Source organism: Algibacter sp. (genome assembly GCF_039977455.1).
Lineage (GTDB): Bacteria > Bacteroidota > Bacteroidia > Flavobacteriales > Flavobacteriaceae > Algibacter_B.
In genome coordinates, this window is record NZ_JBDWDG010000016.1 from 115,344 (window position 1) to 230,686 (window position 115,343).

105 protein-coding genes and 1 pseudogene (2 of these 106 cut by a window edge) are annotated in these 115,343 nt (G+C 33.0%); 45 read left to right on the plus strand and 61 right to left on the minus strand.

Annotated elements, in window-relative coordinates; genetic code table 11:
- The 9 genes from ABJM36_RS06500 to metG all read right to left on the minus strand — a co-directional run.
- Positions 1 to 481: the 5' portion of a ferritin gene (locus tag ABJM36_RS06500; protein WP_348450396.1), read on the minus strand. The gene continues 38 nt to the left of window position 1, outside the view; only the first 481 of its 519 coding nucleotides appear in the window; the start codon lies at positions 479 to 481; the stop codon falls past the left edge of the window.
- Between the two features lie 116 nt (positions 482 to 597).
- Positions 598 to 972, minus strand: coding sequence for a cupredoxin domain-containing protein (locus ABJM36_RS06505; RefSeq protein ID WP_348450398.1), 375 nt, complete (start codon positions 970 to 972; stop codon positions 598 to 600).
- Positions 973 to 1,057: 85 nt separating this feature from the next.
- The gene (locus ABJM36_RS06510) at positions 1,058 to 1,606 is read right to left on the minus strand and encodes a carboxymuconolactone decarboxylase family protein (RefSeq protein ID WP_348450400.1); all 549 of its coding nucleotides are present in this window, start codon (positions 1,604 to 1,606) and stop codon (positions 1,058 to 1,060) included.
- A 135-nt stretch (positions 1,607 to 1,741) separates the two neighbouring features.
- Complete coding sequence (locus tag ABJM36_RS06515) at positions 1,742 to 1,894, minus strand: hypothetical protein (RefSeq protein ID WP_348450402.1); 153 nt, start codon at positions 1,892 to 1,894, stop codon at positions 1,742 to 1,744.
- A gap of 302 nt (positions 1,895 to 2,196) precedes the next feature.
- Entirely contained in the window at positions 2,197 to 3,039 is an 843-nt protein-coding gene (locus ABJM36_RS06520) for a helix-turn-helix domain-containing protein (protein ID WP_348450404.1), read from the minus strand.
- Positions 3,040 to 3,158: 119 nt separating this feature from the next.
- Complete coding sequence (locus ABJM36_RS06525) at positions 3,159 to 3,863, minus strand: OmpA family protein (RefSeq protein ID WP_348450406.1); 705 nt, start codon at positions 3,861 to 3,863, stop codon at positions 3,159 to 3,161.
- A gap of 64 nt (positions 3,864 to 3,927) precedes the next feature.
- The gene (locus ABJM36_RS06530) at positions 3,928 to 4,398 is read right to left on the minus strand and encodes a lipocalin family protein (protein WP_348450408.1); all 471 of its coding nucleotides are present in this window, start codon (positions 4,396 to 4,398) and stop codon (positions 3,928 to 3,930) included.
- 145 nt (positions 4,399 to 4,543) lie between these two features.
- Positions 4,544 to 5,002: a hypothetical protein gene (locus ABJM36_RS06535; RefSeq protein ID WP_348450410.1), complete on the minus strand. Its 459-nt coding sequence runs from the start codon at positions 5,000 to 5,002 to the stop codon at positions 4,544 to 4,546.
- Between the two features lie 14 nt (positions 5,003 to 5,016).
- The gene (gene metG / locus ABJM36_RS06540) at positions 5,017 to 7,095 is read right to left on the minus strand and encodes a methionine--tRNA ligase (protein WP_348450412.1); all 2,079 of its coding nucleotides are present in this window, start codon (positions 7,093 to 7,095) and stop codon (positions 5,017 to 5,019) included.
- Between the two features lie 87 nt (positions 7,096 to 7,182).
- On the opposite strand from metG, the gene ABJM36_RS06545 reads away from it, so the two are divergent.
- The 4 genes from ABJM36_RS06545 to ABJM36_RS06560 all read left to right on the plus strand — a co-directional run bounded on the left by ABJM36_RS06545 (position 7,183) and on the right by ABJM36_RS06560 (position 11,064).
- Complete coding sequence (locus ABJM36_RS06545) at positions 7,183 to 8,214, plus strand: LD-carboxypeptidase (RefSeq protein ID WP_348450414.1); 1,032 nt, start codon at positions 7,183 to 7,185, stop codon at positions 8,212 to 8,214.
- Between the two features lie 462 nt (positions 8,215 to 8,676).
- A complete protein-coding gene (locus tag ABJM36_RS06550; protein WP_348450416.1) occupies positions 8,677 to 9,417 on the plus strand; it encodes a hypothetical protein in 741 nt (246 codons plus the stop codon).
- Positions 9,418 to 9,561: 144 nt separating this feature from the next.
- Entirely contained in the window at positions 9,562 to 10,608 is a 1,047-nt protein-coding gene (locus ABJM36_RS06555; RefSeq protein ID WP_348450418.1) for a DNRLRE domain-containing protein, read from the plus strand.
- Between the two features lie 216 nt (positions 10,609 to 10,824).
- The gene (locus ABJM36_RS06560) at positions 10,825 to 11,064 is read left to right on the plus strand and encodes a hypothetical protein (RefSeq protein ID WP_348450420.1); all 240 of its coding nucleotides are present in this window, start codon (positions 10,825 to 10,827) and stop codon (positions 11,062 to 11,064) included.
- 70 nt (positions 11,065 to 11,134) lie between these two features.
- Here ABJM36_RS06560 and ABJM36_RS06565 read toward each other — a convergent pair whose 3' ends face one another.
- The gene (locus tag ABJM36_RS06565; protein ID WP_348450911.1) at positions 11,135 to 11,587 is read right to left on the minus strand and encodes a DUF1569 domain-containing protein; all 453 of its coding nucleotides are present in this window, start codon (positions 11,585 to 11,587) and stop codon (positions 11,135 to 11,137) included.
- Between the two features lie 315 nt (positions 11,588 to 11,902).
- Here ABJM36_RS06565 and ABJM36_RS06570 point away from each other — a divergent pair, with 315 nt between their 5' ends.
- From ABJM36_RS06570 to ABJM36_RS06580, 3 genes are all read left to right on the plus strand, one after another.
- Positions 11,903 to 14,377, plus strand: a complete 2,475-nt coding sequence (locus tag ABJM36_RS06570; RefSeq protein ID WP_348450422.1) for a T9SS type A sorting domain-containing protein — start codon at positions 11,903 to 11,905, stop codon at positions 14,375 to 14,377.
- Positions 14,378 to 14,581: 204 nt separating this feature from the next.
- Positions 14,582 to 16,240, plus strand: a complete 1,659-nt coding sequence (locus ABJM36_RS06575) for a sialate O-acetylesterase (RefSeq protein WP_348450424.1) — start codon at positions 14,582 to 14,584, stop codon at positions 16,238 to 16,240.
- Positions 16,241 to 16,460: 220 nt separating this feature from the next.
- Entirely contained in the window at positions 16,461 to 19,103 is a 2,643-nt protein-coding gene (locus ABJM36_RS06580; protein WP_348450426.1) for a sialate O-acetylesterase, read from the plus strand.
- A 312-nt stretch (positions 19,104 to 19,415) separates the two neighbouring features.
- On the opposite strand, the gene ABJM36_RS06585 is transcribed toward ABJM36_RS06580, so the two are convergent.
- Entirely contained in the window at positions 19,416 to 20,192 is a 777-nt protein-coding gene (locus tag ABJM36_RS06585; RefSeq protein ID WP_348450428.1) for a TerB family tellurite resistance protein, read from the minus strand.
- 315 nt (positions 20,193 to 20,507) lie between these two features.
- On the opposite strand from ABJM36_RS06585, the gene ABJM36_RS06590 reads away from it, so the two are divergent.
- From ABJM36_RS06590 to ABJM36_RS06615, 6 genes are all read left to right on the plus strand, one after another.
- Positions 20,508 to 20,918 carry a BrxA/BrxB family bacilliredoxin gene (locus ABJM36_RS06590; protein ID WP_348450430.1) on the plus strand — a complete coding sequence of 137 codons (411 nt, stop codon included), beginning with the start codon at positions 20,508 to 20,510 and terminating at the stop codon, positions 20,916 to 20,918.
- Between the two features lie 171 nt (positions 20,919 to 21,089).
- On the plus strand, positions 21,090 to 21,485 hold the full coding sequence (locus ABJM36_RS06595; protein ID WP_348450432.1) for a hypothetical protein: 396 nt from the start codon (positions 21,090 to 21,092) through the stop codon (positions 21,483 to 21,485).
- A 24-nt stretch (positions 21,486 to 21,509) separates the two neighbouring features.
- Positions 21,510 to 22,247: a lysophospholipid acyltransferase family protein gene (locus ABJM36_RS06600; RefSeq protein WP_348450434.1), complete on the plus strand. Its 738-nt coding sequence runs from the start codon at positions 21,510 to 21,512 to the stop codon at positions 22,245 to 22,247.
- A 12-nt stretch (positions 22,248 to 22,259) separates the two neighbouring features.
- Positions 22,260 to 23,261, plus strand: coding sequence for an acyl-ACP desaturase (locus ABJM36_RS06605; protein ID WP_348450436.1), 1,002 nt, complete (start codon positions 22,260 to 22,262; stop codon positions 23,259 to 23,261).
- Positions 23,262 to 23,281: 20 nt separating this feature from the next.
- Entirely contained in the window at positions 23,282 to 23,620 is a 339-nt protein-coding gene (locus tag ABJM36_RS06610) for a n-acetylglutamate synthase (protein ID WP_348450438.1), read from the plus strand.
- Between the two features lie 5 nt (positions 23,621 to 23,625).
- Positions 23,626 to 24,285, plus strand: coding sequence for an HD domain-containing protein (locus ABJM36_RS06615; protein WP_348450440.1), 660 nt, complete (start codon positions 23,626 to 23,628; stop codon positions 24,283 to 24,285).
- A gap of 82 nt (positions 24,286 to 24,367) precedes the next feature.
- On the opposite strand, the gene ABJM36_RS06620 is transcribed toward ABJM36_RS06615, so the two are convergent.
- Positions 24,368 to 25,243 carry an AraC family transcriptional regulator gene (locus ABJM36_RS06620; RefSeq protein WP_348450442.1) on the minus strand — a complete coding sequence of 292 codons (876 nt, stop codon included), beginning with the start codon at positions 25,241 to 25,243 and terminating at the stop codon, positions 24,368 to 24,370.
- A gap of 204 nt (positions 25,244 to 25,447) precedes the next feature.
- Here ABJM36_RS06620 and ABJM36_RS06625 point away from each other — a divergent pair, with 204 nt between their 5' ends.
- The 4 genes from ABJM36_RS06625 (at position 25,448) to ABJM36_RS06640 (ending at position 29,095) form a co-directional block, all read left to right on the plus strand.
- The gene (locus ABJM36_RS06625) at positions 25,448 to 26,047 is read left to right on the plus strand and encodes a hypothetical protein (protein WP_348450444.1); all 600 of its coding nucleotides are present in this window, start codon (positions 25,448 to 25,450) and stop codon (positions 26,045 to 26,047) included.
- Positions 26,048 to 26,339: 292 nt separating this feature from the next.
- Complete coding sequence (locus ABJM36_RS06630; protein WP_348450446.1) at positions 26,340 to 26,933, plus strand: hypothetical protein; 594 nt, start codon at positions 26,340 to 26,342, stop codon at positions 26,931 to 26,933.
- Between the two features lie 297 nt (positions 26,934 to 27,230).
- Positions 27,231 to 27,842 (plus strand): hypothetical protein, encoded by a 612-nt coding sequence (locus ABJM36_RS06635; RefSeq protein ID WP_348450448.1) that lies wholly within the window; start codon positions 27,231 to 27,233, stop codon positions 27,840 to 27,842.
- 647 nt (positions 27,843 to 28,489) lie between these two features.
- Positions 28,490 to 29,095: a hypothetical protein gene (locus ABJM36_RS06640; protein ID WP_348450450.1), complete on the plus strand. Its 606-nt coding sequence runs from the start codon at positions 28,490 to 28,492 to the stop codon at positions 29,093 to 29,095.
- A 68-nt stretch (positions 29,096 to 29,163) separates the two neighbouring features.
- Here the strand turns inward: ABJM36_RS06640 and ABJM36_RS06645 are convergent, their stop codons facing one another.
- The 6 genes from ABJM36_RS06645 to ABJM36_RS06670 form a co-directional block, all read right to left on the minus strand.
- On the minus strand, positions 29,164 to 29,946 hold the full coding sequence (locus tag ABJM36_RS06645; RefSeq protein WP_348450452.1) for an enoyl-CoA hydratase-related protein: 783 nt from the start codon (positions 29,944 to 29,946) through the stop codon (positions 29,164 to 29,166).
- Between the two features lie 262 nt (positions 29,947 to 30,208).
- Positions 30,209 to 31,696, minus strand: coding sequence for an ATP-binding protein (locus ABJM36_RS06650; RefSeq protein ID WP_348450454.1), 1,488 nt, complete (start codon positions 31,694 to 31,696; stop codon positions 30,209 to 30,211).
- A gap of 257 nt (positions 31,697 to 31,953) precedes the next feature.
- A complete protein-coding gene (locus ABJM36_RS06655) occupies positions 31,954 to 32,502 on the minus strand; it encodes a CopD family protein (RefSeq protein WP_348450456.1) in 549 nt (182 codons plus the stop codon).
- A gap of 1 nt (position 32,503) precedes the next feature.
- A complete protein-coding gene (gene hemH / locus ABJM36_RS06660) occupies positions 32,504 to 33,538 on the minus strand; it encodes a ferrochelatase (protein ID WP_348450458.1) in 1,035 nt (344 codons plus the stop codon).
- Positions 33,539 to 33,691: 153 nt separating this feature from the next.
- Positions 33,692 to 33,853 carry a hypothetical protein gene (locus tag ABJM36_RS06665; RefSeq protein WP_348450460.1) on the minus strand — a complete coding sequence of 54 codons (162 nt, stop codon included), beginning with the start codon at positions 33,851 to 33,853 and terminating at the stop codon, positions 33,692 to 33,694.
- Between the two features lie 49 nt (positions 33,854 to 33,902).
- Positions 33,903 to 34,802, minus strand: a complete 900-nt coding sequence (locus ABJM36_RS06670; protein ID WP_348450462.1) for an AraC family transcriptional regulator — start codon at positions 34,800 to 34,802, stop codon at positions 33,903 to 33,905.
- Between the two features lie 189 nt (positions 34,803 to 34,991).
- On the opposite strand from ABJM36_RS06670, the gene hemA reads away from it, so the two are divergent.
- The 7 genes from hemA (at position 34,992) to ABJM36_RS06705 (ending at position 42,433) form a co-directional block, all read left to right on the plus strand.
- The gene (gene hemA, locus ABJM36_RS06675; protein WP_348450464.1) at positions 34,992 to 36,254 is read left to right on the plus strand and encodes a glutamyl-tRNA reductase; all 1,263 of its coding nucleotides are present in this window, start codon (positions 34,992 to 34,994) and stop codon (positions 36,252 to 36,254) included.
- Positions 36,247 to 37,821: a hydroxymethylbilane synthase gene (gene hemC, locus ABJM36_RS06680; RefSeq protein ID WP_348450466.1), complete on the plus strand. Its 1,575-nt coding sequence runs from the start codon at positions 36,247 to 36,249 to the stop codon at positions 37,819 to 37,821. Before hemA ends, hemC begins: the two co-directional genes overlap by 8 nt.
- A gap of 92 nt (positions 37,822 to 37,913) precedes the next feature.
- Positions 37,914 to 38,939 carry a uroporphyrinogen decarboxylase gene (hemE, locus tag ABJM36_RS06685; RefSeq protein ID WP_348450468.1) on the plus strand — a complete coding sequence of 342 codons (1,026 nt, stop codon included), beginning with the start codon at positions 37,914 to 37,916 and terminating at the stop codon, positions 38,937 to 38,939.
- Between the two features lie 154 nt (positions 38,940 to 39,093).
- Entirely contained in the window at positions 39,094 to 39,849 is a 756-nt protein-coding gene (locus tag ABJM36_RS06690; protein ID WP_348450470.1) for an EI24 domain-containing protein, read from the plus strand.
- Positions 39,842 to 41,131 carry a Na+/H+ antiporter NhaA gene (gene nhaA / locus ABJM36_RS06695; RefSeq protein ID WP_348450472.1) on the plus strand — a complete coding sequence of 430 codons (1,290 nt, stop codon included), beginning with the start codon at positions 39,842 to 39,844 and terminating at the stop codon, positions 41,129 to 41,131. The genes ABJM36_RS06690 and nhaA overlap by 8 nt, the downstream gene beginning before the upstream one ends.
- A gap of 2 nt (positions 41,132 to 41,133) precedes the next feature.
- The gene (gene hemF, locus ABJM36_RS06700; protein ID WP_348450474.1) at positions 41,134 to 42,036 is read left to right on the plus strand and encodes an oxygen-dependent coproporphyrinogen oxidase; all 903 of its coding nucleotides are present in this window, start codon (positions 41,134 to 41,136) and stop codon (positions 42,034 to 42,036) included.
- A gap of 10 nt (positions 42,037 to 42,046) precedes the next feature.
- A complete protein-coding gene (locus tag ABJM36_RS06705; RefSeq protein WP_348450476.1) occupies positions 42,047 to 42,433 on the plus strand; it encodes a YchJ family metal-binding protein in 387 nt (128 codons plus the stop codon).
- On the opposite strand, the gene ABJM36_RS06710 is transcribed toward ABJM36_RS06705, so the two are convergent.
- On the minus strand, positions 42,434 to 45,070 hold the full coding sequence (locus ABJM36_RS06710) for a DEAD/DEAH box helicase family protein (protein ID WP_348450478.1): 2,637 nt from the start codon (positions 45,068 to 45,070) through the stop codon (positions 42,434 to 42,436).
- Positions 45,071 to 45,146: 76 nt separating this feature from the next.
- On the opposite strand from ABJM36_RS06710, the gene hemB reads away from it, so the two are divergent.
- The 8 genes from hemB (at position 45,147) to ABJM36_RS06750 (ending at position 58,927) form a co-directional block, all read left to right on the plus strand.
- Positions 45,147 to 46,136, plus strand: a complete 990-nt coding sequence (hemB, locus tag ABJM36_RS06715) for a porphobilinogen synthase (protein ID WP_348450480.1) — start codon at positions 45,147 to 45,149, stop codon at positions 46,134 to 46,136.
- Positions 46,137 to 46,165: 29 nt separating this feature from the next.
- Positions 46,166 to 47,455, plus strand: a complete 1,290-nt coding sequence (locus ABJM36_RS06720) for a serine hydrolase (RefSeq protein ID WP_348450482.1) — start codon at positions 46,166 to 46,168, stop codon at positions 47,453 to 47,455.
- 86 nt (positions 47,456 to 47,541) lie between these two features.
- A complete protein-coding gene (locus ABJM36_RS06725; protein ID WP_348450484.1) occupies positions 47,542 to 48,627 on the plus strand; it encodes a CNNM domain-containing protein in 1,086 nt (361 codons plus the stop codon).
- 63 nt (positions 48,628 to 48,690) lie between these two features.
- Positions 48,691 to 49,164, plus strand: coding sequence for a methylated-DNA--[protein]-cysteine S-methyltransferase (locus ABJM36_RS06730; RefSeq protein ID WP_348450486.1), 474 nt, complete (start codon positions 48,691 to 48,693; stop codon positions 49,162 to 49,164).
- 184 nt (positions 49,165 to 49,348) lie between these two features.
- Complete coding sequence (locus ABJM36_RS06735; protein WP_348450488.1) at positions 49,349 to 50,494, plus strand: serine hydrolase; 1,146 nt, start codon at positions 49,349 to 49,351, stop codon at positions 50,492 to 50,494.
- 25 nt (positions 50,495 to 50,519) lie between these two features.
- Complete coding sequence (locus ABJM36_RS06740; RefSeq protein WP_348450490.1) at positions 50,520 to 51,233, plus strand: 3'-5' exonuclease; 714 nt, start codon at positions 50,520 to 50,522, stop codon at positions 51,231 to 51,233.
- Positions 51,234 to 52,913, plus strand: a complete 1,680-nt coding sequence (locus tag ABJM36_RS06745; RefSeq protein ID WP_348450492.1) for an ABC transporter ATP-binding protein — start codon at positions 51,234 to 51,236, stop codon at positions 52,911 to 52,913. It begins immediately after the preceding gene.
- 476 nt (positions 52,914 to 53,389) lie between these two features.
- A complete protein-coding gene (locus tag ABJM36_RS06750; protein WP_348450494.1) occupies positions 53,390 to 58,927 on the plus strand; it encodes a LamG-like jellyroll fold domain-containing protein in 5,538 nt (1,845 codons plus the stop codon).
- Between the two features lie 2 nt (positions 58,928 to 58,929).
- On the opposite strand, the gene ABJM36_RS06755 is transcribed toward ABJM36_RS06750, so the two are convergent.
- The 7 genes from ABJM36_RS06755 to ABJM36_RS06785 form a co-directional block, all read right to left on the minus strand.
- Positions 58,930 to 59,583, minus strand: a complete 654-nt coding sequence (locus tag ABJM36_RS06755) for a CoA transferase subunit B (protein ID WP_348450496.1) — start codon at positions 59,581 to 59,583, stop codon at positions 58,930 to 58,932.
- A 99-nt stretch (positions 59,584 to 59,682) separates the two neighbouring features.
- Entirely contained in the window at positions 59,683 to 60,384 is a 702-nt protein-coding gene (locus ABJM36_RS06760) for a CoA transferase subunit A (protein ID WP_348450498.1), read from the minus strand.
- 122 nt (positions 60,385 to 60,506) lie between these two features.
- On the minus strand, positions 60,507 to 62,855 hold the full coding sequence (locus ABJM36_RS06765) for a transglycosylase domain-containing protein (protein WP_348450500.1): 2,349 nt from the start codon (positions 62,853 to 62,855) through the stop codon (positions 60,507 to 60,509).
- 46 nt (positions 62,856 to 62,901) lie between these two features.
- Complete coding sequence (locus ABJM36_RS06770) at positions 62,902 to 63,396, minus strand: gliding motility lipoprotein GldH (RefSeq protein WP_348450502.1); 495 nt, start codon at positions 63,394 to 63,396, stop codon at positions 62,902 to 62,904.
- The gene (gene ricT / locus ABJM36_RS06775) at positions 63,383 to 64,735 is read right to left on the minus strand and encodes a regulatory iron-sulfur-containing complex subunit RicT (protein WP_348450504.1); all 1,353 of its coding nucleotides are present in this window, start codon (positions 64,733 to 64,735) and stop codon (positions 63,383 to 63,385) included. The genes ABJM36_RS06770 and ricT overlap by 14 nt, the downstream gene beginning before the upstream one ends.
- Before the next feature lie 218 nt (positions 64,736 to 64,953).
- A complete protein-coding gene (locus ABJM36_RS06780) occupies positions 64,954 to 65,958 on the minus strand; it encodes a radical SAM protein (protein WP_348450506.1) in 1,005 nt (334 codons plus the stop codon).
- Between the two features lie 189 nt (positions 65,959 to 66,147).
- A complete protein-coding gene (locus ABJM36_RS06785) occupies positions 66,148 to 67,212 on the minus strand; it encodes a rhodanese-related sulfurtransferase (protein ID WP_348450508.1) in 1,065 nt (354 codons plus the stop codon).
- Positions 67,213 to 67,732: 520 nt separating this feature from the next.
- On the opposite strand from ABJM36_RS06785, the gene recA reads away from it, so the two are divergent.
- The 4 genes from recA to ABJM36_RS06805 all read left to right on the plus strand — a co-directional run bounded on the left by recA (position 67,733) and on the right by ABJM36_RS06805 (position 71,541).
- Entirely contained in the window at positions 67,733 to 68,743 is a 1,011-nt protein-coding gene (recA, locus tag ABJM36_RS06790; RefSeq protein WP_348450510.1) for a recombinase RecA, read from the plus strand.
- Between the two features lie 252 nt (positions 68,744 to 68,995).
- Positions 68,996 to 69,406, plus strand: a complete 411-nt coding sequence (locus tag ABJM36_RS06795) for a hypothetical protein (RefSeq protein ID WP_348450512.1) — start codon at positions 68,996 to 68,998, stop codon at positions 69,404 to 69,406.
- 23 nt (positions 69,407 to 69,429) lie between these two features.
- A complete protein-coding gene (locus ABJM36_RS06800; RefSeq protein WP_348450912.1) occupies positions 69,430 to 69,972 on the plus strand; it encodes a sigma-70 family RNA polymerase sigma factor in 543 nt (180 codons plus the stop codon).
- A complete protein-coding gene (locus ABJM36_RS06805; RefSeq protein ID WP_348450514.1) occupies positions 69,973 to 71,541 on the plus strand; it encodes a hypothetical protein in 1,569 nt (522 codons plus the stop codon).
- A gap of 136 nt (positions 71,542 to 71,677) precedes the next feature.
- Here ABJM36_RS06805 and ABJM36_RS06810 read toward each other — a convergent pair whose 3' ends face one another.
- A complete protein-coding gene (locus ABJM36_RS06810) occupies positions 71,678 to 72,418 on the minus strand; it encodes a lysophospholipid acyltransferase family protein (protein ID WP_348450516.1) in 741 nt (246 codons plus the stop codon).
- Positions 72,419 to 72,534: 116 nt separating this feature from the next.
- On the opposite strand from ABJM36_RS06810, the gene trpS reads away from it, so the two are divergent.
- Positions 72,535 to 73,503 carry a tryptophan--tRNA ligase gene (gene trpS / locus ABJM36_RS06815; protein WP_348450518.1) on the plus strand — a complete coding sequence of 323 codons (969 nt, stop codon included), beginning with the start codon at positions 72,535 to 72,537 and terminating at the stop codon, positions 73,501 to 73,503.
- Between the two features lie 68 nt (positions 73,504 to 73,571).
- Here the strand turns inward: trpS and dprA are convergent, their stop codons facing one another.
- Complete coding sequence (gene dprA / locus ABJM36_RS06820) at positions 73,572 to 74,675, minus strand: DNA-processing protein DprA (RefSeq protein ID WP_348450520.1); 1,104 nt, start codon at positions 74,673 to 74,675, stop codon at positions 73,572 to 73,574.
- A 104-nt stretch (positions 74,676 to 74,779) separates the two neighbouring features.
- Between dprA and ABJM36_RS06825 the strand changes: the two genes are divergently transcribed.
- Together ABJM36_RS06825 and ABJM36_RS06830 are read left to right on the plus strand one after the other, a co-directional pair.
- Positions 74,780 to 75,715 (plus strand): SPOR domain-containing protein, encoded by a 936-nt coding sequence (locus tag ABJM36_RS06825; RefSeq protein ID WP_348450522.1) that lies wholly within the window; start codon positions 74,780 to 74,782, stop codon positions 75,713 to 75,715.
- Between the two features lie 55 nt (positions 75,716 to 75,770).
- Positions 75,771 to 76,280 (plus strand): acyl-CoA thioesterase, encoded by a 510-nt coding sequence (locus ABJM36_RS06830; protein ID WP_348450524.1) that lies wholly within the window; start codon positions 75,771 to 75,773, stop codon positions 76,278 to 76,280.
- A 176-nt stretch (positions 76,281 to 76,456) separates the two neighbouring features.
- Here the strand turns inward: ABJM36_RS06830 and ABJM36_RS06835 are convergent, their stop codons facing one another.
- The 18 genes and pseudogenes from ABJM36_RS06835 to ABJM36_RS06920 form a co-directional block, all read right to left on the minus strand.
- Positions 76,457 to 77,428 (minus strand): DUF2806 domain-containing protein, encoded by a 972-nt coding sequence (locus ABJM36_RS06835; RefSeq protein ID WP_348450526.1) that lies wholly within the window; start codon positions 77,426 to 77,428, stop codon positions 76,457 to 76,459.
- 286 nt (positions 77,429 to 77,714) lie between these two features.
- The gene (locus tag ABJM36_RS06840; RefSeq protein WP_348450528.1) at positions 77,715 to 78,944 is read right to left on the minus strand and encodes a peptidoglycan DD-metalloendopeptidase family protein; all 1,230 of its coding nucleotides are present in this window, start codon (positions 78,942 to 78,944) and stop codon (positions 77,715 to 77,717) included.
- Positions 78,945 to 79,712, minus strand: coding sequence for a DUF4292 domain-containing protein (locus ABJM36_RS06845; RefSeq protein WP_348450530.1), 768 nt, complete (start codon positions 79,710 to 79,712; stop codon positions 78,945 to 78,947).
- Positions 79,712 to 81,073 carry a tetratricopeptide repeat protein gene (locus ABJM36_RS06850; protein ID WP_348450532.1) on the minus strand — a complete coding sequence of 454 codons (1,362 nt, stop codon included), beginning with the start codon at positions 81,071 to 81,073 and terminating at the stop codon, positions 79,712 to 79,714. Before ABJM36_RS06850 ends, ABJM36_RS06845 begins: the two co-directional genes overlap by 1 nt.
- A gap of 187 nt (positions 81,074 to 81,260) precedes the next feature.
- On the minus strand, positions 81,261 to 82,280 hold the full coding sequence (locus ABJM36_RS06855; RefSeq protein WP_348450534.1) for a sugar phosphate nucleotidyltransferase: 1,020 nt from the start codon (positions 82,278 to 82,280) through the stop codon (positions 81,261 to 81,263).
- A 96-nt stretch (positions 82,281 to 82,376) separates the two neighbouring features.
- Positions 82,377 to 82,811: a dUTP diphosphatase gene (dut, locus tag ABJM36_RS06860; RefSeq protein ID WP_348450536.1), complete on the minus strand. Its 435-nt coding sequence runs from the start codon at positions 82,809 to 82,811 to the stop codon at positions 82,377 to 82,379.
- 1 nt (position 82,812) lies between these two features.
- A complete protein-coding gene (locus tag ABJM36_RS06865; RefSeq protein ID WP_348450538.1) occupies positions 82,813 to 84,273 on the minus strand; it encodes a polysaccharide biosynthesis C-terminal domain-containing protein in 1,461 nt (486 codons plus the stop codon).
- 112 nt (positions 84,274 to 84,385) lie between these two features.
- Entirely contained in the window at positions 84,386 to 85,246 is an 861-nt protein-coding gene (gene atpG, locus ABJM36_RS06870) for an ATP synthase F1 subunit gamma (protein ID WP_348450540.1), read from the minus strand.
- 139 nt (positions 85,247 to 85,385) lie between these two features.
- Positions 85,386 to 86,966, minus strand: coding sequence for a F0F1 ATP synthase subunit alpha (gene atpA, locus ABJM36_RS06875; RefSeq protein ID WP_348450542.1), 1,581 nt, complete (start codon positions 86,964 to 86,966; stop codon positions 85,386 to 85,388).
- Between the two features lie 28 nt (positions 86,967 to 86,994).
- On the minus strand, positions 86,995 to 87,531 hold the full coding sequence (gene atpH, locus ABJM36_RS06880; protein ID WP_348450544.1) for an ATP synthase F1 subunit delta: 537 nt from the start codon (positions 87,529 to 87,531) through the stop codon (positions 86,995 to 86,997).
- Positions 87,532 to 87,537: 6 nt separating this feature from the next.
- Positions 87,538 to 88,038 carry a F0F1 ATP synthase subunit B gene (locus ABJM36_RS06885; protein WP_348450546.1) on the minus strand — a complete coding sequence of 167 codons (501 nt, stop codon included), beginning with the start codon at positions 88,036 to 88,038 and terminating at the stop codon, positions 87,538 to 87,540.
- 99 nt (positions 88,039 to 88,137) lie between these two features.
- A complete protein-coding gene (gene atpE / locus ABJM36_RS06890) occupies positions 88,138 to 88,326 on the minus strand; it encodes an ATP synthase F0 subunit C (RefSeq protein ID WP_004569351.1) in 189 nt (62 codons plus the stop codon).
- Positions 88,327 to 88,365: 39 nt separating this feature from the next.
- Entirely contained in the window at positions 88,366 to 89,472 is a 1,107-nt protein-coding gene (gene atpB / locus ABJM36_RS06895) for a F0F1 ATP synthase subunit A (RefSeq protein WP_348450550.1), read from the minus strand.
- A 116-nt stretch (positions 89,473 to 89,588) separates the two neighbouring features.
- Positions 89,589 to 89,960, minus strand: a complete 372-nt coding sequence (locus ABJM36_RS06900; RefSeq protein ID WP_348450554.1) for a DUF6168 family protein — start codon at positions 89,958 to 89,960, stop codon at positions 89,589 to 89,591.
- The gene (locus ABJM36_RS06905) at positions 89,960 to 90,214 is read right to left on the minus strand and encodes an AtpZ/AtpI family protein (protein WP_348450556.1); all 255 of its coding nucleotides are present in this window, start codon (positions 90,212 to 90,214) and stop codon (positions 89,960 to 89,962) included. The genes ABJM36_RS06900 and ABJM36_RS06905 overlap by 1 nt, the downstream gene beginning before the upstream one ends.
- Positions 90,159 to 90,590, minus strand: a complete 432-nt coding sequence (locus ABJM36_RS06910; protein ID WP_348450558.1) for a polymer-forming cytoskeletal protein — start codon at positions 90,588 to 90,590, stop codon at positions 90,159 to 90,161. Before ABJM36_RS06910 ends, ABJM36_RS06905 begins: the two co-directional genes overlap by 56 nt.
- Positions 90,591 to 90,602: 12 nt before the next feature.
- The gene (locus tag ABJM36_RS06915; RefSeq protein ID WP_348450560.1) at positions 90,603 to 93,161 is read right to left on the minus strand and encodes a hypothetical protein; all 2,559 of its coding nucleotides are present in this window, start codon (positions 93,159 to 93,161) and stop codon (positions 90,603 to 90,605) included.
- 202 nt (positions 93,162 to 93,363) lie between these two features.
- Positions 93,364 to 93,509: pseudogene (locus ABJM36_RS06920) on the minus strand (ABC transporter ATP-binding protein); the annotation flags it as partial.
- A 248-nt stretch (positions 93,510 to 93,757) separates the two neighbouring features.
- Between ABJM36_RS06920 and ABJM36_RS06925 the strand changes: the two are divergent.
- Positions 93,758 to 94,816, plus strand: coding sequence for a ferredoxin--NADP reductase (locus ABJM36_RS06925; protein ID WP_348450562.1), 1,059 nt, complete (start codon positions 93,758 to 93,760; stop codon positions 94,814 to 94,816).
- Positions 94,817 to 94,869: 53 nt separating this feature from the next.
- Here ABJM36_RS06925 and ABJM36_RS06930 read toward each other — a convergent pair whose 3' ends face one another.
- Both ABJM36_RS06930 and ABJM36_RS06935 read right to left on the minus strand, forming a co-directional pair.
- Positions 94,870 to 95,910: a glycosyltransferase family 9 protein gene (locus ABJM36_RS06930; protein WP_348450564.1), complete on the minus strand. Its 1,041-nt coding sequence runs from the start codon at positions 95,908 to 95,910 to the stop codon at positions 94,870 to 94,872.
- Positions 95,911 to 95,949: 39 nt separating this feature from the next.
- On the minus strand, positions 95,950 to 96,555 hold the full coding sequence (locus ABJM36_RS06935) for a DUF4254 domain-containing protein (protein WP_348450566.1): 606 nt from the start codon (positions 96,553 to 96,555) through the stop codon (positions 95,950 to 95,952).
- Between the two features lie 135 nt (positions 96,556 to 96,690).
- Between ABJM36_RS06935 and upp the strand changes: the two genes are divergently transcribed.
- On the plus strand, positions 96,691 to 97,350 hold the full coding sequence (upp, locus tag ABJM36_RS06940; RefSeq protein ID WP_348450568.1) for a uracil phosphoribosyltransferase: 660 nt from the start codon (positions 96,691 to 96,693) through the stop codon (positions 97,348 to 97,350).
- On the opposite strand, the gene ABJM36_RS06945 is transcribed toward upp, so the two are convergent.
- Positions 97,339 to 98,262 carry a DUF6427 family protein gene (locus ABJM36_RS06945; RefSeq protein WP_348450569.1) on the minus strand — a complete coding sequence of 308 codons (924 nt, stop codon included), beginning with the start codon at positions 98,260 to 98,262 and terminating at the stop codon, positions 97,339 to 97,341. The two genes, upp and ABJM36_RS06945, sit on opposite strands and share 12 nt — an antisense overlap.
- Positions 98,263 to 98,335: 73 nt before the next feature.
- Between ABJM36_RS06945 and ABJM36_RS06950 the strand changes: the two genes are divergently transcribed.
- A complete protein-coding gene (locus tag ABJM36_RS06950; RefSeq protein WP_348450571.1) occupies positions 98,336 to 98,563 on the plus strand; it encodes a uracil phosphoribosyltransferase in 228 nt (75 codons plus the stop codon).
- On the opposite strand, the gene purD is transcribed toward ABJM36_RS06950, so the two are convergent.
- The gene (gene purD / locus ABJM36_RS06955) at positions 98,558 to 99,829 is read right to left on the minus strand and encodes a phosphoribosylamine--glycine ligase (protein WP_348450573.1); all 1,272 of its coding nucleotides are present in this window, start codon (positions 99,827 to 99,829) and stop codon (positions 98,558 to 98,560) included. The two genes, ABJM36_RS06950 and purD, sit on opposite strands and share 6 nt — an antisense overlap.
- A 183-nt stretch (positions 99,830 to 100,012) precedes the next feature.
- Here purD and ABJM36_RS06960 point away from each other — a divergent pair, with 183 nt between their 5' ends.
- The 3 genes from ABJM36_RS06960 to ABJM36_RS06970 are packed head-to-tail and all read left to right on the plus strand — an operon-like array spanning position 100,013 to position 103,585.
- Positions 100,013 to 101,332: a phenylacetate--CoA ligase family protein gene (locus ABJM36_RS06960; protein WP_348450575.1), complete on the plus strand. Its 1,320-nt coding sequence runs from the start codon at positions 100,013 to 100,015 to the stop codon at positions 101,330 to 101,332.
- Complete coding sequence (gene wecB, locus ABJM36_RS06965; protein WP_348450577.1) at positions 101,329 to 102,414, plus strand: UDP-N-acetylglucosamine 2-epimerase (non-hydrolyzing); 1,086 nt, start codon at positions 101,329 to 101,331, stop codon at positions 102,412 to 102,414. The genes ABJM36_RS06960 and wecB overlap by 4 nt, the downstream gene beginning before the upstream one ends.
- A gap of 7 nt (positions 102,415 to 102,421) precedes the next feature.
- Entirely contained in the window at positions 102,422 to 103,585 is a 1,164-nt protein-coding gene (locus ABJM36_RS06970; protein WP_348450579.1) for a glycosyltransferase family 4 protein, read from the plus strand.
- Here ABJM36_RS06970 and ABJM36_RS06975 read toward each other — a convergent pair.
- The 11 genes in view from ABJM36_RS06975 to ABJM36_RS07025 are tightly spaced (at most 24 nt apart) and all read right to left on the minus strand, a layout consistent with a single transcriptional unit that may run on beyond the window.
- Positions 103,582 to 104,934, minus strand: a complete 1,353-nt coding sequence (locus ABJM36_RS06975; RefSeq protein WP_348450581.1) for an undecaprenyl-phosphate glucose phosphotransferase — start codon at positions 104,932 to 104,934, stop codon at positions 103,582 to 103,584. The genes ABJM36_RS06970 and ABJM36_RS06975 overlap by 4 nt on opposite strands.
- Positions 104,935 to 105,924 (minus strand): UDP-glucuronic acid decarboxylase family protein, encoded by a 990-nt coding sequence (locus ABJM36_RS06980; RefSeq protein ID WP_348450583.1) that lies wholly within the window; start codon positions 105,922 to 105,924, stop codon positions 104,935 to 104,937.
- A 20-nt stretch (positions 105,925 to 105,944) separates the two neighbouring features.
- Positions 105,945 to 107,153: a WcaI family glycosyltransferase gene (locus ABJM36_RS06985; RefSeq protein WP_348450585.1), complete on the minus strand. Its 1,209-nt coding sequence runs from the start codon at positions 107,151 to 107,153 to the stop codon at positions 105,945 to 105,947.
- Entirely contained in the window at positions 107,143 to 107,703 is a 561-nt protein-coding gene (locus tag ABJM36_RS06990) for a putative colanic acid biosynthesis acetyltransferase (RefSeq protein ID WP_348450587.1), read from the minus strand. Before ABJM36_RS06990 ends, ABJM36_RS06985 begins: the two co-directional genes overlap by 11 nt.
- A gap of 9 nt (positions 107,704 to 107,712) precedes the next feature.
- Complete coding sequence (locus ABJM36_RS06995) at positions 107,713 to 108,813, minus strand: glycosyltransferase family 4 protein (RefSeq protein ID WP_348450589.1); 1,101 nt, start codon at positions 108,811 to 108,813, stop codon at positions 107,713 to 107,715.
- The gene (locus tag ABJM36_RS07000; RefSeq protein WP_348450591.1) at positions 108,803 to 110,050 is read right to left on the minus strand and encodes an O-antigen ligase family protein; all 1,248 of its coding nucleotides are present in this window, start codon (positions 110,048 to 110,050) and stop codon (positions 108,803 to 108,805) included. Before ABJM36_RS07000 ends, ABJM36_RS06995 begins: the two co-directional genes overlap by 11 nt.
- A 5-nt stretch (positions 110,051 to 110,055) precedes the next feature.
- On the minus strand, positions 110,056 to 111,444 hold the full coding sequence (gene wzy, locus ABJM36_RS07005; protein WP_348450593.1) for an O-antigen polysaccharide polymerase Wzy: 1,389 nt from the start codon (positions 111,442 to 111,444) through the stop codon (positions 110,056 to 110,058).
- A gap of 24 nt (positions 111,445 to 111,468) precedes the next feature.
- On the minus strand, positions 111,469 to 112,755 hold the full coding sequence (locus ABJM36_RS07010; RefSeq protein WP_348450595.1) for a hypothetical protein: 1,287 nt from the start codon (positions 112,753 to 112,755) through the stop codon (positions 111,469 to 111,471).
- On the minus strand, positions 112,748 to 113,839 hold the full coding sequence (locus ABJM36_RS07015; protein WP_348450597.1) for a glycosyltransferase family 4 protein: 1,092 nt from the start codon (positions 113,837 to 113,839) through the stop codon (positions 112,748 to 112,750). Before ABJM36_RS07015 ends, ABJM36_RS07010 begins: the two co-directional genes overlap by 8 nt.
- Before the next feature lie 11 nt (positions 113,840 to 113,850).
- A complete protein-coding gene (locus ABJM36_RS07020; RefSeq protein WP_348450599.1) occupies positions 113,851 to 114,927 on the minus strand; it encodes a polysialyltransferase family glycosyltransferase in 1,077 nt (358 codons plus the stop codon).
- Position 114,928: 1 nt separating this feature from the next.
- Positions 114,929 to 115,343: the 3' portion of an HAD family hydrolase gene (locus ABJM36_RS07025; RefSeq protein WP_348450601.1), read on the minus strand. Its footprint extends 203 nt past the window's final position; 415 of the gene's 618 nt are visible here — the last part of the coding sequence; its start codon lies off the right edge, out of view — the gene reads right to left on this strand; the stop codon is at positions 114,929 to 114,931.

Below are 115,343 nucleotides of genomic sequence, written 5' to 3' on the forward strand. Positions count from 1 at the left end.
AACTTTCAATATCTCTATCAAATAAATACAGCCCGCCTTTATCATCGCCAATCATATTTATTTTATCCAAAATGGTTCGAGCCACGGCTTCTTCTTCTATTTGTTCGGCAACATACCATTGTAAAAAGTTATGTGTTGCATAATCTTTTTCTTGAAGACTTATGTGTACTAATTCGTTAATACTATCTGAAACAAATACCTCGTGCTCAAATAATTTTTCGAACATTTCTTTAATGGACTTAAAAGTAACGTTTGGAGCCGATAATGCTGAAATTTTTGCGTGTCCACCACGTTCGTTTACAAACTTTACAAGTTTTAACATATGCTCACGTTCTTCATCAGATTGCGCATACATAAAGTTTGCTACACCTTCTAAACCCTTTACCTCTGCCCAACATGCCATAGCCAAATAAATTTGAGACGATTCAGCTTCAATTTTTATTTGATTATTTAATGCGCTTTCTATAGTTTTTGATAACATAATATTTCGTTTTATGTAAAGTTACATATTTACTTTATGGCTTTCAAGATACTAGAACAAAAAAAAGGTTATTCTTTTTACAGAATAACCTTAATTACTATTAATTATAATAGTTACTACTGAACCGTAAGTGTGTATTGAGGTGTTGGGTTTAATGGGCAGAAATACACATATTCGCCCGCCGTTAATTTCGTTGGGTTCGATTTTTCTGTTTTACCATCGGTTACTGCCGTTGTAACATAGGCTGTTTGAATATGATTTTCCGGCTTACTTGCGTCTGCTCCTTTTTTTACTAACACTAAACCTACTTTTTCGGCTGCATGATTATTTGAAATTTCAAATACATACGTTCCTGGGCTAACCGTTACAGATTTTTGAGTAAACTCGCCCGGAGTTTGTTCTAAAGCAATTGTTTTAACTGCTTGGTCTTGTGCATTTGAGTTGAATGTGAATGCTAATACGATTACTAAAATTGATACTACTTTTTTCATGTTAAAATTGTTTTATTTCCGCCAAAGCGATTGTTTAATTATTTATTTAATACTAAACCTACAGGATTTATAGGTTAACTTTTATTTATACTGTTACTGCCTCTAAGGGTTGCGCTACAGGAAAATCTACTGGTACTTGTGTTGTACTATGGATGTAATTAGATATTGTCTTATCTCCCACTAAAGAAATAGTATCTATTAAATTTCCTTTTGTATATCCGGCGTTAAAGAAGTTTTCTAAAACATTAGCCTCTGTTTTACCACGGTTTTCAGTAACGTTTTTAGCCAATTTTGCTAGGGCGTCTAATTTATTATCGAAAGAAGCGCGCCCTGCTCTTAACTCTAAGATTTGATCATCAGAAAAGCCATTCATTTTCCCAATCGCAGTGTGTGCAGACAAACAATAAATACAATCGTTTACTTGACTTACTGCTAAGTTAACTACCTCTTTTTCTTTTGCAGACAATGATGTTTTTGCTTTGGCAAAATTTAAATAATTTTCTAATGCTGTGTCGCTATTAGCGTATGTTGCATATAAGTTTGGAACAAAGCCTAAGGCCTTATTTAGGTTATCGAAAATAGCTTGGTTATTTTCACTTACTTCTTCTCTTGTTGGTACATTAAATGTGCTCATAATTTTATTTTCTATTTTAAATATTGTTGTTTAATTTTCTTGGTACAAAGGTGCGACAGTTATACAGTGCCTACCATGTAAGGACTTCCTTTTAGCTTGTCGATTTTTCCTTTATAACATTATATCGACAAAGAATTATGCGATAAACGGTCTTTCGGCATCGCAATAAAAATCTGAAAGATGATTTTGCTCACAATGTGTTTTTGGTGAGATTGTATGTAATACCTCTTTTCTTTTTCCTTTAAATATTTCAATTAAATTGAATATTGATATGTGTTTTAAATTCATGATTGTATTATTTTAATTGTTCGGTACAAAGGTATAGGAGGCATACCGGCTACAAAATGGCAAGATTGCCTTAGGACTTGTCAATTTTTCCCTAATAGATAATTTTGAATAAAATAAAGTGAACTTACTCTATTAGGATTTTCAAAAAGAAAATAGAATTGAGTTAAGCTGTTTTCAATAGAAAAAGAAAAAACCTAACACCCCTTCAAAGGGACACTTGTAGCTATTAAAATCTAAGGAATACAGTATAACTTCATTAAAAGATAATTATCGAAAAAGAAATACTTTCTGGAGAAAGAATTTTAAGATACTTTTTGAAGCTGTTTTTTAAATTCTGAAGGTGATAATTGAGTTTGCTTTTTGAATAATCTGCTTAAATGTGAGGCGTCCTCAAAACCAACTTCGTATGCTATTTCTTTAGCTGTTTTATCAGTATAGATTAATAGACGTTTAGTTTCAAGTACAATACGCTCGTGAATAAGTTTTAGGGGGCTCGTATTTAATTTAGCAAAGGTATTCGATAATGTTTTTGGCGATTTAAATAATTTATCGGCATAAAAAGAAACGTTATGCTCGGTTTTAAAATGGGATTCTACCAATATATTAAACTCACGTAATAAATCTATTTTAGCGTTTGTTGCCGTTTCTACAAAACCCTCTTTTGCTTTTAGTAATCGTGTACTTATAATAATAAAACGTGCCATAAGCATACGTAACATTTCGGCTTGAATGGTATCTTTAGTTTCAAATTCATCTAAAAAAACATCGTGTAATGTATTAAACTTTCGACTTTCTTCTAGATTTAATTCCATGATAGGAATGTGTACGTTTCCAAAAAACAATAAGCCTGCACAACTTACTTCCTGGTCGTGATCTTTTATGCAATAAAACTCGGGGTTAAATTGATATACCACCAAATTACTACCAGAAACAAACTGAAAATATTGTACAACGGTAAGAGCCAAAATACTGTTTGGTTCGATGGTATAAGGTATGCTATCCACCACTATTTCAGCTTTAGAATTATTGGTTCTAATAAAAGTATACAAGTGTGGCTGAGTGGCTTTTTTGTAGGGCGCAAGCAGTTCCTCATCTCCTATTTTTAAAATAGCATTGGTTGAAAACTCTGTGAATGTTTGCATCATAGACAGTAAGTCTTTTTTAAAACTAAAACATTACAAATCTTTAAATTAAAAATAATAAAAGGCCTAACCAAAATGGTTAGACCTTTTAAAAATTCTCCCAGAAAATACTCTAATAAATTCTAGTTTTGAGTTTGCTGCTTCGCTTCTTCAATCATTTTTTCGTTTGGTACAATGGCAACATTTACTCTACGGTTTTTAGCACGCCCTTCGGCTGTTGCGTTATCATGCATAGGTTGACTTTCTCCAAACCAATTTGTTGTAAATCTTCCACCACTTAACCCTAAACTTGTTAAATAATTGGTAACAGCATTCGCTCTGTTTTTTGACAAAATCATATTTGATTCCTCTGAACCCACGCTATCCGTATGCCCTACAACAAGAATATTGGTATCTGGATATTCTTTAAATACACCCGCTAATTTATTTAGTGTCATTTGAGAGGCTGAATTAATGTTATATTTAGCCGTATCAAAATACACACCACTAGTTTCATCGAATGTCACCACAATACCGTCATCAACACGTTCTACTTGTGCACCTGGAATTTCTTCTTCAATTTTTTGAGCCTGCTTATCCATTTTGTTTCCAATAAGCACACCAGCACCACCACCAATAACACCACCAATAACAGCACCTAATTCGCCATTACCACCTTTACCAACGTTATTACCAATAATAGCTCCTAAAAGAGCACCACCCGAAGCTCCAATTACCGCACCCTTTTGTTTGTTATTTGCATTTTGAACAGCTTTACAGTTTATAAAACTGAAAGCCATCATGATGCTAAATAATACAATTGTTGTTTTTCTTATATATGTTTTCATGCTTTTTATAATTATAATAGGTTAAATTGATTTTTAATTTAAAATATACTTCGTTTGGTAATAATTAAAGTTTAGAAAAATTCATGCTAATAACAAAAGGACCACCATCAACAGAAACGGTTTGTTGCCATTGCATAGCAGTTTCAGATAAGGCAGTTAGATTTAATTTAAATCCTTGATTAGTTTCAGATTTACCCTTTTCATTGGTTGGTTTTAAAAGAAAATCATACAATCCTGATGCCTCATCAACTTCATTTATTGTAAAAATAAAATTTCTGTTTCCTTCATTGCAATTTGCTCCGTTAATAGCATACTTACCCGTATTATTATTTGGTATAAAACTCCAAGTACTATTTTCAAAACAGTCTTTTGAGGCGTCGTTTAAAAGGGTAACATTATAGGTTCCTGATTCGCTATAAGTAATATTAGTTAAAGCCCAATCGCCTTTAATCACTTTTTTAGATGTTCTTAGTGTTTTGGAAGCTCCGCAAGATATTAAACATATTGTGCAGAGTAGTAATAATAGGTTTTTCATAAGTGTTATTTTATTTGTTTTCAAAATTAATAATTCGCCACACAGTAACTTAATGCATTCAATGAAATTATTGATGCGTTTGGTAATACATACGAGAAATAAATGTGTTTTGGTTTTATTTTATTTTATTACAAGAAAAGTATAATTAGGCCCTATTAAACTCCCAACGCTTTTGGGTTTTATTTAATTTAAGTAAAAAAGGAATTAATAAAGCTAATTCTAATCTTAAAGTGATATTAAAACCTTCTTGAAAAAACGGCATAACCAGCATTGAAATGGCACATAAAACAATGCCAACTATAGCATCTATCTTTCCAATTTTTACAGCATTATCTTTTTCAAACCAAAGAGAGAAAGCCGTTACGCCTTTTAAAACACCAATTGAAATTACGATTAAACCAAATAAAGAAAAGGGTTCGTTTGTTTCAAATCCATAAAATGCTAAATCTGGTTTTATATTTGTAAACCCTAAAAATAAACACACCACGGATAATGCTCCAAACAACATAAACAACCAACAGAATCCTCTAATCCACCACGGCAGTAATTTTCTTCTTCGTTCAAAATTATCGAACTCGCTTACATTTTCAATAGGTTCTTCCATAATTTTAACCTGCCTTAACTCACCTGTAACCCATTACTAACACTAGCATCATCTGGATTTACAAACACCAATTTACCATCGGGTGTTTCGGTCATTAAAATCATACCTTGACTTTCTACACCTCGTAATGCTCTTGGTGCTAAGTTTACTAATACGGTTACACGTTTTCCAACAACCTCTTCTGCTGTAAAACTTTCAGCAATACCAGAAACAATGGTTCTTGTGTCTATACCAGTATCTACTTTTAACTTTAAAAGCTTTTTAGTTTTTGGCATTTTTTCGGCTTCTAAAATAGTTCCTATACGAATGTCTAGTTTTGTAAAATCCTCGAACGTAATGGTGTCTTTTTGTGGCTCAACTTTAGCATTGGCTATTTCGTTAGCCTTTTTACTAGCTTCTAGCTTATCTAATTGAAATTGGATGGTTTTGTCTTCAATTTTAGAGAATAGCAATTCTGCCTTGCCTATGTTATGTCCTGCTGCAAGTAATACGTCTTTTGTATTTATTTCGTTCCATGTATTCTCGATACGATTCTCCTGTGTCGAATCACCTGAACTGACATTCAGGATACCTTTAAGTTTAGTTGAAGTAAACGGTAAAAAAGGCTCGCTTAACGTTGCTAAAGCAGATGCTATTTGCAATGCGACATACATAATTGTTTTTGTACGCGCTTCGTCTACTTTAATCATTTTCCAAGGTTCGGCATCGGCTAAATATTTATTACCTAGTCGTGCTAAATTCATTAATTCTTGACCAGCCTCTCTAAAACGGTAACGCTCAATAGAACTTGCAATAACATCTGGATATGCTTTTATAGCTGCTAAAGTATCTGTATCAACATCTGTAAAATCAGCCGGAGTTGGAACAACACCTTCGTAATATTTATTAGTTAATACCACAACACGGTTAATAAAATTACCGAAAATGGCTACCAACTCATTGTTGTTTCTAGCTTGAAAATCTTTCCAAGTAAAATCGTTATCCTTAGTTTCTGGTGCATTAGCGTTCAAAGCATAACGCAACACATCTTGTTGCCCAGGAAATTCTTCTAAATACTCATGTAACCAAACCGCCCAATTTTTAGAAGTAGATAGTTTATTACCTTCTAAATTTAAAAATTCGTTTGCAGGCACATTATCTGGTAAAATAAAACTGCCTTCGGCTTTTAACATGGCTGGAAAAATAATACAATGGAACACGATATTATCTTTACCTATAAAGTGCACTAATTTGGTATCTTCATCTTTCCAATACGGTTCCCAATCTTTCCCTTCGCGTTGTGCCCATTCTTTGGTAGATGAGATATAACCAATAGGTGCATCAAACCAAACGTAAAGCACTTTACCTTCGCCACCTTCTGCTGGTACCGGAATACCCCAATCCAAATCTCTAGTTACCGCTCTTGGACGCAAACCATCGTCTATCCAAGATTTACATTGCCCGTAAACATTAGATTTCCAATCTTTTTTATGCCCTTCTAAAATCCATTCTTTTAAAAATGCCTCATGCTTATCTAAAGGTAAAAACCAGTGTTTTGTTTGTTTTAAAGTGGGTACATTTCCTGTGATGGCCGATTTTGGATTTATTAAATCGGTTGCATTATGGCTTGTACCGCAATTTTCGCATTGGTCGCCATAGCTTTCTTCATTACCACATTTAGGGCAAGTCCCTATAACAAAACGATCGGCTAAAAACTGATTGGCTTCAGCATCATATAATTGTTCTGAAGTTTCTTCTATAAATTCGCCTTTAGCATCTAAAGTTTTAAAAAACTCTGAAGCTGTTTCATGATGAATTGGAGCCGACGTACGTGAGTAATTATCGTAAGTAATTCCGAAGTCTTCAAACGATTTTTTAATTATTGCATGATATTTATCTACAATATCTTGAGGAGTAACCCCTTCGTTTTTGGCTTTAATAGTAATAGGCACACCATGTTCGTCGCTTCCTCCAATAAGTAAAACGTCGTTTCCTGTTAAACGCAAATAACGTGCGTAAATATCGGCTGGTACGTACACTCCTGCTAAATGCCCAATATGAATAGGACCGTTAGTATAAGGAAGTGCTGTTGTAATGGTATATCTTTTCGGCATTGTAATGTCTTTATTTAAGCCGCAAAAGTACACAATTTGAAACCCATATAAAACGAGTATTTATAAATTTTAAACGTGTAAAAAAAAATGTACTTTTACCTTATGCTTAGAAACTTTCAAATTTTATACTTGTTTTGTATTGCTTTTTTCTTCGGAATACAATTTAGTAATAGTCAAAACGCAGTAACCGATAAACCTTACACGACTTTGAAACAACCACCATACTTAAAGGCAGGCGATACCGTTGCTATTGTTGCACCTTCTGGAATTTTAAAAAACAGAGAAGACGAAATTAAACAAGCGCAAGACCTTTTAAAACGTTGGGGGTTACACGTGGTGGTTGGAAAACATATTTTTAAGGCAGAAAATCATTTTGCCGGATTGGATGATGAACGCTGTGAAGATTTACAAAAAGTCTTAGACAACCCTACAATTAGCGCTATTTGGTGTGCTCGTGGTGGCTACGGAACAGTAAGAATTTTAGATAAATTGAATTTTGAAGTTTTTAACAAGAGCCCGAAATGGCTTATTGGATACTCTGATATTACTGCCCTTCACAGCCAAATACACAATGAAGGTATTGAAAGTTTACACGCCATAATGTGCGTGAGTTTACCAAAAGACGAAACAGAAATTGAAGCCAGTATTTCTACATTTAAAAACACCCTTTTTGGAGAACCTTTAAGCTATACCTTAGAGGGCTCAACTTACAATAAAACCGGGCAAGCCACTGGGCAATTAGTAGGTGGGAACCTAACCCTATTACACACTATGTTGGGGTCGAAAACTAGCATAGACACCTCTGGCAAAATTTTGTTTATTGAAGAAATTGGAGAGTATAAATATCATATTGACCGTATGCTACAAAGTTTAAAGCGAGCAGGTTATTTTGATAATTGCCAAGGCGTGATTGTTGGCGATATGAGTAAAATGAGAACAAACACCACACTTTGGGGTACTAGTATTGAACAACTTATTCTAGATGCATTTTCAGAATACAATTTCCCTATTGCCTTTAATATGCCTGCTGGACATGAAAAGGATAATCGGGCTTTAATTTTAGGCAGAACCATCAATTTATCGGTTAGTAAAAACAAATCTTCCATTGTTTTTAATTAAACGTATAGAACTTATTAATTCGTTCTATTTAAATTATTCTACCCTCTATTTACTTAAGAGGTACTATTGATTTTTCCTCTTACCAAGTAATATTTATGAAACCTTTAAAAACATAATTTTCAACAACCTTAGTACGAATGTTGTTTATTGACACATACCTACCTTTTTGGAACATTTACACAAGTAAATGGGAACAATAGTAATAATGAAAAGGAAGCCGTTAAGATATATTTGTTTTATCATAATACATTACCTATCCGTTTTGCACTATGATTTTAAAAAAGCTATCGGTTTTATTCAAATTTAGTCTAAGTACTCAGAAACAAGGCACAAACATCTTAATTGGAAACTTCCGAAAAAGTTTAAAAACCTATGAGTTCTTGTGTTGTAAGTAACTTTTTTATGAAACACCGGTAAACCTATTTAAGTCTTAATAACATTAATTAATTCCTTTTCAACAAAATGATCAAAACTAAATCCCTAATTAAAAACCGTTGTTTCGTTGCTATTAACACGTTAGTTTTAATTATACTTAACGTTACAGTTTCATTTGCCCAAACACCATCCTACGAAGCCATCCGTTTAAACAATGGTAATCCAATTATTGAACCCTCAATGTTTACCAATCCTAGCGATGGAGAAAACATTAATGGCCCGTCGTTAATTCGTGTTCCAGATTGGATCGATCCAATTAACAGAGCCAACCCAACAGCCCAGTATTACCTTTATTTTGCTCACCATTCAGGAGATTATATACGAATGGCTTGGGCAGCAAATATTGAAGGTCCTTATACCTTATACCATGATTATTCAACACCAGGAAACCGAGGTGTTTTAGATAATAAAGCGGCAGATATAGTATTAGAAAATAATATGTATATCGAAGAAAATCACCTGGCCTCACCAGATGCAATTGTTGATGATGCAAACCAACGTATTATCTTATACTTTCACTCTGGCTCCTCTTATTATGTAAATAATATAGAGCAAAACGACCAAGTTACTTGGGTGTCGACATCCCCTTATGGTTTAGACTTTTATAATGGTATTGAATCTGTGCATTTAGGCAGTTCGTTTTTCCGCGTTTTTGAACATAATAGCAACTTATATGCTTTAGATAATGGAGCTAAAACAAACAAAGCTTTAGATGGATTAAATCCCTGGGCCATACCTACTGGACATGATTTTACTGAACAGCTATAGGATAGATCTTCTGATAATGGTTTTAATGAGGATATTCCAGTTTCGTCTTCCGAACTAAGAATACGCCATACAGGAGTTCACGTTGTTGGCAATCAATTGCAAGCCTTTTATTCAAGACGAGGAGATTTTCAAGAAAGAATCCAAATGTCTAGTATAGATATGACAGCAGATTGGAAATCGTGGGATCCAACATATCCTCCAATGGAGATTTTAGCACCAAACCCCGGTTGGGAAGGTGGCCAACGCACCTTGGCTAACTCAGAAACAAGTTCTGGAGTAGATTTAAATCAATTAAGAGATCCTGATGTTTTTGAAGATACCGATGGACAAGTATACCTCGTTTATACCGGAAACGGTGAAGGCGGACTTGGTATTGCTAAATTATACGAAACACCGTCTACAAATATCGTATTAACCGCCATAGCAGACAGCCATGTAAGAGCAAGTTCGAGTAATAATTTTGGCTCCCTAAATAATTTAACAGCATCATCCGGCACAAACTCAATGGATAAAAGAACAATTTACATGAGATTTGACCTAACAGAGGTATCTAAAATAGAGCATGCCACTGTAAGACTATATGCAAACGATTCCGAAACGGGCACTTCTGTTCTCGATACTGGCGGCCCCATAACAATCTATAAAACATCAAACAACTGGGAGGAAACAACAGTAACAAACAGTAATGCACCAGAACTAGAAAGCGTTATTACAACAGCCTACCTAACAGACGCTAACACATATTATGATTGGAATATCTCAGAATATGCAAAAGCCAACGAAGGCTCTCAATTAACTGTCGCTTTTGATGTTGCGCCCACCAACGATTTAAGTTTTAAGTTTGATAGTGTTAACAAATTGGACGGTAATCCAGAACAATTATTAATAAAAACAAATTCATCATTATCCTCTGAAGACATTGAACCTTCATCATCTAAAATAATTATAAAAACCTATCCTAATCCGTTTACAGAAAATTTTACGGTTGAAGTACCACAACTCAAGGGACAGAAAACCTTAACAGTTAAATTATTTGACGTATTAGGTAAAACTATAGCGTCAAAAGAAACAACTAACCATTCATCAATAGTTGAATTCAAAAACACATCATTAAAGGAAGGTGTATACATCCTAAAAGTATCTTACACTAACGGAGTAAATTTAATACAAAAAATGATTAAGACTAATTAATTTCACTAATCGATAATCAGTTTTATCATGTGAAAATTTATCTTACTAAGCTATTACTGTTTTAATTTTTTTAGAATTTCCAACAAACAAACAGCCCCTTTTTGCAAACTATGGTAGATTTATCGAATTTTAATGGGTATCATCTATTATTTTTAATGATTACTAAACTTTGACATATCCTTGCATTTAAATTTTTAATTATTAAAACATCCCTAAATGAAGAATAAATTTCAAGGGCTATTTATAGCCGCAGTACTTTTGGTTTCAATAGATACTCACGCTGACGACCCCATCAACTCTAGTTTAAACTTAAGCAATCCAGATGTACGTAAGTGTTTAATAGAATCAACAAAAAGTGAAGGCTGGAAATTAGCAGCATTATATTATGACGAAAATCAAAAATTAGTCATGATATTTGACAAAGGAAAAGACAGTAAAACCTATATAAGCAAATAGGCTATACAACTATTAGTTTTACAAACCAGTTATTCTTTTTTTTATAGCTGGTTTTTTTTATGTCTTTTAATTAAACACCAAATTGATTTAAATGGTGGTCTAAATGTTTATAAAACATATTATTCCATTCTTGTGAAGACAAAGGCCCAAAGGAATGCGATTCTTTACCATCAAAATGCTCCTCGCCTAAACCTTGCACCTTCCACAAATAATCAGTTAATCGCGCTTTTTCTTCAACAAAATTCTTGGTATCTGAAATAACAAATTGTGGTGCTGTACGGCTATTTTTTTTATAAGGTTTATCATTTACCACTGTATTTTTCACAAATAACTTAAGCATTAATTTTGTAAACCCTGTTGGTTTTGGATGTTTATCTTCAAATATCATTTCGTAAGCTACATTGCAATGCGCTAACATTTGGTCGGCACTCATTTTACCCCATAACGGCTGTGTTGTAGGCGAAAGGCTATTAATTCTATTAACAACAGCTTCGGTTTCTTTAGTTTCAAAGATATTCTTCATCATAAATAATTAGGTAGCTTAAAGAAAGAATGTACTGCAATTTATTTATTTTATCTCTAATTTGAAAACTATCTCCTGGCATTTTACAATAATTAAAAAAAGCAATCCAGCCCTTTAAAAAAAATCTCTCGTTAAAGTGCTTTTTTCAGACGTTAAAATACGATTTTATAGCTACTTCCCCTTGTTTTTCCAGTAATTTTATTAAGTTTATATCGATTTTAAGGAATACAATTTATTATTTTAATGATAACGTGAATTAAACAAAAAACCTCTCCCTCTCCTTATACATTGTTTTTCAGACCCTTACCAACCAACATGAAAAAAATAAACGTATTACTAATACTAGTTTTGACTTTTAATTTAGGCTTTAGCCAAACTAAACTTGCTAAATTAACTTTTGAAACCGATCCTACCGATACAGACCCTGCTATAACAGACATATCTTATACCCTTGATAGAGCTGAAAACAGGGATAGTGGAAGACGTTATTTTAACCGTACTGACGGTTCTAATATATCAGCAAATTTTGTTTACCTTAAAGATAATGATTTAGGAGATTATTTCTTTGCGGCTCAAGATATTGATATGGGTAATGTTTACTCCATTAATGCAGAGTTTTATCTAGAACAATTTGATATCAGCGGTTATGAAAACCTAGAGTTAAGGGTTTATTTGGCAGAGACCAAAGAAATTGGTCAAGTTAGGGGCTGGGATAACAGTGTAACTACTTCTGGAGAGAATGACTATGTTCATTTTGATTATGATATAGATGAGACTACTACTTTTAGTCCTTTATTATGGATTGAATCTACAGGTATAGATGGTACTTTATTCGAAGACAATCAAGATGCCGCCATAGACACCAACTTTGACGGAACGGGCAATGGCACAGTTATAACTGATACGTTTACCCAATATTCAGCAGCAATAACAGGTACTGGGGACTTATTAGATATTAAAATTGAATTTAATCTTAATGGTAGAGACGAAGACATTGCCATAGACAATATAGAGATTTGGGGAACCCTTATAAATACCACATGTAGCGGCCCCAACATTACTTGGAACGGAACAGCTTGGAGTAATGGTACAGGTCCAGATATTACAACACCAGCGGTTATTAATGGCACCTACACAACAAATGCTACTAATGGCAGTTTTTCTGCTTGCGAACTAACAATTAATGGAGATTTAACCATTACAGAAGATTATTATATTGAAATTGAACATGATGTAGATGTTTCCGGAACATTAACAATTGAAAATAATGGAACTATAGTACAAAATAATGATAGTGCCTCATTTACAAATTCTGGTGGAACAACCATCTTTAAAAAAAGCACACAAATTTTAAATAATTGGTATTATTACACCTTTTGGAGCTCGCCAGTAAGTGGCCTAACTATTGCCACAAGCCCATTGGTAAATTCTACAAAGCGTTATTGGCATAATGCTAATAATTATCTAGATGTATACATAGAAAATAATAATACAGACACCTATACAGCAGGAAGCGATAATATTGATGATAATGGTGATGATTGGCAGTTTGCAAGCGACACAACACCTATGACACCAGGCATTGGATTTGCTGCAACACACTCCTCTTCAGGTTATACAGATGCAACATCGTATGATTACGATTTTATAGGCGAACTTAATAACGGTGTTATTACAGCTCCAATAGCTTACGACGCATTAAATACAGGAGGCCATTGGAACCTTATAGGCAACCCCTACCCTAGCGCTTTAGATTTTGATGCTTTTGTTACCAACAATCCCGGTATGGTTGAAGGTGCCGCTTATTTATGGTCTCATGCCACACCGCTTTCAGCGACAACAAGTGGAAACGAAAATCTTAATTTCTCACAAAACGATTATATTATAATAAATACCGGTAGTGGAAGCATTAATAACAGTTCTACTTCCCTTTTAGAATATATTCCTTCTGGCGAAAGTTTCTTTATTGCAGGGTTAGCAAACGGCAATGTTACGTTTAACAATGCCATGCGAATTAAAAACCCCGATAGTAACACACAATTTTATAAAAGCACAAACGCAAAAAACAAAACATCCTTTCAACCCAATAAATTATGGATTAACTTAACTTCTGATATTGGCGTTTTCAACCAAGTTTTAATTGCCTATGTAGATGGTGCTAGCGATAATTATGATGGCATGGCATTTGACGCTCCCAGAAACCTATCTAGCGGTGTTGCTTCCATAATCTACACCCTCATAGAAGATAAAAATGATACGAAATTTGCAATACAAGGCAAGCATATTAAAAGCATTAATGCAGATGAAATAATTTATTTAGGTTTTGACACATCTATTGAATCTGAAACAATGTATAGCTTATCAATCGATCATTTACAAGGGGATTTCTTAACAGAAAACACTATATATATTAAAGACAACTTACTTAATGTAAGTCATAATTTATCTGCAAGTAATTATGTGTTTACATCTGATACGGGTGAATTTAAAGATCGTTTTGAGATTAGTTTTAAAGCTAAAGCATTATCAACTAATACAGACCCTTTAACAACAAGCAATCAAGTATATATAATCGATTTAAAAGATGGTAATTTTAAATTTAAAACCACAAATGGATTAAATATTGAAAACATCACTATTTACGACCTATATGGTAGAACAATTTATAATTATGAAGGCGAAAACAATTCTGAAATTTATTCTTTATTCAATTTGAGTGAAGCCACCTATATTGCTAAAATTGAACTTTCTAATCATACAATAGTTATTAAAAAGTTTATAAAACACTAATCATTTAGCTTCATAAATAACTAAAATTATCTTCTTTTACTATTTGTAGGATAAATTTACAAAAAACACCTCTAAAACACACTTGGTCGATCAAAAACAACATTTAAACGTAAAAAACACAATAAAATCCTTTATTATCTTTTCTAAACAACCTATTTTCACCAAAATAATTATTCGAAACACCCATCTAAAACATTCCATACAATGAAAAAAAACTACTCTCCATTTCAAATGGCCTTCACTTTTTGTTTATTACTAATTCCAATTTTAGTAACAGCACAACGCGATATTTATTTAGTAATTGGCCAGTCAAATACATCAGGTAGAGGCACTATTGAAGCTCAAGACATGACCCCTTTAACGGGTGTTGATTTATTTAATGCTACTACGTGGGAGCCTGCCGAAAACACAAATGCAATTCATCCTGACAAGGGCACAAGTGATGGTGGATTTAACAGATACTCAACGGTGCGAAACACCAATCAACCTCAAGGGCTAAATTATGCTTATACCTTTGGACGCATGTTAAATGAAGTTACTGGCAACCAAATAGGCCTAGTGGTAAATGCCATAGGTGGATCAAAGATTACGGAATGGGAAAAAGGAGCTACAGAAGGCTATTATGCTGCAGCGCTTTCTAGAATAAATGCTGCTTTAGCAATAGGCGGCTCTAACCTAAAAGGAATATTATGGCATCAAGGTGAAGGTAATAGAAATTCAACAGGCTCCTATTTATCTAGACTAGAAGGAATGATAAACAATTTTAGAACAGATTTAGGAATACCAGATTTACCAGTGATTGTAGGCCAAATAAGTAAGCAAAGGACTGATAACGGAACTTTTAATACTATTATTAAAACAATAGCAGATTCTGGCGATCCTGCTTATATTCCTTATACAGATTACGTAACATCTGATGGTTTACAAACACTAGATAGAACACACTTTAACGCAAATGGACAACGCGTTTTGGGCTACCGTTACGCTGCAAAAGTTTTAAAAATGATATACGGCTATACTTATGTTGAAAATCAAAAAATTGATGTTACTCAAGATGCATTTACACGTGGTGGAACAAATGCTGATATTGCTCAAGAACCTTTAGATGACTCTTTAATACGTGTTAAAGAAACTTCTACTAATGCAAGTAATACACGAAGAGGCTTACTAGAATTTGATGTAAGCGCTATAACTGGAACATCAAATCGTTTAATTGTAGACGCTAGTTTAATAATGAATGGTGATGTAGATAACGGACCTGTTGATATTAATTTTTATGATATTACTACAGGTTGGAATGAAAGCGAAGTAACCTTTAATAGCGCACCTAGCTTTTTAAATCTACTAAGTTCAAGTACAACAACGTTTAATATAGATTCTGCCGATGCTGATGGTGATTTAGATGTTGATGAACTTATTCATGGTGGAGCCGATTTAACCGAATTTATTAAAGATGAATATGATTTAGGATCCTCTACTATTGCATTGGGGTTAATGTCGGATACCGACGGAAGTCCTCAATTTAAATTTAGCTCTAAAGAAGACACTGGGCTTGGAGCCTACATACTTGTAAGTTATATAGACACCTCTGTTCCTCCAACCTTGAGTAATAATAAATTGGAAGGAAAAGATAGCTTAGCTTCAATTAAAATAACAAATCCTGTAAATGATGAATTAATAATATCTAGTGATGCTATTATTAAGAATGTAAGTATTCATACTATTACAGGTCAGCAATTAAAAACAAAGGACATAAATAGTACTTCAGGTACAATAAATGTCACCAACTTAATGCCTGGAACTTATATAGTAGTTTTTGAAAACCACAATAAAAAAACTTCAAAACTAATAGTAAAAAAATAAATTAGTGGAATTTTATTCAAAATAGTATAAACTCCAAGTGTTTTCTTGGAGTTTTTACTATAACATTGTACAAAATGGTAACACCGAACTAACTAACTAACTAACTAACTAACTAACTAACTAACTAACCTTACAGTAAATAAGTCCTTTACAATTATTAATAACTATAAGCCTCTTCTCTCCCGCTTATATTTTAACCACCCAAAACAATTATTTTATTATGAAAAAAAAGTATTTTTTATTTCAACTTGCACTTGTTTTTAGCTTATTATTTGTTGGAGCATCTAACCACATGCCCACAAACGATTATTTAAAAACAAAATCAATTAATTCTATTGAAGACGTCTTTAACACAAGTAACATACAAGTATCAGAAGATACTTATGTGAGAGCCGGCAGCTCTGCCAATGATAATTTTGGAATAAGCCCCGAATTAAACATAAAATCAACAACCAACAATGACTTTGTGCGTGAATCTTTAATGAAGTTTGATTTAAGTGCCTACGAAACCATTACATCAGCAAAAATATTTTTTTATGCAAAGGCCCAAGTAGCAATGGATGTTAATGCATATAGTGTAGATACTGATACCTGGTCTGAAAATTCAGTAACTTGGAATAACGCCCCTTTATTCAACACAAACATAGGAGCCATAGGACTAACAACCTCTTATTCGTGGGTAGAGCTAGACGTAACCTCAGCAGTAACAAATGATTTTAGCTCATCAGATAAAACATTTTCAATTGGTTTAAAAGATGATAATACCATAAAAAAAACTGTTTTTATTTACAGTAAGGAAAATTCAGCTCAATATATTCCATATATACAAATAGAAGGCACTCTTACCAGTAATGGCGGTGGAGACGTAGCAGTAACAGGCGTATCAGTATCTCCAACAAGTGCAACAATAGATATTAATGGCACTCAACAACTATTAGCAACGATAAGCCCAAGCAACGCTTCGAATCAAACAGTTTCATGGTCATCATCTAACAACAGTATTGCTAGCGTAAACAGTACAGGATTAGTAACAGGAGTTTCCGCAGGAGTAACAACAGTGACAGTAACAACAGAAGACGGAAATAAAACCTCAAGTATGACGCTTACAGTTAATGAAGGGACAAATCCACAAAGAGACGTGTTTTTAGTAATAGGTCAATCTAATACAGCTGGCAGAGGAGCCATTGAAGCAGAAGACATGGTAGCATTAAATGGCGTTGATTTATTTAACGGTTCAACTTGGGAAACTGCTGTTAACACCAACGATATTCACCCTACTACTGGCGCAGGCTTAGGAGGTTTAAACAGATATTCTACCATTTATAATGAAAATCAAACTCAAGGATTAAATTTCTCTTATACATTTGGCCGCACATTAAACGAGCAAACTGGCAACCAAATTGGACTAGTGGTTAATGCTAGAGGAGGCACTAATATAAATGATTGGGCAAAAGGTGCTTCCGCAGGATACTATGCAGCCGCTATTTCTCAAATTAATTTAGCATTAGCCATACCTAATACTACCCTAAAAGGTATTTTGTGGCATCAAGGCGAATCAAACAGAAATGATTCAAATTATTTGACCAAATTATCTAATTTAATTTCTGATTTAAGATCAGATTTAGGTATTTCAGACTTACCTTTTATCGCAGGTCAATTAAGCATGGAAAGAACAGACAATGAAACGTTTAACGCAAATATTGAAACTTTACCTAGTTTAGTAAACAATACCGATTATGCAGAATCCGATTCTTTACAAACTACAGATTTAACACACTTTGATTCTGCTGCACAACGCATTTTAGGTGAGCGATATGCTTCAAAAATTTTACAATTAGTATATAATACAAATCCATCTATTGAATGTATAGCAGATATAAGTCAAACAAACGATGCCGGAGCAGATGGGGCTATTGTAACTTATGAAACACCTGTAGGAACTGATAATTCTCCTGGAGCCACAACAGTACAAACTGAAGGTTTAGCCTCTGGTGAATTATTTCCGATTGGAACTACTACCAATACTTTTGTTGTTACTGATGTTGAAGGAAATACGGCATCGTGTAGCTTTAACGTTATCGTTACAGAAGAAGCGAATACATGCAATGTTTTAATAGATGAAAACAACTTCAATTCAAGTTGGGGGATCTGGAATGATGGAGGTTCAGACTGCAGAAGAAGCTCAAATGATGCCTTATTTTCAAATGGAGGAACAGGAAGTTCTGTTCGTTTAAGGGACAATACTAGTACCTCTGTAACAACAACAGATGCTCTAAATTTATCGACATACACAGAAATTACCATAGATTTTAACTTTATAGCAGATCAAGTAGAAGCTGGAGAAGACTTTTGGTTACAGATCTCAACAGATGGTGGTGGAAGTTTTGAAACCGTAGGAGATTGGGATGCAAACGATGAGTTTGTAAACGGCACACGTTACTTTGAAAGTATAACAATTCAAGGGCCATTTCCTACAAATACATATTTACGATTTAAAATGGATGCCTCTGCAAATTCGGATTTAATCTATATTGATGATGTAAAAATTACAGGTTGTTCCAGTTCAACTCCAGCATCAAAAAACACAGCAACAAAAAAAGAAACAGCGGTAACAGTAGATGAACCAGTAAAGGTGACAACTAACTTGTTTTTTACAAACCCTGTAGAAAACGAATTAGTAATTAAAAGTAATTTAATTATTAATAATGTAAGTCTGTTTAGTTTAACAGGGGTTCATTTAAGAACTGAAAGCATAAATAAAACGGCTAGTAAACTTAATGTTTCGAACTTGCAAAGTGGCACGTATGTCTTAGTTATACAAAATGGAAATAAAGCCACTACAAAGCTTCTTGTAAAAAAGTAATATTACTCTGTTTTATAAGAACACCATAAAAAATCTCACCTCGTTAAAATTATAACGAGGTGTTTTTGTTTTAAGTCGCTTTTCATTAACCCCTCATGTTTAAGAGTAACCTTTTGAAAATCTGAAATAGTACATTTTGACATTTGTGTTAAAAGAAGTCATTGATGCCCTCTATAAACCTATAAACGCCAACTCATACAATTTACCCACAATAAATTTATGGATGAATTAATATCATTTCCAACAATAGCTATTATTGCTTCTAGTTACCTTGCAAACCAATTGAATGAGATGTCTGCCTAAAAAGAAATTTTAAAACCCACGCTCCTTTTGAATTTGCTCGTATGCCGCTTGTACTTGTCTAAATTTTTCTTCGGCACCTTCTTGATGCTCTTTGCCCAAATGAATCACTTTATCTGGGTGGTACTTTTTAGCCATTTTTCGGTAAGCTTTTTTAATCTCATCGACCGTAGCACTTTTTGTTATTTCTAAAACCTTATAGGCATTATCACTACTATTATAAAACATAGCTTTAATACTTTCGTAATCGCGCGAGCTAATACCTAAATAACCGGCTATGGTATAAATTTGTTTAACCTCATCTTCGGTTACCACACCATCGGCTTTTGCTATGCCAAACAAAAAATGCATAAGTTGCAAACGCGATGGGTGATCCATCATTTGCCTAATTTGCAAACATACTGGCCTAAGCGATACATTTTGCTTACTTATATTTTTAAATAATTTAAAAGCTTGATTTGCACGATCCTTGCCATACATGTTTAAAAACTGCTGACGCACAAAATCCAATTCTTTTTGGTCTTGTTTTCCATCGGCTTTAATAATTACCGAAGCTAAAATGAGTAAACTTACTTCAAAATCTCCCGATTGGGTTTGCGGACGTTGCCTGGGTTGTGTTCTATAGGTAGTTCGGCCTTGGCTTTTGGTTTGTCTATCTCCTAAAAGCGAACCACCGTTACCATCTGCCATAGCATCTACAACACTGCCTAATGCCAAACCAATTATTGCCCCAATGGGACCACCAAACGACCAGCCAATAGAGGCGCCTATCCATTTTGAAAAACTCATGTAATTATTTTATTTTTAATACGACCTAAATATAACATTGTTAGTGGAATATTTAGCTGTTTTGTTACACTTCTAACGCGTTAAGGATAGAAACGGCATCCTTTTTTGTGACCTATAAAGCTCATTTATATATGCTAATTTGCTATAATTTAAGAACTTGATTAATACACAAAAGGCATTAAAAATAAAAAAGATACAGTGGATAGCCTGACCTTATAACGCCATAAGCGTTTTAAGGGAACGCCCAAATAGTAATTGCACGATTTTTGATTAACTTTGCACAAATATTAATTATCAAATAAAAAATTTAAAAATATGTATCCAGCAGAATTAGTAAAACCAATGCGTGAGGATTTAACCAAAGTAGGTTTTGAAGAATTACATACTGCCGAGGCTGTTGATGCTGCCTTAGCTAAAGAAGGAACAACATTAGTGGTTGTAAATTCGGTTTGTGGTTGCGCAGCAGCAAATGCACGTCCAGGTGCTACAAAGAGTTTAGACAACGCTAAAAAACCAGACCATATCGTAACGGTTTTTGCAGGTGTTGACAAAGAGGCTGTTGATGCAGCTCGTGGCCACATGGTTCCGTTTCCTCCAAGTTCACCTTGTATGGCATTATTTAAAGATGGCGAATTGGTACACATGTTAGAGCGTCACCATATTGAAGGTCGTCCTGCAGAATTAATTGCAGAAAACCTTGTTGATGCTTACAACGATCATTGTTAAACGTTTCGCCAAACTGGGCAAAGCCTGAAAATATGTTTCAATTTATACAGAATAAAACATAAGGCTACTCACCAGGTCAATTATATTAAAAACCACGATTTTATCGTGGTTTTTAAGTTTTACACGCAACCATTTTAAAATTTTAACATCTAGTAAATAAATTTCAAAAAGATGAAAAAGCCGTTTTCAATACGTGTTCTAGTTATGTTTTGTTTGTTATTATTTTCTGCACAATGTGATGAAGATATGGGTTTATCTCAAGAAGATGAACAAGAACAATTAGCTGCTTTAAAGACTGAAATTGAAGATTTGGCGAGCACCTCTACTTGCGGCGATGGTTTTGAGTGTAAATTTACCGCCTTTGGAAGTAAACCATGCGGAGGTCCTTGGAGCTATTTAATTTACTCTACATCCATTGATACAAGGGCACTTGAAAAAATGATTGAGAATTACAATAGAAAAGAATCACTATATAATGAGACATGGGGCATTATTTCTGATTGTACTGTTGCTAACCCGCCAACTTCTATAATTTGCGAAAATAATGGGTGTGTTGCTATATTCTAAAACATAGTTTATTATTTTTGGGCTATGTTAAAACTATTATCCTACCCCATATCGGTGATCTACTATCTATTTTTTGGATTAACACTAGTTGTGTTTCATCCTATTCAGTGGATTTGTTTTAATGTTTTTGGTAAAAAAATACACCAAAAAAGTGTGTATGCTTTACAGTTTAGCCTTATGCGATGTGCTAATATTTTAGGTACTCGTTTTTCGTTTATAAACCCCCATAACATTGCACCTAACCGCCCGTTAATTATTGTTGCCAACCACCAAAGCTTACACGACATTTACCCTTTAACTTGGTATATGCGTAAGCGTAGCCCCAAATTTATAAGCAAAATAGAATTAGGTAAAGGTATACCAAGTGTATCTTACAACTTACGCCATGGTGGTGCTGCTTTAATAGACAGAAAAAACCCAAGGCAATCCTTACCTGCCCTTATGAAATTTGGCGAGTTTATTGAACAAAACAACTACGCTGCTGTTATTTTTCCCGAAGGTACACGAAGTAAGGACGGTACACCTAAACCGTTTCAAAGAAAAGGATTAGAAATTTTATTTAAAAAAATACCTTCGGCTTTAGTAGTACCTGTTAGTATAAATAACTCATGGAAAATGTTTCGATATGGAAAATTCCCGATGGGATTAGGGAATCATCTAACATTTACTGTACATAAACCCATAGATTTAGCTATATTTGTTAATAAGCAAGATCTTATCGATACTGTTGAATCGACAATAAAAAACCACATTAAAAATTAAAAAAGGTAAAGTATGTCCTTAAAGAATAAGAGATTAGAGGTGATGAAGTTTTTGGAAAAAGACGTAGATGCGCTAATGGAAAAGTATTTAATTCCAATAGACAGTATCTGGCAACCATCAGATTTTTTACCAAATTCTGAAACTACAGACGATGCTTTTTTTGAAGACGTTAGAGAAATTCGTGAACTTGCAAAAGATTTACCATATGACTTTTGGGTCGTTTTAGTGGGCGATATGATAACAGAAGAAGCCCTACCAACCTACGAATCATGGTTAATGGATGTTGAAGGTGTAGACCAGATAGAAAACGGCGGAAATGGCTGGGGCAAATGGGTACGCCAATGGACAGGAGAAGAAAACAGACATGGCGATGTACTTAACAAGTATTTATACCTTTCTGGAAGAGTGAACATGAAGGAAATTGAAAAAACCACGCATCACTTAATTACAGATGGTTTTGATATTGGTACAGATAGAGATCCCTATAAAAACTTTGTGTACACTAGTTTTCAAGAATTAGCAACTTATATTTCGCATAATCGTGTAGCTAAAATTGCAAAAGACTATGGCAATAAGCGCTTATCTAAAATGTGTAAAATTATTTCTGGGGACGAAATGCGCCACCACCACGCGTATTCGGAGTTTGTGGAGCGTATTTTTAAAGTAGACCCAAGCCAAATGATGATGGCTTTTCATTATATGATGAAACAAAAAATTACCATGCCTGCTCACTTTTTAAGAGAATCTGGTGGTAAAGCGAGTTCTGCTTTCGAGGAGTTTTCTAATACTGCACAGCGTATTGGTGTTTACACATCAAACGATTATGTGGATATTTTGCAAAAACTAATTACCCGTTGGGAAATTGATAAAATTACAGGATTAAATGATGAAGCTGAAAAGGCTAGAGATTATTTAATGAAGCTTCCTGCGAGAATGTATCGCTTATCTGAACGTATGAAAATCCCTGAAAACTCGTTCCAATTTAAATGGGTTGAGCCTGCTATTATTAAGTAATTAATAGTTTTTATTAATCATTGATAGATTATAACAACAAACGTTTTAGAGCTGTTTCTAGTTCTAGTAATAGCGAAATCTCTTCTGCTACAATTTTTGTTTATAAACAAAATGGATCTGTTTTATCATCTACTTATAGTGGCGGAACTATTATTGAAGGTCACTTAATTGGTTTGGTTGATGGTGATGGCACTATTAATATGAGATACCATCAAATAAACAAAAATGGCCTGTTAATGACTGGGATTTGTGTTTCTACCCCAAAAATTAATAAAAACGGAAAAATAACACTTTACGAAAGTTGGCAGTGGACTTCTGGCGACTTATCAAAAGGCACTTCACTACTAGAAGAAATTTAATGGGCATGACAGTAGAAGAAATTTTAAACAAAACCAAAACTTTTGTTCAAGAAGAATTAATTAATGCTGAAGGAGGACATGATTGGTTCCATATAGAACGCGTTTATAAAAACAGCCTTTTAATTGCTAAATCTGAACCCGTAGATACTTTTATTGTCGCTTTAGGCGCTTTACTTCATGATATTGCAGACAGCAAATTCCATAATGGCGATGAAACTATAGGCCCAAAAAAGGCACGAGAATTTCTTTTTAACCTTAATATAGATTCCAAAACCATAGAACACGTTGTAAACATTATTGAAAACATATCATTTAAGTCTAGTTTATCACCAGATAAGACAATTTTTAAATCGCCAGAATTAGATGTTGTTCAAGATGCCGACCGATTGGATGCCATAGGCGCCATTGGTATAGCACGTTGCTTTAATTATGGTGGTTTTAAAAACCGAGAACTATATAACCCTGATATTGCGCCTAACCTTAATATGACCAAAGCAGAATATAAAAACTCGACTGCACCAACTATAAATCATTTTTACGAAAAGCTCTTGTTACTAAAAGATAAAATGAATACTAAAACAGGACAAAAAATAGCTCAAGCCCGTCATGACTATATGCTAGACTTTTTAAAGCAATTTTTTAGTGAGTGGAACGGAGTAAAGTAATTTTTAATTTTCTATAATTATCTGGAACGCCTAAACTTTACTTTCTATAAATAAAACAGGTTACACCAATTTACAATACTACCTACTGGATCATTAACTTTATCTCTTTTCGGTAACTAGAGGCACTTTTACCCGTAATATCGTTAAATACCTTATTAAAATGAGAAAAGTTGTTAAAACCACACTCAAAACAAACATCAGCAATACTCATTTCACTTTCTTCCGACAGTAATTTTGTAGCATGCACCACACGATACTCATTTACTACTTGGGTAAATGTTTTACTAGTGGCCTTTTTAAAGTAACGACAAAAAGCAGGAACCGTCATACTTACTATATCAGCAATCTCATCTAAAGCAATATGATGTTGAAAATTTTCGCGAATATATTTAAATACAGATCCAATTTTAGCACTTTCCTGAGCTTCAGCTTCAAAGGCAAACCCATCGGCATTTAATAAGGTGTAATCATCCGTTTTAGCCAAGTAGTTTAAAATTTCCAAAAATTTCAAAACTCTTTTTAAACCATCGTGTTCTAATAGTTTTTCAATTTTAAGTCCAATTTTCTTTTTAGTATCAATTTGAAACCGAATACCTTTTTTAGCACGTTCAAAAAGCGCCACAATATTGGCCATTTCAGGTACATTAAGAAAATCTTCACCTAAAAAATCAGATTTAAACTGTATTATAGTCTCAGTACCATTAGCTGTAAGTCTATCGGAAAACCCGTTATGTGGTAAATTAGCACCTATTAATATAAGTTGACTATTATTAAAGTAAGACAAATGGTTACCAATATGTGTTTTTCCTTGCCCTTTATTTACGTACACCAACTCCAATTCTGGATGAAAATGCCAGAAAGCATTAAGTCTATCTGCCTGTTTCAAATGTTGTTTTACCAAAATTGAACTTCCAAAACTTGGGGTAAGTTTCTCTAAAGTAGGTTTCTTTTTAATCATGAGAGCATTAATTTAAAGCAAATTTAATATATATTATGCACACATTGTATATTTAATTACCTTAAATATGTGTTAAATTAACTTAACAACGAATTAACGTTATATTAACAGTTAATTTAGCACACAAATTAGTCAAAATTGATGTTTTCATTACTTTTCTTCTAACATACCTTTGTACCGTTGAACATTATGAGCCCCATAATTATGAAAAACACAATTAGAAATACTAAGAAAGGAATCTTAATGGTAGCATTATTAGCTACAGTTGTTGGATTTGCTAAAGACTCTAATTCGCTTATTAAAAAAGGAGCTAGAAAAACAGCATTGGTATTAAAAAACGTAAAAGCTGGCAACCTACTTACTATTAAAGATAACTTAGGGACCATATTATATAAGGAGGCAATTAAAACTGAAGGTCTTTATACAAAAGGATTTGATTTAACTGAATTGCCAAATGGTGCATATGTTTTTGAACTTGAAAAAGATTTAGAAATTAACATCATCCCGTTTAAGGTAACAAATAGCTTTGTAAATTTCGATAAATCAGCCGAAGCTACTTATTATAAACCTTATGTAAAACAAGATCAAGATTTAGTTTATATAACAAAGTTTAATCCTGAGCTTAAAGCAACAACTATTAATGTTTATGCTATTAATGCAGAGGGTTCAGAATCAACATTACGGTTCTCTCAAGAAATTACGAATACTCAAACTATCGAAAAAGTATTCAAATTAAAAAAAGGAAATTATAAAATAGAAATAAGCTCAGAAAATAATGAGCATACAGTATTCATTAATAATTAGTTAATGTCTTATTTAGTTTAGTTTAGTTTGTAAAAGTGGGCTGTGGTGGCCCACTTTTTATGTTTTATAATATCCTCAAAAGATCTAAACTTTCACCTTCATTTTATAAATTTCTCTGGCTTAAACCATTAACTCATTTCAAAATTTTAGTAAGCAATTTACCTGTGTTATATTAACCTAAAAATGATGCAAAATTAACAGTTAATTTAGCACATAAATTAATCAATACCAATGTTTTACACCACCTAATAACCTTTTATATTTGTAGTGTTAATTAATAACAATATCAATTATGAAAAACACAATTAAAAACATAAAAAAAGGAATTTTAATGGTAGCATTATTAGCTACGGTTATAGGATTCGCTAAAGACTCTAATTCACTTATTAATAAAGGAGCTAAAAAAACAGCTATCGTGTTAAAAAATGTAAAAGCTGGTAACCTTTTAACTATTAAAGATAACCACGGCATTATTTTATATAAAGAAGAAATTAAAACCAACGGTTTATATACCAAAGGATTTGATTTAACCGAATTGCCAGATGGTGCATATGTTTTTGAACTTGAAAAAGATTTAGAAATTAATACCATTCCATTTACCGTTGCTCTTAGCAAAGTAACTTTCGATAAAACTGATGAGGCTACTTACTTTAAGCCATACGTAAAACAAGAAAAAGATTTGGTTTATATAACAAAACTAAATCCTGAACTTAAAGAAACAACCATTAATGTTTATGCCATTAATGATAATGAATCTACATTACGTTTCTCTGAGAAGATTGAAAACACACAATCTATCGAAAAAATATTTAAATTAACAAAAGGAAATTTTAAAATTGAAATAAACTCTGGTAATAAAGAGTATACAACATTCATTAATAATTAGTTTTAATGTCTTATTTAGTTTAGTTTAGTTGGTAAAGTGGGCTGTGGTGGCCCACTTTCATTTTTATAAAAAGATCTTTCTTTTCTTCATGCTATTTAATAGCATTTTTTTTGCTTAAAATGTTTTAGCATCCATCTTAAAAACCATTTCCATTTAAGCACTTTTGGACACATTAAATTTACCTAAAAATGATGCAAAATTAACAGATAATTTAGCACATAAATTAATCAATTCCAGTGTTTTACAACAATATTTTCTACTATATATTTGTAGTGTTGAACGTTAATAACCCCTATTATGAAAAACACAATTAAAAACTCAAAAAAAGGAATTTTAATGGTAACATTATTTGCTACCTTATTAAGTTTCGCAAATGAAGCTACATTATTTAATGTTAAAAATGAAGCTAAAAAAACGTCACTAACCTTAACACATGTAAAAGAAGGTAACTTACTTTCTGTAAAGGATGCATTTGGTATAACACTATATAAAGAAGTCATTCAAGAAACTGGAAGCTATACAAAAGGTTTCGATTTAACAGTATTACCTAATGGCTCTTATGTTTTCGAACTTGATAAAGACCTAGAATTAAACACTATACCCTTTACAGTTAAAGCGAAAAAAGTATATTTTGATAAAGACAAAGAAACCACTGTTTTTAAACCAAGTGTACGCGTAGAAGGCGATCTTGTATTTGTATCAAAACTTTCTTTAGACGAAAAACCGTTAAAAATTAAGGTTTACTTCACTGAAAAAGGATCTAATGAATCAGATTTAATTTTTTCTGAAGACATTGAAAATACAAAAATCATAGAACGCACGTTTAAATTAGAAAACAAAGATTATGGTTCTTTCAAAATTGTATTTCTATCCGAAGGAAAGGAATTTATTAAATATATAAAATCTTAATCCTTAACTAAAATAAATACTAAAAGTGGGCTATTCAGCCCACTTTATTTAAATTACACACTATGTTTATTTCTCAAGCCTACTATTGTAATCATATTCACAAAGAAAAACTTTCTTCAAGTCCTGAAATAGAACACATTAAAACTGATTGTGCCTACAACAGACAGCAAGGAACACAAAACTCCTATATTTCAAAACAGATCGCTGTTAACATCTGGAATAAAAAAAGCTTATTCAACGCTATATGGATAGTCCTCAATTTAGTTGTACTTTCAAGTTTATTCCAAATTGTTTCTAACACCGATTGGCTATTCTTATATTTCATAGTAACCTTTATTTATTGCTCATTATATTGGATGCTAGCAGAAATTGTATTTAACAAGCTATTTGTTAAAATAAGTAAATAAGTAGATTCTCCCTAGGAATTACCAAAACTCTATCTTAACACTTTATTAAAAGTGGGCCGTTAAGCCCACTTTTTTATTACCCAATATTTTCTTTTTTTATTGAAAACTGGACTACATTAAATTTACCTAATATTAATGTAAAATTAATAGGTAATCTAACACATAAACTCGTCAATTCCAGTGTTTTATATAACATAAACACCAAGTATATTTGTTGTGTTGAACGTTAATACCCCTATTATGAAAAACACAATTAAAAACTCAAAAAAAGGAATCTTGATGGTAACTATGTTTGCTACCTTGTTAAGTTTCGCTAACGATGTTTCATTATTTAACATTAAAAATGAAGCTAAAAGAACCTCACTTACTTTACTTAATGTAAAGCAAGGGAACTTACTTTCTGTAAAAGATGTAAATGGTATAGTTTTATATAAAGAATTAATCCAAGAATCTGGTAATTACACAAAAGGATTTGACTTAACAGCCTTACCAGACGGTAATTATATTTTTGAGCTTGATAAAGACATGGAAATTAGAACCATACCTTTTACCGTAAGCTCTAATATGGTTCTATTCGATAAGGAAAGTGAAACAACCATATACAAACCCATGTTCGTAGTAAAAGAAAATTTGCTATTACTAACAAAACTAGCGCTAAATGAAGCGCCGTTAAATATTAAAATTTACTTTTTAGGACATGGTGGCGAAAAATTAATGTATTCTGAAAACATTGAAAATACAAAATCTATACAAAAGGCTTACAAGCTTGAAGGTTTAAAGTATGGCAGCTATAAAATTATATGCACCTCGGACGGGAGAGTATTCACTAAAGAAATAAACATCTAAATACCTTATTTAGAAACTGTTGATAAAGGTGGGCTAAAATAGTCCACCTTTTTTAATTTAAAACCGCCTTAGCGACCAGGAAAATCGGCCTTTCGTTTTTGAAGAAAAGCTGTTGTACCTTCTTCAAAATCATCCGTTCCAAAACAATTTCCAAATTCTTGAATTTCTACGTTAAACCCATCTACGCCGTCTTTAAAATTAGCATTTATGGCGCGTATGGCTGCACTGATAGCTACCGTTGAATTTTTAGAAATTTTAACACCTATTTTTTCGCAAAGTGGGAGTAATTCATCTTGAGTGGTTACATAATTTACTAAACCATAACTTAACGCTTGATTAGCATCAATCATACCACCTGTCATAATCATTTCCATAGCACGTCCTTTACCCACTAACTGCGGTAAGCGCTGAGTACCACCATAACCCGGAATAACACCAAGAGACACCTCCGGAAGCCCTAATTTAGCGTTGTGGCTAGCCACTCTAAAATGGGCCGCCATAGCCAACTCTAACCCCCCCCCTAGAGCAAACCCATTTACAGCTGCTATAACTGGTGTCGATAAATTTTCGACAAAATTAAAAAGTAATTCCTGGCCTTTTGAAGCCAATTCCGTGCCTTGATTAACATCAAAATCTGAGAATTCACTTATGTCGGCTCCAGCCACAAAGGCTTTTTCTCCGCTCCCTGTAACTATAATAACCTTAGTATCAATATCACTATCTGCTTCACTAAAAGCCTCATGTAGCTCTTGGATAGTCTCCCTATTAAGCGCATTAAGCTTTTTAGGACGATTAATGGTTATGGTTGTTATACCATTATTTTCTTTGGAAATGATGTTGTTATAACTCATAATTTACTCTTTAGTTCAATTAAGCCTTTATAATTAAAACGTTTCTAGTTTGTAAAAGCTAATAACTGATTATAGTTTTATCTGATGCATCACTAGTTGATTTTTGCAATATATCTAACTATTAATAGATTCAAATTTACAGAAAACTAATCAAAAAAAATCTGATGGTCTGCCATAGAAATAAAATGGCTCACTTCAGGTTTCCAGATACGCTTACCAAAAACATTTCTCATTTAAGGTCTTTTAGTAAACCTAATAAGCTTCACGAAAATTTTGGAAATCTAACTTTAAACGTTGCTCCTTTATCTTTTTCTGATTCGAAAGAAATGGTTCCGTTATGGGTTTCAACAATATTTTTCACCATGGCTAATCCTAGCCCCATACCACTTGTTTTAGTTGTAAATTTTGGTTCGAATACTTTATCTTTATTTTCTTCGGCCACACCCGTACCATTATCAGACACCGTAATAACAACATTGCCATTATCTTTAGCAACATGAATTACAATTTTTGGCGTACGATCTTCTGGCATAGCCTGAATGGCATTTTTAACCAAATTTGTAACCACACGTATAAGTTGTGTTCTATCAAACTTCGCAATAATTTCTTCGGAATCGAAGGTGAATTCTATATAATACTCATTAAAAATATCTAGTGCTAGCTTAATAATTTCAACCACATTTAGAGTTTCATTTTGTTGTGCTGGCATTTTTGCAAAGTTTGAAAATGCCGATGCTATAGAACTCATAGTATCAATTTGCTGAATAAGTGTTTTACTAAACTCATCGAGTTTAGAATGAATATTTTCGTCTTCTGAATTAAACTTACGCTGAAAATTTTGAACCGTTAATCGCATTGGGGTTAACGGGTTTTTAATTTCGTGGGCTACTTGTTTTGCCATTTCTCGCCATGCTTGTTCCCGTTCGCTTTTTGCAAGTTGTATAGCACTTTCCTCAAGCTCATCTATCATACTATTATACGAGGTTACAAGCGCCGAAATTTCTTCGCTACTATCATCTACATTTATGCGTTCGTTGCGCTTCTCTAATCTTGTAGTGTTAATAATATCACTAATAATTTTTAAAGATTTTGTAATATATTTTGATAACCAAAAAGCAATTGCAATTGCAGTTAACAATACCAACATAAAAGCAAAAACTAAACGTTTTAAAAACTCTTGCAGTTCTTTATCTAGAAAATCATCCTTTTCTAAATAGGGAATATTTAAAATGGCTATAGCTTTGGACTTATTATCGGTAATGTATGTATAGGAAGATTGAAAGGTTTCTCCGTTTTCCTTATGAATATCTACATGCCTATGTTGAGCTATTTCTGAAGTATTATTAAAAGCTATACTTTGTGTTAAGGCATTCATTATTTCCGCAGAGATACATTTATCTACAACCTCGGTTTGCAAACCAGGTTTTGAGGAAATTAACAAACCACCTTCTAAATTATATAAATTTATTTGCAGTTTATGAATATCTGCAATATTATAAATTTCCTCTTTAAAAATGAACGGTATGTTTTCTGTTTTAACTTCCCATGTATTTTGGCGTCCGTTTAAATAACGTTTTATGTGCGTTTGAACGTTTTCTTCTTTACGCTCTAATCGCCCTTCATGATAATCTTTACTTTGCTCATTATACTGATATATAGCTACAGCCGAAATAAGCACAGACGCAAAGATTACCAGAAGTATCATTGCTAAAAAAATACGCGTTCTTAAGGATAAATTTTTTAATTTCATTGGTTTAAATATAGCAATAATCAAACCAAAACAAACTAATGGTGATTTAAAAATTGAAGCAAGCTAATCCGTGCGTTAAAGATGTAACGGTTTATTTCAGCTCCTCGAACAAGGGGAGTCCTAGAAGTGAAAAATCTATATTCGATAGTTGAATAATTTAGAATAGGAATCACCGAATAAAACCCGACCCTTTGGGTAGCCCCAACTTCTATACAAAATTTTCTACAAAAATAAAAAGCACTAGAAATGACAGTTATTTATGCTTCAGGGTTTTTATCTCGAATATTTTTATAAACTTTAAAACCTAACATAATTAGCACACCAAGAATTACAATACCCACAACACCCCAAATCCAATTTATGGCACTTTTTAAAATAACTAAAAAGATAACGGCAAATAGAATAAATGTTGCGCCCTCATTCCAGATGCGCATAAAACTAGATGTTTTTTCTACAACATCATTTTGGAGTTGCTTATAATATTGATGGGTTTTTAGGTGATAAATAAACAACAGTATAATAAAACCTAATTTTACTTGCATCCATGGCTGATAGACTAAAAACGGATTTAACGCAAATAAACTTAAACCAAAAATAAGGGTTAAAATGGCAGATGGCCAGGTTATTATAAACCACAAGCGTTTTGCCATAAGCTTTAATTGTTTTCCTAAAATTTCTTTTTCGGGCGATGGCTTATAAAAGGCTTCAATTTGATAAACAAATAGCCTTGGAATATAAAACAACCCAGCAAACCAAGTGATTACAAATATAACATGAAAGGCTTTTAAGTATTGGTAATACTCCATTTTAAACTGCATTTGCAGGTGCGCTTACCCAATTATTAATCCATTTTGAAAGTAAATCTACAAACTCAGCATCGTCATTTAAACAAGGTACGGTAGTAAACTCTTTTCCACCCATTTCATGAAAAATCTCTTCGCCTTCCATGGCTATTTCTTCTAAAGTTTCTAAACAGTCGCTTACAAATGCTGGTGTAACTATGGCCATGTTTTTAATGCCTTGCTTACCTAATCGTTCGATAGTTCTATCGGTATAAGGCAGCAACCATGGATCGAACCCTAACCGAGATTGAAAGGATGTTGAAAATGAGTTTTCTTTTAAATTAAGCTTTTCGGCAACCAATTTAGTTACTTCTAAGCATTGATGCCTGTAACAAAACTCGTGTGCTTTACTCGGTGTATTACAACAGCTTCCATCTATTTTACAATGGGATTTTGTAATATCGCTTTTACGTATATGACGTTCGGGAACACCGTGGTAGGAGAACAATAAATGCTCGTAGTTTTTATCTTTTAAATGATTTTTTATAGAGTTTGAAAGCACCTCAATATAATCTGGCTTATTGTAAAAAGCTGGAACAGATTCAATTTTTAATTTTGGAAAAAATTCTTGACGCAACTCTTCGGCTAAAACCGTTATCGTTTCGGTGGTTGCCATAGCAAATTGTGGGTATAAAGGGAATAATAATACTTCTTCAACTCCTTTATCGACCAATTCTTGCAATCCCTTTTTTATAGTCATACTACCATATCGCATGGCTAATGCAACAGGTTGTTTTACTTGCTTTTGTATTTTATTTTGAAGTCTTTCAGACAGCACAATTAACGGAGAACCTTCGTCCCACCAGATTTTTTTATAAGCAGCTGCCGATTGTTTTGGGCGCGTATTCAATATAATACCTTTTACTAGTGCGGTTCTAGCAACTAACGGAATATCAATTACCCGCTCGTCCATTAAAAACTCACCTAAATACTTTTTTACATCTTTAGGGCTTGGACTATCAGGCGAACCAAGATTTACTAATAAGATTCCTTTTTTCATGTTGCAAAAATACGATAGAAATTGCAATGATTTAATATGACCTTAATTATTTTAACTGTTATACTATAGGTAAAAGTTATTAAAATTTAAAGCATAGCTTATTACATTTACTAAATCAAGTTGTTAGTACAGCAATATTAGGTGAAGTAAAATTTATTTACTTTTAAAATACAACTTAGGTCTTTCCTCATTATAATCGCAATCTTGAAATATACCGCAAGATACATTGGTACGTGCCAAGGATTTTCCGGTACTTAAATTTTTAGATAAGGCTTCAATTTCTGGAGATAAATATTTCATAGTATATAAGGGCATTGTTTATTAACTTAGTCTAAAATACAAAACAAGGCTTACATTTAAAAATTTACCCCAAAGACATCACATATTTCTTAGGTGTGGTGCCATATTTCTTTTTAAAAGCAGCTATAAAATGGCTAGAGGTACTATAACCAACCTTGTGCCCTACTTCGTTTACATTATCATTTCCAGCCTCTAATAATTTTCGAGCTACTTCCATTTTATAATCCAATAAAAAACTAAAAACCGAGTCGCCATAAATCTGCTTAAACCCTTCTTTAAGCTTTTTAAGACTTAAACCAATTTCATCTGCAATCTCCTGTAAACTTGGCGGTTCTGCCATGCGCGAAATAACAATTTCTTTAGCTTTTCTAATTTTTATAACATTAGTTTCATCAACTAAAAACGGACATTGCTCTATATCGGCATCCTCACTTCTATTAAAATACAGACTTAACAACTCGTAGGCTTTTCCTTTAAAATATAAGGACTTTATAGATTGGTTAAGATTATAATTTATTAATTGATTTAACACAATAGCCATAGAAGGCGAAATTACACCATCTTTATAATACTTTTTATCCTTATTATCATCACTTAAAAAAGTAATATAATCGGCTTCTTGCGAAAATAGTCCATGAAATTTCTTTATTGAAATTAATATGGAAACCATCCATGAATTCGGGTTTAACTCTAAATGAATTGGAAGATCGCGTTGCGGGTTGTAAAGTAGCAAAGAGTTTTCCTCAAGAATATTTAACCGATAGCGTCCTTCGTTAAAAACAAACTGACTAGAACCTTTTACACAAAAGTGAAATTGAATATACTCGCTATCTATTTCTTTAGCAAGGGATTGCAGTTGACTCTTGTCGTTTTTATAAGTTAAAACCAAAACGCCGTCATCAACAGTTGTTTCGTTAAAAGTACTTTCAGCGATACTTTTATCGACATTTTTTTCTTGATTCATATTCGTTTTATTTAGATTCGTTCTAAATTAAGCCATAAAAACACGCCTAATTCATTACAAAAATATGACATTTATCAGGTTTTACTATAAAACAACGTTAAAAAACCACAATCGACACTAAAAGTTCTTTAAGCGTTACTTTTTAACAATACATCCCTATATTTTTGCTTCACATTTTCAGGTACAGCAATGCAGAAATATAATATAAGTAAAAGTAGTTCCTTTTATGCTATAGGTTTAAGTTACAAAAAAGCCGATGCAGATATTAGAGGACATTTTAGTTTGGATGATGACTCTAAGCTTACGTTGCTTAATCAAGCAAAGGAAAATGCTATTGAAAGCTTAGTAGTTACTTCAACTTGTAACCGAACCGAAATTTATGGTTTCGCCCAACATCCTTTTCAACTTATAAAACTGCTTTGTGATAATACAAGAGGCACTGTAGATGAATTTCAAAAAGTAGCATACGTTTTTAAAAATAAAGAAGCCATTGCCCACATGTTTCGTGTTGGTTCTGGTCTTGACAGTCAAATCCTTGGTGACTTCGAAATAATTAGTCAGCTTAAAATTAGCGCTAAACTATCTAGAAAATTCGGCTTGCTAAACCATTTTACTGAGCGTTTAGTAAATGCTGTTATACAAGCAAGTAAACGCATTAAAACAGAAACCGCTATTTCCTCTGGTGCTACATCCGTATCATTTGCTTCCGTACAATATATTTTCAAGAATGTTGAAAATGTTTCAGATAAGAATATATTATTATTCGGAACAGGAAAAATTGGCAGAAACACTTGCGAAAACTTAGTAAAACACACCAAAAATGAGCACATTACTTTAATTAACAGAACCAAAGATAAGGCAGAACAAATAGCCGGAAAATTTAATTTATTAGTTAAAGATTATGCTAATTTACAAGAAGAAGTTAGTACGTCTGATATATTAATAGTAGCCACTGGCGCACAACGCCCTACTATAGATAAACACCTTATACAAACTAACAAACCGCTTTTAATTTTAGATTTATCAATTCCTAAGAATGTTAATATAAATGTTCAAGAATTAGATAATGTATCATTAGTACATTTAGATCATTTATCTCAAATTACCGATGAAACCTTAGAGGCTAGAAAAGCACATATTCCTTCCGCGGAAGCGATTATAGAAGAAGTTAAAGCAGAATTTAATGGCTGGCTAGAAACTAGAAAGTTTGCTCCAACCATTAAAGCTTTAAAACATAAATTATCGGATTTCGCTAGTGCGGAATTAAATACCCAACGCAAAAAAAACGCTGATTTTAATGAAGCGCAAGCCGAATTAATTAGCAATAACATCATTCAAAAAATCACTAATCATTTTGCTCATCATTTAAAAGATGATGATGTCTCTACTGATGAAAGCCTGGAACTTATTAAAAAAGTTTTCCAATTAGAACCGTCTACAAAAAATGTCTAAAACCATAAGAATTGGTACGCGCGATAGTGAATTAGCACTATGGCAAGCCAAAATAGTACAAAAATTACTCGAAGAAGCTGGTCATAAAACCGAACTCGTACCTGTAAAATCTACAGGCGATTTAGTTTTAGATAAACCCCTTTATGAACTTGGTATCACCGGTATATTCACTCGGACATTAGATATTGCTATGCTGAATAACGATATCGATATTGCTGTGCATTCCTTAAAAGATGTGCCAACAGTTTTACCAAACGGAATTATACAAGCTGCCGTTTTAAAACGTGGTAATGTAAACGATACATTGGTTTTTAAAAACAACGAAGAGTTTTTAGGATCTAGAGACGCCGTTATTGCAACAGGTAGTTTACGTCGCCGTGCGCAATGGCTAAACCGTTTTCCAACACATACCATTACAGAACTACGTGGTAATGTAAATTCACGTTTGCAAAAACTTGAAGATAACGACTGGAACGGTGCTATTTTTGCCGCTGCTGGTATTGGTAGAATTGGAATAAGACCAGAAGAAGCTATTAATTTAGATTGGATGATTCCTGCTCCTGCGCAAGGTGCTATTATGATTACAGCTTTAGAAGAAGACGATTTTACAAAAGAAGCCTGTGCAGCATTAAACCACGAAGAAACAGAAATTTGCACTACTATAGAGCGCGAGTTTCTAAACAAACTAGAAGGCGGTTGTACAGCTCCAATTGGTGCTTTAGCATACATTAAAGACGAAGAAATCAACTTTAAAGGCGTATTGTTAAGTCCAGATGGTACCAAAAGAATAGACGTTACCAGAGTTAAAAAACTAGGTGAACATAACGATATGGCCCAGTACTGTGCCGATTTTGTAATTGAGCGCGGTGGTAAACGTTTAATGGATAAAATTAAAAATTCAGACAGAAAAACAAATGTATATTCTACAAAGAGTTTTACTGAAGACCAACGTTTACTGTTTCATGAAAAAGTAGTTGCTGAAAGTTCAGATTTTATTAAAATAAGTTTGAATCGTATTGCGCCACGACTATTAAAAAATGAAATCGAAAATGTAGTGATTACCAGCAAAAACGCGGTAGAATCTTTAACGACAAACTACTCGGCAGTAGAATTACAATTCAAAAACATTTACTGTGTTGGCCGAAGAACCAAACGTTTAGTAGAAAATAAAATAGGTAAAGTAAAGCACACCGAAAAGAATGCCAAAAAACTTGCTGAATATTTAATCGATTATATTGAAGGTACCGAAGTCACTTACTTCTGTAGCGATTTAAGATTAGACGATTTACCTAACATCCTGGAAGAAAACAATATAAAAGTTAACGAAATAGAAGCGTATCAAACTAAGTATGATGGTGTAAAAATTGACGACTCCGTGGAAGCTGCCATGTTTTACAGCCCATCAACCGTTGAAAGTTTTGTTAAAGCAAATAACACAGAAGTCATTGCTTTTTGTATTGGAGAAACCACAGCTAAAGAAGCTAAAAAACATTTTACAGATGTTAGAGTTTCAAAAGTACCAACCGTAGAGAGTGTGATTGAGTTGGTTAATGAGCATTATGTGTAATGTTTGTTTTTCCTGATCAATCAGGAATCCATTTTACTATAATTTAAGTTACAATTAAACAGATTCTTGCCTTGGCAAGAATATAAATAGATATGATAAAAAACGATTTATTTTTAAGAGCATTAAAAGGAGAAACTGTTAACCGTCCACCAGTATGGATGATGCGTCAAGCAGGTCGTTACCTTCCAGAATTCATGGAAATAAAGGCTAAATACGATTTCTTTACACGTTGTCAAACGCCAGAATTAGCAAGTGAAATCACTGTACAACCTATTCGTCGTTACGGTATGGATGCTGCTATTTTATTTAGCGATATTCTAGTTATTCCTCAAGCCATGAATATTGAGGTACAAATGAAACCAAATTTTGGCCCGTATTTACCAAACCCTATCCGCTCACAAAAAGACGTCGATAACGTAATTGTTCCAGATGTAAAAGACGCTTTAGATTACGTTTACCAAGCCATAAAGGCAACCAAAGAAAAACTAAACGACGAGATTCCGTTAATAGGTTTCGCTGGTTCGCCATGGACTATTTTATGCTATTGTGTACAAGGTCAAGGCAGCAAAAATTTTGATAAAGCCAAAGAATTCTGCTTTACAAATCCCATTGCAGCTCACCAATTACTACAAAAAATTACAGACACAACTATTGCTTATCTTAAAGAAAAAGTAAAAGCAGGATGTAACGCTGTTCAGGTTTTCGATTCTTGGGGCGGCATGCTTTCACCAGTCGATTATCAAGAATTTTCATGGCAATATATCCAACAAATTATCGATGCCTTAAAAGACGATGCTCCGGTTATCGCCTTTGGCAAAGGGTGTTGGTTTGCGCTCGACGAAATGGCTAAATCTGGTGCTTCTGCACTTGGTGTAGACTGGACCTGTTCTGCGCGTAATGCACGTTATTTAACTGGCGGAAACATTACGCTACAGGGTAATTTCGACCCAACCCGATTATTTTCTCCTCCAGCCGAAATCAAAAAAATGGTACACCAAATGATTAACGAATTTGGTAAGGATAAATACATTGTAAACCTTGGTCACGGTATTTTACCAAACATCCCATTAGATCATGCCAAAGCATTTATCGATGCCGTAAAAGAATACGGAAATTAAAATATATTGGGCGTTACCTACTTTTTATGTAACATTAGGTTTTAAAAATCTACTTATCGTTTTAAAAAGTAGGTCGGGCTTTCTCCGCTTTATCTTTTTTGCTTTTAGAAGCAAAAAAGGATACCACTGCAATCCCTAACGCAAAACTAACGTTATGATTAAAACCATCATTTCAGGAATTAAAGCATACTTCGGGGCTTATAGTTTAATTTCAAAATTAAAACTTTGGAAATATTTTGCTATCCCTATGCTAATTAGCCTAGTAACAGCCATAATTGTTTTTGGTTCAGCTTACGGATTATCTGACAATGTTGGCGCCTTCATATCAAAAATTTGGATTTGGGATTGGGGTAAAGAAACATTCTCTACAATCAGTAATTTTATTGGCGGATTATTAATTGTGGTTATTGGTCTCATCCTTTTTAAACACATCATCATGGCGTTATCTGCGCCATTTATGAGTCCCGTTTCCGAGAAAATTGAAGCCCACTTAACAGGAAACGCGCCGCATTCACATCGAAACACATCCTTTACTCAACAACTTTGGCGCGGTATTCGAATTAACGGAAGAAATTTATTGATGGAATTATTATTAACCATTCCAATTCTACTCTTAAAATTTATTCCAGTAGTCAATATCTTTTCAACCATCTTACTTTTTATGGTGCAAGCCTATTATGCAGGATTCGGAAATATAGATTACACCCTAGAACGCCATTTTCAATACAAAGAAAGCTTACTCTTTGTTCGAAAAAATCGTGGTTTAGCTATCGGTAATGGTATCGTCTTTTTACTATTTTTACTAATTCCTATAGTTGGAGTCATTTTAGTATTACCGTTATCAGTGACCGCGGCATCAAAAAACACGATTGAAGCTTTACAATTAAAAACACCTAAAATTCATGGTTAAAAAAATTATACTATCACCATTTCAAAAATTTGTTAAAATTGAAAGTTCTAGTGGTATTTTACTATTGTTAGCAACTATTTTGGCTCTCATCTGGGCTAATTCTTCATTTTCTGAAAGTTACCAGTCCCTTTGGCAATATAAAGTAGGTATTACTACAGAAAGTTTCGAATTAAACAAACCACTTATTTTATGGATAAACGATGGTTTAATGGCTATTTTCTTCTTCCTAATAGGTCTAGAAATTAAACGTGAATTTCTTATTGGCGAATTAAATTCCGTAAAAAAAATAGCATTCCCCTTGTTTGGTGCTTTAGGCGGTATAATTGTTCCTGTGTTGTTCTTTTTTATTTTAAATCAAAACCCGGAAACTGTTAAAGGTTGGGGTATTCCAATGGCAACAGATATTGCGTTTTCTTTAGCACTATTAAAAGTGCTTGGAAACAAAGTACCGTTAAGTCTTAAAATATTTTTGACAGCATTTGCTATTGTTGACGACTTAGGCGCGGTTCTCGTTATAGCCTTGTTTTACAGTAGTAATATTCAATTGGGTTTATTAGGAATTGCTTTGTTACTGTTACTAGTTTTATACTTATTATCCTATAAAGGGTACTACTCTAAATTTATAATGATCTTTTTAGGAATCATCATTTGGACTTTATTTTTAAAATCTGGAATTCACCCAACATTAGCTGGAATTTTATTGGCTTTTTCCGTTCCAATTCGTCAAAAAATTAAAACACCAGAGTTTATTGACAATCTAGTAACTATTACTAACAATATAAAACAAGCCTCGATTTCAAAACAACCTGTTTTATCAAAAGAACAAATTCAAGAAATTGACGATTTAGAAGATTGGACCAACAAATACCAATCACCACTACAGCACCTAGAGCATGGTTTACACGATTGGGTGGCTTATTTTATCATTCCTTTATTTGCTTTGGCTAATTCAGGCGTTATACTTAGCAGTGGTATGGATATTGAAATGGCCTTAGTTATAAACATTAGTATTTGTTTAGTACTAGGAAAAAGTATTGGTATAACTGCCATTATTTTTATTGCTAGGAAATTAAAACTTATTGAAATTCCAACCGATATTAGCAATCAGCAAATTGTTGGCGTATCCTTTTTAGCTGGTATTGGTTTCACAATGGCTATTTTTATTGCAAGTTTAGCCTTTGTTGACAGTCCAAAATATATAGATTCTGCTAAAATTGGTATTTTAATTGGCTCTGTTATTGCAGCATTAATAGGTTACATTATTTTACGTTTTAAAAAATAATAATGAAAGATAAATTCTATCAATACATACAAAATTTACAAGACACTATAACCTCAAAACTTGAAGCTATCGATGGTAAAGCCAAATTTCAAGAAGATGTTTGGAAACGACCAGAAGGTGGCGGCGGACGCACCAGAGTTATAGAACACGGAAAGGTTTTTGAAAAAGGGGGCGTTAATATTTCTGGGGTTCATGGTAAATTACCAGATTCTATGCAAACGTATTTTGGTGTAGAGGATGCCGATTTTTTTGCTTGTGGATTAAGCTTGGTTTTACATCCTAAAAACCCAATGGTACCAACTGTACATGCCAATTGGCGTTATTTCGAAATGTATGATAAAGACGGTAATATTGTAGACCAATGGTTTGGCGGCGGACAAGACTTAACACCGTATTACTTGTTTGAAGATGATGCTAAACACTTCCATAACACCTGCAAAACAGCTTGCGATAAGCACAACCCAGAATTTTATCCTAAATACAAAGCACGTTGCGACGAATACTTCTATAATACACACAGAAACGAAGGTCGTGGCATTGGTGGTTTATTCTTCGATTATTGCAAAACAACCGATGCTATGACCATGCAAAACTGGTACAATTTTGTAACCGAAGTTGGCGATAGTTTCCTAGAAGCTTATGTTCCTATTGTTGAAAAACGTAAAGCTTTACCATTTACAGAAGCACAACGTAATTGGCAAGAAATTCGTCGCGGACGCTATGTAGAATTTAATTTAGTACATGATAAAGGCACCCTTTTTGGTTTAAAAACCAACGGTCGTATAGAAAGTATTTTAATGAGTTTACCACCACATGTACAATGGGTTTACGACCACCATCCGGAAGCTGGAAGCGAAGAAGAGAAACTTATTAAAGTATTACAAAACCCCATAAACTGGGTTTAATAAAACTATTATGAACTGTTACTGCGGAAGTTTAAAATTCTATTCAAATTGCTGCGAAAAAGCGCATAAAAACATGTCTGAAGCTAAAACTGCAGAACAACTTATGCGCTCCCGATATTCTGCTTTTGTAACTGCCAATGGTGATTATTTAATGGAAAGTCACCATGCTTCTACCCGACCAACAAAAGAAAAAAATTCTATTGTAAAATGGGCAAAATCTGTAGAATGGATAAAATTAGAAGTTCTGGAAAGAGAAAAAGGCACAGAATCTGATAATGAAGGTACCGTAACGTTTCAAGCCTACTTTTACGAAAAAGGAAAAGTAGATATTATTTATGAAAAATCTGCTTTTGTAAAAGAAAATGATAATTGGTTTTACTTAGGGCCAATTAAATAATTACTTCCAAACAACAACCTCTTTCGAAACTTCTTTAAACGCATTATAAACGTGAAATAACCTTGCTTTTAATAGTAATTTTCGTCCTTCAACTTGTCTAGTAAACACGAGTTTATTTCGCCCTACATATTTTGTCCAATACCTTTTAAAAACCAGTGCATTTTCTTTCTTGTTGCCAAAACTTTCAGGTACAGGATAAAAGTTTTCTACATTAAGTTGTTTTCTAAAAAAATTAGTCTTTATTATTAAATATCTAAGCGAATCAATAGGATTTAAAATCTCTGTTAATGCCTTTGAGAACAAAGCGTTTTCATAATTATTAGCACCAACCAAACTACAAACCACATCGCCTTTGTTTAAACGTTGCGAAACCACCTCGATATGGTTTATTTCGGTATTTAAAAACTTTAAATCATGTAAAGTATGGAGAATCGCTAAACCTATTTTACGAATCTTTTTATGCAAATAGCCGTAACGTAAATACAGTACAACTGCTTTGTATAATTTATAGCCAAACCTTAATATAAAAGCGCCCATAAAAGCATAAATAAAATAGGTAACACCTCTGCTAATTATAAGTTGCACACCTTCAAGAATAAACTCAAAATAAAACCATAGTATGGTTAGCGATAGTTCGGCTACAAAAAAGCGAACCACATCAAAAAAATAAACACCTTTTTGTTTTTCAAAAGCTTTATCGCCTTGATGTAACAACCTAACTTGTTTAGTTAATTTAGTACCGCTGCCAATAGAGGCTTCCCATTGTTTGGTAATTATTGGTCTATGACTCGATTTTTCTAGAGTTTGCTTATTAAGTTGATCGATATCTTCAACAGTAATAACCTCTGGAAAGTTAAGGCGATCAAAACCATTTGATATAAACGGAATTGAGGTGTTTGTAATACCAACAAAAGCTTCGAAACGGCGTTTTAAAATATCTATTTCGCGTCCGCCATCTGTTGCCGTTGGATCTATACAAGCTAAATGCCATACATTTCCCGTTTTATTTGGTTTATTAGCATCCTTTCGGATGGCACGTCCACGCATTTGGTTTGAAGATACAAAAGACCCCACAAAAGAGGCTAAAATTAAACTATTTATAGAAGGCGCATCCCAACCTTCACCTAACAACGATTTTGTACCTATTAAAACTTTAATGCTTCCGTTTTCAAACAATTGCGTTATTATCTCTACAATTGATTTTTCAGCTTTACTTTTAGTATTTACTTCTAAAAAGGCGCTGTCATGTTCTAATGGACTGAATGAAAAATTATGGAGTGGCTCAATTTCCGCGAAAGCGTTTAAAATAGATTCGTGAATAATTACGACACTTCCTGTTAACACAGCTAAATCTTTGTTATGCCCACAATAGTTTTTTACATATTGAAAAATGGGTAAAACTCCAATTTTATTTACGCTTTCTATTTTTGAAAAAGGCGTGTTTAAAAACTCTTTTCTAATATAATCGGTTAAAATAACACAGCTTAAATTTGCGCCTAAAGTGGCACGTTCTGCCAAAACAATATCGACAATACTTTTTAGTTTACTTGGACTATAGGCCAAGGATTTATAAAGCAATTGCTCGCCAACAAAATTGACTTGGTTTCTTTCAAATACGTTAAGTTTTCGCAAGTCTTTTTCTAAGGTTGACAGATAGTCTTCTTCTTTAATTAATTGATCTCTATCTGAAACTAACAGGTTTTGAAGTAAAATTTCTAACCACTCTAAATTCAATTCTGGAAACTGAATGTTTTCACCTTTTTTAAATCCTAAAATCTCTAATTTTTCTTGTGCTATTAAAATTCCGCAGGCATTTAAAAAAATTAAAATAGACGAAAAATAGGATGTATTCGAGTAAATTTCATGGAGATTCACTTTAGGGTTCTTATAAAACCTATGGTTTTTTAGAAGCGCTATAAAGGCTTCATCATGCAATAAATCATCATGAAATTTCGAGATTTTCTGTCGGTATTCAACAATGAAATTAATTTCTAAATCGTTGGGTTTCGAAAAATACACAAAATCTTGATGCGGACATAAATCGTTTTCTTTTACTAAATCGGGTACAGCAATTTCATCGTCTACCTCGCCACACAATGTAAAGTATTTGGTAAGCTCACTTCGGCTACTGTCATAAGGCGGTGTTGCGGTTAATGCAACTACAAAAAACGAATTACGGTTTTTTAAAGCCATAAGGCATTTCCACCAGACACTTTTTAAATGATGCGCTTCATCTAAAACTACGGTTTCTATATTATGGGTTTCGAAAAATTTAAAGAAATCTTCCTTATCTTCAAAAGATTTATAAAGGGCATGAAGCGATTGGTAGGTTGAAAACGTAATATCACTAGGCGATTTTATATTAAAGGAACAGGCCCAAAAACTCTTATTTTTGGTAAAAAACTCTTGCAGTCTACTTTCCCATTGATTCCGTATAGTTAGCGTAGGCGCTAAAACCAATGTCTTTTTGCCTAATCGTCTTAAAATTTCGATTCCTAAAATGGTTTTTCCCGATCCTGGAGGTGCAATAACATGAAAATGATAGTCTAAAATATGACTATCAAAATTTTTTAATAAGGTTTCCTGATAACTTCGCCAAGGGAACTTAAATTCTAAAACACTTAAGGATTCTTGCAACAGAAAAACGAGTTTTAATGATTAACTTTGTATCTGATAAAAGTAAGCATTATCCGTTCAATTTTACACAAATACTATGTTTCCATTACGAAGAAATAGACGATTAAGAACCAACGAAGCCATTAGAAGCTTAGTCAGAGAAACCATAATAACTCCAAACGATTTTTTAGTGCCACTTTTTGTGGTTGAAGGTAAAGGTGTTAAGGACGAAATTGCTTCCATGCCAAATTACTTTCGTTATAGTTTAGATTTACTTGAAGCCGAAGTAAAAGAACTTTGGAGCTTAGGTTTAAAATCGGTATTACTGTTTGTAAAAGTACCCGATAATTTAAAAGATAATAAAGGAACTGAAGCTTTAAACCCGAATGGTTTAATGCAACGCGCTATTAAAACCGTTAAAAATGCTTGTCCGGATATGCTCGTCATGACCGATGTGGCTCTAGATCCTTATTCTTCTGTAGGGCACGATGGTATTGTGCAAAATGGCATGATTATAAACGACGAGTCGGCTTTAATATTATCGCAAATGGCCTTAACCCACGCACAAGCTGGTGCCGATTTTGTTGCACCTAGTGATATGAATGATGGTAGAACATTACAAATTCGTCAGTTATTAGAAAACGAAGGTTTTATAAATACGGGTATCATGAGCTATTCGGCAAAATACGCCTCTTCTTTTTACGGACCTTTTCGAGATGCACTAGACTCTGCTCCTGTTGATTTGGTTGATGTACCAAAAGACAAAAAAACCTACCAAATGGATTGTGGTAATAGAATAGAAGCTATACGCGAAACCCTAATGGATATTGATGAAGGTTCGGATATTGTTATGGTAAAACCAGGCTTATCATACCTTGATATTTTACGCGATATAAAAAATGAAGTCGATGTACCTGTGGCTGTTTACCAAGTTTCTGGCGAGTATGCTATGATAAAAGCTGCCGCAGAAAAAGGTTGGCTAAACCACGACCAAGTAATGATGGAAACTACCATGGCTTTTAAACGTGCTGGCGCAGATATTATAGCAAGTTACTTTGCTAAAGATGTAGTGAAATTGATTTCGTAACTTATAAAAAAACAATTCGGTTTTATAACATGCTTAAAAATCTGTTTTTTGCCGTTTCATTGCTATTGTCATCACAATTGGCGCTGGCTCAATTAGAATATGATACACTAGAATCGGCAGGATTAAAGCCCGATTTTACCCGCACAAAAATAGATTCCATAATACAAACAGGCATTAAACAACAAGCCTTTCCGGGAGCCCAACTTTTGGTTGCTAAAAAAGGAAAAATTATATTTCATGAGGCTTACGGCTATCATACTTACGATAGCATTAACAAGGTAAATTTAAACGACATTTACGATTTAGCCTCGGTTACTAAAATAGTTGGTCCGTTACCCGCATTAATGAAACTCTACGAAGAAGGTAAGCTAGATTTAGACAAGCCTTTTAGTAATTACTGGAAACCTTGGAAACACAAAAAAGACAAAAAACATATAACACTACGTGAGCTATTAGCCCATCAATCTGGAATGCAACCCTATATTGTTTTTTTAAATAGTGTAAGCAAAAACGGAACTATAAAAAAACGCTTTGTTAAAACCGAAGCCAGCAAACGTTTTTCAAACCAAATGTATGAAGGCATTTATATAAAAAACCGTTTTAAAAATAAAGTTTTCAGAAAAATTAATCGCTCTAAGGTTCACAGGGAAAAGACCTATAAATACTCAGGCTTAGCATCCTTAATTTACCCAGAAATTATTGGGAATTTAACTGGAGAATCTTACACCGAATATTTACAAAATGAATTTTATAAGCCTTTAGGATGCGAAACCTTAGGCTATCTTCCATCAAAAAAGCACTTTAAAAACCTTATAATTCCAACCGAATACGATTCAATATTTAGAAAAACATTAGTTAAAGGCTGGGTTCACGATGAAAATGCGGCCCTATTAGGAGGGGTTTCTGGAAATGCTGGTTTATTTGGTACCGCTCTAGACTTAGCGAAATACATGCAAATGCTACTTCAGAAAGGAAATTATAATGGCTACCAATTTTTTAAACCTTCAACCATTAATGAATTTACCAAAATTCAATATCCCGAAAACAATAATCGCCGTGGCTTAGGATTCGATAAACCATTACAAGGCAATGACACCTTAAGTTTAAAGACTGCTTATCCTGCACCCAAAGCTAGTTCCAAAAGTTTTGGGCATGCTGGATTTACAGGTACTTTTATTTGGGCAGACCCAGTAAACGACATGCTTTTTATATTCCTATCAAACCGCGTGTACCCAACCAGAAAAAACAGAAATTTATACAACCAAAATATTAGAATTCATTTACAGCAAACTTTTTACGAAGCTGCAATTCGATACTAGGTACATATTTCTTTTTAGACAAAGTTATTAGAATTAAGAAAGGATTTCAATTGATTTCGTAAATTAGCCATTAACACTATAAACCTATGAGCGCATTAATTTTTTGGGCAACCATTTCCATTTTCTTTTCATTTTTATGTTCTATCCTCGAAGCTGTTTTATTAAGCGTTACACCAACATTTATAAATGTTAAAAAACAAGAAGGAAAGGACTATGCTTTAACTCTAGAAGCACTAAAGAAAGACGTCGACAAACCATTAATAGCCATACTTACTCTAAATACTATAGCACATACTTTAGGCGCAATGATGGTTGGTATTGAAGCTGAAAGTTTACCTTATAAAATTGAGTTTTGGGGTATAAACACGGTAGGTGTTGTTTCAGCAATTATGACATTTCTAATATTGGTAGCCTCAGAAATTGTTCCGAAAACTATTGGAGCTACTTACTGGAAACAATTAGCAAATTTCACATCAAAAGCACTAACAGTACTAATTTTTCCTTTAAAATGGACAGGGATTTTATGGTTATTACAATTAACCACAAAATTAATTGGTGGTAAAGGTCATGGTAGCGTTTTAAGTAGAGAGGGTTTTATGGTAATGACCGACATGGCACATGAAGAAGGTGTTTTTCAAGAAAACGAAAGTAAAATCATTAAAAACCTTTTAACCTTTAAAGAAATATTTTCGAAAAATATCATGACACCACGAACCGTTATGAAGATTGAAGCTGAAACCACTACGGTTGAAGATTTTTTTAATAAGAACTTAAACCTACGTTTTTCTAGAATTCCAGTGTATTCTGAAACCGAAGACAACATTAAAGGCTTAGTTTTAAAAGATGAAATATTTAAAGAAATGGCTTTAGGTAATGGTAGCAAAAAGTTAGCAGAACTTAAAAGAGATATTATTATTGTAGATCGTGATTTAGCAATTCCTACACTTTTTGAAAAACTTGTAGAAACTCGAAATCACATGGCTTTAGTGGTTGATGAATATGGATCGGTAAGCGGTTTAGTAACCATGGAAGATGTTATTGAAACCTTACTAGGATTAGAAATTATGGACGAAAGTGATAATGTTTCAGACCTCCAGCATTTGGCCAGAAAAAGCTGGGAAGCACGTGCTAAAAAGCTAGGTATTATTGAAGAAAACAAAACTTCAGATTAAGGAAATATTTATAAACAAACTAACACGAATGTTGCAATTAACCATTTAAAACAAACACATCAAATGGAAAGCTGCATCATTAAATCACCATTAGGATTCACTAAAATAATTGGTGATATTGATGGTATTACTTCTGTTACCGTGCTTAATTCCGAAGAAAAAATTACAGATATAATTCCTGTAGCATTAGAAGATTGCGTTATTCAACTTAATGAATATTTTAAAGGTGAACGCAAACAATTCAATCTTAAATTAAACGCCGCAGGTACAGATTTCCAAAAACGGGTTTGGGATGCTTTAGAACAAATTCCATACGGAAAAACAACATCATATCTCCAATTATCCAAACAATTAGGCAACATAAAAGCTATTCGTGCGGTCGCCAATGCTAATGGTAAAAACCCACTTTGGATTATTGTGCCCTGTCATCGAGTTATTGGTAGCGATGGCTCACTTACCGGTTATGCCGGAGGTTTACATCGTAAAAAATGGTTATTAGAGCACGAAAGCCCTTATAAGCAACAAACATTATTTTAGCATACACAGAACACCAAACATTGTAAAGAAAGAAGGAATCGTAATGGCTTAATTTTCAAAAACCATTTACATTGCCAATATAGAGTTCTTAAAAAAAACGTAGGCAAAAGGCTGTTTCAAAATAATTTCTTTTAAACCAATATATTAATTTTCTTATCTTTAGTTGCAACATTAAACTAATTAAATGAATTTTACAAAAAAGCTCCTTAAGTGGCTTGTAGCACTCTTAGTAATTCTAGTCATTGCCTTATACATTTTCGATTACGGATATATTATTAGAGGTGCAAAAATTGTCTATTTAACAGGCCACAATACAGCCTTTATAGATGATTATCCCTATTTTGAAAACGACACTATTAAAAAAGGAAATACGGTTGATGAATGGCCACTTCATAGCCAATATAACAGCGCAGAGTCAACCAATAAACTTAGTAAAGCAAACAAAGATTGGGGCACTATTGCTTATGTAATTATTAAAAATGATAGCATTTGGTTCGAAAAATATTACGAGGGTTTTAATAAAGTTTCAAAAACCAATTCATTCTCTATGGCTAAAAGCATAACCTCTGCCCTTTTAGGAAAAGCTATTATGGATGGATACATAAAAAACCTAGACCAACCCCTTAGCGACTTTTATCCGCAATACAGTTATGCTAAAACCACCGTTGGGGATTTATCGTCTATGGCATCGGGTTTGGATTGGGTAGAACATTACACGAGTCCATTTTCAGTAACAGCTAAAGCAAATTACGATGATAATTTAGCCGAAGTCATCTTAAACCAAAAAGTAGTAAAAACACCTGGAAAAGCCTTCGAATACTTAAGTGGAAGCACCCAATTATTAGGCATGGTATTAAAAAAAGCTACTGGAAAAAGTTTATCAAATTACCTATCGGAAAGTTTCTGGAAACCTATGGGAGCCGCTAACGATGCTTTTTGGCAAGTTGATGACGAAGACAACCGGTTAGCAAAAGCCTTTTGTTGTATATCTAGTAGCGCTAGAGATTTTGCTCGCTTTGGAAAATTGTACAAAGACGATGGCAAATGGAAAGGCAAACAACTTTTAGATTCGACATTCGTAAAAAAAAGTATTACACCACGTTTTAAAGAAAGTCCAGAATATGGCTATGGCTGGTGGCTAAAAAATGTTGGCGACAAACATTTTTTTATGATGCGTGGACATTTGGGGCAATACGTCATTGTGGAGCCAACAGACAATGTCATTATTGTGCGTTTAGGCCATAGAAAATCGCCCGACGAAGGTGTTGGTAAATTTACAAACGATATTACGGTGTATATTGAAGAAGCATATAAAATGATGAATAATTAAATAATCGCTTTCGCGGAAAACAAAGATGATTACTAAATTAAACCTTGAAAACATATTGTTTTTGGACATTGAAACTGTTCCAGAAACGCAGCATTTTTCAGATTTAGACGAAACAAAACAAGCCCTTTGGGAACAAAAATCGAAATACCAAAGAAAGGAAGATTATACGGCAGAAGAATTTTATGATCGTGCAGGAATATGGGCAGAATTCGGTTTAATAGTCTGCATTTCGGTTGGCTATTTTACATTTCAAGGTGAAAACAGAATATTTAGAGTCACCTCCTTTTATGGCGATGAGGTTAAAATATTAAAGGACTTTAAAAATCTTATTATTTCTCATTTTAGCCAAACCAAACATTTACTTTGCGCACATAACGGTAAAGAATTCGACTTTCCTTACATTGCAAGACGTATGATAATCAATAATATTGAATTACCATATAAACTTAATTTATTTGGTAAAAAACCTTGGGAGGTACCTCATCTAGATACTTTAGAGCTTTGGAAATTTGGCGATTATAAAACCTATACCTCTTTAAAATTATTAACCAACGTTTTAGGAATTCCGTCTCCTAAGGACGATATTGATGGCAGCGAAGTATATCGGGTATTTTATGAAGAAAAAGAAATTGATAGAATAATAATCTATTGTGAAAAAGACACGATTGCCGTAGCTCAAATATTTTTAAGATTAAGAGGCGATTCCATTTTAACTGACGACGAAATTATACATATATAAATGGCTGAAAAACCCATACTACAAATTAAAAACCTCACAATTTCATTTGGAAAAAACGAAGTTATTCACGGTATTTCTTATAATCTAAATAAGAATGAAATACTTGGTATTGTAGGTGAATCTGGATCTGGAAAATCAGTGTCATCTTTAGCTATACTAGGCATCCTTCCAAAAAAAATATCAAAAATAAATTTTGGCAATATACTTTATAAAAACAAAGATTTAACAACACTGTCACCAAAATTATTTCAAAACATAAGAGGCAACAAAATAGCCATGATTTTTCAAGAACCTATGAGTTCTTTAAACCCATCGATGACTTGCGGTAAACAAGTCGAAGAAATTTTATTGCAGCACACCAACTTAACAAAAAAAGAAGCTAAAAATGAAACGCTTTTACTATTTGAGAAAGTAAAACTCCCTAATGTTGCCATTACACACCAAAAATACCCACACGAAATATCTGGAGGACAAAAACAACGTGTCATGATTGCTATGGCCATTGCCTGTAAACCTGATATTTTAATTGCCGACGAACCTACAACAGCATTGGATGTTACGGTACAAAAAGATATTATAAGCCTATTAAAAGAATTACAAGCCGAAACAAAAATGAGCATCATTTTTATAACGCATGATTTGGCTTTAATCTCTGAAATTGCACATAATGTTTTGGTTATGTACCAAGGTGATATTGTTGAACAAGGTCATGTATCCAATATATTTAACACCCCACAACACAACTACACCAAGGCTTTAATAAACTCTCGACCATCATTAGAAACGCGCCTTAAAACGCTACCAACTATTCAAGACTTTTTAGATAATAGCATTTCAACAGAAATTGTAACCACAGCACAACGTAAAAAAAATCACGAAAAACTATATGCCAAACCACCACTTTTAGAGGTCATTAATGTTGAAAAAGAATATATTTCTAAATCGGGTTGGTTTTCCAAACCTCAGCATTTTAAAGCCGTAAACAATGTGAGTTTTAAACTTTATGAAGGTGAAACTCTTGGGTTGGTAGGCGAATCGGGTTGCGGAAAATCAACCTTAGGCAATGCTATATTGCAACTAGATAAAGCTACTGCTGGTGCTATTTTATATAATGGCATTGATATTACTAAGCTATCAAAATCTAAAATTAGAATGCTTAGAAAAGACATTCAAATTATTTTTCAAGACCCCTACTCCTCTTTAAATCCTAGAATTCCTGTTGGCGAAGCTATTTTAGAACCTATGAAAGTTCACAAATTATATGCATCGGATAGCGAAAGAAAACAAAAAGTAATTAATATTCTGAACCGCGTAGGTTTATCTGAAGATTATTATAACCGCTATCCTCATGAATTTTCGGGTGGACAAAGGCAACGTATTGGCATTGCTAGAACCATTGCTTTACAACCTAAATTAATTGTTTGCGATGAGTCCGTTTCTGCTTTAGATATATCGGTTCAAGCGCAAGTTCTAAATCTGTTAAATGAGCTGAAAGAAGATTTTGGCTTTACCTATATATTTATCTCCCACGATTTGGCCGTAGTTAAATATATGTCCGACCAACTACTGGTGATGAATAAAGGTAAAATTGAAGAATTAGACGATGCAGATACTATTTATAGCAATCCGAAAAAAGATTATACAAAAAAGTTAATTCATGCTATTCCTAAAGGATTATAGCATGAATATCTTTTTTGTTAAATAAACCAAACTTTTGAAAAACTGCACATTATGTTTCAGTGATTCCTTGAATTTGCTTTCATCATTAGTAGGTAATTCAGGTAGATTTGCTGCAAAATTCATAAGCGGTTAGTTTAAGGTAGATTTGGGGAAATCTATAATTAATTTTGGTTTCATTGGGCTTCACAAATATAGGATATTTTTTAAGTTTATCGTTTAAAAACATAATTAATCGATGAAATGCATATTATTTTAACATTTTATGATTTTCAAGCATAATACCTTAACCACTTATTAAAATCAAACCAAATTCTTATTAAACATTAATGTTTTAAACGGTTATTTTCATTTTCAACCTTACCAAATAACATATAAACCATCTAAACAAATGCATTTCATCGAATAAACTGGTCATTTTATCGATTTATTGCTAATTTACACTATATTTAGCCAAACTAAATTAAGACAAGTCTTACATGAATCGTCTAAATAAACTTCAAAAAGAGCTAATATTATTTCTTGTAATATTACTTTGGTTTAATGTTCCGGCACAAACTAAAACACGACAAATATTTCTTTCAGACCCTTCACAGTCTTTAGATTTAATTGATCCTGTTGCAACATCAGATAGTTCGACATCACAATCTGAATTATTAGGATATTTTCCTTCGGCAACAGCGCAATTAGTTAATAGTTTCTCTGGATTCGCCGGAGTAACATCTAGTAGCGTTTTTACATTACCTAATGTTGAGGTTTTATCAGGCTTAAATCGTTTAATGCTGGTTGGTGTTTCCGCTAAGGACGGGAAAGTAACCGATATAACCTATAATGGTGTTTCTCTCAATTTGGTAGGTAAATTAGATGGCGATACTTTTTGCACTCAGGCACCAATAGTACTTGGTGCTAACTCAGCAGAAATCTACATATATTCCTACTTGAATCCGCCGATTGGAACTGCTGATGTAGTGGTAACCTTAGACTCCGATTATAAAAAAGGAATCGTAGTAGGTGCTTCAAATTATTCAGAAGTTAATCCATCTAATCCCTTTGGCACTTTTGCATCTGCCTCTTATAATGACGATGAGGATAGTCCTTTTGATCTATATATCCCATCAGCCAATGGAAATCTAGTTTTTGACATCTCGACCGTTAGAAATGGCACCCAAACGATGGATATTGGGCAAACAGAATTATACAACATAAATTCAGGAAGTGAGGTAAATGGGGGTTCAAGCACCGAAATAGCGACTAGCACTTCAACACTAACAACCTGGAGTAGCACAAGTTGCCAGGAAGTAGGCAGAGCAGGTATTGCTATTAATGGAGGTTATAATACGGAAGCAACTTTTTTGCAATCATTTGCATTGTGTGAAGCCTTAACCATCAAATCGAGTGAGCCCATATCAGTTTCAACGTATTTAAGTGTAGATAGTGGTGTAATACCTACAAACCCTTCTATCTCAGCAGAACTAAAATATGGCAGCACTAATATAATCACTTTAACTAATCCAACTTATAATAGTAGCACAGGGTTAATAACATGGACAGGCGCTCTTGGTTCAGATACCACTGTCCCACTTGCACAGTCTATAGCCTTAACAATAACAACTACCGAACTAAATGTTGGTTTTTATATCGATTTTGATAGTGAAACAAAACCATCTAAGATTGAATTTTCCACAGATTCAAGTTCAAATGCTTTACCTCCAAGTCTGCCGAGTGGAATTTCAGGAAATACAAATCCTTCAAATGGCACATCAGCATCTTATAGCGTGATAAATGTACCTGGTTTAACCTATAATTGGGTATTACCATCAGGGTGGACGCAAACTTCAGGTGACACTACCAATACCATAACAGTGACTGTAGGTAGCCAATCAGGAAACCTATCTGTAACACCAAATAATGGCAGTTGTGATGGTGACACACAAGTTTTAAGCTTATTTACTGCTACTAAGCAATTATATCTTTCCGACCCATCTCAAGCATTAGACAGAATTGATCCTGTTGCAAGTGCAGATACAACGACCACTAGTTCTCCTGTAATAACAGTTGGCTCATCGGTTACTGTCGATTTAATCGCAACACAAGACACGGGTATAAAATTAAAAAATGATGATAAAAATTATGGTTCCTGCACTTCAATTACAATTGATCGTGAAACCACCGACAGTCAGAGAATGCTAGTTCAATTTGACCTATCATCTATTCCTGCTGGAGCTGTCATAGAATCGGCAGAATTACAATTAAATTGTACTTCAGGCGCAGATATGGATGTTAGTGTTTTTAAAATTGGTGACACAGATACCTGGGATGAAGGGACTTTATGCGGTACAACAGGTGTTTCAAATTGGGTTCAAAGAACCTCTTCTTCAAACTGGAGCGCATTAGGAGCTATAGGCCCCAATTCTAATAGTGGAACGCCACTGTCTACAATTAATATTAATTCCACGGGTATCCAAACTTGGCCAGTAACATGCCTTGTTGAAGACTGGGTTTCTGGGGTATCAACAAATAACGGTATGGCACTAAGTGTATATCAAGCGTCTGGTGGAATGGGAAACAGAACTGCAACTTATGATAGTAGAGAGACATCAACAGGGGTTGCACCAACCTTACGTGTTACATACTCTACAAATGCTGTGGCCTTTAAACAAACACCAGAATTTTGTAGTCCATTTACAATAATTGGAGGAACACCGGTTGTGATTACCAACTATGTTAGTGTAGTTAGTGGAGCCATGCCTGCAAATCCTGATATAACAGCTATTTTAAAAACAAGTTGTTCTAATACAATTATTACAATTACCGATCCTTCTTATGATACGACTACTAACCTTATAACCTGGTCTGGATCTTTAGTAACAGACAACACTATTCCCACTGGAGAAGCCATTACACTAGTCGTTATTTCAAACGAATCTGGCGTGGAGTTTACAATAGATTATGATAGCCAAACCAAACCTTCTAAAGTAGAATTTGATACATCAACCTTTATAAACATTCCTTCCTTCCAAGTTTATGATGCGCCTTACCCTGGAGGATCTGTCATTACTTCTGCCGAAGCAGGATCATTGGTATATTTAAGAGCAGAGGCAACGGATCCATTTGGATCCTATGACATAACAGATTTAGAAACCAATACCTTCGGGACTCAAGCATCAGCAACATTGGTTAATACTACAAGCTGTTCAAAAATATTTGAGCAGGAGGTGTTTTTGTCCACAACTGGATCTCTTACATTTTCTGCTGAAGCTAAAGAAGGGCTTGAAAATACAGTTACAGATACAGAAACTGTAACCCTTTCTGTTATTTCAACAAAAATTGATTTTGATGGGACCGATGACTATGTAGATTTTGGTGATGTGCATGATTTAACGAGCTCCTATTCTTTGGAAGCCTGGGTTTTACAAGAAGCTACAAAACCGAACGCAACTGTTTTATCAAAAGGAAATAACAAAACAGGAAGTAAAAACGGTTATCAATTTAATATAGAAAATAATTTCCCGTCCTTAAGGTGGTTTGATAATACTGGTGCAGAAATATTAAATTTATCATCACCATTCCCTATTACAAATAACAAATGGCACCAAATTGCTACAACTTTTGATGGCTCTGTAGCTAAACTTTATATAGACGGCATAAAAGTAGCTGAAGAATCACTATCAGCTTCACTTATTGATATAAACGAAAAATTTATTATTGGAGCAAAATACAATAGTGATACACCAAACTCTCCTGACGATTATTTTAATGGTTTTATAGATGAGGTTAGAGTATGGAACGTGTCTTTAACAGAAATTCAGATTAGAGAAATGATGAATCAAGAAATTGAACAAAATGGGTCTGTAGTTAAAGGAAAAATCATACCATTAGACATCTCAGGAAGCCTGTTATGGTCTGATTTACAAGGATATTATCCTTTTGACGAAAACATTGCAAGTGATAAATCTGAAAACAATAATAATGGTTTAAATAAAAATATTTCAACCCTCGGGGAACAAACAACACCACTGCCTTACACAACAAGGATAGACAATCAAGAATGGACTACCAACGACACCTGGACAAACTATAATGTTTGGAATTCGCCTAATTCAATTGGGGTTGATGGAATCACACCGATTGATTGGAACATAGTTAAACTATCACATAATGTTTCTTCTGGAGATAAAGATATAACCGTTTTAGGTCTAATTTTAGACACTGCAAATAAGGAATTAACAATTGCAGAACCCACAGAAGCCCTAGACTATCAAAACAGTGGACAAAGCTTACGCATTACTGACTATCTAGAATTAGATGGTATTTTGGATTTAGTTGGAGAATCGCAGTTGCTACAAGATGAAGGTAGTATTTTGGATGCAGATAGTTCTGGTTATTTAGAGAAAGATCAGCAAGGAACCGCCAATAGTTTTAATTATAATTATTGGTCTTCATCTGTTGGACCTATTGGATCTACAGGAGCTAGAGGAACTGAAAGCACCAATGAAAACTTTACCATTTATGGAGCATTGCTTGATGGTTCGTCTGCAGACGATGGTGTTTACCCTAAAGCCATAAATTTCCAATCATCATATACTGCGGCCGACACTGCTGTTTCAGACCCAATAACCCTAAGTTCATATTGGTTATGGAAATACAACGGAAGCAACAATAATTACTATGCATGGCAACAAATGGATCAAAACACACCTATGCTACCTGGTGAAGGATTTACCATGAAGGGGACATCAGGTATCGCCCCCGTTTCCAACGAGCAGAACTATGTATTTAGAGGAAAACCGTATAATGGTAACTTTACATTACCTATAGAAGCAGGAAATGATCGACTTATAGGAAACCCTTATCCTTCAGCCATAGATTCACAAAAGTTTATTTTAGATAATATAAGCACCCTAAATGGTGGTAATAATATTAATGGTAATATAATTAATGGTGCCTTATACTTTTGGGATCACTTTGGTGAGGCAAATTCTCATAATACTTCCGATTATATTGGCGGTTATGCTACGAGAAACTTAATAGCAGGAGTACCAGCAATTGCCAATGATATAAGAATAAACGCTACTGGCGAAATAGGAACTAAGATTCCAGGACAATTTATCCCTACAAACCAAGGCTTCTTTGTAATAACAACAGTGGACGCTGCTTTAACCGGTTTAACCACCGTTGATGGCGGTGATATAATTTTCAAAAACAGCCATAGGGCATTCAAACCAGAATCGGTTACGAGTTCTGTTTTTATGAAAAATTCAGATCTATCTCAAATTAAAGAAAAAACAAATAAAGGAAGTAATGCGAGTTTTAATCAAAGTGCTGACATAGATGAGGACTCTAGACCAATTATCAGGTTAAAATTAGATTCACCCATCGGGTTGCATAGACAAATAGTGGTGGGAATAGATAAAAACGCTTCAAATTCCTTCGATATTGGCTACGATGCGGCAATTGCAGATAAAAACGCAGAAGACCTTTTTTGGATTATTGAAAATTCGAATTTTGTTATTCAAGGCGTTAATAATTTCAATTCTGATCAAGAATTGCCGTTAGGTTTAACTATCAGTCAAAGCGGGCTTGTAAGATTATCCCTTGACGCTCTAGAAAATATTGATTCTTCAATAGAAATTTATATTAAAGATAATGAAAAAGGAGAAACCTATAATATTAATGAAAACCCATTTGAAATAGAATTGGAAGCTGGAGAGTACTTAAAAAAGTTTTCATTAGTATTTCAACCGCGATTAAAAACGCTATCTGAGGTTCCCCTTCAAAATGGTATTTTTATTTTTATGAATAATCCATCTTCAAGTCTTGAAATAAAAAGAATAGTTGATACAGAAATACAAAGTATAACAATGTACAATACCTTAGGTCAGTTTATACATAGTTGGGATACTAACCTAACTGGTAGAAATATTTCCTTACCTATTAACACTATGTCAACAGGTATTTATTTAATACAATTACAAACCAAAAATGGCGTAATAAAAAAGAAAATTATTATTAAATAGAATTAAATATCCATTTCTGGAACCACTCCTTCAATAATCAAGGTGCCTTCTGTAGCATTCTTTATACTTTCGACAGTAACCCCTGGAGCCCGCTCTATTAATTTAAAACCTTTTGGGGTGACTTCTAAAACCGCGAGGTTAGTAACAATACGTTTTACACATCCTACCCCTGTTAATGGTAAACTACATGTTTTAAGAAGCTTAGACTCACCACGCTTATTAGTATGCATCATAGCCACAATAATATTTTCGGCACTAGCTACTAAATCCATGGCGCCTCCCATTCCTTTTACCATTCGTCCAGGAATTTTCCAATTTGCTATATCGCCATTTTCAGCCACTTCCATAGCGCCTAAAATGGTTAAATCTACATGCTTACCTCTTATCATGGAAAAACTAAGAGCTGAGTCAAAAAAACTAGCCCCCGGAAGCGTAGTAATAGTTTGTTTTCCCGCATTTATAATATCAGCATCCTCTTCGCCTTCCAAAGGAAATGGCCCCATGCCTAAAACCCCGTTTTCACTTTGAAATTCAACTTCTATATCATCTCTTACATAATTAGCCACTAGCGTTGGAATTCCAATTCCTAGATTAACGTAAAAGCCATCTTGAATTTCTTTTGCTATGCGTTTTGCGATTCCGTTTTTATCTAACATAAATATTTACTTTTTATTACTCCTAAAAAGAGGAGAAGCTTTTACATTGAAACTTAATTTTATAGTTTAAAAATCTACCTTAGAGGGGAGATCAAAGCTCTAACTTTTAGCTCTAACTGTTCGTTGTTCAATCCGTTTCTCGTAGACTTCGCCTTGAAAAATACGCTGAACAAATATCCCTGGAATATGAATTTGATTAGGATCTAATTCTCCTAAAGGCACCATTTCTTCAACCTCAGCAACGGTAATTTTTGCAGCCCCACACATATTAGGATTAAAATTTCTGGCCGTCCCCTTAAAAATTAAGTTACCTGCTGCATCGCCTTTCCATGCTTTTACAAAAGCAAAATCGGCTTTAAAAGCATGCTCTAAAACATACATTTTACCATCAAATTCTCGAGTTTCTTTACCCTCTGCGACTTCTGTACCATACCCTGCAGGCGTATAAATAGCAGGAAAACCAGCTTGTGCCGCTCTACAACGTTCGGCTAAGGTACCTTGCGGTATCAGTTCTACATCCAACTCACCAGTAAGCATTTGGCGTTCAAACTCATCATTCTCGCCTACGTAAGACGATACCATTTTTTTTATCTGCTTTTTTTGAAGTAATAATCCTAATCCAAAATTATCAACACCAGCATTATTAGATATACAGGTTAAACCTTTTACACCTAGTTTAACTAGCTCTGCGATGGCATTTTCTGGAATTCCACTTAACCCGAAACCGCCAAACATAAATGTCATATTATCAGAAACCCCCTTTAAAGCGTCTTTAACATTTGGTACTTTTTTATTAATCATTATTATTCAGTTTTTGCAATATAAATTTACGAATAATTGAATGATTTGTCGAAATTAATAACAAATAAAAAAACCATCCTTTTCAGAATGGTTTTTATTATTTAACTTTTTATGTTTATTGATTATCCAAAATCTAAATCATGAGGCGTATTTTCAGCTGGATCTTCATCCGTATCAGAAGCGCTTTCATGTTTAGAGCAATCAACATTAATTGATAAATTTTCAGGTTCTTTAAATTCTTCTTTAGAAACATCCAATGTTTCATCGGCATAACAACTTTTCATATAAACACCCCAAATTGGTAATGCCATTGCTGCACCTTGACCATAAGTTATCGATTTAAAATGCGCTGCTCTATCTTCTGCACCAACCCATACTCCCGTAACTAAATTTGGCACCATACCCATAAACCAACCATCACTTTGATTTTGGGTGGTTCCTGTTTTTCCTGCAATTGGGTTTGTTAATTCATAAGGATACCCTGTTATAACCTCCTTATAATCCGGCTTATTTTTAGCCCAACTATGTCTTAATCGGGCTCCAGAACCAATTTGTGTTACCCCTTCCATAAGCTTTACGGCCACATAAGTTGTTTCTTCACTTAACACATCGCGAGTTTCGGGTTTAAATTGATATAAAATAGTACCGTTTTTATCTTCTATACTAGTAACCATAACAGGTTTTGTATACACCCCTTGGTTGGCAAAGGTTGAATATGCACCTACCATTTCGTAAACACTAATATCCGGTGTCCCTAAGGCTATAGAAGGCACAGGAAGCATTTCGGACTCGATACCTAGTTTTTTAGCCAAATCGACAACGGTTTGCGGTCCTACTTTATCAATTAACTGCGCCGTAACTGTATTTACAGAATTCGCTAAAGCATTTTTTAAAGTTCTCGTTCCTCCATAATCATTATCACCTCCAGAATTACTAGGGCACCACTTCTCAGGATTTCCAAATTTATTAGCTTCAATACAGAATGGGACATCTGGAAATTCATCACAAGGCGAATAATGCAATTGATCTATTGCTGCGGTGTATACAAAAGGCTTGAATGTAGACCCTACTTGACGTTTTCCTTGTTTTACCATATCGTATTGGAAATGTCTGTAATTAATACCTCCAACCCAAGCTTTTACATGTCCAGTTTGTGGATTCATAGACATCAGCCCTGTTCTTAAAAACGATTTATAATAACGCATAGAATCAATTGGCTTCATTAAGGTATCAACCTCTGAAGCTTTACCGTCTTTCCATTCAAAAACGGTCATTTTAACAGGCTTATCAAACGACTTTATAATCTCTTCGTTTGATTTTTTTAAATCATATTTCATGTGCCTCCAACGCTCAGATTGTTTCATTCCACGTTTTAATAATGCATCTACCTCTTCTTTATCTAAATCTAAAAACGGTGCTGTTGGATTTCTTTGTGGTGTATTCTGATTAAAAAATTCGGCTTGCAACCTTGGCATGTGTTGTTGAACCGCATTTTCGGCGTGGGTTTGCATACGAGAATCTATAGTAGTATAAATTTTTAACCCATCGTTATACAAATTCCATTTAGTACCATCTGGCTTCGGATTGTTCTTAATCCAATCTTTCATAAACCCATCTAAATAGCCTCTAAAATAAGTAGCAATACCTTCTCTGTGAGATTCTGGCGAATAATTTAAATCAAGTTCTGTTTTTTGAAGCGAATCTTTTACTGTCTCGGTAATAAAATTGTATTTATGCATTTGGGCTAATACCACATTACGCCGGTTTTTAACACCTACAGGGTTACGCTCTGGTCGAGGGTTGTAAAGTGATGAATTTTTAAACATACCCACCAACATTGCAGACTCCTTAATATTTAAATCCTTAGGTTCTTTTCCAAAATAAATACGTGCTGCACTTCGAATACCATCTGCGTTATTACCAAAATCGTAAATATTAAAATACTGTGCTATAATTTCCTCTTTAGTATATTGACGCTCTAAACGGGTTGCAATAATCCACTCTTTAATTTTTTGAGAGATCCTACCAAAAGTACTCCTAGAAGCTACCCCTGTAAATAATTGCTTTGCTAATTGTTGCGATACCGTACTAGCACCACCACCGCCACCTAATGTTACAATAGCTCTTAAGGTACCACGTGCATCAATGCCAGAGTGCTCATGAAAACGAACATCTTCGGTTGCTATAAGAGCATCAACTAAATGTTGAGGGAATTCTGAGTAATTAACAGGTGTTCTATTATCGTTTAAATAGAATTTACCTAGTGTTTGACCATCAGAAGAAATAATTTCTGTGGCCAAGTGTGTTTTAGGGTTTTCTAAAACCGTGTGATCTGGTAAATCTCCAAAAATAGAGGTTAGGAAAAAAATCAAGAAAAGAGAAATAATACCTCCTAAAAATACAATCCAAAACCAACGGACATATTTTGAAAAATCTTGAACTGCTTTAGTTTCTTTTTTTGCTTTTGCCATTTACTATGTATTAAAAAACACTTAACCTAAACTAAGTGGGACAATTTTATTTTGCATTATGGTTTTCCACTCTAAACCCAATATCTGTTATACCATCTAACTCAACAACACCATTTACCTTACCATTTTCGCGCATAGCGTGCTGAATGTTTACCGTGTAAATTCCTGATTCTTGAAAAACAACCCCTTCTTTATACCACAATTTATTCTCCTTAATACTGGTATAACCTTCCCCTAAAAGTTTACCGCTTGGTTCTGCCATCCTATATTCTAGAGTGTCTTTTATTGTTTTACCATGTGGAAAAACCATTTCGACAATTAAAAAAATATTATTGAATTTATAGGCATTAGTATTTCTTAAATTAACAAATAAATTATGCTTATTTATAGAATCTGGTGGCGTGACTTTAAAGCTAATAATCGAATCTTTATGCCATGCATTTGGAACCGATTTGTATTTATCGAAAACACCATTAGAATCACATGAAACTATTACGGTAGAAAATATTAATAAAAATAATACGACTCTATTTTGCAGCATTATTATTGTTTTGAGGTTTTTTCTTGTTGTTTTTTCTACGTTTGTTTTGACCTTGGCTACGACTGCCTTGACTTTGATTATTTGGTTTTGGCTTATTTGAGCCTTGCTTTTGGTTCCCTTGGTTTTTATTAGGCGCTGCTTTTTTACTATTTGAAGCGTCTTTAGAATTCGTATTTTTATTAGTAGCAGGCTTTTTGTTAGCCTGACTACCTTTCCTTCTATTATTTTTACGATTGTTTTTGCCTTTTGGACTATCAAAACGTGTTAAACTATCTTGACCAACAACGTTCTCAAAAACTTCTTTAGTATCTTCTTCTAAAATTTCTAAAGCATACTCTTCAAGACTGGCTACTTTTTTCTTTTGTTTATTTAACTCAATAATTTCGTTGGCTTGATCTGTAGTAATTTTATGCCAATTCATCCACTCACCTTCATAAGCGTACCACAAATGGCCTTTAAAAATATCTGTTTTTTGGCACACCGCTGTTCCCTTTTGGGTATATAACTTGGTGTCGTTTTTAGGAAAACTTTTTAGCGCATCAAGGTAAGTGTCTAGCTCATAATTTAAGCAACATTTCAACTTACCACATTGTCCTGCTAACTTCTGAGGGTTTAATGATAATTGCTGATAACGAGCCGCCGATGTACTTACTGAACGAAAATCTGTTAACCACGTAGAACAACATAATTCGCGTCCACAAGAACCAATACCACCTAGTCTTGCAGCTTCTTGACGAAATCCAACTTGTTTCATTTCAATACGAGTTCTAAACTCGCGTGCAAAAACCTTAATTAATTCACGAAAATCGACACGTTCTTCTGCGGTATAATAAAAAGTTGCTTTACTAGCATCTCCCTGAAATTCGATATCTGAAATTTTCATTTGAAGATTCAAATCGATTGCAAATTGACGCGCTCTAACCTTCATTGGCTCTTCCTTGTCTCTTGCAGCCGACCAAATATCAATATCTTTTTGACTTGCTTTTCTATAAATTTTTAGAACTTCTTCTGGTTTTTCAGAAATGTTTTTACGTTTCATTTGAACGCGAACCAATTCCCCCGTAAGGGTAACCATACCAATATCATGACCTGATTTGGCTTGTGTAGCAACAATATCACCAATACTTAAAGTTAAATGTTCTGTATTGTTGTAGTACTCTTTTCTGCCATTTTTATAACGTACCTCAACCCAATTAAATGGTTTTTCCCCATTAGGTAAAGACATGTTTGCTAACCAATCGAATACGGTTAACTTATTACAACTATCTGTACCACAAGTACCATTGTTTTTGCAGCCTTTTGGTGAGCCGTCTTTAGTTGAGCAACTTGCGCAAGCCATATTTTATATATATTGATTCCGTATAGAAAAGTATCTAGCGGAAGATGGTTTGTATCTATTCTATTTTTCAATTTCATTTTACAGCATAGCAATCTGTAAATATCTGATAATGAAATTTTAAGAAGCCTCTTTTTAATTGCTATTACAAAAAACACTTCAAGATGTAAATATAAGATTATTATGAGAGACTATAAAGCAAAGGGTTTTATAATTTTTTTTCAATTAAAATTAACATCATAATTAAGTTTATTTGAGGTTGTGCTAAGTTCTTTTTTGGACTTAAAAATATTGGAAAACAGCAATTTACTCCAACCTATTTTTTTGCTAAACTCGTTAAAGCTTTCTTCTTTCCAATTAAAATTTTCTTTCCAAAAACTAGTGGGAGACACATAACAGAAGGTGTAATCGAATATAAAACTAGCTTCGTTTTTATGAGCCAATTTAGCAATAGATTTAGGTGCCAATAAGGTAATTTTATTCGACTTACAGTGTTCTGAAATTTCTTGTATTATTTCGGAATAATCATCCTTTAAACTCGAAATATCAAAATCATTATACTCTGTATTTCCTATTTTTTGAATGGGACGCACCTGAAGTATATCAAAACTACCTCCATCAAAATATTTAAAAAAGTCTTTTAATTCATGAAAATTATCCTTGTTAAAAGTATAATTTATACGCACCTTAAAATCGTATTTTTCTTTTAGTTTTTTAAAAGCATTAAAAGCAGCATGAAATTTTTCGTAGTCTGCATTTTTCATAAAATTCTCGTAAGACTCTTTTTTAACCCCATGAAGCGATATGGTAAACTCATTTAATCCAGCCTTTAAAAGCGCTTCTATTTTTTCTTCGGTAAGTAAATTAGCATTCGTAGTAAGCGAGATATAAGGCACGTTATAAGCCTTACCTAAAGCTATTAACTCTGGTAATTTTTTATATAGCGTTGGCTCCGTCCCACAACCAACCTGTAATTTTAAGGCTCTTTTAAAAACGGTTTCTGCTACACGTTTTATGTCTTCCTCACTAAATTGACCTTTTAGTTTTTTAACATATTCTTCATCTGTAAAATAACACATTTTACAACGTAAATTACATGCTAAAACAGGATCTAAATTTACTGCTAAATACCTTTTATTTAACTTATGTAAAATATATAAACCAAGAAATTTCACCCTATGGTTTTTTATTTTCTTATTAAGTTTTAAAAGTTTGTATATATCCATTAATCCTTTTTCAGAACTTCAAAAGTATGCATTTAATCGGTTTTAAGTTTTAACTAGTTAACCATTCTGTATAAAACATAACCCTTTAGCAAATTAAATCTTACAAAAATCTAAGGAATGCACTTAATTAAAAAACTTTACAATCATTAACTATCAAAAAAAAGGCTCCTAATTTTAGAAGCCTTTTTTCTATTTTTTAAAACTTTCAAAAATATTTCGCAAGTCTTTTTTATATGGTAAATGGTCGGCACGACCTTTCTTAAAAATATCATTACTATTAGCTTGTCCTTTTCGTAAAGCCTTTTGCTCTTCAAATGGTAAAGCATGAATCTCTTTACAATTGGTAGAGCAGCAATTATTCATCTCTTCTTTACATTTATCACATTGTATAAACAGCAAATGGCAAGCATCATTAGCACAATTAGTATGAACATCAAAAGCATCGCCACATTGATGACATTTAGCAATAACATCATCACTAATACGTTCGGCACGTCTTTCATCAAAAACAAAATTCTGCCCCATAAACTTATTTTCTAAGTCTTTGTCCTTCACCTGTCGTGTATATTCAATAATACCACCTTCTAACTGAAACACATTTTTAAACCCCTTGTGTTTAAAATACGCACTCGCTTTTTCACATCGAATTCCTCCTGTACAATACATTACCAAATTCTTATCTTCCTTATGGTCTTTCAAATCGTCCTCAATAATATCTAACGACTCCCTAAAGGTATCAACATCTGGTGTTACCGCATTTTTAAAATGCCCAATTTCACTCTCATAATGATTTCTCATGTCCACCAAAACGGTGTTATTATCCTCAATAAGCTCATTAAACTTTTCAGCATCAACATGCACACCTTTATTGGTAACATCAAAAGTGTCGTCCTTTAAGCCATCGGCAACAATTTTGTTTCGCACCTTTACTTTCAATTTTAAAAACGACATGTTATCCTGCTCTACAGCAATATTTAAACGGATACCTTTTAAAAAATCAATAGTATCTAAATGTGTTTTAAATTCGTTAAACCGGTCTGCTGGTAATGACAATTGACCATTAATCCCTTCTTGAGCCACATAAATACGTCCTAAAACGTCTAGTTTATTCCAAGTAATAAATAACTGATCTCTAAATTCCTGAGGATTTGTAATTTTAGCGTATTGGTAAAAAGAAAGTGTTAATCGATCCTTTCCGGCTTTTTCGATTAACTCTGCTCTTTCCTTCGCGCTTAATGTATTGTACAGTTGCATGCTATACTAAATTTTTAAGTTAAAGAATATTTTAAGATGCAAAAATACAATTAATATACAATTACACAATTTTAAAAATTTGGGCGCTACCAAAAGGTCGGGCTATCCATTGCAAGTCCTCGCACTTCCTGCGTCAGGCTGTGGGCTTTTCATTACTATCCCTAGCGCAATTATCCACCAAGGTCAAAGTTTAAAAAACGGGCTATAGGTTTATTTTAATAACACACCCTTTAATCCCTAAAAAAACAAAAAAGCACCTAAAACTACTGTTTTAGATGCTTTTTATCGAGTTTAGAGTTAGTCTTTATATCAAAACTCTTTTGGTAAATTTGATAGCAATATCTTTTCCCTTTACTATCTAGATGCATAATACTAAAAAAGGTTGCGTTAAACTTTAAAAAAAAATTTAAGCCCTAAAATCAAGTATTTACCACTACATTTAAGGATGTTGAAAACTATTATTGTAACATGATAAAAGATATAGTACTTTAGCATACAATTTTTCAGAAAAAAAAAGAAAATGAGCAGCGATAAAGAAAAAGAAGCAAAATTAAAAGCACTAAAACTAACTTTAGATAAATTAGATAAGGCCTACGGAAAAGGAACCGTAATGAAAATGAGCGATTCTGCAATAGTAGATGTCGAAGCCATCCCTTCAGGTTCATTAGGTTTAGATATTGCTTTAGGCGTTGGTGGTTATCCACGAGGCCGAGTTATTGAAATTTACGGACCAGAATCTTCTGGTAAAACAACCTTAACCTTGCATGCCATTGCCGAAGCGCAAAAAGCTGGAGGTATAGCAGCATTTATTGATGCAGAGCATGCTTTTGATCGTTTTTATGCCGAAAAATTAGGCGTTGATATCGATAACCTTATAATCTCGCAACCAGATAATGGTGAGCAAGCCTTAGAAATTGCCGATAATTTAATTCGTTCTGGAGCTATCGATATTGTTGTAATAGATTCTGTAGCAGCCTTAACACCAAAAAGTGAAATTGAAGGCGAAATGGGAGACTCCAAAATGGGACTTCACGCGCGTTTAATGTCGCAAGCCTTAAGAAAACTAACAGCCTCTATTAGCAAAACCAATTGTACTGTAATTTTCATTAACCAATTACGTGAAAAAATTGGTGTTATGTTTGGTAACCCTGAAACAACAACAGGTGGTAATGCATTAAAATTCTATGCTTCTGTAAGATTAGATATTAGACGATCTACACAAATAAAAAGTACAGACGGTAACGTAATGGGTAACAAAACCCGTGTAAAAGTGGTTAAAAACAAAGTAGCACCGCCTTTTAGATTAGCAGAATTCGATATCATGTATGGCGAAGGCGTATCTAAAGTTGGTGAAATTTTAGATCTTGCTGTAGATCATGAAATAATAAAGAAAAGTGGTTCCTGGTTTAGCTACGACGAAACCAAACTAGGCCAAGGTAGAGATGCGGTAAAGGCATTAATTAAAGACAATCCAGAACTTATGGACGAGCTAGAAGCTAAGGTTAGAAAAGTAATAGACGAACAAGAATAAATAAATTAAAATCCCGTTAATTCGGGATTTTTTAGTTTACACCCTTTCCTTATCGCTCTTTGCATCTTTTAAACAAACTTCACCCTATTAAAAAACACAAATTTTACAGATAATAAACTTGCTACAAAACATTTAACGTTAGTACACATAATTTACAAGGCCACTAATTAAACTAATTTTATACGCAACCATTTGGTTTATTTTGCATCTTAATAGTGCAAACATGTAAATAACCCTAAAAATTAATTTGCTATGAAAAATTTACTTGTACTTTGTTTAACACTGTTACTGTGCGTATCTTGTAGTATTGATGACGATGCCACTAGTTTTAGTTTTGAAATTTTACCTGTAGAAAGTGTAGACATACCAGACGAATTCGAGTTAGGTGAAGTTTATCCAATAACAGTAACCTACTTAAATCCATCATCGTGTCATGCTTTTAAAGAGTTTTATTATTTGAAAGAAAATAATGAAAGAACAGTAGCTCCAATAACTTATGTTTTTGATCAAAACAACTGTGAAACTTTTGAAAACCAAGAAACAGAAGCTACCTTTAACTTTAAAGTAACTAGTAATGGCTCGTATATTTTTAAGTTTTGGCAGGGTGAAGATGCCGATGGCGAAACACAATATTTAACCATTGAAGTGCCCGTTGTAGAGTAAGTATTAATTAATACATGTTTAAATTGAGTTTAAATCAACTCATAGAAAATTGTAAGAATGAAGATACTAAAGCACAAGGCGAATTATATAAACTCTATTCGGGTAAATTATTCGCTATCTGCTTAAAGTATTCGCGCAACTATGCTGAAGCACAGGATAATTTGCAAGACGCATTTTTAACAATTTTCAAAAAAATTGAGCAGTATAAACATAAAGGCTCTTTTGAAGGGTGGATAAAACGCATAACCGTAAATACCGTTTTACAGCGTTACCGAAACGAAAAGGTTTTTGATATTATAAATGAAAATACTATTGAGGATGAAGAAGTTGAAGTTGATGAAGATGAGCTCTCCATTGATTATCTTCTAAAAATCATTCAAGAATTACCAGACAGATATCGGTTAATTTTTAACCTTTATGTACTTGACGGCTATTCGCATAAAGACATTGCTAAAATGCTAGAAATAAACATAGGCACATCAAAATCAAACCTAGCGAGAGCGAGACAAATTTTGAAACAAACGATAGAAAATCATAGAATAACACAACGTTCACATTCCTTTTAAATGAGCGATAAAAAACATATAGACCGATTATTTCAGGAAGGATTTAAAGATTTTGAAGCCGCACCTAACGATGCTGTTTGGGCAACTATTGAAGCAAAACTAAACGAGAAAAAGAAAAAAAGACGCATTATTCCTATCTGGTGGCGTTATGCTGGCGTTGCTGCTCTTTTGGTGGTACTTGTAACTATTGGTAGCCTCTTTTTTAATGATACAGAAAAAAACACTACTAACCAAGTTGTAGATACCGAAAACAAAATACCTGAATACAATAGGACAAGAGAAAACAACCGGCCTATTATCAATACTGTTGACACCCCTGTTATAGTTTCTAATAAAGCCAATGAAAACGGCACAAACACCAACACAGATACATTAACAAAAGAAGCTGTTATTCGCACTAACTCAACAAATCCTTCAAACAACATAGTTGTTTCTAAAAGTACGTCTTCAAAAAGCAACAACTTAAAAGCATCAAACAAAACGAATACATTTAACATTAACAACAGTACTAATATCGCCAATACAGTTTCAAAAGAAAAAAGGAAAACATCAAGCCTTCAAAATTCTTTAAAAAACACAAAACAAGTTGCTAGCACTCCCGAAGAAACCAACACAGATAATAAACTGAATACTGAAACACCTGTAGTTAGTAAAGAAAAAGCCAAAACACGTATTGAAGAAGCTGCTAAAAAAGAAACTGCTATTGCTAATTCTAATAGCAATTCAACATCCAACGAAGAAAAAAAGGATTCACAAACGGCTGTACTTAAACTAGAAAACAATAAACGTTCTATTGAGGATGCTTTAGAAGACACTGAAGAAATTGCGGGTAATAAGGAAACACCAAATAACAAATGGCGTGTTGCACCAAATGCAGCACCTGTTTATTTTAATACTTTAAATGAAGGGTCGTCCATAGACCCACAGTTTAATTCAAATTCTAAATCGGGCGAAATTAATATGAGTTATGGTATTTCTGCAAGCTATGCGGTAACTAAAAAACTGAGTGTACGTTCAGGAATTAACCGCGTTAATTTAGGTTATAATACAAATGATGTTGTGGTATTTCAATCGGTTGGTTTAAGCTCAAAAACTAGTGCATTACAAAATGTGAATGCTCGAGGCAACTCTAGTGATGCCGATGGAGTTTCACTTATAAGCTCAGAAAATTTAAATGCCAATGCTTCCGATTCCTTTGCGGCTTCTAACGGCTCTATAAATCAAGCATTAGGCTATATTGAAATCCCTTTGGAAATACAGTATACACTTTCCGATAGAAAATTTGGTGTCAATCTTATTGGTGGATTTAGCTCGTTCTTTTTAAATAGTAATGAGATTTTTTCTGAAGAACAAAATGGCACTAGAACCTATCTTGGTGAAGCTAGCAACATTAACAACATAAGTTATAGTGCTAATCTAGGAATGGGATTAAACTATAAGGTTACTAAAACATTCGATTTGAATTTAGAGCCTATATTTAAATATCAATTCAACACATTTAACAATACTTCTGGTAATTTTTCACCATTTTTTATTGGTGTTTATACCGGATTCTCTATTAAATTCTAGGTTTTTGGTTAGATCTAGATATGGGTTTCCATTTAAGCTCGGAAACACATATCAAAAGGGAACTGCTCGTCCCCTCGAGCAGTTTTTTTTTATTTTCGGAACTCTGTTATAAACAAGATGTTCCAAAACTTAAGTTTTATTCGTTATTAAATGCTTCAAGCTGTTTCAAAATTACAACTCTAGAATTTTCATTTAAACGTTTAGTGTCTTCAATTTTCAAACCTTTCGTAGGAATAAATTTATGAATTTTAACGCGCATTCTTCCTGGACCTCCACTAAAAAAAGTATACGAAAATCGTTTCTTATTATCGGCAAAAGTTATTGGAACAATGGGAATTTGATGATTTATAGCCAACCTAAACGCACCGTCCTTAAAAGCATCTAACATAACATGTTCTTCTGGTACACCGCCTTCAGGAAATATACAAATACTGACTCCAGATTTTAATCGGCGTTGGGCTCTTAAAAACACGGCTTGCCTGCTCCTTGGAGAACTCCTATCAACTAAAATACAGGTGCGTTTATAAAAGAATCCAAATAGCGGAATTTTAGCCAATTCGGCTTTTCCAACAAATACAAAAGGGTTTTTAACCGTTACCAACATAAGCATAATGTCTGCCATTGAGGTATGGTTGGCTACAAACATATAGCTTTTATTTTTATCTGGTATTTCGTCGCGTTTAATACGATACGCAAAACCCATCCCAATTAAAATAAACTTTGCCCATAACCTTGCAATCCTAAAAAAGAAAGGGTACCAAGATTCTTTAGCAATAGAAATTAAAAGAATTGGAAACAGTATAAGTATGGGCAGCGCTACAAGTATATAAAACCAAATACGATAAAGTAGCCAGAAAAAGTATTTAAATAGTTTCATAAACTTCAAAAATACATAATTGTATTGAGCTATTTTATTAAAACGTTTACCTTTGCCAAAATAAGAAAAGAAGCGTTTAATTTTAATACAATTCCCCTGTTTAAGGGAATGAAAGAATGGCAAGAATACTAACAGGCATACAAAGTACAGGAACACCACATTTAGGGAACATTTTAGGGGCCATTATACCAGCAATTGAAATGGCTAAAAACCCAGAAAATGAGTCGTATTTATTTATTGCAAACATGCATACTTTAACACAAATTAAAGATGCAAAAACCTTACGCGAAAACACATACTCTACCGCAGCAACGTGGTTAGCATTTGGTTTAGACATAGAAAAAACGGTGTTTTACAGACAAAGTGATATTCCTCAGGTAACCGAACTGTCTTGGTATTTAAGCTGCTTTTTTCCTTACCAACGCCTAACCTTAGCGCATAGTTTTAAAGACAAAGCCGATAGATTAGAAGATGTTAATTCTGGTTTGTTTACCTATCCAATGCTTATGGCTGCCGATATATTATTATACGATGCCGAAATAATACCTGTTGGAAAAGATCAAGAACAGCATTTAGAAATGACTCGCGATGTCGCTTCTCGTTTTCATGCTAAAGTTGGAGAAACCTTTGTTTTACCAAAAGCTTCGGTGCAAGAAAACATTATGCTAATACCTGGTACTAATGGCGGAAAAATGAGCAAAAGCCAAAATAACACCATAAATATATTTTTAGCCGATAAAAAATTGCGCAAGCAAATTATGGGTATTCAAACCGATAGCACAGCACTTGAAGATCCTAAAGATTGGAGTACGTGTAACTGTTTTGGCATTTATAAATTACTAGCCAATGAAGCACAAATTGCCGAAATGAAAGCTAATTACGAAAAGGGTGGCTACGGCTACGGACACGCTAAACAAGCCTTATTTGAGTTAATTGTTGAAACGTTTGCCGAACCTCGCGAACGCTACAACTATTACATGAACAACTTAGAGGAAATTGACAAAGCCCTTTTAGTTGGTGCTGAAAAAGCGAAATTAATAGCTAATGATGTTTTGGCTAGAGTTCGTGAGAAAGTTGGCTATTAACAAATTCCTGCTCTCGCAGGAATCTCACAATTAAAAACTTGAATTTCTAGATCTATACCGCTTTCGTTTTAAATAACCTCAAACAATTTCCCAGGAAGCGGTCTTACAACGCCTTTAAGTTCCATATTTAATAGGGTTCCAGAGACTTTAAAAATAGGCAAATTACAGTTTAATGCAATGCTATCTAACTGTTGTTTATCGTTTTCTTTTAAATAATTATAAATCACTTTTTCGGTGGCATCTAGCTCTACAAATAATTGCTTTTGGATAACCGGTTGTTTTTCGTTTTCCAATTCCCAACCCAAAATATAAGGCACATCCAAAGGTGTGGTAAGCATATGTGCTTTTTGATATTTAATTAAATTGTTACAACCTATACTTTGGCTATCTGTAGTACGACCAGGAACCGCAAACACATCGCGATTATAAGAATTAGCAATATCTGCGGTTACTAAGCTCCCTCCTTTTTCTGCCGATTCTATAACTATAGTCGCTTCGCTTAAACCAGCAATAACTCGATTTCTTTTTAAAAAATTAGTTTTATCAAACGTATCTGTACTCCAGAAATCAGAGAAAAAACCACCATTTTTCTCCATATCTACCATATACTTTTTGTGCACCTTAGGGTAAATTTGATTTAATCCATGGGCTAAACAGGCTACCGTTTGTAAATTATGTTTCATGGCTGCTTTATGAGCCGTAATATCCGTTCCGTAAGCAAAACCCGAAACAATTATGGGGTTATATATGGCTAATTGCTCCACTAAATTATCACAAAAAGCAATGCCACTGGTTGTAATCTTTCTGGTACCAACAATACTAATAATATGTCGATTTTTTAAATCTATATTACCCGTTTGAAACAACAAAATAGGACTATCAATACAATGTTTTAGCTTTTCAGGATAGTTAGACTCCTGAAAATACGACACATCAATATGGTTCTCTTTTATAAATTGAATCTCTTTTTCGGCTTCCCTTAAATGATGTGCTTTAAACAAATCGCTTATGGTAATGCTACCGATGCCATCAATTTTAAGTAAGTTTTGGGACTTCTCCTTTAAAACCGCCTCGGCAGAACCACAATGCGAAATAAGTCGTTTAGCAGTAATGTCCCCAATATTGGGCACATGTTGCAAGCCTAAAGTGTAAAGCAAATCATTTTCTGTCATGCTATCTTGTTGATTTTAAAACTACAATAAAAGAATTTTTACTTTGTTAATAAATACTTATCCCGAAATTTTATTAGAAAATAGTTTTTTATAACTTTGTTTTTATGCAATTAGAAACCTACATAAGCGACTTACTATATAGATATGAGTGTGTTACCATTCCTGAGTTTGGTGCCTTTTTAACGCAGCAAGTATCTGCTAGCATTAATGATGCTACAAATACCTTTCATGCGCCTAAAAAAGTAGTATCCTTTAATGAGCAAATTCAGCAAAATGATGGTTTGTTGGCCCATTATATTGCCGATGTAGAAAAAATTCCTTTTGAGGTTGCTAACAAAAAAATTGCAAAACGTGTTAGACTTCTAAAGTCATATTTAACACAAGGCGAAACGCTTACGTTTAAAAACATTGGTGAAATTGTTTTTAATAAAGAAGGTAAAATTTTATTTGAACCTACCTATCACTTAAATTATTTAACCGATTCTTTTGGTCTTTCTCAATTTGTAGCTCCAACGGTAACACGCGAGGTTTACAAAGAAGAAGTTGAAGCTATTGAAAAAGTAATTCCTATTTCGGTAACACCAGAAAAGCGCAAATCTAAATCCTATTTAAAATATGCGGCAGTTGCTTTAATAGCCTTAACTTTAGGTGGTTTTGGAGCTTCTAACTATTATGTTGGTCAAATCGAACAACATAACCAAATCGCTCAAAGACAAGCTACACAGCAATTAGATACTAAAATACAACAAGCTACTTTTAACTTAAATCCATTACCAGCAATTACTTTACAAGTCACTAAACAAACGGGTAATTACCATATTGTTGCTGGAGCTTTTAGAGTTGAAGAAAACTGCGACACAAGAGTTAAACAACTAAAAGCCGATGGTTTTAGTGCCAGAAAAATTGGTGCAAATAAATACGGTTTACACCAAGTTGCTTATGCAAGTTACGAAAATAGATTAGATGCTTTAAAAGCGCTTAAAGACATTAAAAAATCGCATAACAGAAACGCTTGGTTACTAGTACAAAAACTAGACTAGTTTTTCACGAAATCATTTCTTAGTTTGTAACTTTGCTGCATTATAAAAATCTACAATGCAAGCAAAAACACCCGAACAATCTAAAACAACCATGACAGATTTGGTTTTACCTAGTGAAACCAACCCACTAAACAATCTTTTTGGTGGCGAATTATTAGCCCGTATGGATCGTGCGGCTAGTATTGCTGCGCGTCGTCATTCTAGACGTATTGTTGTAACTGCATCGGTAAACCACGTGGCGTTTAATCGTGCTGTACCTTTGGGAAGTGTTGTAACGGTAGAGGCTAAAGTATCTCGAGGGTTTAACACCTCCATGGAAGTTTTTATTGATGTTTGGATGGAAGATCGCGAATCTGGAGCCCGAACAAAAGCCAACGAAGCCATTTATACCTTTGTGGCTGTCGATGAAACTGGACGCCCCGTAAAAGTACCCGAAGTAACACCAGAAACCGAGCTTGAAATACAGCGTTTTGAGGCTGCTTTACGCCGAAAACAACTTAGTCTATTACTAGCCGGAAAAATAAAGCCTAACGAAGCTACAGAGTTAAAAGCGCTTTTTGATTAGTGTTTTTTTTATCCTATTAGTAATGTAGAGACATTTGGAGCAACGGTCTCGACTATGAGTAGTTGCGTGGGGTGGCACGGACTTTTTCAAGTACACGACAAGCTGAAAATCTGCGCGGATTTTCAGAAGTAGAACAGAACAAGCAATTTCTTATAGCCATTATTGTGCTTAGTTTTTTATTTTAATTTAAATTTTGTCTTTATCCACTCAATCAATTTTTCATTGTATGAGTTGTTTGATTTCATTTCTAATACTCTTCTTAATTCTAAACCAACTCGAGTAAAATTAATCACTTTTGTTCTTACTGGTTTGCTGTCTATTCCACCAATTGGGCTTAGTTGAAACATCTTATTACCAATTTTAAAAGGGATTACGAAAAGTGCAGGCTGAATACCGCTCCAAGCTGTTAAATCATATTGGATTAATCCTGAATCTTGAAGTTGAGATAAATTTGAATAGTTTAAATTGAAATCTTTTAAAGCGTTGCTTCCTGGGCTACCAAAGGGTTCAGATATAACCTTTACCATTTTATCACCTAATTGGGGTAACTCATAACTTATAGAACAGAAATCTCTAAAAATTTCCGCAGTCTCTTGGTCTAATAGCGTTAGGGTTTGAAGAGTTTTAGGTCCAAAACTTCCAGGTCGTTTAATCTCACCAGCTAAAATTTTAGATAGAATTAATTGAACTTCTTTGTTAGATTTAGTTTCAGAAATCCGAGAAAACATATCTAACCAATCTTCATCAATTTCTTTTTCCGTATCACTTTCAGGTGGATTTAATTTTAATTCATCTGTAGCTTTATTTACGACACTTTCACGATTGATTTGTTCTTTAAGTAATTTAGAACCATAATAGTCAACTGCTCGATTCATTAAACCCTCATCTTGTATAAATTCATCAGAGGCTTTTTCCGCAACTTTTGTCCTGAAGACATTTAAAGCAGTCGTCTCTCCTTTTATACTTTCTGATTTGGATTCTAAGTAAGCAACAGGAATATCGACAACACCTGTTATTAGTCGTCCAAGTGATTTCCAAAGATTCTTTTTAATTGCAGGTGGTAAAGGTATACCGTCAATAGCCGCCAATATACCCTCTGATTCTATCCCAGAAGATTTTATTATTTCTTTATCTTTTTCTTCACTCATTATTTTTCAATATTTACCACAACACGTTATATATTCTATGTTTCATTTCCCCTAAAAACATCAAGATATAGCAAATAATTTGACGTTGCTATCCCGTAAATATAATTAATTTATTTGTAAGAAAAGTATAAAAAAACACCGTTAATTGTCGCCATTTGATTGTAGAATTTTATACAACATAAACTAAAGAATATAAATGTTGCACAATACGCTCTAGCAGATAAGGAACTTTAAATATTAAGTATTGCTTCTAATAATGAAATTCCTGCTTTCGCAGGCATATGAGTTACATTTTATAAATCCAACTCGCAGGATTCTCGGTTGCAGTCCCTTTAGATAGGGTAAAACTTAAAATCGTTTCGCCGTTTGAAGGATTGGTAAACACCTCGCCAATAACCTGTTTCGTTTTAACCTTATCCCCTTTTTTAACATACACTTGCGATAAGTTTCTATACAGCGTTAAGTAATTTCCGTGGCGAATCATTACTATAGGATTTACGTTTTTCATTTTAAGAATTTCACTTACCTCGCCATCAAAAACAGCTCTAGCTTTTGCGCCTTTTTCGGTAGCAATACGCACACCGTTACTATTAATGGTTAACGATCTATCTATAGGATGCGGTTGTTTACCATAACCTAAACGCACAAAACCTTTTTCTACAGGCCAAGGTAGTTTTCCTTTATTCGAAATAAAGTTTGAGGCTAGCACCGCTTCTTCAGCCGTTAAAGCAAAACTTTTAGAACTTGCAGTTTTACCTGCTTTTTTGTTAGATTTTGCAATAGCCGCTTTAATAATACGGTCTATCTCTCTATCAATTTTATCGGCTTCGCGTTGCTTTTGTTTTATTTCAGACACATAGCGAGACATGTTCTTTTTTAACGAAGCCATTACCACTTCGTGTTGTTTCCGTTCCCCTTCTAACGATTTTTGAACCACCCTATTTTCTGCAATTAATTTCTTTTTATCCTCCTGTTGCTTTAATAAACTCGCATTAATATCTTGAAGCTCCTTCGTTTTAAGCTTTATAACCTCACCTTGTTGCTTCTGGTGGTCCGAATATTGCTTAATGTACTGTAAGCGCTTATAAGCTTGTTTAAAATCATTAGAAGACAGCAAAAACATAATACGACTCTGCTGGTTTTTGCTTTTATAGGACTTCACAACCATAGCAGCATAATCTTCCTTTAATCGCTTTAGTTCACCTCTTAAATCTGATATTTTATTTTGATTTGCACTTATCTCTCGCGTTAGTAAATTCGCCTGCTGATTCGTTACTTTAATTAAATTAGATAGTACACTAATTTTATAATTGAAATCTTCAATTAAAGAGAGTTCAGACTTCGTTTTCGATTTATTCTCGTTTCGTAACTCATTAATTTTCTGAATTTCTCTGCGAAGCTCTTGTCGGCGCGATTCCAATTGTTTTTGCTTATCACTTTGCGAAAAACTCAGGCTACTGCACAGCAAAACACCCAAAACAAAAATAAGTTTATATGTAAAATGACTCACTTTCATTTAAAGCTCAATTTCTTCAAAACCCGAAGGTATTTTAAACGGAAAACGTAATTCTTCATTTAAGGACACATTTTTCATTTCTAATTCAACAACCATTTCATTATTAGACTCTACAGCAATTACTTTTATTAATTCTGGTAAAATTTGACTATCCACATGCTGATACTTTAAATAATCTATTTGTAAATGTCTAAACTCCTTTGGTTGCGATATTTGCTGCGATTTCACTTTAAAGTTTGATGGATTTAATAAAAAGAAAATCTCGAATAATGCCCGCTGATTTTTCGGCTGAATGATATAAGCTTCATTATCCACACTAGTTGTATAATCACTTGCATTTAAATGATATAAGGTTTCACCTAACAGCAAATTCTGAACCTTATTAAAATCCAATTCGGTACCTAACAAATCACTTAAATATTTATAATCGCCATCAAAATAAGTGTTATCTAATTTATTATAAAAGCTCACTTTTTGGGGTGTTACCAATGCTCTTATTACAGAAAACGGGGCGTTTATCCAAATCGCCTCATCTTTTTTGGTTCTAAAATTAACAGTATGCGTTTGCGATTTCCCCTTTTGTGTATAGGTTATTTTTAGTTTGGATTGTAAAGTTTTAAAAGCAGCAACTTGCTTTGCGTTTTCTTTTATTACTTGTTTTGAAGATAAATTAAAATTAGCATCACCACCCCTAACTGTTTTTGCAGATTTACAATTAAACAGCAGTATTGCGCATAAGCCTAAAATAATTTTTGAAGTTGTTTGCATTAATTTTGGGGATGTATTTGTTTTGCCTTATCACTAAACGCTTTTGCCTTAGTTGTATTGTTTAGTAGGGTGTAAGCTTTACTTAGTTGGTTATAAAAATCGGCTTCCATTTTAGTGTCATCAACAATATAATCGACTCCTGTTTCAAGTGCATCAATAGCTTCTTTTGGGTTATTTAAAGCATTTAAAGCCACACCTTGTATGAGATAAATAACGGGTTGCGATGGGTAAACCTCAAGTGCTTCACTACTTTTTGTTTTAGCCAACTCAAACTTTTCTAAGTCGATGTATAATAGCATTACATTTTGCAATACCTTAAAATTGTTTGGTTCTAGTTTTAAGGCTTTTTCAAAATTTTCTAATGCTTTAACTTTATTATTTTTTGCTAAATAATATTGTCCTAACTCCTCGACAGAGTGACTATTATTGGTATCGCTAACCAAAGCTGTAGCCTCAACCAAATCGCTTTCATACTCCGGGTTTTCTTTAACAAAACTTACAAAATCCTTCAGTACTTTTAACTTGGCTTCTGGTTTAATTTTTGTGCTTTTAACCACTATTTTCATGCTTTCAATGGCCTGTTCAGCATCGTTATCATCTAAATAAAACTTGTATAATGCTAAATGCACTAAATGTGAACTAGGGTTAACCTTTAAAAGTTCTTTAGCGGTTTCAAAAGCCTTTTCTTTTTCGTTATTTTCACTATATCGATAAATGAGCGCTAAATAATTCGATTCCTTTTCTGGGTTATTTTCAACCCGCGATTCTAGATTTTCTATTTGATCTTTTTTGCGACCTGTAGCTTCATAAATTCGATTTCGAATAATATCTCGACTTATCGAAATCCCATATTCGGCATCTAAAGCATCTAAAATCTCTAAGGCATTATCATATTTTTTAGTTTGCACATAAAGCGATGCTAAATCCTCTTTATAGTCCGGATGAAAACGCACCAATTGCTTTACCGTTTTAATAGCCAAATCATGCTCGTTTTGCGAGGCGTAAAACCCATAAAGCTCATCTAGAAACCATTCGTTATCAGGGTCTATATCTACCGCTTTTTTTAAGGCATCTTCAGCCTCTCCAAAATTTTTAAGTTTAATATAGCTTTTACCCAACTCAAAATATAAAACAGGTACAGAATTATCAATATCTATACACTTTTGCAAAGCTTCGGCAGCCCTATCATAATTCTCTATACCCTTTTGCTTTAAAGCTTCGTAAAACAACTCCTGAAACTCATCTTCATTATTCCCTAAATCGTCATCGGGCGTTTTATTAAAATCTACTTGCCCATAATTTACCTGCGGAAGCAATACCATTCCGAAGAGAAAAAAGAATATGTAGATTTTTTGTTTCATTATTTATTATATTATTTGGGCGTCACCACAGGTGGTCGGGCTTTACGTTGTATCTTTTTGCTTTTAACGGCAAAAAGGATGCCACTTCAATCCCTAACGCGGGGTGCGTCTTTAATTGGCAGTCATCAGTCTATAGTCAATTTATATTTGCTAACATCATTTTATGAGATTCCTGCCTTACAAGGATTTATTCTAAAACAGAATAATCACCAATACTTATGCTAGTAAATTCGCCATTGTACTTAACGTTATTACCAATCATAGCATTGTTTAACTTGGCATTTTTAATTTCAGAATTGGTTTGTATCAAACTATTTTCAATGGTACAATTTTCAATAACTGTGCCATTTCCAACGGATACAAAAGGTCCAATAGTTGTGTTTTTAAGTACTACGTTTTCACCAATAAAACAAGGTTCAATAATATTAGAATTTTCAAGTTTTGCAGAATCTGCTACTAATTTCTCCTCGCCATCAGTCTTTAAAAACCCAAGCATACGTTGATTAGTTTCTATGGTAATGGCTTTGTTTCCGCAGTCCATCCACTCATCAACAGTACCTGTTTTAAAAACTTTACCTTCGGCCATCATGCGTTTAATACCATCGTTAATTTGGTATTCTCCGCCATTCATAATGTTTTCATCAAGGATTTCCTGTAACTTCCCTTTTAAAACCGCAACATCCTTAAAATAATAGATACCTATTACAGCTTGATCCGACACAAAATTTTCTGGCTTTTCAACCAACTCAACAATCTCCTGGTTTGAATTTAACTTAACAACACCGTAAGCTTCTGGATTATTTACTTGTTTTGTCCAAATAACGCTATCCGCAGATGGATCTAAATCGAATTTTGCTCTAATTAACGTATCGGCATAAGCAATTACTGCAGGTCCAGATAAAGAGGGTTTTGCACACATAATAGCATGACCGGTTCCTAGCGGTTTATCCTGACGATAAATAGATGCTTTAGCACCTAAATCTGTAGCTAATTTTTCTAAACTAGCAACCACATCGTCACCAAACCACGCTGGATCACCTAAAACAAACGCTATTTCTTCAATAGGTTGTTTTAATACTTTGGCGATATCTTTTACCAATCTGTGAACAATAGGTTGCCCAGCAACTGGAATTAATGGTTTTGGTACAGTTAAACTATGTGGGCGCAATCGAGAACCACGACCTGCCATTGGTACTATTATTTTCATCGAATGAATATTTGGTCATTTCCGCGAAGGCGGAAATCTTTAATTATTTCTTACTAACTTTTATACCTACAAGGTTCCAAAAAACCTTCGCAGGATCTATTTTACTCCCGTACTTCCAAAACCACCTTCACCTCTATCCGTTTCAGAAAGCACTTCAACTTCATCCCATTCCGCACGTTCATGTTTTGCAATAACTAATTGAGCAATGCGTTCGCCGTTTTCTACAGTAAAGTTTTCATGAGATAAATTAATTAAAATCACTCCAACTTCACCTCTATAATCTGCATCGACTGTTCCAGGAGCGTTAAGCACTGTAATGCCTTTTTTAGCTGCCAAACCACTTCTAGGTCGCACTTGTGCTTCAACACCAATTGGAAGCTCTAAAAACAAGCCTGTAGGCACAATTTTTCGTTCCATCGGTTGCAATGTTATACTTTCGGTAAGGTTGGCACGTAAATCCATACCAGCCGAAGCTATAGTTTCATAATGTGGTAAATCGTGATTAGATTTATTTATAATTTTAATTTGCATGTTATCGTTTTAAAAGTTGTTTAATGACTTTCTGTTCAGCAAAATATACTATTGCCAAAAATACAATTAACATAGAAATTCCAACAATATATTGGCCTCTAAATTGATAAAAAGATAGTATAGACAGCGTTATGGATAGCCCTAAATACATAACAATTTTCTTAATATTATATGGGATAGGATAATACTTTCTGCCAAAATAATACGACAACAACATCATAGTTGCATAGGCAGCTAAAGTAGCAATTGCCGAACCTTTATAACTCAATATTGGAATTAACCAGAAGTTTAAAACTAAGGTTAACACCGCGCCAAAAATAGATATATAAGCGCCAAACTTGGTTCTATCGGTAACTTTATACCACACCGAAAGGTTATGATAAATACCAAGGCAAAAATTTGCTATTAAAATTACTGGGACAATCCACATAGCCTCCCAATAATCTTGGTTTCCAATAAAAATAACTTTTAACACATCGGCAAACACAACAACTGCCAATAAGATAACGGATCCAAAAACAACAAAATACTCCAATATAATGGCGTAATTTTTTTGTGGGTTTTGTGTTTTTGCATGACTAAAAAAGAAAGGCTCCACACCCAAACGATATGCCGTAGCAAACAACATCATAAACAAGGCTAGCTTATAACATGCCGAATACATACCAATTTCTGTTTTTGCAATAGCTTCGGGCAATAATTTGTCTAGTAAAATACGATCAAAACTTTCGTTTATTGAAAACGCTAAGCCTGCTAATAACACTGGAAAAGCATATTGCATCATCTGTTTCCAAAGTACCTTATTGAAGGTAAACTTCACTTTAAAATAGAAAGGCAACATTAATACTAAAGTCACTGCACTGGCCACTAAATTGGCTATAAAAATATAGTTGACTTGAAAGTTTGGTTTGTAAAGCGGTTGCACTATAGCATGCTCTAATGCCAAATCTTTTAACCATAATAATAAAAACAGGTTTAAACCTAAATTGATAACTACGTTTAGTATTTTAATAACCGCGTACTTTATGGGTTTTGCAATGGCTCTTAACCATGCAAATGGAATGATTACCAAGGCATCTAAAAGTAAAATCCACACTACTAATTGTATGTATTCTACCTTAATATCAACAAAGTTGGAGATTTGATTTTGAAATAAAAAAGCAAGAACAAAAAAACCTAATGACGTTATAATTAATGATATGGTTGATGTTCCAATAACTTTTGCTTTGTCATCTTCCTTATTAAAAAACCTAAAAAAGGCGGTTTCCATACCATAAGCTAAAATGACGTTAAAAATCACGAAATAGGAAAATATTAAGGATACATCCCCATAATCGGCAACAGATTTTAAGACACTTTCATCGGTATGAAGGCGAACCAACAAGAAACTCAACATTCTAGGTAAGACCGTAGCTAACCCGTAAATAAATGTTTGTTTGAATAAAGATTTTAATCCGCTCAAAAAATTGCTTATTTATAAGGTTAAAAATAGGGCTTTTAAACCAAAAAAACCTAACTCGTTAAAGTTAGGTTTTTGATTTTTATAATACGATTTCTGCTTGCGCAGGAATTTACTAATTATTCAAAGCTTCTGCTCCACCAACAATCTCTAAGATTTCATTAGTAATTGCTGCTTGACGTGCTTTGTTATAAGTTAACTTAAGTTGATCTCTTAACTCGGTAGCGTTATCCGTTGCTTTATGCATCGCTGTCATACGCGCACCATGCTCTGAAGCAAAAGAATCTCTAAGACCTTTGTACAATTGCGTTTTTAAAGACTTAGGTATTAACTCTTCAACAATTTCTAATTTTGATGGCTCAAAAATATAATCTGCATTAACGGTTACCTCACCTTCTACAGGAACGATAGGTAAAAACTGCTCAGTCATTACTATTTGAGTTGCCGCATTTTTGAATTTGTTATAAACTATTTCAATTTTATCAAACTCTCCAGCAACAAATTTTTCCATTAAAACTTCTGCAATTTCCGCAACATTTTCAAAATTTAAATTATCGAAAATTTCACTTTTATTGGCAATAACATTATTGGTTTTCTTAAAAGCATCGTTTGCTTTTTTACCAATAGCGAAATAAGAAACTTCTTGGTTTGCATAAGTTTCAGACGTTAATCTGGAAACTTCTTTTATTATGTTTGAATTAAATGCACCAGCTAAACCTCTGTTAGAAGTAATTGCTACAATAAGTACTTTCTTTAATTCGCGTTGTTCAGAATATGCACTTCCAGAATCTGCATCTAAAGTCGCACTTAAACTTTGTAAAAGTTCGGTTAACTTATCAGCATAAGGACGCATTGCCGTAATAGCATCTTGCGCTTTCTTTAACTTTGCAGCCGATACCATTTTCATAGCACTGGTAATCTGCATCGTTGAAGATACTGATGATATTCTGTTACGTATTTCTTTAAGATTCGCCATTCTTTATTTTTATAAAGACTCTTAGATACTTAGACTGCGATTAACACAAGCTTCACCAAGAGTGACATTAGTTTTATACTTTAAATTTAAAGTTATGAGTTAGAAACGTTCTAAACTCATAACTTTAAACTCTCACTTTTTATGCTCTATATTTACCTGATAAATCTTTTGCTACAGCTGTTAATGTATCTGTAACTTCATCAGTTAATTTACCTGCTTTTAAAGTTGCTAAAACATTACTATGCTTAGCTTTTAAGAATTCGATAAAATCACGTTCAAATTCTTTTACTTTCTCAACAGGAACATCTTTTAATAAGTTTTTAGATCCTGCATAAATAATTGCAACCTGATCTTCAACAGTAAACGGATCGTTTTGAGCTTGTTTTAAAATCTCAACGTTACGTTTACCTTTATTAATTACGTTTAAAGTAACGGCATCTAAATCTGAACCAAACTTAGCGAAAGCTTCTAACTCACGGAATTGTGCTTGATCTAGTTTTAAAGTACCAGACACTTTTTTCATTGATTTAATCTGAGCGTTACCACCAACACGAGATACTGAGATACCTACGTTAATTGCAGGACGTACACCTGAGTTAAATAAATCTCCATCTAAGAAAATCTGACCATCCGTAATAGAAATTACGTTTGTTGGAATATATGCAGAAACGTCACCCGCTTGAGTTTCAATAATTGGTAAAGCTGTTAATGAACCACCACCTTTAACGATTGGCTTAAGCGAATCTGGTAAATCATTCATTTCTTTAGCAATGTCATCATTATTAATAACTTTTGCAGAACGTTCTAATAATCTTGAGTGTAAATAAAATACATCCCCAGGATACGCCTCACGTCCCGGTGGACGACGTAATAATAAAGATACCTCACGGTAAGCCACGGCTTGTTTTGATAAATCATCAAATACAATTAAAGCTGGACGACCAGTATCTCTAAAATACTCTCCAATAGAAGCTCCTGTAAACGGTGCATAAACTTGCATTGCAGCAGGATCTGATGCATTTGCAGCAACTATAGTAGTATATGCTAATGCGCCTTTTTCTTCTAATGTTTTAGCAATAAGTGCTACTGTTGAAGCTTTTTGACCTACAGCAACATATATACAGTATACAGGCTCACCTGCATCGTAAAATTCTTTTTGATTAATAATGGTATCAATACAAACTGCTGTTTTACCAGTTTGACGGTCACCAATTACCAACTCACGTTGTCCTCTACCAACTGGGATCATAGCATCAATAGCTTTAATACCTGTTTGTAATGGCTCAGTTACTGGTTCTCTATAGATAACACCAGGAGCTTTACGCTCTAAAGGCATTTCGTAAGTTTCACCTGTTATAGGTCCTTTTCCATCAATAGGATTACCTAAAGTATCAACAACACGACCAACAATACCTTCACCAACTTTAATAGATGCAATACGAGAAGTTCGTTTTACAGTAGATCCTTCTCTAACTCCAACAGAAGTACCTAATAATACGATACCTACGTTATCCTCTTCAAGGTTCAATACAATACCTTCTAATCCACCTTCGAATTCTACTAATTCTCCATATTGAGCATTAGCTAATCCGTAAGCACGAACAATACCGTCACCTACAGTTAATACAGTTCCTACTTCATCTAATGAAGCACTTGCCTCAAAACCTGAAAGTTGTTTTTTTAAGATTGCTGATATTTCAGCTGGTTTTACTTCTGCCATCTTATTGTTTATTTAGATCTAAAAGATCTTAGTTTAATGTAAATTCTTGTTTTAACTTATTAAGTTGATTTGCAACACTTGCGTTGTATTGTGTATCACCTATACGTAAAATGAAACCACCTAAAATGCTTTCATCTATAATATTTTCTACCTCAACATCTTTACCTGTAAGTTCTTTAGCTTTTGCTAAAACCTTCTTTTTTAAATCTGCTGATAATTCTACTGCTGTAGTAACTTTTGCAATTTGAATCCCTTTAGACTCATCAAACAACTGATTGTATTTTGAAGCTACATGCTGTAAAATAGAAATTCTGTTATTTGTGCTTAAGGTACTAATTAAATCCAAAGTACTTTTATTAGACGTTTTAAACACCTCTAATAAAACAGCTTTTTTATCTAAAGAAGATATTACAGGACTTTGAAGCATGTCGCTCAATTCTTTATTTCCTGCAACGGTATCAGCAATTAACTTCATATCCGTATTAACAACATCTGTTGCCTTTAGATCTGTAGCTAAACTTAATAATGCCTTTGCGTAACGTATTGCTGCTCTTGCTCCCGCCATTATAACTTAGTTTAATGATTTTTCACCTAACATAGTTTCAACCAATTGTAATTGCTTGTCTTTGTTAGATAATTCTGTACGCACTACTTTTTCAGCAATTTCCAATGATAAGTTAGCCACTTGAGATTTTAAATCTGCGATAGCCGCTTTCTTTTCAGATTCTATACTTGCTTGAGCTTGTGCCACCAATTTACCTGCAGTATCGTTAGCTTCAGTTTTAGCATCTTCGATAATCTTATTTTTCATATCGCGAGCCTCTTTAAGCATTTCTTCACGTTCTGCCCTAGCTTCTTTTAATAACCTTTGGTTATCCGCTTGAAGATTTTGCATTTCTAATTTTGCATTCTCAGCAGATTTTAAAGCATTTGCAATCCCGCCTTCTCTTTCATCAAGAGCATTAAGAATTGGTTTCCAAGCAAATTTTCTCATTAATAAAATAATTATTAATAAGATAACCGCTTGCATTACGAATAAGCCTACCGAAAAATCATTTAATAAAGTTTCCATACTATATAGATTACTTAACTTTTTTGTTTAATTTTTTTTAAAACAGTTTCTGCAACCAACCGTTGCAGAATACTGTTTTATTTGTTTTTTAGGAAATTCTTATTTCCCTAAGATTAATGCACCAAATGCTAAACCTTCTAATAAGGCACCGATGATGATCATCGCAGTTTGAATTTTTCCAGCTGCTTCTGGTTGTCTAGCAATACCTTCCATTGCTTTTCCACCAATTTGACCTAATCCGATTCCTCCTCCGATTACGATTAATCCTGCTCCAATTAAATTGTACATAATAATTGTTTTTATAAATATTAATTAAACAAATTCTTATTAGTGATGGTCATGTTCTTCAACTGCCATTCCTATAAATAACGATGATAACATCGTAAAAATAAACGCTTGTAAAAAGGCTACCAAAATTTCAATAACCGATATAAATAATGCTAACACTAAAGACATACTTGTTGATCCAATTGGTCCAAAGTCTTTTTTCAATGTAATCATTAATGCTATTAAACTCATTACAACAAAGTGACCTGCTGTCATGTTCGCAAATAAACGTACCAATAAAGAGAACGGTTTAATTAACACAAAACCTACCAACTCAATTACTGCAAGTATTGGTCTTAATATTACCGGAACACCAGGCATCCATAATGTATGCGCCCAAAAATCTTTACTACCACTAAATAAATAAATAACAGCTGTAAATATAGCTAAACAAACTGTTACTGCTATTTGTCCTGTAACATTGAAACCTAAAGGTGTTAAACCTAATAAGTTTAATATCCAGATAAAGAAAAATACGGTAAGTAAGAACCCCATAAATTTTCTATATTTTTTATCACCAATGTTTGGCTTAGCAATATCGTCTCTAACATAAATTACTAAAGGCTCTAAAACACGACCAAACCCTGTTGGTATTGGCCCCTTCTTATAACTTTTAGCTAAGGCTACAAACCCTAAAAACATTAACAAGCCAGCCAACAACATACCAAATACACTTTTAGTAATAGAGAAATCTAGTACTTTGTGTGCGTTTGTAGCATGATGATGATCATCAAAACTAACGGAAGAAGCTCCGCTTTCCAACTCGTATATTTTACTATGAATCTTTGTTAACTTAACACCACCTTTTTCCACAATTACATGACCTGCATCATCGTGATGAAACTCAGAAGACATAAATGCTTTTAAGCCTTCGCTTGTCCAAACAATAACCGGAAGCGGAAAACTAATATGCGTCCCAGATGCATTATCCGTAAATAAATGAAAATCGTGAGAATCTTTTAAGTGATGAGAAATATACTCTTTAATTTCATCGGGAGTATCGATGGTATTGCCTTGAGGTTTTTTGTCACCGTCTGCAAAACCGTTAAAAGAAACTAAGAATAGTACTAGTAATTTTATAAACTTGATAGATTTTTTTGCCACCATTATGTCTTTACTAAATAATGAAATTTATGCTCTGTAAAATTTGTGCAAATGTACACAATAATTCATAATTGCAAACTCTTTTTTATATTAGTTTTTAATCCTTAAAAAACGACTAACTATTTATCGTTTAATAGTTTCCCGACAACTACTGCCTCGACTATTAAAAACAAAAACAAAGGAACAACCAAATTTACGCGTTCTAAGCGCGTTAACAGGACTTCTGAAAAAACACTTTTTTGAAAAATTAGAACAAAAGCTCCAATTTTTAAGAACATCATCATGAGGTATGCATAGCCTGCTTGATTAGGTAATTTACTAAAAACACCCTCTACTGTAGCATACACCAAAACTGCACTTATTGCAAAAAACAGGTAAACATTTAGTAAAGAAAAGGATGGATTAGAATTTATTACCGCGCTATGAATTCCATAGCCAACACCAAATAGCAACAAAAACAAAAGGGCTACTAGAACTATTCGTTTAATCATTAAGAATTATTATTTGTTATTTTTATAACTTGTTTAATTACCGAATAAATGGCAATAAATACCGCTAAAAGAGATATTATTTTATAATATAGTTGATTTTCGTTACCCAGTTTAACATCTAACCATTCACCAAGTTTACTTCCTAAATAGATGGTTAAACCCATTTGTATAGCTATAGATGTAAACCTAATATAAGGATTAAGCTTTTTTCCCTGATTCTGGTTTTCCTTGTTGAAGTCTCCCTTGTTCGCCATTATTCATTTCTTTTCCAGCGCCTTTCATAACGCAAGTAACATTAAACGTTGCTCCTGGTTCAACTGCTAATTTTCCAGCTACAACCTCGCCCTCAATATACGCAGAAGCTTTTAAGGTTAAAGTACCTGAAAGCACCAATTTTCCTGAAAACTTCCCTTCAAAATGAGCGTCAGTTCCATTTAAAGTACCTTGTATTAAACCCGACTTACCAACAACTACTTTTCCTGCTGTTTTAATATTTCCTTCAATACTGCCATCTATTCTCAAATCGCCTTGGCTCGTAAAATCGCCAACCAATTGAGTGCCTTGAGCAATGATATTTTGACTTCCGTTACTTTCTGCCATTTGTTTTGTTTTTTTATTATCAGAGAACATAAGTTGTAAGGTTTAAGGGTTATCGTTATTCAAATAATCATCTAAATTTTTATGGATTTGAATAATTTGATAATTTCTAGAGGATACTACAAAATAAGAGGTTTTAATTTTATATTGATCCTCTTCCGTTAGAAGTTGATTAAATGTTTTAGCTACTTGCTCTGTTTTTAAACCATGTACAACAATAAATTTAGTATCCGGATTATAAACATCTATAGAGGCATTTAATTGATAATACTTAACACGACCTAAAACCTCATCTAAGGTTTCTTTAAATTTAGTAATAGTTTCTAAAGGTGCATTTTTAAATTGAAACACGACCTTATAATTTTCTGGAATACTATCCATTTTTCGAACAAACTCTTTACTAGCCAACTTAGGCAAAATATTAGATTCAATATTTTGAGCCTGTTTACCTTCTGGTGTATTAGCATAAGTAATTGCCAAATAATTAACGCCTTTTTTATAGGCTTCAAAACCATATAATCGACCAGAAGCTGTAGCTTTTAGCAGTTCGAATTTTGGCACAATAGATTCCCCATCAAAGGTTTTTATAAACGCTTCGCTTTTAGAAATGACATCGGCATATTCTTGGTTTTCATGCTGAATATATAAAGCTTCATACAAACTCTCAGGGCTATTTTCATCACGCTCTGTAACCAACTCCGGATTCTTTAAAATAACAGCATATCGAGAACCCGGGAAAGTTTCAATAATTTCATTTTTTGCTATTTCAGCTTCTCCACTTTCACCTAACAATTCATAAATTTTATATAAATTATATTTTGAAGGCAACACTAATCGTTCTTCAGGATTACTTTTTAATAGGTTTTGAAATTTGCTCTTCGCTAAATTATACTCCTTAAATTTTTCTTTATAAATCAATCCTAATTGGTAATACGCATAATTACGATCTTTAGAAATGCTATCTATTTCTTTTTCAGATGAAGGAATTTTAGAAATATAAAACTGAGGATTGAAACGTTCTTCTTCTGAAGCAATATCTGCAATACTTACATTTATATTATTAGTTACATTATTTGATGCCCCTTTGCTAGACCATCTCCAATCGTCTTCTAAAGGTCTATCTCCCCAATACTTATTAAACTCATTTTTACCATATGATATCGTGGTTGGGTTATAAAAGTAAAATATTGTTGATTGAGCTTGAGGGGCTCCACGATTAACCTGAACACCTCCTATGTTACTTAATGTTGCTAGTCCGCTATTCCTATCGGCCGCTTCTTGTTTTTCCTTTTCTTCTTCAGCCTTAAGTTTTAAATCTTCAACAAAAGACTCAAAATAAGCTAACCTTTCTGGTTCCGGTAAATTAACAAGTCGTAAAATACTATCGTTTACTTTAGCTATCGCTTCATAATAAATAACATCTTCCAAGTTATCGCGTTTACGTTTTATAATACGATAAGGTTTAGAATTTAGAACCAAGTTACTCATTGTACTATCATAATATTGCCCCGCATCGGCATATACAGACGCATCAAAATTCATGTCACCTAAGGTTTCATAACTTTTAGCTTTAAGTAATTTATCGCGAGTATCTGTTCGTAAAGATTTGTTGTAGTAAGCAACCGCCAATGAATCTGACCCATTACGCAAATGATACGTAGCTATTTGATGATAAATTTTATCTAAATACGGACGGTTTTCTCTGTTTTCTTCAAGCTCGGTAAGCAATTCGGTAATTTCAAGTTTATCGCCGTTTTCAAAATCGAAATTTTTTATTTTTTCTAAATGCGCCGAAATCCAATAGATTCTTGGTGTTCTTCTATTAAGTTCGATTACTTTATCAAAAGCAATATTTGCACTATCCTTATACCCTAACTGGTTGTACAACTGCCCTTGAATGAAACGGTATCGTCCGCGCTCGTCGTTATTTTTTGTTGCAGTCGAAGCGATTTCCAATTGGGTAATAGCAGTATCAATTATTTTTGTGTTTAGATACGCTTGCGCTAGAATTGAGGTGGCATCTGCCAAATCCTGACCTTCTAAATCTTCTTGTCTTAAAAGGCGTTTTAAATTTTCGATTGCTAACTCGTTATTATCAAGTCTGATATTTGCTTTTTCTCGCCATACCTTAGCTTGATTAATTTTATCGCTTGCAGGGTATTTGTATAGAATATAGTTTAAAGCTTCTAAGGCTGGTACGAAACGCTGATCGAAATATCGGGCTTTACCTAAAAGCAAGTAAGCTTCATCCATTTGTGGATTGTTCTCCTTGCCATCAATATTCATACTATGTTTTTGAATGGCTTTTACAGCTTTCTCTTCGGCTCTAGAAAAACTTTCGTTTTTAGACTGCCCAGGAAGCACAACATCTTCAAAAATTTGCATGCGTTCTATGGGCAAAACCTCCCAATAGTTATCGAAATAGGCGTCGTTAAGCCCTTGCCTACCTCGCTCTAAAGCATTATAACCATTATAAAGCGCATTAAACTCGGCAGTAATAGCATGAAAATTTCTATTAATAAATTTATCTTTTTTTCTAGAACAACTCAATGCAAGAAAAACAGATAAAATAAGTAATATTATGGCTTTAGTAGGTGTTTTCAATGCTGGTATTTTTAGTCTAGATAATAACTATAAAGTCTTGCTATTATTATATATAGCGTGGTAAAAATAAGCATCTTTTTGGATTTAGCTATATATTGATTGATAAAATGGCCTCTCAAAACCAAGAACACCCTAAGTTATTGCGTTAAAAAAGGAAAGCTCAATTTGAAAACCATCTAAGAATCAACAAAATATTTTCACTTAAAAAAGTGTCATTTATAAAAGGTTTCCAATCTTCACTTTTATCTACTTGTACCATGTTAATTATTATAAACCCTGTGTAGGCTGAATTAAATCTAACAGCAAACTAAAAGAAGTGGTTTTTCTAGCGAAATTATTTCCTACCAAGGCTTGCCTAGCTAAAAAAGGCTTTCCATTCTAAATTTAAAAAAAGTTTTATCATTTCTAATGGTTTTAGTTTTCTTAAATGTAATAATATTGGGCTATAAAATAGCAACAGATAAAACCATTATTTAATCATTCTGGGTTTACTTAATCTTATAATTTAAACCTAAAAATAAACAAGTCGTACTTTTTCTAGAAAAAAAACACATTTTATTTAATGGCTTCCTTATTTTTGTTGAAAACAATTACCTATGTCATCATTTCATAAACTTTCAGTAAAAAATATAACCAGAGAAACTGCTAAAGCTATCAGCATTTCTTTTAATATTCCGGAAAACTTAAAGGACACTTATGCCTTTAAAGCAGGCCAATACATTACTTTAAAAACTGAAATTGATGGTAACGAAATACGAAGGGATTATTCACTTTGCGTATCTCCAAAAAGTGGTGAAATTAAAGTTGCAATTAAAGAAGTAAAAGAAGGAACATTTTCTGCTTATGCCAATAACACACTAAAAGTTGGGGACACTATTGAAGTAGGCCCACCAAAAGGACGCTTTGTTTTTGAACCAAACGATTCGAAAACTAAAAATATAGCCTTATTTGCTGCAGGCAGTGGAATTACGCCTATTTTAAGTATAATAAAATGTGCTTTAGAAGAAGAAGTGAAGAGCAAGGTTATTTTAGTTTATGGCAATAAAACCAATAAAGACACTATGTTTTTTGATGAACTTTTAGAACTTCAGCACGCTTATAAAGATCGTTTTTCTATTCAGTTCGTATTTAGTCAACAAGATGAAGATGATGCCATTTTTGGCAGAATTGAGAAAAGCACGGTTAATTACGTTATGAAAAACAAGCATAAACATATAGAGGTTGATGCTTTTTATCTATGCGGACCAGAAGCCATGATCCATACAGTAAAAGATGTTTTAACGGAGCATGATATTGATGAAAACCGTATTCATTTTGAACTTTTCAAGGCCGCAAAACCAGCAGAAGTTCAAGAGGAAATTGCGACAGCTACAGGAAACACAAAAATTACAGTTACTGTTGATGATGAAACCACAACGTTTGATATGTCGCAAAAACAAACCATCCTAGAAGCAGCATTAGATGAAGATTTAGACGCTCCTTATTCTTGCCAAGGTGGTATTTGCAGCAGTTGTTTAGCACGTGTTACAGAAGGCGAAGCAACTATGAGACAAAACAATATTTTAACCGCTAGTGAGGTTGCCGAAGGCTTAGTTTTAACCTGTCAAGCACACCCAACAACTCCAACTATTACAATAGATTTTGATGATGTTTAATGCCATTTCTGCGGAAGCAGAAACCAACCTCTTTAATCTATAATATATCTATTTTATGGGGTTAATAAATCGTTACTAAGAATGGATACGATTTTTTCAACAACTTGTTCTGGCGAAACACTACCCGCAGCTTCTTTATAAGTCTCAGGATATTTATTTCCATAAACAGAAGTTGGTATTAATGGGTATTGTGCTCTATTGGCGAGCAACGCATAATCTTCTGGCTGATTAAAAGGTGCAAAACCAGCAAAAGGATGGGTAACCCCCCAAATAGTAACCACTTTTATTCCTAACATTGCCGCTACATGTGCATTTCCAGAATCCATAGAAAGCATAACCTCTAGATTGGAGATTACATCCAATTCTTCATCAAGCGATAACTTGCCTGCAAGACTGGTTGTGTTCTCAAATTTATTTTGGAAATCGTCAAGTATTTCAGACTCATATTTTCCGCCTCCGAACAAAATAATATTATAGTCTTTCGACAATTTTTCAACAACCAATTTCATTTGGCTTAAAGGGTACATTTTTCCTTCATGTGCAGCAAAAGGAGCAATTCCTATAATCTTTTTTGAAGGATTTTGAATATACTTTTTTAACTCCGAATTTAAGATTGCTTTTTTTGGAAATCTAGGAGTATTTAAGTCTATTTTATAGCCGAGTCCACCAAAAACATCTGCATAGCGCCGATGTGTTGTTTTAAGTTGTTTATAAACTTTTTTCGAGGTTAAAAGTCGCTTTTCTTTACGGCCTTTATCAATTGAAATAAAGCGTTTACATTTAATAAACTTTTTCAGAACCTTACTTCGTAGCACATTGTGTAAATCTGCTACAACATAGAACCGCTTTTTATTTAAAGCTCGTCCTAATTTATAAAGACCAAAAACACCTTTATGTTCGCCTTTTAAATCAGCAGAAAACACCTCAACATGTTCTAAATCTCTAAAAAAAGGTTTAAAAAATGCGCGTGTTAATACCGTAATTCTAAGCTCGGGATGCTGTTGTGTTAGTGCTCTTAAAACTGGAACCGTCATAGCCACGTCTCCCATAGCTGAGAGACGAATGACTAGAATGTTTTTTTGTTGTTTTGGCATCTCAACATTTAGGATGAGATTCCTGCTTAGGCAGGAATTTTATTTTTGTGAACGAAGTACTGGATTTAGTTCATCGTCATTGTACATTTTCATTTGCTTATACACTTTCATGTATTTATCACCGGCTTCAATATCACTTAAAAGGGTATCAATAGCTGTTGATAAATCCACACGTTGTTCTAACAAGATATCTAGCTTTTTCTGGCAAGCAGCTTTGTGTTCCGCGGAAGCGTCATTACGAGTAGCTTCCTCATTCATATGATATACTTTTAAGGCTAAAATAGACAACCTATCAACTCCCCAAGCAGGACTTTCTGTGTTTATTGTTGCTCCCGCTTTTACAGTAACATCTTTATATTTTTCTAAAAAATAACTATCAATATACTCCACCATATCGGTTCGGTCTTGATTTGAAGCATCAATTTTACGTTTTAAAGTTAATGCTGCAACAGGATCTATTTGCGGATCGCGAATAATGTCTTCATAATGCCATTGCACCGTATCTATCCAACATTTTCTATATAATAAATGCTCTAATAAATCGCTTTCTGGATAAGCGTTTTCAAAGGGTTGATCTACAGTGTTAATAATGTGGTACTTTTCAATAACGTCTTGAAAAATTTTGTTAGCTTTATTTGTAAACATATTCATTAATTTTTATAATGCGAAATTACATAAATTATCTAAGATTTTTTAATTTATAAAAATCTCAAAAGTGGTAATAATTAAATTTTTAATTCGGTTTCATTAACTTTACTATCAAAATCTAGATTTTTACTTATGACAATTCATAATTTATCACTTGAAAACTCCATTTTAAATAAATTTATATCTGAAATTAGAGCTGTTGACATTCAAAAAGACAGCATGCGTTTTAGAAGAAATATTGAACGTATTGGAGAAATTTTGGGTTACGAAATGAGTAAAACTTTAAGTTTTAACTTAAAAATAGTTGAAACTCCTTTAGGACAATGCAAAATAGACTTACCAAAAAACGATGTTGTATTATGCTCTATTTTGCGGGCAGGCGCACCATTGCATAATGGGTTGTTAAATTATTTTGATAACGCCGAAAATGCTTTTATTTCGGCATACAGGCACCATAAACACAATCCGGAAAGTTTTGAAATTATTGTAGAGTATTTAGCATGCCCTAATTTAGAAGGCAAAACTCTTATTCTTGCAGATCCTATGTTAGCTACAGGACAGTCGATGGTAGCGACTTTTGAAGCCCTAAAACCTTTTGGAACACCTAAAGAAATTCATTTAATTAGTGTTATTGGCGCACAAGAAGGCGTTAATTATGTGGCGGAAAAATTTAGTAAAAACACACATTTATGGATTGCCGCCATTGACGACACCCTAAACGATAAGGGTTATATTGTGCCTGGGATTGGTGATGCTGGCGATTTAGCCTTTGGCGAAAAACTACAGCAATAACAAAGCAAAAGGAAGTATAATTAATACGCCTAAAAAGAGTTCTTTAAACCATTTATCTGGTATAATTTCTATGTAATTGGCTATTATAATGGCTAATGGTGCAAATAAAAACAAAAATTCACTTCCAGTTTTTTTAGGGGCTAGTATTACAATAAAGAAACCAATAATAGCAGCCAAAATAATAGTTTTAAACGATGCTCTAAATGCCTTTTTCTGTTTTTTTACATTATTTAAATAAAAAATAGAAGACCAAATTCCAAAGGAAAGTAATACGGTAATAGAAATTAAATACACCGCAGAATTATAATTACTAAAATCGTAACTAATTTGTGGCGACCAATTAAATAGCCCAAAATAATTATCAAATAACACTAAAGATGCACTGCTACTTATAATAAAAACGGTAAATACACCCAAAAAAGGTATTAACCAATGGCGAATATTATTGTCCGTATACAACACAAGTGATAATAAGATTAACACAAAAAACAAGATAGACCAAAAATAAAAAAGCGAAGCTATAGCAATCCAAAAGGCTGCATCAAAAAGTTTTTTCTTGATGTTTTTTGGCGAGCGCATACTCACTATTCGTCTTAACCCAAGTAACACAAAAAAATTTGAAAATAACACATTGTCATTACTTGTTGTTTGGGTAATAAATAACATAAAAAGACTAAACAAAAGAACTTCGTAGCTATTTCTATTTGTTAAATGGTTTTTATTTGCAATAAAACTTAAAAGCAATATAGAGGCGTAGGCCACAAAAATTAATAAGGTTTGCTTTAGTATATAATCAAAGTTTAACCCACCATTTACCGCATAAATTCTAGCGTTTACAAAAGCCAAAACCACTATAAAAAAAACAACAACAAAATATATTGGTTTAGATTTATTAAAAAAGCTTGTAATCATTAACTGTTTTTGTATTTTTGCTATGTAAATATACTAACTAAAAAATGGTTGGTAAATAATAAACAAACCCATAATGAAAGATTTTTTTTACGCAATACAAGATTTATTTGTTAATGTTCTTTTTGTTCCAATGGATGCTATTAGAGCATTAGAACTAGAAAACTGGTTTGCAGCAAATACAATTTCTTGGATTTTTATTGTTATTTGTATCGTAGCTATGGTTTACTGGATGCTACAACTTAAAATATTTAATGATAATAATGAAGAAGATAAAAGTATATCTTCTCATTCATTTCTATAAATCGAATCCAATATCTTTACGATAATACATCTTATCAAAATGTAGTTTTTCTATACTTTGGTAAGATTTTTTTATGGCCTCTTGGTAGGTATTACCATACGAGGTTATAGCCATAACTCGCCCTCCAGACGTTAGTATTTTTCCATCTTTAATTTGCGCTCCAGCGTGAAACGGAATAGAATCTACAATGGCATTTACCCCTGTTATTTCTTTACCTTTTTCATAAGCTTCAGGGTAACCTCCAGAAACAGTCATAATTGTGGTAGCTGCACGCTCATCAATTTTAATATCTACTTCATTTAAAGTACCATTAGCCATAGCTTGTAAAATTTCAACAAAATCGTTTTTTAATCTTGGTAAAACAACTTCGGTTTCTGGATCTCCCATACGTACATTGTATTCAATAACTTTTGGATCGTCTCCAACCTTTATTAATCCAATAAACACAAAACCAACATAAGGTAATTTATCCTTTTTAAAACCGTTAATTGTTGGTTTTACAATGCGCTCTTCAATTTTATTAAGAAACTCCTCGGTAGCAAAAGGCACTGGAGAAACCGCTCCCATACCTCCTGTATTTAATCCTTTATCACCTTCACCAATACGCTTATAATCTTTAGCTGTTGGTAAAATTTTATAATGCTCGCCATCAGTTAACACAAAACAACTTAGCTCGATACCATCTAAAAACTCTTCAATAACCACTTTTGTACTAGCCTCTCCAAATTTGGCATCAACAAGCATACTCTTTAATTCAGCTTTAGCGTCATTAATATCATTTAAAATAACAACACCTTTACCTGCTGCTAACCCATCGGCTTTTAAAACATAAGGTGCATTTAAAGTTTCTAAAAACGCATAGCCTTTTTCAACAGTTTCTTTAGTAAAACTTTCGTAAGCGGCGGTTGGTATGTTGTGGCGATATAAAAACTCTTTTGCAAACTCTTTACTACCTTCTAACTCGGCAGCAGCCTTTTGTGGTCCAATTACAGAAACATGTTTAATGGCGTCATCATTTAAAAAGAAATCGTGAACACCTTGCACTAATGGATCTTCTGGTCCAACAACAACCAAATCGATTTTATTACTAATTACCAGTTCCTTTATGGCCGGGAAATCGGTTACACCAATATTTACGTTTGTCGCTATTTCGTTAGTTCCAGAGTTTCCTGGTGCTACAAATAGTTTATCGCATTTCGGGCTCTGAGCAATTTTCCAAGCAAAAGTGTGTTCTCTTCCTCCAGAACCAAGTATTAATATATTCATAGTAATAGTATAAGTTGTTTGGGCAAAAATAAAATTAATGCTTCTAATTCACGAATATTTTTTATTTACTTTACATAAAATACTAACTTTAAATAATTGTATTGCTAAAAGTGTCCTTCGCTAAAGCATTTATAATTATTTTTGACTTTCGCCCATTAATAAATAATTGAACATTTTTTTAACTTGAATGTATTCGACTTTTCTTTACAATTAAATGGTTTTCCTATAAAGGAAGCTACTGCTGTATTAAAATCAATTCAAGATATAAACGAAAAAGATTTTGCAACACATATTGAAGCTAAAAAGCAGGACATTGTTAGGTTTCACTTAAAAAACAATCCTTTTTATAAATCGCTAATCAAGGATACAGACACTTCAGACTGGAACAACATTCCTGTATTAACTAAAAAAGATTTACAAAAACCTTTAGAAAAAAGACTTACAAAGCATTATACCAAGTACGACATTTATGTTAATAAAACCTCAGGGTCGTCTGGAACACCTTTTGTTTTTGCTAAAGATAAATTTAGTCATGCCTTAACTTGGGCCATTATTCAAAACCGTTTTGGTTGGTATAATTTAGATTTTAATACATCAAAACAAGCCCGGTTTTATGGTATTCCATTAGATAAAATAGGCTATTACAAAGAACGTTTTAAAGATAAACTTAGCCGAAGATTTCGGTTTTCGGTATTCGATTTAAGCGAATCGGCTTTTGAAAAACATTTAAAAAAATTTAAAACTACCTCATTCGAATACCTTAATGGTTATACAAGTTCAATTGTGCAATTTGCTAAATTTCTTCAACATAAAAATCTCGTTTTAAAAACCATTTGCCCAACTTTAAAAGCATGTGTTGTAACCTCCGAAATGTTATTTGAAGACGATAAAAAACTCATGGAAACCCAATTTGGAGTACCCATAATTAATGAGTATGGCGCTTCGGAACTAGATTTAATAGCTTTTAAAAACCCAAATGGGAATTGGCAAGTTAATAGCGAATCTCTTTTTGTTGAAATTCTAGACGACAAGGGTGCTGTTTTGCCTTACGGCGAAGAAGGCCGGATTGTCATTACATCACTTTATAATAAAGCACATCCTTTTATTAGATATGATATTGGCGATGTTGGTACCCTATCTAAAAAAAGTACCATTAAAACCCCTATTCTTGAAAAATTAATAGGACGAACTAATGATATTGCTGTTTTAGGGAGTGGAAAAAAGGCTGCTGGTTTAACGTTTTATTACATTACAAAAAGCATTATTGAAGATGACGGAAAGGTAAAAGAGTTTATTATTGAACAACATAAACTTGACACTTTTAAGATTATTTATGTTAGTACTGAAACCCTTTCGGAAGAAAAGAAAAAAATTATAACCACAGAAATGGAAAATTACCTTGAAAAAGGGCTCCAAATACTGTTTGAAAGACAGGACAAATTAATTCGTTCAAAAAGTGGTAAATTGAAGCAATTTACATCCTACTTAAACCAAAACTCATGAATATAACCATAGTTGCAGGTGCCAGACCAAATTTTATGAAAATCGCACCTATTATTGAAGCCATTACTAATAAGAAAAAAGAAGGTTTTAATATTAGCTATAGGCTTGTACATACCGGACAACATTACGATAAAAACCTAAGTGGCACTTTTTTTGAAGAGTTAAACATACCGCTTCCCGATAGCAATTTAGAAGTAAAAAGTGGAAGTCAAGCAGAACAAACTGCTGCCATTATGATTGGTTTTGAAAACGAATTAATAGTAAATAAGTGCGATTTAGTAATAGTTGTTGGCGATGTTACTTCCACCATGGCTTGTGCTATAGTAGCTAAAAAAGCCGGAATTAAGGTTGCCCATGTGGAGGCAGGAATTCGTTCTGGAGATATGGCAATGCCAGAGGAAATTAATAGAATAGTTACCGATAGCTTAACCGACTATTTTTTTACCACTTCTAGTTATGCGAATAGAAATTTAAGTGCTTTAGGTGTTCCTGAATCCAAAGTGTTTTTTGTTGGAAACGTCATGATTGACACATTACTTAAAAATATAAACAGACTAACCAAGCCAGCACTTTGGAAGGATTTAAATTTGTCTAAAAAAAAATATATGGTTATGACCCTTCATAGACCCAGCAATGTTGATGAAGAACAGCAATTAAAAAAGCTTATAACCCAAATTGTTACTTTAGGACAAGATTATCCCATTATTTTTCCGGTACATCCCAGAACAAAAAAGCTTTTAAGTAACCTTAACCTAAATTTTAAAAACCTGCATTACGTTAATCCGTTAGGCTATTTAGAATTTAATTATTTGGTTAAAAACGCTTTGGCCGTAATAACAGATTCTGGTGGTATTACCGAAGAAACTACGGTTATGAATGTACCTTGTATAACCCTACGCGACAGCACAGAACGCCCTGAAACCTGCGATATTGGAACAAACATTTTAGTTGGAAGTGATTCTGAAAAAATTAAAAATGCCTTTAACATTCTATTACATAGCACATGGAAACAAGGCGTAATACCCGAATTATGGGATGGAAATACCGCAAAGCGCATTGTACATCATCTAGTATCTATTTAAAATGGAGATGAAAAACCTACTTATCATTACAAATTATTTTCCTCCAGAAACTGGAGCTGCATCAAATAGAATTTTTCATTTATCTGAAGGCTTACAAAAACACAATTTTAAGGTTTCTGTTTTAACCCCTTTACCAAATTACCCTAAAGGCAGGGTATTTGATGGTTATAGAGGCCGATTTAAGCAGACTTCTATTGAAAACGGTATAACCATTCATAGACTGTGGATTTATGCGAGTAACTCAAAGAATAAACTATTGCGGCTTATTGCTATGTTATCTTATAGTATCAGTTTAATTTGGTTTTTTATCTGGAACAAAATTCCTAAAACCGTAATAATTCAATCACCACCATTACTTGTTGCTTTTACCTCTGTTTTATTTCTGAGGTCCAAAAAAAGAAAACTTATTTTAAATGTTAGCGACTTATGGCCACTTGCTGCTTTAGAATTAGGCGCTTTAAAAAAGAATTTTAGCTATAGAATACTTGAAAAAATAGAGCGTTTTAACTATAAGCATGCCGATTTAATTCTAGGACAAAGCGATGAGATTCTAACCCATGTAAAATCGATTTATGGTAATAAAAACAGCTTCTTATATCGTAATTATCCAGATTTTAAAGCACAAGTACCAAACGGTGCCATCCAACCTTTAGAAAAGCTAAAAATAGTATATGCAGGCCTATTAGGAATTGCCCAAGGTATCCTAAAACTATGCGAGGAATTAGACTATTCAAAAATCCAATTCCATATTTACGGTGCTGGTGCAGAACAATTAGCTATTGAGGGCTTAATTAAAAATAAACCAGAATTAGATATTGTTTATCACGGCGAAGTTTCTAGACAAGAACTACATAGCGTTTTAACTCAATACGATGTAACCATAATTCCTTTACTTAATAGAATTTATGGCTCTGTACCTTCTAAAATATTTGAATATGCACGCCTAGGTATCCCAATGCTTTATTTTGGCGGCGGTGAAGGAGAAACTGTAATTAATAAATATGAACTTGGTTGGGTTGCTAATGCAAGTGACTATGCTAAATTAAATACGGTAATACTAAATTTGGATAGATCAAAGTTAGCATTAGAAAACAGAATTAAAATACAAAATGTAGCACTTTCACATTTTGATTTTAGTGCACAGTTAACCCAACTTATTAAAGTAATTTAATAGGCTTTCTCTTCGCCTCTTACAGCATTTGTAAATGTTTGTATAGTGATTTTAATGTCTAATAACAACGACCAATTTTCGATATAAAATATATCGTACTTAACGCGGTTAATAATATCTTTATCGGTTTCTATCTCGCCTCTAAAACCACTTACTTGAGCTAAACCTGTAATTCCTGGCTTAACAAAATGACGCACCATAAATTTATCTATACGTTGTGCATACATGTTAGTATGACTTACCATATGTGGTCTTGGTCCAACAACTGACATATCCCCAAATAACACATTAAAAAACTGTGGCAACTCATCAATACTTGTTTTTCTAATAAAGGCTCCCATTTTAGTGATTCTTAAATCACCTTTGGTTGCCTGATGTAAATGGGCATTTTTATTAGGTGTCATAGACCTAAACTTATAACAATCAAATTCCTTGTAATTAAAACCGTTTCTAGATTGTTTAAAAAACACGGGGCCTTTAGACTCTAACTTAATTAGTAAAGCTATAATTGGCGTTAACCACGACAATACAAAAACGATAATAAATAATGAAAACACAATATCGAAAAGTCGTTTAACTAACTTACTTAAAGGTTCTTGAAGAGGAATGGCCCTTAACGATAAAATTGGAATATAATCATAATATTCATACTTAAGCTTTTTAGAATAAATCTCCTTATTGTCTGGAATAAATTTAAGTTCTCTCAAATTATTATCCGCAAAGTCAATTAACCTATTAATTTGCTTATTAGACAGCTCTGAAACCGAAAAATATATTTCATCTATACTATTATCTATAATATAATTAAAACAATTATCTAAAGAGAAATCTTTATCCTTAACACTAAATTTAGCTTCAAACTTATATCCATAATCCAACCTGGTATTAAAGGTTTTTATAAGTTGCCTTGCTTTATCATTACTTCCTATAACAATAACTTTCCTATGATTACCTCGTAGTACCGTTCTGTATTTTTTTAATAGGAATGATGTTAAAAATTTAAAAATACTAATTAATAAAAACACCAACAACAAATAATTTCCTAAAGCCAAACGACTTACACTTGGTTGTTTAAAAAAGCCTATAAACGCGTAAACGACTATAGTAAAAAGTATTATTTGCTTAAATAACAGAGGAATAATTTGAATTAAGCGGGTATGCCTTTGTACTTCATAAAAATGATTTTTTATGGCAATAATAACCCAAGACAAAGATATGTATAGACAGAAAATATAAATGTTTTTTATATTTATATCAAAATAAAACACAGCCGTATTAATTATGGCTAAATCTATTAAACCAAATAAAGGCTTAATTAAGCTAGAATATCTTCCTTTTTTGTAGTCCACTTATTTTTTTATGTGTTCTTTAAAGTTTTTATGGTCACTCTTAAACAATTCTTCTTGCGATAAAGACTTAAAATATTCAAAAGTTATCTTCATGCCTTCTGCTCTATTAATCTTTGGTTCCCAATTTAGTATTTTTTTTGCTAAGGTTATATCTGGTTGCCTTTGCAAAGGATCATCTTGTGGTAAATTTTTATATATAATGGTTTGATTGGTCCCTGTAAGCTTTATAATTTCCTCGGCAAACTCCTTTATTGTAATTTCGTGTGGGTTACCTATATTAACTGGGTTTGAATAATCGCTTAATAACAACCTATAAATGCCTTCAACTTGATCATCCACATAACAAAAGGACCTCGTTTGAGAACCATCTCCAAAAACCGTTAAATCTTCTCCTCTAAGCGCTTGACCAATAAAAGCAGGGATTACTCTACCATCATTTAGGCGCATTCTAGGACCATAGGTGTTAAATATACGAGCAATTCGTGTTTCTATACCATGAAACCTATGGTATGCCATAGTTATAGACTCCTGAAAACGTTTAGCCTCGTCATAAACCCCACGTGGACCAATAGTATTTACATTGCCATAATAATCTTCTGATTGTGGATGAACAAGAGGATCTCCATAAACTTCTGATGTGGAAGCAATTAGCATGCGTGCCTTTTTAGCTTTGGCCAACCCCAAAAGATTATGCGTACCTAAAGCACCAACTTTTAAAGTTTGAATAGGTATTTTTAAATAATCGATAGGGCTTGCGGGCGATGCAAAATGTAAAATATAATCTAATTCGCCGCTTATTTTTATATAGGACGTTACATCCTGTTCTATAAACTCGAAGTTTGGATTTTCTTTTAAATGAACCAGGTTTTTAGGGTCTCCAGTTATGTAGTTATCCATTCCAATAACATGGAAGCCTTCTTTGATAAATCGATCGCAGAGGTGAGATCCTAAAAACCCTGCTGCTCCTGTTATTAAAATTTTTTTTTTCATTAGTAATAAATTAACAGCAATTAAAAGTTTTTAAGATGACTAATAAACTTATCCAAAACTTTATCTTTAGAATATATTTCTTTAACGTATGCTTTAGCATTTTCACCCAACTCTAGGCGCATTTGCTTATTTTCCTTTAGTAAAACAATTTGATTTATAAGTTTTTCTATTGATTTACCATCAAAATAAAATCCACCTTTTGAATCTTCAAAAACTTTGGCTACCTCACTTTTTAAATTTCCAGTTACTATTGATGGTTTTGCACTAGCCATCATTCCTAAAATTTTTGATGGCATAACGGTATCAATAACGTCTGCCTTTTGAAACAAAATGTGTAAGTCGGCACTAGAAAGTAAAGCAGGCAACTCTTCATAAGGCACCAAATTATAATGCTTAACAAAATCGAAATCTTTTATTTTTTGTAAAACATTATCTTTTTCAGCACCTTCGCCTACTACTATTACTTCAATATTATCTAGTTTTTTTAAGTGGTTTAAAACCTCAATAAAAAAGGCCCAATCTTGTTTAGCTCCAATATTTCCTGAATACAAGATTTTAAAGGTATCAGCACCTAAATACTTGTGAGTTTCTAATTTGTTATTAAACTTTTCTATATCAATCCAATTGGTTAAATAATAGGTATTGGTATCGGTTTTTGATTTAAGTTTATTAATCATACCAAAACTTATTGTCGAAACAATATCAGCCTTGTTCAATACAAATTTCTCAATACTTTGAAGAAAATTAATAACAAGTTTTTTATTTCCTGAAAGTAGTCCTGAATCAATAGCTGCATCAAATTCAAAATCTTGAATATGCACCCAATGTTTGGATTTATATCTCTTTTTTAGAAACCAACCTAATAAAGACGATGTTGTAAATGGGATTATTGAAATTACAATATCTGGTTTACCAACTTTAAACAGGTTAATAAAATTTCCAATTGTAAAACTTGTTAAATGGATTATTCTCTTAATAAATGTTGGGTCCTTAGGAACGTATTGCTTGCTTCTATAAATTTTTACATCATTTATAGTCTCTTTTACTAAATAACTTTTTGATTTATAGTCTTCTCTAATTTCCCATTGAGGATAATATGGAAAACCTGTTATTACAGTAACATCAAACCCTTTGGATACTAAATATTCTGCTTTTTCTGTAGAGTATAACCCAATAGCACTATCTTCAGGATAGTAGTTAATACCAATAATGACAATTTTATTGCTCAAGCTTTCTTTTCTTTATAAATCTAACGGGAGAGCCCACATATACCGAATGCGCCTCTAAATCCTTTATTACCGTACTCCTTGCACCTACAACTACACCGTTATTAATGGTTACTCCAGGAGAAACAAACACATCTGTTGCTAACCAACATTCATCACCAATAATTATCCTTTTTTCCAATATTGGAAAATCTTGTTTTGAATAATCATGAGTCCCCGTGCAAATATAACTCTTTTGAGAAATCACTGTATTTTCACCAACAATAATATCTCCTAAACTATATAAAACAACATCGTCTCCAATCCAACTATAGTCTCCAATCTTAACTTTCCAAGGATATGTAAATTGTGCACTTGGTCTAACTATTACATTTTTACCAATTTCTGCGCCAAAACATCTAAGTAAAAAACGGCGCCACCCATATAAGAATTGTGGTGACATAGCAAACAATGTTCCTTGCACAATCCACCATAACTGGACAATGATTGCAGATTTACCTCTGAAATCTTTAGGGTTTTTATACAAATTTAAATCTTGCACTGAATTACTCATATTTCAAACTTAGGCTTTAAATATACTAACTGCATTTTCAATAAAGCTATTGACTCTATATTTTTCTTTAGCTTCTTTAAAGTTATGTTCTTGAATGGTTTTAACCCGTTCTTTGTTACTACAAACCTGTTTAATGCTATTCACTATACTAGATGCATTATTCTTTTTTACATAAAAACCGTTAATCGACTCTTTAAAAATATCTGGAATCCCTGCATGATTAGTTGTTAAAACGACATTAGCGGTAGCCATGGCTTCTAATATAGAAATTGGTTGACCTTCCATGGTATACCATGTTGGAAGTATAAAGGTGTTTGCCCAAATAAATAAATCTTTTTTTTCTTGCCCTTTAACCACACCACAATAGGTTGTGTTATTTAAACTTTCAAAGTATTTTAAAATCTTTTCTTTATTCGATTCGTCAATATTACCTCCTATTTTAGCTTCATAAGCAAACCCTTCGTTTTCAAGAATCTGCAAAGCTTCTAATAATGCAAAAATCCCCTTCTCCTCCATTAAATTACTTAAAAATAGAATCTTTGGTTTAGAAAACAATTTTAGTTTAGTTTCAATTTCTTCAGTACTTGGAAACAAATAATCTTCAACAAAATTATATAAGACGAATATGTTTTTATTTTCAATAAAGGGCGACATATTCCCAATAAGTGTTTCTGATAAAACAATCCCTTTAGATGTTTTACTTAGCAGTTTTTTAAATACCCACTTTTTAAACCCTTTAAGTAAACTATATTCTTTCCCCACATAATTACCATGTATGTGCGTTATCAGTTCTTTCCCCAACAACCGTGATAAAAGGATAAAAAATGCATATTTAACTACCCCAAAAAAAGTCTGTCCCGGGGTGATGTATACTATATCTGCTTTAAAAATTTTATAAGCGGAAAAATTTAATTTGAGAAAAAAAATAAGTTTTGAGAATGAAAAAGCTCCTAAATTTTCATCAAACTTATTGTAGGAAGTATTGATAACATCGACTTCAAAATTATTTTGTGCACCTAAACTGTATACAACCACTTTATTGGCTAATGCTACCCCCGTGGTAGGTTCTGGCAATGGACCAATAAGTAATATCCGTTTTTTAATTGACATTTTTTAATTGTTTATTATACCAGTTTTTTCTTAAATATAAATTACAAAGAAAAGCAAAACAAATTACTCCTGCTTCACGTTCTAAAATGTTTTCTGTCAACATATTTAAAAAAAAGAATAATAAGACACTTAAAAATATAATATCTTGATTCTTTATTGCTTTATTAAAGAGACCGTAAGCATAATAAAGAAAGATTAAAAAACCTATTAGGCCGGTTGAAAGTAAATAGCTTAGATACTGATTGTGGGTATTGTACTTATTTATATGAGTTTTATTTATATTTTTCAACATTTGGAGATGAAGGGAGTCATTTGAATCTCCTGTACCATAACCAAAAATTGGTTTGTTTACAAACAATTCGAGAGTACAACTATAAATAAAAAGTCTTTTACCAATAGATGACTCAGTATTATTTATAGTTTCTTCTATTTCATAAATTTCGTCAAAGCTATTTTGATTCTGAAATCTAGGTAATTTGATAATTCCAATTACCATTATTGAAAAAACAATTGTACCAAATATCATAATAATCCATTTTCTATTGGATAAACGTTTTAGACTAAACACAAAAGAAATTATACTGGCAATTACTAATCCTATTATGGACATTCGTTTATTCATTACTACTAACAGAAACAAAAATAAAATTATGGATAAAATCATTAATGCTTTCTTATACATATTTTTACTTTTAAACAATATAAAAATTGAAAAGAAAATACTAAGACCTACGTAAAGAGCTAAATAAATGGAATGTATTTGAAACTTTGGGTGAATGGATTTATCGATCAGTGTATTATAATGATGTATAATATATGTTAAGGATCTATCTTCAAAAAATGAAAAATAAAAAATAATACTAATTGAAAAAATGCAAGTTGATAAACAAAAAATTACTAAGAAATAATTTAAATATCTGTTTGATTGCTTTTTTAATAATTTTGTTGACAGAACTGAAAAACAAAAGGGGTACAACAATAATGATGTTCCCGTTTCTAATCTTTTAAGTCCATATGCTAGGTTTTCGGTATAAATCATTCCAATAATTAAAAGCAAATACGGTAGTGCACCAAAAACAAAAAATCTATAATCAATTTTTTTTGTTTTTATTAATGTAAAAATTGAAAAAACTAATAATAAAAGTATTGGAATAAATTTAAAATTACTTGGAATGAAAATAATTGTTGCATTTAACCCCAGTACAATTGACAAAATAGAATCCTTTAATCTATTCATGGTTATTACTTTAAAATTTTCATCATTAATTTTGGAAAGACAAAGAACGCCACAAAAGGCAGAAAATAATAAACAAAACCATTTGTAAGATCCCCTCTTAATAGAAATATTAAATGTATAGAAAAATAAAAAGCAGCAAGTTGCCTAAGTGGATCATTTGATTTTAACCAATTTACAAATTTCAAACATAAAAAAGCTAAAAGTATAGCATATAAAATAACTCCAACAACTCCAAAATCCACAAATGATTCAGCTACAAACGGTGCTGCTAAATTATGAAACCACTTCCTTTTATCGTGATGTTTTTGTATGTGTTCGCCCATTAACTGACCTGTAGTTATAGGTTTATTATCCCAAATAACCCTAGGAATAAAGAACAAACCAGCCGGTAATAGTTGACGTCCCATGGCATGCCCTTCCTTTTCTGTATAATCAATTGAGACACCCAACATTAAAAAGGCGTCAAAATTTAAATTTGTGAATTGACTTGACAAACTTTCTTGAATATTTTCACTAGAAACAATTTCTTCAAAAGACATGTCTGATAAATTTTTGTCTGAGTGTGTTACTAAACTTGATAAAGGAAACAACACTATTAAACTAAAAAATAACAGTGATAAAATTTTAAAATTGGTATTAACCCATCTTGGTATAAACAAAAAAATTAAAGTTATATAAATAGGCCCTAGCGCATTTCGTTTGGCTGCTAATGGATTCTTATACAAGAAAAAGATTGCAATTAGAATTATTACAATAGCAAAAATTATATAAAAATTTTTTGTTTTTCTATTCCAATTGTTCTTGATATAATGTAATCCGAGTACTATAGGTGCAAATGGCAAGAAAAAAAAGAACTTTGCATTAAGAATACCAGCCACTTTACTTGTAATGTTTGAATATGAAGTTAAACTAATTTTACTCATTAAATAATCATATTTCAAAACAAATACCACCAAGTTTAACACAAAAAATATAAATATATAAAGTGGGGTGTATCGATTATAGGTTATTACCTTAATGTGTTTGTAATAATTATGAAAAACATAATACACTAAAAAGAAAGTACTATTGAATATTATAATTAGAATGTTGGCTTTTAAAATTAATGCATCAGAATAAATTAAGCCGTTAAATAAACGTTTATTAGAGGTCTCAAAATATTGATCTAATTGTAGTATTGGTGCCATTATAAAAAACAAAAATGAAAACACTACAAAGGAGGCAATAAAAGGAGAGTAGTCTTTCTCTTTCAGCAAATAAAATAAAGTAAAACAAAACAACACTGCAAAACTAATAATAAACAAAACTCTATGTTGCGTCGGAATTGTATTACCAACCTGAAGTAATATAAAAATTAAAAGAAATATTAAAAGAAAAAACAGGCGTGCTTTCATTGAATTTTATTTTATTAGAAACATTTAAATGTTTTTTATAATTTTATAGTCAAGCCTCAAAACTAGCAATAACATTATTAAATCCATAATAATAAACCCTGCTGCTAATCCAGCTAGACCCGTTTTAGATAATATAAAATATTGAACCACTAAAACGCCTATACCAAGGACAGGATATAATGCCAATTCGTTCATTTTATTAATTGACATCGGTACCATACTCCCCGCATTCCAAAGATTATGAATAAGAACAGAACATAACATAAAACCTAAAAACAATGTGTTGTATGAAAAACTGTTTTTAAGCCATAATTCAAATATTATATCTCGTAAAAAAAATATGACTAAGCAAAAAATAAATGATACAGAAAAGACTAATAACATCAGCTTTTTCAATTTAATTAAGGCTTCATCTTTTAATTTTTTAGTTATCATTATAGTGAATTCTTGCATACTTGGCACATATAATATACCTATAAAAGCTTTTAAAGAATTAACCATTGTTCTAATAGTATTAAATATAACAACGTTTGCTGGACCTAATACCATCCCCACTAAAAAAGTACTACCTTGAATAAAAAGCGCAGACCCTAACTGAAAAAAACTTAGCTTCAAGGATGTTGGTAACATGCTTACTGCTTTACTCCAATCTAGGGTAAAACCAAATTTATAATATTTAAATTTACTTAAAATAATATTCATCACAAATAACATTACCAAACGTATTACTGCCATTGTAAATGGAATATAAAAAAGTGGAGCTTTAAGTTTCAAAAGAATTAAAGTCGTTACGAAATCTAGAAAAAGAGTCAATGCTAAAAAATATTCATGTTTATGAAATAGATTTAGAGCTTTAAAGTAACCTATTGTAACACGAAAAATTAAAAACATAAAAATATTAACCATAAACCCACCCAAAATAAGGAAAGAATCTTTTTTAGATAAACTAACAAATTTAAATAATGTGCTAAAGTCAACAAATAAGGATACTATTAAAAAAATAAAAATGAGCGAAATTCCAATTATAGAAAGAAAACTTAAGGTGCCTTTAAATAATTTTTCTTGAGATGAATACTCGTTTAGATTTATTAAGCGACATATTTCATTTGTTACAGTAAGTGTCAATCCAAAATCACTTAAAAGCAAATAATTTGGTATAGTAGTTAATATCAACCATTCCCCATAGGTGTCAACACCTATATCATTGATAAATACAGGAATTAAAAACAATTGAGAAAGAACTAAACAAAGCTTAAGTACTAAACCAGAGAAGTAGTTATGAAATTGCTTGTTCTTAATAATTTTAATCATTTTTACTAAATTTGGTCATGTGTTCCATAGCCATATTTTCAAAAGTTCTTTTTCTAATCATTTTTAAATTATTAGCACTTAATTTATTTGAAAACACATCATCATCGAGAACCTTATTAATTACCCGTCCTAAACTTTCACTGTCTTCAATAGGACATAAGCATTCACTATCCAAAATAAGTTCAAGCCCGGCTAAACATCTGTTTGTTGTAATAACAGGAAGCCCTTTGGACATAGCTTCATTTATCACTAGTCCCCAAATATCTTCCCTCGTAGGTAAAACAAATAAGTCTGCAGCTAGAAACCAATTATCTAGTTGTTTCTTTGATAAAAATTCTACAAAATTTACATTTTTAATCTTTAATCGATTAATAATTTGATTGTATTCTGCTGTTGGCTTACCTCCGATAATATATACACCAACTGCATCTGAAAAAAAAGGACAACTTTCAAGCAACACATCAAAGCCCTTTCGGTGTATAAATTGTCCTACTGAAACAATAATTTTATCATAGGGAACTCCTAAGGTCTCTTTTATTTTTGATTTTTGTTCTTTGCTAGGGATTTTCTCTATAACGTCATTAACAGACAAACTAGTGAAAGAATATCTTGCGATACTATTTTTCTTTGCTCCATACTTTATTAAATACTCATCAGACTCTTTACTAGGGCTAAAATAACCTTTAGAACCAGATATTAAGAAAGTTTTTATTTTTGATTTAATTTTTGATTCTTTTGTTGGTATAATTCCTCCGTCTGTTTCAAAATAGTAACTTTTATTTATAAGTTTAAGCAAAAGTATTAATAAAGTTTGAGTCCTTGTATGGTAAGAGCATATTACAATTTTATTAAAATCACCAAAAATCACTTTTTTTATAAGCGTGATGATGATTCGACTTTCATTCAAAAACTCATTAAAAAAAAGAAGATTAAATGGTAAAACTTTATCATCATTCCAGTTAAATGTAAGATTTTTTGACCTCTTAGCCTCAAAAAAAACAGTTAATTCACAATATTTAGATAATTCCGAGAAAAAATCAACTCTATATGGTGTTGGTAGGTTTGTTACAAATAGAACCTTCATAAGTTAATTATTTAAATTAAATCTTTTAAATCTTGTTTAATTTTTGGAAGGCTTATATTTAATCTCTCGTAAAATTTATGCAAATCTACATTTTCTTCTTTTACTAGTAAAAACAAGGATATAGTTTCTAGATTAAAAAATTTGGAAACCTGTAGAGATGTACTTTTGAATCCAATAATTTTTACAGATTTATTAGCATTAGCAACCAATGTACTTAAAAAAAACTCAAAGCCTATATGTCTATTTAGTTCTATAGATTCTCCAAGAAATTTTAAATTTTCAGTCTCTTCCCTAGGGTGCATTTTAAAAAAAACTCTACATTGTTTTTCCTTTAGAAGCAGTATAAGGTATTCCGTAATTTCTTTAACAATGTTTACTGACTTGTAGGTATCTAATTTATCAAAAACAATAATAACATCGTTATCCTTAAAATGCGTAGTTTCCCCATCTGTAAATATGGAATTAATACCTAATAGATATTCTTTGCTATCTATTTTTACAAGTGTTTTATTTTTAAAAATGCTTCTTGCACATTCGGGCATGGTTAGGTATGCAATTTTTAAATTGGAATTTCCAGACATATAATTACCTTCATAATCATAGAATGGGCCAAATTGAAACAGATATTTAAAAATTAACTTCTTAAGCTTAATCGTATACTTATTAGCATTTAAGCCATGCTTATTATCAATATTTAAAAAATAAGGATATGAGCCATCTTCTAACCAAATTAACTCTACATCATTGTTTAATTTAAAGGCTTTCTTTATAATATATAATTCAGGGAGGTTCTGGTCACAAATAATAAAGACTTTATGATAAATCGATATTATTTCTTTTTTAAAAAAACACACATCTCTTATATACCTAATAGTTTTATGCCTCCAACTTTTATTTTTTTCTGGGTAATCACCTACTCTAATTAAAACCTCATGAAATACTTTATTTAAATTTAAAATTAACTTATCATCTAAGGAAAAATCTTTAAAAAGTATTAATGTATTAGTATCATTACAGAATCTTCCTTTGGCTAAACCTGAAGCTACTATTAACTGCGCCTGAGAATGACAAACAAATAAGTTATTCATACTAAAATTTAAAATCCAAAAAACTTTTTATGTAGTTTTCTGTTGATTTATATAAGTCTTCATTATTAAACCCATAAAAAGAAATATTATTAACAATGGCTGCTTCATAATCATTTATTGAGTCTCCTATTAAACAGGTTGCATTTATATCATATCCGTGTTTTTCTAAAAGATTCGCTACAAGTTCGTTTTTTGGAGTCGGAGAACCCTGAATGGAAATAAAATACTTTGAAATATTTAGTTCATTACACAAAAAATTTAATTCATTTCCATCAGATCCAGAAACAATATGGAAATTAAAATTTCTATAATTATCTTCAATAAAACTTACACTTTCGCTTATTAAGTTTTCAGTATTAATTAATTTAATTCTCATTATGTCAGAAAACTTAGAGGCATATTCTTGTACTTCTTCA

Coding starts and splice junctions, on each gene's coding strand:
- ABJM36_RS06930 (WP_348450564.1), bottom strand. CDS start 95,910: ATGCCAAAACAACAAAAAAACATTCTAGTCATTCGTCTCTCAGCTATG.
- ABJM36_RS06855 (WP_348450534.1), bottom strand. CDS start 82,280: ATGAAAATAATAGTACCAATGGCAGGTCGTGGTTCTCGATTGCGCCCA.
- ABJM36_RS06780 (WP_348450506.1), bottom strand. CDS start 65,958: ATGGATATATACAAACTTTTAAAACTTAATAAGAAAATAAAAAACCAT.
- ABJM36_RS06950 (WP_348450571.1), top strand. CDS start 98,336: ATGAAAGATTTTTTTTACGCAATACAAGATTTATTTGTTAATGTTCTT.
- ABJM36_RS06690 (WP_348450470.1), top strand. CDS start 39,094: ATGATTAAAACCATCATTTCAGGAATTAAAGCATACTTCGGGGCTTAT.
- atpH (WP_348450544.1), bottom strand. CDS start 87,531: ATGGCGGGAGCAAGAGCAGCAATACGTTACGCAAAGGCATTATTAAGT.
- ABJM36_RS06755 (WP_348450496.1), bottom strand. CDS start 59,583: ATGTTAGATAAAAACGGAATCGCAAAACGCATAGCAAAAGAAATTCAA.
- ABJM36_RS06665 (WP_348450460.1), bottom strand. CDS start 33,853: ATGCCCTTATATACTATGAAATATTTATCTCCAGAAATTGAAGCCTTA.
- ABJM36_RS06535 (WP_348450410.1), bottom strand. CDS start 5,002: ATGGAAGAACCTATTGAAAATGTAAGCGAGTTCGATAATTTTGAACGA.
- ABJM36_RS06705 (WP_348450476.1), top strand. CDS start 42,047: ATGAACTGTTACTGCGGAAGTTTAAAATTCTATTCAAATTGCTGCGAA.
- ABJM36_RS06505 (WP_348450398.1), bottom strand. CDS start 972: ATGAAAAAAGTAGTATCAATTTTAGTAATCGTATTAGCATTCACATTC.
- ABJM36_RS06545 (WP_348450414.1), top strand. CDS start 7,183: ATGTACTTTTACCTTATGCTTAGAAACTTTCAAATTTTATACTTGTTT.
- hemA (WP_348450464.1), top strand. CDS start 34,992: ATGCAGAAATATAATATAAGTAAAAGTAGTTCCTTTTATGCTATAGGT.
- atpG (WP_348450540.1), bottom strand. CDS start 85,246: ATGGCGAATCTTAAAGAAATACGTAACAGAATATCATCAGTATCTTCA.
- ABJM36_RS06625 (WP_348450444.1), top strand. CDS start 25,448: ATGAAAAACACAATTAGAAATACTAAGAAAGGAATCTTAATGGTAGCA.
- ABJM36_RS06810 (WP_348450516.1), bottom strand. CDS start 72,418: ATGAAACTATTTAAATACTTTTTCTGGCTACTTTATCGTATTTGGTTT.
- ABJM36_RS07000 (WP_348450591.1), bottom strand. CDS start 110,050: ATGAATAGATTAAAGGATTCTATTTTGTCAATTGTACTGGGGTTAAAT.
- hemF (WP_348450474.1), top strand. CDS start 41,134: ATGAAAGATAAATTCTATCAATACATACAAAATTTACAAGACACTATA.
- ABJM36_RS06885 (WP_348450546.1), bottom strand. CDS start 88,038: ATGGAAACTTTATTAAATGATTTTTCGGTAGGCTTATTCGTAATGCAA.
- ABJM36_RS07010 (WP_348450595.1), bottom strand. CDS start 112,755: ATGATTAAAATTATTAAGAACAAGCAATTTCATAACTACTTCTCTGGT.
- ricT (WP_348450504.1), bottom strand. CDS start 64,735: ATGGCTTGCGCAAGTTGCTCAACTAAAGACGGCTCACCAAAAGGCTGC.
- ABJM36_RS06745 (WP_348450492.1), top strand. CDS start 51,234: ATGGCTGAAAAACCCATACTACAAATTAAAAACCTCACAATTTCATTT.
- ABJM36_RS06530 (WP_348450408.1), bottom strand. CDS start 4,398: ATGAAAAACCTATTATTACTACTCTGCACAATATGTTTAATATCTTGC.
- ABJM36_RS06595 (WP_348450432.1), top strand. CDS start 21,090: ATGAAAAAGCCGTTTTCAATACGTGTTCTAGTTATGTTTTGTTTGTTA.
- ABJM36_RS06970 (WP_348450579.1), top strand. CDS start 102,422: ATGAAAAACCTACTTATCATTACAAATTATTTTCCTCCAGAAACTGGA.
- ABJM36_RS06580 (WP_348450426.1), top strand. CDS start 16,461: ATGAAAAAAAAGTATTTTTTATTTCAACTTGCACTTGTTTTTAGCTTA.
- dut (WP_348450536.1), bottom strand. CDS start 82,811: ATGCAAATTAAAATTATAAATAAATCTAATCACGATTTACCACATTAT.
- ABJM36_RS06835 (WP_348450526.1), bottom strand. CDS start 77,428: ATGAGTGAAGAAAAAGATAAAGAAATAATAAAATCTTCTGGGATAGAA.
- ABJM36_RS06765 (WP_348450500.1), bottom strand. CDS start 62,855: ATGGCAAAAGCAAAAAAAGAAACTAAAGCAGTTCAAGATTTTTCAAAA.
- wzy (WP_348450593.1), bottom strand. CDS start 111,444: ATGAAAGCACGCCTGTTTTTTCTTTTAATATTTCTTTTAATTTTTATA.
- ABJM36_RS06615 (WP_348450440.1), top strand. CDS start 23,626: ATGACAGTAGAAGAAATTTTAAACAAAACCAAAACTTTTGTTCAAGAA.
- ABJM36_RS06620 (WP_348450442.1), bottom strand. CDS start 25,243: ATGATTAAAAAGAAACCTACTTTAGAGAAACTTACCCCAAGTTTTGGA.
- ABJM36_RS06795 (WP_348450512.1), top strand. CDS start 68,996: ATGAAAAATTTACTTGTACTTTGTTTAACACTGTTACTGTGCGTATCT.
- ABJM36_RS06905 (WP_348450556.1), bottom strand. CDS start 90,214: ATGGCGAACAAGGGAGACTTCAACAAGGAAAACCAGAATCAGGGAAAA.
- ABJM36_RS06630 (WP_348450446.1), top strand. CDS start 26,340: ATGAAAAACACAATTAAAAACATAAAAAAAGGAATTTTAATGGTAGCA.
- hemE (WP_348450468.1), top strand. CDS start 37,914: ATGATAAAAAACGATTTATTTTTAAGAGCATTAAAAGGAGAAACTGTT.
- ABJM36_RS06735 (WP_348450488.1), top strand. CDS start 49,349: ATGAATTTTACAAAAAAGCTCCTTAAGTGGCTTGTAGCACTCTTAGTA.
- ABJM36_RS06575 (WP_348450424.1), top strand. CDS start 14,582: ATGAAAAAAAACTACTCTCCATTTCAAATGGCCTTCACTTTTTGTTTA.
- ABJM36_RS06515 (WP_348450402.1), bottom strand. CDS start 1,894: ATGAATTTAAAACACATATCAATATTCAATTTAATTGAAATATTTAAA.
- ABJM36_RS06825 (WP_348450522.1), top strand. CDS start 74,780: ATGCAATTAGAAACCTACATAAGCGACTTACTATATAGATATGAGTGT.
- ABJM36_RS06670 (WP_348450462.1), bottom strand. CDS start 34,802: ATGAATCAAGAAAAAAATGTCGATAAAAGTATCGCTGAAAGTACTTTT.
- ABJM36_RS06845 (WP_348450530.1), bottom strand. CDS start 79,712: ATGCAAACAACTTCAAAAATTATTTTAGGCTTATGCGCAATACTGCTG.
- ABJM36_RS06550 (WP_348450416.1), top strand. CDS start 8,677: ATGATCAAAACTAAATCCCTAATTAAAAACCGTTGTTTCGTTGCTATT.
- ABJM36_RS06990 (WP_348450587.1), bottom strand. CDS start 107,703: ATGAGTAATTCAGTGCAAGATTTAAATTTGTATAAAAACCCTAAAGAT.
- ABJM36_RS06925 (WP_348450562.1), top strand. CDS start 93,758: ATGTCATCATTTCATAAACTTTCAGTAAAAAATATAACCAGAGAAACT.
- ABJM36_RS06510 (WP_348450400.1), bottom strand. CDS start 1,606: ATGAGCACATTTAATGTACCAACAAGAGAAGAAGTAAGTGAAAATAAC.
- ABJM36_RS06650 (WP_348450454.1), bottom strand. CDS start 31,696: ATGAAATTAAAAAATTTATCCTTAAGAACGCGTATTTTTTTAGCAATG.
- ABJM36_RS06910 (WP_348450558.1), bottom strand. CDS start 90,590: ATGTTCTCTGATAATAAAAAAACAAAACAAATGGCAGAAAGTAACGGA.
- ABJM36_RS06770 (WP_348450502.1), bottom strand. CDS start 63,396: ATGCTGCAAAATAGAGTCGTATTATTTTTATTAATATTTTCTACCGTA.
- ABJM36_RS06850 (WP_348450532.1), bottom strand. CDS start 81,073: ATGAAACAAAAAATCTACATATTCTTTTTTCTCTTCGGAATGGTATTG.
- ABJM36_RS06760 (WP_348450498.1), bottom strand. CDS start 60,384: ATGATTAATAAAAAAGTACCAAATGTTAAAGACGCTTTAAAGGGGGTT.
- ABJM36_RS06560 (WP_348450420.1), top strand. CDS start 10,825: ATGAAGAATAAATTTCAAGGGCTATTTATAGCCGCAGTACTTTTGGTT.
- ABJM36_RS06785 (WP_348450508.1), bottom strand. CDS start 67,212: ATGCAACTGTACAATACATTAAGCGCGAAGGAAAGAGCAGAGTTAATC.
- ABJM36_RS06830 (WP_348450524.1), top strand. CDS start 75,771: ATGCAAGCAAAAACACCCGAACAATCTAAAACAACCATGACAGATTTG.
- ABJM36_RS06635 (WP_348450448.1), top strand. CDS start 27,231: ATGAAAAACACAATTAAAAACTCAAAAAAAGGAATTTTAATGGTAACA.
- metG (WP_348450412.1), bottom strand. CDS start 7,095: ATGCCGAAAAGATATACCATTACAACAGCACTTCCTTATACTAACGGT.
- atpE (WP_004569351.1), bottom strand. CDS start 88,326: ATGTACAATTTAATTGGAGCAGGATTAATCGTAATCGGAGGAGGAATC.
- ABJM36_RS06805 (WP_348450514.1), top strand. CDS start 69,973: ATGAGCGATAAAAAACATATAGACCGATTATTTCAGGAAGGATTTAAA.
- ABJM36_RS06935 (WP_348450566.1), bottom strand. CDS start 96,555: ATGTTTACAAATAAAGCTAACAAAATTTTTCAAGACGTTATTGAAAAG.
- ABJM36_RS06655 (WP_348450456.1), bottom strand. CDS start 32,502: ATGGAGTATTACCAATACTTAAAAGCCTTTCATGTTATATTTGTAATC.
- ABJM36_RS06980 (WP_348450583.1), bottom strand. CDS start 105,924: ATGAAAAAAAAAATTTTAATAACAGGAGCAGCAGGGTTTTTAGGATCT.
- upp (WP_348450568.1), top strand. CDS start 96,691: ATGACAATTCATAATTTATCACTTGAAAACTCCATTTTAAATAAATTT.
- hemH (WP_348450458.1), bottom strand. CDS start 33,538: ATGAAAAAAGGAATCTTATTAGTAAATCTTGGTTCGCCTGATAGTCCA.
- ABJM36_RS06590 (WP_348450430.1), top strand. CDS start 20,508: ATGTATCCAGCAGAATTAGTAAAACCAATGCGTGAGGATTTAACCAAA.
- ABJM36_RS07020 (WP_348450599.1), bottom strand. CDS start 114,927: ATGAATAACTTATTTGTTTGTCATTCTCAGGCGCAGTTAATAGTAGCT.
- nhaA (WP_348450472.1), top strand. CDS start 39,842: ATGGTTAAAAAAATTATACTATCACCATTTCAAAAATTTGTTAAAATT.
- ABJM36_RS06725 (WP_348450484.1), top strand. CDS start 47,542: ATGAGCGCATTAATTTTTTGGGCAACCATTTCCATTTTCTTTTCATTT.
- ABJM36_RS06600 (WP_348450434.1), top strand. CDS start 21,510: ATGTTAAAACTATTATCCTACCCCATATCGGTGATCTACTATCTATTT.
- ABJM36_RS06565 (WP_348450911.1), bottom strand. CDS start 11,587: ATGAAGAATATCTTTGAAACTAAAGAAACCGAAGCTGTTGTTAATAGA.
- ABJM36_RS06555 (WP_348450418.1), top strand. CDS start 9,562: ATGTCTAGTATAGATATGACAGCAGATTGGAAATCGTGGGATCCAACA.
- recA (WP_348450510.1), top strand. CDS start 67,733: ATGAGCAGCGATAAAGAAAAAGAAGCAAAATTAAAAGCACTAAAACTA.
- ABJM36_RS06720 (WP_348450482.1), top strand. CDS start 46,166: ATGCTTAAAAATCTGTTTTTTGCCGTTTCATTGCTATTGTCATCACAA.
- ABJM36_RS07015 (WP_348450597.1), bottom strand. CDS start 113,839: ATGAAGGTTCTATTTGTAACAAACCTACCAACACCATATAGAGTTGAT.
- ABJM36_RS06605 (WP_348450436.1), top strand. CDS start 22,260: ATGTCCTTAAAGAATAAGAGATTAGAGGTGATGAAGTTTTTGGAAAAA.
- ABJM36_RS06640 (WP_348450450.1), top strand. CDS start 28,490: ATGAAAAACACAATTAAAAACTCAAAAAAAGGAATCTTGATGGTAACT.
- ABJM36_RS06945 (WP_348450569.1), bottom strand. CDS start 98,262: ATGATTACAAGCTTTTTTAATAAATCTAAACCAATATATTTTGTTGTT.
- ABJM36_RS06570 (WP_348450422.1), top strand. CDS start 11,903: ATGAAAAAAATAAACGTATTACTAATACTAGTTTTGACTTTTAATTTA.
- hemB (WP_348450480.1), top strand. CDS start 45,147: ATGTTTCCATTACGAAGAAATAGACGATTAAGAACCAACGAAGCCATT.
- dprA (WP_348450520.1), bottom strand. CDS start 74,675: ATGACAGAAAATGATTTGCTTTACACTTTAGGCTTGCAACATGTGCCC.
- hemC (WP_348450466.1), top strand. CDS start 36,247: ATGTCTAAAACCATAAGAATTGGTACGCGCGATAGTGAATTAGCACTA.
- ABJM36_RS06740 (WP_348450490.1), top strand. CDS start 50,520: ATGATTACTAAATTAAACCTTGAAAACATATTGTTTTTGGACATTGAA.
- ABJM36_RS06585 (WP_348450428.1), bottom strand. CDS start 20,192: ATGAGTTTTTCAAAATGGATAGGCGCCTCTATTGGCTGGTCGTTTGGT.
- trpS (WP_348450518.1), top strand. CDS start 72,535: ATGGCAAGAATACTAACAGGCATACAAAGTACAGGAACACCACATTTA.
- ABJM36_RS06520 (WP_348450404.1), bottom strand. CDS start 3,039: ATGATGCAAACATTCACAGAGTTTTCAACCAATGCTATTTTAAAAATA.
- ABJM36_RS06900 (WP_348450554.1), bottom strand. CDS start 89,960: ATGATTAAACGAATAGTTCTAGTAGCCCTTTTGTTTTTGTTGCTATTT.
- ABJM36_RS06750 (WP_348450494.1), top strand. CDS start 53,390: ATGAATCGTCTAAATAAACTTCAAAAAGAGCTAATATTATTTCTTGTA.
- ABJM36_RS06730 (WP_348450486.1), top strand. CDS start 48,691: ATGGAAAGCTGCATCATTAAATCACCATTAGGATTCACTAAAATAATT.
- wecB (WP_348450577.1), top strand. CDS start 101,329: ATGAATATAACCATAGTTGCAGGTGCCAGACCAAATTTTATGAAAATC.
- purD (WP_348450573.1), bottom strand. CDS start 99,829: ATGAATATATTAATACTTGGTTCTGGAGGAAGAGAACACACTTTTGCT.
- atpB (WP_348450550.1), bottom strand. CDS start 89,472: ATGGTGGCAAAAAAATCTATCAAGTTTATAAAATTACTAGTACTATTC.
- ABJM36_RS06645 (WP_348450452.1), bottom strand. CDS start 29,946: ATGAGTTATAACAACATCATTTCCAAAGAAAATAATGGTATAACAACC.
- ABJM36_RS06840 (WP_348450528.1), bottom strand. CDS start 78,944: ATGAAAGTGAGTCATTTTACATATAAACTTATTTTTGTTTTGGGTGTT.
- atpA (WP_348450542.1), bottom strand. CDS start 86,966: ATGGCAGAAGTAAAACCAGCTGAAATATCAGCAATCTTAAAAAAACAA.
- ABJM36_RS06995 (WP_348450589.1), bottom strand. CDS start 108,813: ATGTCAATTAAAAAACGGATATTACTTATTGGTCCATTGCCAGAACCT.
- ABJM36_RS06525 (WP_348450406.1), bottom strand. CDS start 3,863: ATGAAAACATATATAAGAAAAACAACAATTGTATTATTTAGCATCATG.